The organism is Polaribacter sp. Hel1_33_96, assembly GCF_002846595.1.
Taxonomy (GTDB): Bacteria; Bacteroidota; Bacteroidia; order Flavobacteriales; family Flavobacteriaceae; genus Polaribacter.
Window position 1 is genome coordinate 2,010,929 of sequence record NZ_PJMV01000001.1, and the last position, 115,343, is coordinate 2,126,271.

Here is a 115,343-nt window from a genome sequence, read left to right on the forward strand (position 1 = left end):
TCCCAAATGACCGATACAATACTGTTGCTATTGATGTGGTAAGAAGTGTAATCAATGAACGTCTATAAATGAGTTTTTTTCAACGCTTAAAAAAAAGTCCTATCTTTAAAATTCTTACAAATATTTTTGTAGTTATTTTAATACCGTTTATTATCTGGATGCTTTTTTTTGATGAAAACTCCTATTTTATTCACCGAAAATTTGACAAAGAAATTAAAGACTTAGAAAGTACGATTTCATTTTACGAGGGTAAAATCTCAAAAGACAAAGAGACTATAAAAAAGCTAGAAGATTCTTTGGAATTAGAGCGTTTTGCTAGAGAAAAATATTTAATGAAAAAAGAAAACGAAGATATCTATATTATTGAATTTGACACTATAAAAAAATAATGAGTACTTTTCTATTTGATGAGTTTGAACCAATATCTGCTGCTGCATGGAAACAAAAAATTCAAGTAGACTTAAAAGGCGAAGATTATAATAAAACCCTACTATGGAAAACTGATGAAGGTATTATTGTAAAACCTTTTTACACGAAAGAAGACAGAACAAACACACAAATAAACTTACCAGAAAAAGGTTTCAATATTTGTCAAACTATTTTTATTGATAACGAAAAAATAGCAAACTCTTTAGCTTTGGATGCTTTGAAGCGAGGCGCAAATGCGATTCAATTTAAAGCTTCAAAAAAGTTTGATTATCACAAAGTTTTAAATAATGTCAATTTAAACTCAACAACAACTTATTTTCAATTTACTTTTTTAGATGCTGATTTTCAAATAGAGCTCTCGAATTTTTGCAATTCAAAAAACTCTTTTTTTCAAACGGATATCATTGGTAATTTAGCTGAAAGCGGTAATTGGTTTGTCAGTTTAAAAGGTGATTATAAAAAGCTAGAAACCATTGTTCATTCTGCCGAAAATTGTATATCAGTTTCTGGTGATTTATATCAAAATGCAGGAGCAACAATTACCCAACAACTAGCATACACACTTGCGCATGCCAATGAATATTTAAATTATTTTGGTAAGGATATTGGTCCTAAAGTTCATTTTACATTTTCTGCGGGAAATAACTATTTTTTTGAAATTGCAAAATTAAGAGCATTTAGAATTTTATGGGAAACACTCTTAAATGAATATGACATAAAAAATAATGAAACTCATATTTTTTCACAACCAAGTTTGCGCAACAAGACATTGTATGATTATAACGTAAATATGTTACGTACTACGTCTGAATCTATGAGTGGAATTTTAGGCGGGTCAAATACAATTTCTAATGTTTCGTATGATGCTATTTATCATAAATCAAATGAATTTGGCGAACGAATTGCAAGGAATCAACTTCTGATTTTACAACAGGAAAGTTATTTACAAGAAGCACAAAAATTTGCTGATGGCGCTTATTATATCGAAGCGATTACACAACAATTAGCAGAAAATGCACTAACTCTTTTTAAACAAATAGAAAAAGCAGGTGGGTTTTTACATCAATTAAAAGCCGGAATCATTCAAAAGAAAATAAACGAAAGTGCTTTAAAAGAAGAAGATAATTTTAAAAATAAAAATATTGTTTTATTGGGTACAAACCTACTGCAGAATAAAAATGATCAAATGAAATCTGATTTAGAATTATACCCCTTTGTAAAACAACGAAATATAAAAACATTACTGATACCAATTAACAGAAAACGTCTTTCTGAAAATCAAGAAAAAGAAAGGTTATCCCAAGAAAATGCCTAGAAAACCGGTTGAACATATCAAACTAAAAAGTTCTATATTAGAACCCCTACAAAATTTCAAACATGAAGATTTTGTTGCAGGAATTGCACCAAACTTAAGGGGTCCTTACTCTACGATGTATGTAAGAAGACCATGGACAATTAGGCAGTATGCTGGATTTTCTACTGCCGAGGAAAGCAATGCCTTTTATAGAAGAAATCTAGAAGCAGGTCAAAAAGGACTGTCTGTTGCCTTTGATTTGGCAACACATAGAGGTTATGATTCTGATCATGAACGCGTGCAAGGAGATGTTGGTAAAGCCGGAGTTGCAATAGATTCTGTGGAAGATATGAAAGTTTTATTCGATCAGATTCCTCTGGATAAAATGTCAGTTTCTATGACCATGAATGGTGCAGTTTTGCCCATTTTAGCTTTTTATATTGTTGCCGCAGAAGAGCAAGGAGTTGCACCTGAACAACTTTCTGGAACCATTCAAAATGATATTTTAAAGGAGTTTATGGTTAGAAACACATACATCTACCCACCTTCTCCATCTATGAAAATTATTGCTGATATTTTTAAGTATACCAGCAATAATATGCCAAAATACAACTCCATCTCTATCTCTGGTTATCATATGCAGGAAGCTGGCGCCACTGCTGAAATAGAATTAGCATATACCTTAGCTGATGGATTAGAATATATCAAAAAAGGAATTGAAGCAGGCATGGATATTGATTCTTTTGCTCCAAGATTATCTTTCTTTTGGGCAATTGGTATGGATCATTTTACAGAAATCGCAAAACTAAGAGCAGCAAGAATGTTGTGGGCGAAAATAGTAAAACAGTTCAATCCAAAGAATCAGAAATCGTTAGCTTTGAGAACACACTGTCAGACTAGTGGTTGGTCGTTAACAGAACAAGATCCTTTTAATAATGTCGCTAGAACAACCATAGAAGCTATGGCTGCCGTTTTTGGTGGTACGCAAAGTTTACACACAAATGCCTTGGATGAAGCCATCGCTTTACCCACCGACTTTTCGGCAAGGATTGCCAGAAACACACAAATATTCTTACAACAAGAAACACATATTACAAAAACAGTTGATCCTTGGGCCGGAAGTTATCATGTTGAACAACTGACTGCAGAAATTGTAGACAAAGCATGGAACTTAATCAAAGAGGTTGAAAATTTAGGAGGCATGACCAAAGCTATTGAAAAAGGAATTCCTAAATTACGTATTGAGGAAGCTGCAGCAAAAAAACAAGCAAGAATTGATAGTGGTAATGACGTAATTGTTGGTGTCAACAAATATCAACTTAAAACAGAAGATCCTTTACATATATTAGAAGTGGATAATGAAGCAGTTCGTAAATCTCAAATTGAAAGGTTAAACAAGTTAAAAGCAGACAGAAATAGCAATGAAGTTGAAAAATGTTTAGTAAATTTAACCAATGCTGCAAAATCAGGTGAAGAAAATTTATTAGGTTTAGCGGTAATAGCAGCAAAAAAAAGAGCTACTTTAGGCGAAATATCTGACGCTTTAGAAGTTGTTTTCGGCAGACATAAAGCAGTTACAAAAACCATATCTGGTGTGTATAGTAAAGAAATAAAGGACGATAAACTCTTTAAAAAGGCCTCTAAATTAGCAGATCAATTTGCTGATTTAGAAGGAAGACGTCCTAGAATTATGATCGCCAAATTAGGTCAAGATGGACATGATAGAGGTGCCAAAGTTGTTGCAACGGGTTATGCCGATTTAGGTTTTGATGTGGATATTGGCCCTTTGTTTCAAACGCCAAAAGAAGCAACCAAACAAGCCGTTGAGAATGATGTGCATATTTTAGGCATTTCTTCTTTAGCAGCAGGTCATAAAACATTAGTTCCTCAAGTTCTTGCAGAACTCAAAAAACATGCACGTGAAGATATTATGGTGATTGTTGGCGGGGTAATTCCTGCTCAAGATTACCAATTTTTATTTGATGCCGGAGCAGTTGGTGTTTTTGGTCCAGGAACGAAAATCGCGCAAGCTGCTATTGATTTAATCACTATTTTAATTGATAGTATTGCTGAAGAATAAAAAAAATTACATTTTTACCAATACAAAGCATAAAATAGCTTGAATTTTAGCCAGATTCAAGAATAGATAAGGAACATAATCTTTAAATAAACACTTACAATGAATACTATTTTTAAAATTAAAGAAATCTATATCCTTGCATTTTTGGTATTTATATCTTGTTCTGAAAAAAAACCACCTTTATTAGAAACAGATTTCTGTTCTAGTATTCACCGAAATGAGACCACCACTCTCACTAAAGAGTTAGAAGATGTATCTGACCTAATGAAAAACAAAACGGGTGTTTATGTTTTGGAAGATGGCAGTGGCTCTATGGTAGCAAGAGCTTGGTTAACTGAATATGCAGAAAAAACGATTGACATTCAATACTTTATTTTTTCTACCGATAATGTAGGTCTTATTGCCTGTGATTATTTGGTAAAAGCTGCTGATCGTGGAGTAAAAATAAGAATTATTGTCGATGATATTATGGTAGACGCGGACGCAGAAGATATCTTACTGTTCAGTTCTCATAAAAATATTTCAGTAAAAATTTACAATCCTGGAGTTAATTTAGGGAAAAACATATTTCAAAAATTAGGGAAATTCACAACTGATTTTAAGTCTGCTAATCAACGAATGCACAATAAAACCTTTATTGTTGATGACAAAGTTGTTATTACTGGTGGAAGAAACATTGCAGATGAATACTTTGATTATGACCATGAATACAATTTTCGAGACAGAGATATTCTTTTGATTGGAAAAGAATCTGGTGAAGTGAAAAAATCTTTCAATGCATTTTGGAATAGTCCATTGAGTGCAGATGTAGGAATAGTTATTAAAGACAAGCTAAAAAATAGCACTTTAGAAAATCCTTTTAAAAATCTTCATGAATATGCTTGCAACCCAGAGAATTTTTGGCCGCAAATAAGAGACCGAATAAAAAATTTACCGAAAGCATTTTCTAATATTAAAAATTCTGGTGGTCTTGTTTGGTTGGATAATGTAGAATTCATTTCTGATATACCAGGTAAAAATAATCAAACAGAAAGCTTTACAGGTGGCGGAAATTCTACATCAGCGCTGCTTAATTTAGTGAAAAACGCAAAATCATCCATAGAAATTCAAACCCCTTATTTAATCACCACAGAATTAAGTCAAAATCTATTTAAGGAGGCAACAGATCGTGGAGTTAAAATTAGAATTTTAACCAATAGTTTGGCATCCACAGATAATGTAGAGGCTTTTAGTAGCTATCAATCGGATAGACAAAAATTACTAGATACTGGGGTTCGAATTTTTGAGTTTAGACCAGATGCAGCAGAGCGAACTCGAATAATGACTGGAGAATTACAAGTAAAACTAAAACACAAACCGATTTTCGGTTTGCATGCAAAATCAATGGTTATTGATGGTAAAATCACCGTAATTGGTACTTTTAATTTAGATCCAAGAAGTGCTAATTTAAATACAGAATGTATTGTTATTGTTGATTCTGAAAAAGTTACAAAAGGAGTTTTAAAAGGTATGGAAGAAGAATTTAAACCAGAAAATTCATGGGAAACCACCGCAACGTTTAATCCTGATTCTAAAGTAGGAAAATACAAACGGTTTAAAACTTGGACAAGAAAAGTGATTCCTAAAAAAATACTCTAATTTCATTTTATAATAGATCTTCATTTTAAAAAATGAAGTTTCAAATGCATATAAGCTAAAAGCTTTGCTTTTGGATTAGAACAATTTGTGTTTTTTTTATGTTCAAACCAACACTAAAATTTTCGTAAACTTTTTTTTTCTACACTCCATATTGGTATCGTTATCTCTAAGTCAAGTTTTTGTATATTTGAATAAACCAATTTAATTATGAGAAAATATATCATCTTTTTTTTACTTCTACCCTTTACAATTCCATTTGTGCAAGGTCAAAAGTTGTCAAAAAATAAAAAACAATTGATCAAGTCTATAGAAAAACATAAACAGAACCTTATCGAAATTAGCGATTCAATTTGGGAATTAGCTGAAACTGCTTTTGAAGAAACACAATCATCAAAAATTCTTTCTGACTACGCTGAAAAAAATGGATTTAGTGTAGAAAAAGGTGTTGCAGGAATGCCTACTGCTTTTGTAGCAACTTACGGAAGCGGAAGTCCCGTAATTAGTGTTTTAGGAGAGTTTGATGCCTTACCAGGAATATCTCAAAAAGCAAAACCTACCAAAGACCCTTTAATTGAAAAGGGAAATGGACATGGCTGTGGTCATAATTTATTTGGTTCTGGAAGTTTAGGAGCTGCCATTGCAATAAAAGAACTCATTGAACAAGGTAAAATTAAAGGAACAATTAAATTTTTCGGAACTCCATCAGAAGAAAAATTCTTTGGTAAGATTTGGATGGTTAAGGCCGGTTTATGGGATGATGTTGATGTAAATATCAGTTGGCACCCTTCTGCATCTATTCAAGCAGATGTGCAAAGTTCGTTAGCTTTAGTAGACTTTAAGATAGAGTTTTTTGGTCAAGCTGCTCATGCATCTGCAGATCCTTGGAACGGTAGAAGTGCTTCTGATGCTTTAGAACTATATACGGCAGGAATCAATTATTATAGAGAGCATGTTAGACCCACGGTAAGAATGCATTATCATATTCAAGACGGAGGGCAAGTTGTAAATGTAGTTCCAGACTATTCCAGATTATGGATGCGAGTGAGAGACACAAAGCGTTCTGGAATGATGCCTGTATACAAACGAGCAGTTGAAATGGCTGAAGGAGCAGCAATTTTAGCGAATGTAGAGTATAAAGTATCTTTGATTTCTGGAATATATGAAGTTCTTGTAAATAGATCTGGAGGAGAAATTATGCAAAATAATTTAGAACTCTTAGGTCCGATTACTTATACCAATGATGAAATTTCTTTTGGCAAAAAAATTCAAGAAGTTACTGGAAAAGAGCAACTTGGAATGGATAGTAAGATAAACCCCTTAGAAGAAACGAGAGAGCACCCAGGCGGTGGTTCAACAGATGTAGGAGATGTAAGTTGGAATGTTGCTAATATTAATCTTGGTGTAACTACTGCACCTAAAGATACTCCATGGCATTCCTGGGCTGTTGTGGCTTGCGGCGGAATGAGTATTGGCCATAAAGGAATGATTTATGCTTCTAAAGCAATGTCTATGACCATGCTCGATTTATTTGAAAACCCTAAGTTGGTTACGAAAGTAAAAGATGAATACAAAAAAAGAAAAGGGGATGCGGTTTATAAGGCAATTGTACCTGATGGACCACCTCCAATTCCAAATAAAAAATAATTATTAAAAGTTGAGAGAAATCTCAACTTTTAACATTTAAAACAATCTTATAATTAATGATTTATCCTTAAATTTGCAAGACTTTTAAAAGCAATTAATTCGGATGAAAAACATTTTTAATTTCCTCTATTCTACACGTTTAACGGCAATATTATTTATTCTTTTTGCCACAGCAATGGGGATTGCCACTTTTATAGAAAATGATTTTGGAACACAAACGTCTAAAGCGCTAGTTTACAATGCTTGGTGGTTTGAAGCTATTATGGTGTTTTTTATCATTAACTTTTTTGGAAACATTTTTAGATATAGATTGTATAAAAAAGAGAAATGGGCCGTTTTAATGTTTCATCTCTCTTTTTTATTCATCATTATTGGTGCCGCTGTAACCAGATATATAGGTTACGAAGGCATTATGCTAATTAATGAAGGAGAAACTACCAATCAATTTTTATCAGAAACTACCTTTGTCAATGTAATTGTTGATAATAATAAAGAACAAAAAAAAATTCATAAGCCCATTTTATTATCGGCTTGGGGCTCTAATTCTTGGTCTTTTTCAGATGACTTTAGAGAAAAAGAATATAGCATTGATTTGGTAAAATATATTCCTTGGGCGGAGAAAAAATTAGTGCAAGATGAAAATGGTGTTGAACATTTATTTTTAGTTGAATCCTCTAGCGGAAATAGACATGAACATTATATAAAAGCAGGGACTGTTCAGAACATTCACAATATTTTAGTCGGATATGAAGCACCAGATAATAATGCCTCTATAAATATTTTTAAAAGAAATGATTCTTTAAAAATTGTAACGAAATCCGATGGTGATTTTCAAGTGATGGCAACCAGACAAACTGGAAAATTAATAAAAGATAGTATTCAAGATTTTAAATTGCGTTCTCTTTATAACGTTACTGGATTGCCTTTTGTTGTTCCTCAATATCCTACAAAAGGAACTATGAAAACTATAAGTGGACCAAAAGATGACAAAAAATTAGATGTCTTAGTTTTGGATATTTCAAGCAATGACCAAACCAAAAGAATCGAACTTTCAGGAGGGAAATTTAACAATGATAATTTTAAAGAATTTACGGTTGATACTTTAAATTTCAGAATGTGGTACGGAGCTAAAATTAAAGAAACTCCATTTAGCGTTAAGTTAAATGACTTTCAGTTAGAAAAATATCCCGGTTCAGAAAGTGCAGCATCTTATGCAAGTGAAGTTACTGTAATTGAGCCAGATGAAAGTTTTGATTATCGCATTTTTATGAATCATATTTTAGATCATAAAGGGTATAAACTCTTTCAATCTAGTTATGATTTGTCTGGTGAAAAAGAACAAACTCATTTATCTGTTAACCATGATTTTTGGGGAACTTTTATTACATATTTAGGGTATTCTTTTCTCTACATTGGTTTGATCTGTATTCTCTTTGCAAAAAATACGCGTTTTGATGATTTAAAAAATACGCTAAAAAAGATCAGAAAAAAGAAATTAACCATGTCTGTTGTAGTTGCGTTATTTCTGTCTGGTATTAGTTTTTCACAAACTACAGATCATGATCATGAACATGATGATCCAGATCATAAACACGAAACTGAACAATCTCAAGCAAGTAAACTACCTACAAGTCATACTTCTAAAAAAATCAGCGACCAACAAATAGATTCTATTTTAAAAGCAAATTTGGTTTCTTTAGCGCACGCAGAAAGCTTTAATAAACTTGTTATACAAGATGCAGGAGGTCGTATGAAACCTGCACACACTTTTGCTTCAGAATTAGTAAGAAAAGTTAGTCAGACAGAAACTTTACATGGCATGGAACCTAGTCAGGTTTTGCTATCAATTATTGAAAACTCAAGACTTTGGTATGAAGTACCTGCAATCTATTTAGAGAAAAAAAACACAAAAATTAGAAAGCAGTTAGGTATTGCTGATAGTACTAAATATGCGCGACTATCTGATTTTTTCACCAATAGAGGTGAGTATAAAATTAGAGAATTGGTGGCTGAAGCTCAAAAAAATAATATTAAAAATAATTTTGAAAAAGACCTTATAAAAATTGACCGACGTTTAGGATTATTATACAATGCAATTGGAGGTGGAATATTAAAAATTTATCCAATTCCTAATGATGAAAACAATACATGGGTTTCTCAACCAGAAACCACTTCAACAAAAGGTTTTATGCCTGCAGATACTATTTTTGTGCAAAAATCTTTACCGCTGTATGTACAATTATTGCAGACTGCTAAAAAGACAAATGATTACTCGAAAGCGAATGATATTTTAGAAGGTATTAAGAAATATCAGAAAAAATATGGAGCTGCCGTATATCCTTCAGATAAAAAAATAGCATTAGAAATTGTCTATAATAAATATAATGTATTTACCAAGTTAGTTCGTTATTATGGTTTGGCTAGTTTACTATTAATTGGTTTTGTAATTGCACAAATTTTTGTTACCAAAAAATGGATAAATCGCGCTGTTAAACTTTTAATTGCTTTGGTTATTGGCTTATTTCTATTGCATACCGCTGGATTAATTAGCAGATGGTATATTAGTGGAAATGCACCTTGGAGCAATGCTTACGAATCCATCATTTATGTGGCTTGGACTACCATGCTTTTTGGTTTTTTCTTAGGAAGAAAATCTGCATTAACCATCACGGCAACAACATTTGTAACTGCTATTATCTTATTTTTCGCAAGTCAGAATTGGTTAGACCCAGAAATTGCCAACTTGCAACCGGTATTAAATTCATGGTGGTTATTAGTGCATGTTTCTATAATTGTGGCAAGTTATGGCCCTTTAACTTTAGGAATGATTTTAGGAATTTTCTCGCTCTTTTTAATCTTATTTACAAAAGAGAGTAACAAAAAGAAAATGGACTTGAACATCAAAGAAATTACCATTATTAATGAAATGGCTATTACTGTTGGTTTAATTATGTTAACTATCGGAAACTTTTTAGGTGGTATGTGGGCCAATGAAAGCTGGGGACGTTATTGGGGATGGGATCCTAAAGAAACCTGGGCCTTAATTTCTATTATGATTTATGCTTTTGTTTTACACATGCGCTTAATCCCTGGTTTAAGAGGAAGATATACTTTTAATTTATGGACCATCATTGCTTATTTCTCTATTATGATGACCTATTTTGGAGTGAATTTTTACTTATCTGGATTGCATTCTTATGCAAGTGGAGATCAAGTAATCACACCTACCTCTGTATATTATTCCATTGGGTTTGTAGCGATTCTAGGAACACTCTCTTGGTTTAAGTACAAAAAATATTACAAGAAGTAAATCATTACATTTTTATGAGAAAAATGTATTTTTGCTTTTCAATAGAAAACAAACAACATCTCAATTTTGCTCGAGATAACAAAAAAAGAAGGATTACACATGTTTAATAAAAATATAAAATTAATTTTAGCTGGTTTCATAACAATTTGGTCCGTTTACCAATTCAGCCAAGGAAATATTTTGAATGGAATTTCTATCTTATTATTAGCTGGAATTTTTGTTTTATTTTATTTTAAAAATGAATTTATTTTACTAGCGTTTTTACAATTACGTAAACAAAATTTCCCAGGAACTCAAAAGTGGTTAAGCTACATCAAAAATCCAGAAACTGCTTTGATCACCAAGCAACAAGGGTATTACAACTATTTACAAGGGATAATGTTAAGTCAAACAAACATAACACAAGCAGAAAAATTTTTACGGAAAGCCGTAAAATTAGGTTTATCAATGAATCATGATTTGGCCATGGCAAAATTGCAATTAGCAGGAATCGCGATGACGAAAAGACGTAAACGTGAAGCCACTAATTTAATGGCAGAAGCTAAAAAACTAGACAAACATGGCATGTTAAAAGAACAAATGCAAATGATGAAACAACAGATGAAAAAAATCTAACCTTTTATCATTTTCTAATACCAATAAAAAATCCGCTAAAAGCGGATTTTTTATTGGTATTCATTTAGAAATTTAAGCGGAATAACTTTAGTAGCCGAACCAAACCTTATTTCAACTTGGTTAACGTTAAATCTTCATTATACTGTACAATAAACAAACCTCGATTTTCTGTATTACTCGCTCTGTAATCAAATTTTGTTTCTATTCTCGAAGATACTCCTTGCTTAAAAGTTGTTTTTAAATCGTTTCCAGATGCTAATCTCACTAAAATATCATAGGTCACATCAAATCCTTTGGTTGCATAAAAAGAAGGTAATGCTTTATTCTTTTTTAAATATTGTTCTCTAAAAACGCTTGAGTACAAAGAATTTTCATCAATAAACTCCTCACTTACATACGTAAAACCAACCTGAGCTAATTTTCTATTATCAATCTTGTCATAAACTGCGGCTTTGTCAAAAGTAAGAACTCTCGCAGTGGTTTCTTCTGGCAAACTTATTAAACTATTAATCGCATCTGCTACAATTACATTGTTGTCAGTTGCTAAAATAACCCAGTTTTTTGTATTTGGTTTTAAGACTTCTAAGAATCTAGACTTTTCTATATATCCTTTATCCGGAGTTAAGATATTCACATTATAAATGGAATCCTCAAATTCTAATGAAGATTTTAAAAGTCTACTAGTTTGTATATTTTTAAATTTAGTATCACTCACAATAATAATATTCCCTGAACCAAAATTCTCTTTGATATATCTCTCCAACTCTTCTCTAAAGACACTTTTCTCTGGTGAAGTTTTTACAATATTAGCGGAAGAAAAGTTTGATTGACTACTAGAGTATACTGGAAAAATAACAGGTACGCTCACATTGTTAGCTACCATTTGTACTTCCTCTGAATATAATGGACCAATTATCGCATGATTACTACCCAAGTCTTTCTCTGAAATAATACGTCTTATGCCATCTGCTCTTCTGACTCCCGTATCAAAAACATTTAATTCTATATCTATACCCTTTGTTCTTAGAGAATCTACAGCTATTTCTGCACCCATAAAAAAATCGGTTGCAATGTTTACCAAAGTTGCATTTTTAGTAAATATCTGTTGCGCAGTAATAGTATCATTATTATATTTATCTGTTCTAAAAGGCAATAACAGTGCTATTTTTAAAGTGGTTTCTGGTTGCAGATAATCATTATAAAAAATTTCATCTGAAACTACATTTACCGGAATTTCTTTAATTTTTAAAATTTGACCTACTTTTAAACCTTCTACTAATTCAGGATTTAAGATTAATAATTCTCCTCTAGTAACATTAAATTTCTTCTTAAAACTGTAAAAAGTATCTCCTTTTTTTACTTCATAAACAACAAACTTTTCTTTTAGCTCCTCTAAAAGTTTCACTTTTTCATCTATAATTTCATCTTCCGTCAATTCAGCATCAGAAATATCTTTTGGACGCTCTTTTATTTTGTTTTTGTAGTTATTTAGCTTTTTTTCTGGAACAACAATAAAAGAATCTGTTCTAGGTTCACTTGTAACATCTGGATTTAAACGCAATAAATCTCTCTTTTTCATGCTCAAATTAGCAGCAATAACACTAATCGTTTCCCCTTTTTTAACCTTGTACTGAATATATTTTTTTTGTTGACCACAAGAAACTGTGAACGTTAAAATACACAGAAAAATAAAAAATTTTAAATGCTTCATATATCTTATTCCCATTCTATTGTTGCAGGTGGTTTCGAGCTAATATCATACACAACTCTATTTACACCTTTTACTTGATTTATTATTTTGTTTGATGTTTTTTGCAAAAACGTATAGGGTAAATCTACCCAATCTGCAGTCATTCCATCTGTGCTTTCCACCGCCCTTAAAGCGACTACTTTTTCATACGTTCTTTCATCACCCATCACTCCAACAGAATTTACCGGTAATAACATAGCGCCGGCTTGCCATACTTTATCATACAAACCATCTTCTTTTAATCCGTTTACAAAAATGGCATCTACCTCTTGCAAAATACGAACTTTTTCTGCAGTAATATCTCCTAAAATCCTGATACCCAATCCTGGACCAGGAAAAGGATGGCGTCCTAATAATTCAGGGTCGATTCCCATAGAAGCACCTACTCTTCTTACTTCGTCTTTGAAAATCATTCTCAAAGGCTCCACAATTTTCAACTTCATATAATCTGGTAAACCTCCCACATTATGATGACTTTTTATGGTTGCAGATGGACCGCCGTTTACGGAAACAGATTCAATTACATCGGGATAAATAGTTCCTTGTGCTAGCCAATTTACACCCGTAATTTTATGTGCCTCATCATCAAAAACTTCAATAAAAGCGTTTCCAATTGCTTTTCTTTTTTTCTCAGGATCTACAACACCTTTTAGGGCTTGCAAAAAACGTGCCGATGCATCTACACCTTTAACGTTTAAGCCCATACCTTCGTATCTTGCTAATACTGTTTCGAATTCATTTTTACGCAGTAATCCATTATTTACAAAAATACAATATAGATTTTTACCAATTGCTTTGTTCAATAAAACAGCTGCTACAGATGAGTCTACGCCTCCTGAAAGCCCTAAAACTACTTTATCATTGCCCACTTTATCTTTAATTGCTGCCACTGTACTTTCTACAAAAGAGTCTGGTGTCCAAGTTTGTGCCACCTCTGCAATTTTTACTAAAAAATTTTCTAATAATTGCTTTCCGTCTTTAGAATGATATACTTCCGGATGAAATTGAATAGCGAATGTTTGTTCCCCTTCAATTTTAAAAGCAGCATTTTCTACATCTTTTGTACTTGCTAATAGAACACCATTTGTAGGTAAGTCTTTAATTGTGTCTGAATGACTCATCCAAACTTGGCTTCCTTCAGAAATATTTTGAAAGAAAGTTTCCTCCTCTTTTATAAAGGATAAATTTGCTCTTCCATATTCTCTTGTGTTGGAAGGCGCTACTTTTCCACCAGAAAAATGTGCTAAATATTGCGCTCCATAACAAACCGCTAACAAAGGTTTTTTACCTCTGATTTCTGATAAATCTGGATGTAAAACAGTTTCTCCTCTTACAGAATTTGGACTTCCTGATAAGATAATTGCTTTAAAATTTTCTAATTCTTTTGGTGGATGATTATATGGGTGAATTTCACAATAAATGTTTAACTCTCTGACTCTTCTTGCAATTAATTGCGTGTATTGCGATCCAAAATCTAATATAAGTACGTTGTGTTGTTGCATGCGCAAAAATACTATTTCAGATTAAATTTTGAATACTGAAATTGATATTTTTTAAGATAAATTAGAATTCCTCCTAATGATGTAGCTTTTTGAGACAAACAATTTCTAGTGTTTGTAAATTCCGGATGCATAGATACCTTAAAACATCAATAGATTTACAAATAAAGAAACCTTAAACCCTATAAACAATTGCATTGATGTTCATACCCGCTCCAACAGAAGCTAACATAATTACATCTCCCTTGTTTAGCTGCTGATTTTCAATTTTCCCTTTCAAAACTAAGTCTAATAAAGTTGGTACAGTAGCCACAGAACTATTTCCTAACTTATGAATGCTCATAGGCATTACTCCTTTTGGAACTGGTTTTTTGTACAATCTATAAAAACGTTTGATGATAGCTTCATCCATTTTTTCATTGGCTTGATGAATCAATATTTTCTTTACATCATCAATTTCAAGACCACTTTTTTCTAAAGCAGCTTTCATTGCAGCCGGAACATTGGTAATTGCAAATTCATAAATCTTACGTCCAAACATTTTTATATACCGCACATTTTGGTCTTCCTCTTGCTTATAAGACCCTCCATAATGTAAAAAGTAGGCTTCGTCTTTCGCAAAAGTTTGTGTTGCATGACTTAAAATTCCAGAATCAGATTCTTCCGTTTTTTCTACGATACATGCTCCTGCTCCATCACTATATATCATTGAATCACGATCATACTTATCAATAACTCTTGATAAAGTTTCTGCTCCGATAACCAAACACTTTTTTGCGATGCCGGCCTTGATAAAAGCTTGTGCTTGAATAACACCTTCTATCCAACCAGGACAACCAAATAAAATATCATAGGCAACACAATTCGGATTCTCAATTTCCAATTTATATTTTACCCTTGTTGCTATACTTGGCAACATATCTCCTTGAATGGTACCTTGCTTTACATCACCAAAATTATGAGCTACAATAATATAATCTAATTCCTCTTTATGCAAGTTCGCATCTTCTATTGCTTTTTGGGCGGCAAAAAAAGCCAAATCTGAAGTGGTGTATTCATCTTTTGCATATCGCCTTTCTGTAATACCTGTAATTGCTTTAAATTTTTCGATAATAACATCATTATCAGATGAAAACGTAGAACCGTCATTATTTAAAAATTCATCTTCTAGAAAATCTGCATTCTCTTTTTTTAAAGATGGAATAAAAGTTCCTGTACCCGTAATTCTTGATGAGTTCATTTTTATCTAATTATCAATTTGTATAAAATTACGCCGTTTAATTATGAAAAGAAGATTACATCCAATGAAAAAAACGAAATCTAACCTCAGAAATAACATTTATTTTCCCTCATATAAATGCAATTTTAATTGCATCACTGTCGCGATAGATTGTGCCCTAGACTTCATTCTCTCAGAATTATCACCTAAATAAAAGGTCTCAATTGTTTCAAAAAAATACGATATCCAAATGGCGAAATGTTCTTTTTTAAAATTCACAAAAGCATTTTTATCTAGGTGTTTTTGCATGACATTGTTTTGATATGTATTTGTATCAAAAATAATGTCGTTCCAAAAATCTGTGATACTCTCTAAATGTTGCTCTAAATGCTTTTCAGCAATAATATCTTTAAAAAAAGGAATCATTTTTTCATCAACCAATAAGCAATCATAAAATTTTTTAATAATATGTTGAATGTCTTTTCTTGAAGTGATGTCTGATTTCATATTTTAAAAGAGATTCTTTAGTCAAGGCAACAGTTAACATTTAATTAGAAAATACTCTTTTACAAATAAGAACTATCAAAAGAAAAAGGCAATAATGACAGTAATGATGCTGTTTTTACAATCTCACCTACTTCGCCCATAAACAAAACTTCAAAAGGTTGTTTTTGTTTAATTTCATATTCTGATAAAGATTGTCGGCAAGCACCACAAGGGCCTACAGGCCTCTCAACTTTTGTGATTGACGAACTTGCAGAAATAACTAATTTTAAAATTTTTACACCCGGAAACTCTGAACCTGCTTTCCAAATAGCTACGCGTTCTGCGCACATACCTGATGGATACGCCGCATTTTCTTGATTATTTCCTAAAACAATTTGGTTATTTTCTAATAGCAATGCTGCACCAACCTTAAATTTAGAATACGGTGCGTAGGCCTTTTTTCGGGCTTCTACAGCTTTGTCCATTAACATTTTATCTTCTGAAGAAAGTTCTGATACATCAGTGTAAACAGTTACTGATGTCGATATTTCAATTTTTCTCATAAATAATAGCGTCAAAAAAAGCAGTCTTTTTTGACTGCTTTGTATGTTGTAAATTTAATAAAAATTTATCACTCTTAATAATTATCATAGATTTCTCCTAAATCAAAAGATAAAGAAAAACGTAATGAATTTTCTAATGGATTATTCACATCAGAAGAATTAATTAAATAAGATAAATCTATATTTAGAGCGTTGGTTTTAAATCCGCCTCCTAGCGTAAAATATTGTCTATTTCCTTTGTCCTCACTCTCATGAAAATATCCTGCTCTTAAAGCAAATGCATTGTTGTATAAATACTCTGCTCCTAAAGCATAGGTAAATTCTTTTAACTCTTCACTAAATCCACCTGGTGCGTCACCAAAAGAACTAAACATCCCTTGAATCCATCCTATATCTTGATCCTCTTTTCCGTCAATAACATTCCCATCGACATCTCTAATTGGTGGCGTAGGTACTAATAATTTTGTAAATTCAACAGTAGTTGAAATGATATTGTAATCGTCCAAGATAAAATCAAAACCACCACCAAACTTTAAATTTGTTGGTATAAAATCTTCCTGACCAGGAACATAAGAAACTTTTGGACCAATATTAGAAATGTTAAACCCTATTCTATAACGTCCGTTAAAATTGCCATAATTTTGCTCAAAAGACTGATAATATCCAGAAACATCTACCGCAAAAGAATTGATCGGCTGCAAGGTATTTCCGGCAGTTCCATTAAATGCTAAATTAGAACGTATATATTTTAAAGAAACTCCCATAGAAAAGGTTTCACTTAATTTTAAAGCATAAGAGCCTGTTGCAACGAGTTCATTCGGATTTATCGTTCCGTTAGGATTTCCTTGATTGTCTGTTAAATCTATTTGACCTAAAGAAAAATATTTAAAATCGGCACCCCAAGCTGAATTTTCACTAAATCGATTAATGTAAGAACCACTTCCTATAAAAATATCATCAGTTAAATTACGTAACCAAGGCGAATAGGTAAGTCCTGTTTTTATTTGTCTATCACTAAAAACTATTTTTGCTGGATTATGAAATAAAGAAAAAGCATCTGCCGTTGTGGCAACTCCCATATCTCCCATTCCACCTGCTCTAGCATCAGGTACAATTAATAAAAACGGGGTTGCAGTTGTAATTCCTCCCGTTTGTTGTGTATCGGTTTGAGCGTTTATTTTTAAACTTACTAAAGCACAAAGTGCCATACAAAATCCTAATTTCCTCATTTTCTGTTTTTCTCGTTAGTTTAGATAGTTCAGCAAATATCTAATTTTTATTGCAGTATTACTAATTTTTCATACTTCTCTGACACTAGAATGCTGGCTGTTGATTTTACTCTTAATTTATAAACGTATACTCCTTTTCCTATTTTATTACCAAAATCGTCTAAACCATTCCAGGTAATACTTCTTGATAAATTACCTGTAGTTTGAACATTTTGATTGATAGTTTTTACCAATTTACCAGAAACTGTAAAAATCTGAACCTGAACATCTAAAGGCTCATTTGGCTTGTTATGATTGAACCAAAACTCTGTATAATTTACGAAAGGATTTGGATAATTTAACACATTTTCTAAATTTAAAATGGCGTCACTTACAACCACAAAATTTAACGTGCTTTCTGAGGAGTTATTGTAAGTATCCCATACTTTTAATTTCAATGTGTGCGGCCCCACCTCTAAATCTCTGAGCGTATAGGTTACTTTTCCACTAGAAAAATCGTTTAATTCAGTTTGATAAAAATCATTTAAAATAATTGGATTTGAAGTATCTCCATCTAGAACGCCCACTATATCATGATCTACAGCAGTTATTGACGTATTAATTCCGCTAGCATCAGACAAAACAGCAATTAAATTAGGAGACGCATTGGTGTTGCCTCCATCGATAAAGGATTCATCGTTCATAAACAATTTTATTTCAGGGCCAACAGTATCCTCTGGAGCGTTTTCATCTATTCCACCAACAACCACATCAAAATTGTAGCCAGCTTTATCTATTTCGCCATTTTCTGCATAAAAACTTAATTTTCCTGGTCCATACGCAACTTTAATATCTTTTGGTACAATAAAATCGAAACTAAAAACACCGTTTTCTACGGTAGACTTCCCTCTAAACAACTTACTATCTTGAGTATCGAAACGCATTGGTTCTCCAAAACCATCATTAACTAGCGTGGTCTTCTCAATTAATTTATCAAAAACAGTGGTAGATAGTGTTCCATTAAAATTGGTTAAAACTGCATCTGATTCATCGGTTACCACACCTTCAAACTTCACTTTAGACAAGGCTTTAATCGTATCTAACGACTGCGTTACGGCTACATCATTCATCTTTGTGATGCGAATATTTGGTTTCGGAACTGCTAATTTCATAGCAGCATCTCCAAAAGAAAAAATAAAGAATTTTTGGTTACTAGAAAACTGGTTTTTAGTCGCCATTAAAGCTTCTGAAATTGTTAAATTCTCATCATTAAAGGCTAGCAACTTTCGAATTAATTGTTCATTGAAACGCTGACCAGTTGAAATATAAACCTCTCTAGTCGTTGTAATCATACTTGCTGCACCACCTGTTGCATTTTTTAAAGTGAGTTCGCCAGCTGTAATTCTATTAGGGTTGTCGAATCTAGAGAAATCGCAGGTAACCGTAATTAAAAGCGGCAATGAATTGGGATTATTAAAACCCTTAACTTGGGGAACGGTTAATATTCTTTCTGCTGCAAAACCATCTTCCCCTCCATGACCAAAGTAATCAAATAATAAAGTTCCTTTTTCAATGGCATTGGTAATTGCTTTGTTAACTTCTGGATATCGTTCTCCACCCGAAGAATTTTCCTGTACAAAAGCATCCAAATAAATTTTATTAACATTAAAAATCTTCTTATTATTTTTTATTTCATCCGCAATAGACTCTACTCCTTGCTCAATAACTTCTTCTCCTGCTTTATCTATATCATCTGCCAATAAGGTTATGGTGTTGCGCCAATCTCCAATGGATTTTTTGTCGTAATACCTTAAAATTTTATCAACTACGAGAGTTGCTTCAGAAACTGTAGAAACCGGTATTCGACTGGAGGCAACATCAATTGTATGGGCGGTGGACATGGACCCTTCATTGTCTTCTAGCATTACAAAAAAGTCATCCGTTACCCATGATGATGCTAAGTTGAAACTACTGGTGGATAGTTTTACTGGAACAATATTATTATTTCCTTGAATTCTGTCTTTATAATCATAAGACGCATCCCCAAAAAAGCAGACATATTTTAGTTTTGTTTCTTCTGATAAATTTCTAGTATATACTTTTTTTAGAAAATCTCGAATTCCTGTAATATCTTTTGAACCCGAAGAAAATTCATTATAAATTTCATCAATCAAAACTACTTTAGTGGTAATATTCGAATTCACCTGATGATAATCTGCCAACCTTTGTGCTTGCGCAGAAAGTTCCGAATTTGTTATTAGAATATAATTAATGTCCTTTAAAGCATGTAAATTCTGATTTTTAACTTTAGCATTTTCTATGATTTCTGGTTTGTAAAAATCAGAATCATCTAAAACTATATATTCTTTTAGAACACCTGCATTGTCTTTAAAGGTAAAATTGTTTGCCGCACTCTGATTGGTAATGATTTGCGGAGCAATAGGATTCGTAACATCCCAAACCTGAAAAGCAGCGCTCCCATTACTTATTTGATACTCTACTGTTCCTGTTGCAGTTGCTTGTGCAAAACTTCTAAATGAAAACTGAAAATCACTAAACGTCAATTGTTTTTTCCCAACAATTTCTATGTAATCTAAAAATGCACTTGCGGATGGATTTCCATTATTATTATAAGTAATCTCAATCTCTATATTTTCAGCACTATTTGAAATATTAGCGTTTCTTTCTACTGCATATGCTTTTGTTAAAGAGCTTATATTTATTCCTGCATAATCAAGGGTTAGCAAATCTTGTCCGTTCACTTTCACTGCCATCGAAGATGAAACGATGGAATTAGACACCCCTCTAACTCTTACATTTAAGTTCTCATTTGCCACTGCATTCGGAAAAGGAATTTTAAAACTTTGTGTATTTTGTATATTAAAATCTTCTTCAAAAAACCATTGTGTGCCCACGGCTATAATATTTTTCTCCTCTTTTTCATGAAAAATATAATCATCAAAAATTGTTATTGGGGCAGCTGGGGTATTTGTATTTGGATTTTTTTGAGTAATTCTTTTTCCATCCGTATTATTTACTGTTATAAAATAATATCCCTTGTCCGTATAAATATTCTGCCTGTGTTTTATGGAATTACTCGTTGTATTTACCTCCCAGTCATGCGGACCTGTTGCATAAAAAAGAATGTAATCCTTGTTATCAAAAGTACCATCCTCTTCTCCTGCAACATAAATGGCATTTTCTTGTAAATCATCATATCTAAAATCGCTATTTGCCTCCGGTAAAAGTTGGCCACCATTTCCATAAATATGTAGTTTCTTCGGATTTAAGCCATTGGTAGAAACCCCAATTTGCTGCAATAAATTTTTATCAATTTTAAAAACACCAGTCGTATCTATGGAAAATTTAAACCAATCACCTGAAGATAGCACAGAATTGTTGACCTGAGCAAGGCTAACTTGTATTAAAAATCCGCAAAAAAGAAGTACTAACTGTTTTTTCATATAAGTATTCAAATAACGCAAATAATTATTAGATATTTTACTGTAAAGAAAGATAAATTATACTAAAGTATAAAAGCATCCGTTAATAAGAATGAGTGTAAAAAAGGATGCGTTAATTTTTATAATTTCCTTGTAAGAAATTATAATTATTGTAAATTGCATCACTATAATAAAACCCTATCAATTTTTAAATTAGGAAATGAAAAACATATTTAAAATAACATTCGCTGTTTTAACAACACTATTCTTCTTTAATTGTAAAAGTTCTGATAATACCAAATCGAGACTTACAGGTTTGCCATTTAACGATGCGAGATATGGTAACTTTATCAAAGGAAAATCGGATGCTGGTCAAAAACCACCGCTAGGCATGGTTGCTGTAGAAGGAGGTTCTTTTACCATGGGTCAAGTACAAGATGACGTTATGTTTGATTGGAACACCACCCCTAAAAAACTGCATGTTCGTTCCTTTTTTATGGATGAAGCAGAGGTTACAAATTCAGAATATTTTTTATATGTACAATATATGAAGAATGTTTTTCCACCTTCAGAAGAAAATTACAAGCATATTTACAGTGCTATTTTACCAGACACTTTGGCGTGGCGAAAAAGTTTAGGAAATACTGATATTTTATCAGAAAACTATTTCCGTAATCCAGCGTATTCAGATTATCCTGTGGTGGGTGTTAGTTGGTTGCAAGCAAATGAATATTGCAAGTGGCGTACCAATGCCGTCAACCTAAAAACATTAATTGATAAAGGTCATATCAAAAATATTTTTGAAACAGACACGATCAACAACTTTTTTGATACAGATGTTTTTTTAACCGATGATTCTCAATTATTTGACGGAGACACCACCGTTTATAAAAGAGGGGTAGGGAGAACTGTGCGAAAAAGAGGAGATCCAAAATTAAGTAGAGATGCTTTTCAAGGAAGAAAAATTACGCAAGCTGATGGTATTTTAGCGCAGCGTTTTAGATTACCTACAGAGGCTGAATGGGAATTTGCAGCAAAAGCGAACATAGAAAACAGAGAATACAACAATATTAGAGGACGAAAAAAATATGCTTGGAATGAGAAATATTCTCGATCTAAAAACAAAAGAACTAAAGGAGATCAATTAGGAAACTTTAAACAAGGTGAAGGGCAATATAGCGGTTTATCCGGTTGGAGTTCTGATGGTGCTGATATCCCTAATAAAATAAAATCGTATCCGCCAAATGGTTTTGGGTTGTATGATATGTCCGGGAATGTAGCAGAATGGGTATCAGATGTGTACAGACCTTTGATTGATAATGAAGCGAATGATTTTAATTATTACAGAGGGAATTTATTTACTAAAAAAATGATTGACGCCGATGGTAATATCGTCATTGCTGCAAATGATGCAGGCGCCATCGTAGAATATGATACGTTACCGAATGGACAAATTATTCCTAGACAATTACCAGGAACCATTAAATACATTCCGATTACAAAAAAGGATGCTTCTTTAAGAAGAAACTTTAAAGTAGCTAACAATGCTGATCTTGGCGATGGAGATTTAAACTCTTCTCGTTTTTACGAGGATGATGAAGACCAATTTATGTCAAGACCAAGTATGTACAACTCGCCTAAAAGTCCCCAAAGAATAAGAAATTCTGTTACCGGGGAAGAAGTTTTAACAACCGATGCAAAAAAACGTTCTACTTTAATTAGTAATAATACGAGAGTGTATAAAGGTGGCTCTTGGTCTGATAGAGAATATTGGTTAGACCCAGCGCAAAGAAGATATTTACCAGAATACATGGCCACAAATTATATTGGTTTTAGATGTGTATCTGACAAGGTAGGTCCGATGACCTCTGGCAAAAGAAAAGCCAGAAACCCTAGTAGATAAAATATATTTGTTACAATTGAAGCCTCATTATTGTCAGATATAATGAGGCTTTTTATATTTAAAAAATGAAAATAGCCAATCTTTATCGATTGTATCGTCAACATTTCCTTGTAGATACAGACACCAGAAACATTCGAAAAAACACCCTTTTTTTCGCTTTAAAAGGTGAAAATTTTAATGGTAATAGTTTCGCGGAACAAGCACTAGAACTAGGTGCAGCTTTTGCTATTGTTGATGAAGAAGCATACAAAACAAAAGAGGCTATTATTTTAGTTGATAATGTTTTAAAGACCTTACAAGCGCTCGCAAATTATCATCGGAGACAATTAAATATCCCTATCATTGGTTTAACTGGTAGCAATGGCAAAACTACCACGAAAGAATTACTTTATATGGTTCTGAGTAAAAAACACAATACACAAGCTACAAAAGGTAATTTAAACAACCATATTGGAGTGCCATTAACCCTACTTTCTATGACCGATAAAACTGAATTGGGCATTGTAGAAATGGGTGCGAATCATCAAAAAGAAATAGCATTTCTATGCACTATTTGTGAACCTGATTTTGGTTACATCACCAATTTCGGAAAAGCACATTTAGAAGGTTTTGGAGGATTCACAGGTGTAATTAAAGGAAAGTGCGAACTGTATACTTACTTAAAAGAACACCACAAAATTGCTTTTGTAAATCCTGAAGATGCGCTTCAGCTAGAAAAAACGAAAGGATTGCAAACCATCCATTTTAAAACTGCTGACATACAATTCTTATCCTTAAATCCATATGTAAAAATTTCTTACAAGAATCAAAGCATACAAAGTAATTTAATTGGCAACTATAATTATGCAAACCTTGCTGCTGCCATTACCATTGGTAACTATTTTAGCGTTTCTGAAGAAGCTATGAAAGCAGCTATAGAAAGTTATGTTCCTAAAAATAACCGTTCCCAAATCATCGCAACAAAGAACAATAAAATTATTTTAGATGCCTATAATGCCAACCCCTCTAGCATGCAGGTGGCTTTAGAAAATTTTGCAGCGATACAGGCAGCGGATAGCGTTGTTATTTTAGGAGATATGTTTGAATTGGGTGCTGAAAGTTTACAAGAACATCAAGCGATTGTTGATTTAGCTGCTTCTTTTAACTTTGAGCACACTTTTTTTGTTGGTGAACACTTTTATCAAACTACGACGAAAAAACATCAATTTAAAACCTATGAACAACTGGAAGCGTATCTCAAAGAAAATAGGCTCACACACCAATCTATTTTAATTAAAGGCTCTCGAGGAATGCGTTTAGAAAGAATTTTGGATTTTATTGATTGATTTCCATAGCATTAATATTGTATTAGATTGTCATCATATTTATGGTTTGACGGCAACGAAGCCTTCTTAGACGGTATCCAATTTTACCGCTCGTTACCACTTATTTGCTATTTTATATCCAAATTAATTTTAGGTCTAGCGCCTGCATATGATGATCTAACAGAAACGGTTCTTCGGTACTTAAAACTACACTAAAATACCTTAATGAATGTTATTTTTATGATATTCTAACAATTTATCAATGGGTCTTTGCACCACATCGGTCACTTTTAGATTGTTATTTTCTGCAATTTCTTCAAGAATATCTCTAAAATAATGCGCTATCGATCCTATAAAATAGATCGGTGTATCAGCTGTTTTATTGAAAGGTAACACTCTATATTTAAAAAACTCTTGAAATCCGTGAGTAATAATTCCTTTAATATACGTATTGTCTTTAAAATCGAACATAAACTTTGCAAAAGACGCTAAATACATATTCGGGTTTGGCACTCTGTACAAGTTTTTCTTAATGTAATCTGGACCTAAGTTAAACTCCTTTTTAAATTTTTGTGCAATCTCTAAAGGCATTTGATTGTAAAAATAATCGATAAGCAATCTTTTCCCAAAGTAATTACCACTGGCTTCATCCATTAAAATATAGCCTAAAGAAGGCACTAACATCTTTATGTGTTTGCCATCAAAATAACAACTGTTAGAACCTGTTCCTAAAATACACACAATGGCTGGCTTTTTACCAGCAGCGGCATATACAGCGGCTAACATATCTTCAGAAATCAATATTTTTGCATTAACAAAAATAGAAGCCAAAATCTTTTTTAAAATTTCAATTGGTTTTGGCGTACCACAACCTGCGCCATAAAAATGAATTTCTTCCACATCATCCTTCACCTTTATCAACTGAAACATGTTGATAATTCTATTGTGCAATTCTTCTTCCGGAACAATGGCAGGATTTAACCCCAAGGTTCTTACTCTAAATTCTTCCTGCTTATCGTCATTTATAGCAATCCAATCCGCTTTTGTTGATCCGCCGTCTGCAATTAAAATCATAATATCAATTTTACTCAAATATATTACAACTAAAATTAGTACACAATAGCTGTAAAAACTTCAATCGTTTTCGCTTCAACTATTTAAGCTTCTTTCGAAGAATTTTGCTAACATTCTTTCAATTCAAGGGCAATTTAACATCGAAATGTATGCATCCAGATTCCAAATAGATATTTTTGTGTTTGTGTTGGTTCAAGACACAATTTGAATAAAATGGAATCCATCGAACTGCCTCATTAAAAAACATATAAAACAACAGGAACAACCGATACCAAATACCAATGAAAATTGTAAATTTGTTATAAACCTGAGAATATGTTATTTTTCAAGAAAAAGGAAATTCCTTTACATGAATTTTTCCCGAAAGGATTTGTAGATATGCACTCGCATCTGCTACCAGGAATTGACGATGGTGCCAAAGATTTGGAAACTTCCATTGCCTTGATTCAAAAAATGGCTGCGTATGGAATTAAAAATATCATAACCACGCCGCATGTTTTAGGCGATGTATACCCAAATACCCCAGAAATAATTGAACGTGCTTTAAAAGAGGTTAGAGCAGCATTGCAAGAAAGAAACATAACGGATATTACCATTGATGCTGCCGCTGAATACATGCTGGATGAACAATTTTCTGCAACTTTAGAAAAGGATAAACTGCTCACTTTAAAAGACAACTATGTTCTTGTAGAAATGTCTTATTTTAATGCTCCTATTAATCTCTATGAACTATTATTTGAAATACAATTAAAAGGGTACAAACCTGTCTTAGCGCATCCTGAGCGTTACAATTTTTACCACCATAATTTTAAAGAGTATTATAAATTAAAAACATCCGGTTGCTTGTTTCAATTAAATTTATTGTCTTTAACCGAACACTATGGCAAACAGGTGCAAAAAACTGCCGAAAAACTTTTAAAAGAACATATGTACGATTTTGCAGGTACCGATGTACATCATCAAAATCATTTAAATGTATTGCGAACAGTGTCAACTAAAAAGAATAAAAACTTCCTTGAAAACATCATGCAAAAAAACATAAAAAGTTTTGGATGATAAAATAGGTAAACGAATGTTAAACACTAAACATGAATTATAAAGAAACTCTCTTTTTTATTGGGCAAAGTTTAACTATCAATCATGATCCTAAAAATAAGGTTTTGATTGAAGAACAGCTAAAATCTATATCTGTTGACTGGGAAGCAGTTGTAAAAGTAAGTACAGCTCATTATGTATTACCGGCTTTGTATTGTAATTTTCATAAAGCTAAATTTTTAAAATACTTGCCCAAAGATTTGGTTGAATTCATGAATAGCATCACTGATCTCAACCGCGAAAGAAATGAAAAATTATTTATTCAGGCAAAAGAATTGAATATTTATTTATTAGGGAACAAAGTTAAAGCTATATTTTTAAAAGGAGTAAGTAATTTGATAGCTAATCTTTACGATGACATTGGGGAACGGATGTTGGGAGATATTGATTTTATAGTATCAAAAAAAGATTTCGAAAAAACAATACATCTATTAAAAGAATTCGGTTATTATCAAATTGCTGCTGATTTACCAAAATTTCATAGACATTATCCATCAATGATAAAAAAAGACAACATTGGTGCGATTGAAGTTCACAAAGAACTATTGAGAGAAAGATATAGATCGAAATTTAATTACTCTCATATCGAACATAACTTGATAAAAATTAAAAATTTTTATTTCATAGCATACCCAAAACAATTACACTATAACTTATTAGTGCATCAAATAAATGATTTTGGGTTTATTTATAATTTTATTTCATTAAGAAAAGCATATGATGTATATCTACTTTCAAAAAAAGTAAATATGAAAAATTATTTGGATGAATTAAATGAATTTAAAAATCCCGTTAATTCTTTTATTGCTGCTCAAAATCAATTATTTAACACTGCTATTCCAAATAAAAAAAATAAAAAAATTCAGAAATATGTCAATATTTATAACAAGTTATTAAACAACCGAGTCTTTCGTGAAAAATTTCAAAAGAGAAAAAAGTCAAATATAACTTGGAGTAAAAGAATTAATATTTTGATAAAATCCTTTTACAAAAAAGACTACAGAGTTTTGTTAAAAAAAGAAATCAAGCGAAAATATATAAATAAAAACAGTTAAGCCTTGAAATACTATTTTATTACCTTCAACTTTTTTTTCTTATTCCGGGCCAAAAGTAGCCAAAGTCTCTAATAGTATTTGTATACTTCAAAAAAAACTCGATATGATTATTTTTCTTTATATTTTAAAGGGTATCTATTCTATTTAACATACATTCATCACAAAAATTAGAAATTAAAATATATCAAGTGTTGCTGGGCTATTTAATAAGTATTCTAGTTTTGAACGTCCCAAAAATTTTAATTTGCTTTCGGTTTGCCTGCGGTATACTTACTTTTTTTTAAAAAACCTAAATTATTTCAAAAGAAAAGGAAGCAAATTGCTTCCTTTTCTTTATTTCCCTATACTCCTAGAAAATTCGTTTATACCAAGGTTTTTTAACCTCATCTAAATATCCATTTCCGTAGCCATAGCCATAGCCATAGCCATAGCCATAGCCATAGCCTTTCGTAGTACCTGTATCGTTTAAAACAATCGCCATATTTGCTAGTTTTTTCTCTGTATATAAAGTCTGTGCAACATTTAACATCCTTTTGTCTAAATAATTAGCTCTTGAAACATATAAGGTCATATCTGCATATTTAGACACTAATAAAGTATCTGCTACCAAATTCACCGGAGCCGTATCTACGATGATGTAATCATAGTCCTTTTTAACTTCGTTAAATAATGCCGCAATCTTTGGGTTTAAGAGTAATTCAGCAGGATTTGGAGGTATTACACCCGAGGAAATAATATCTAAGCCTGGAATTTCTGGAATTGAAGATTTAAGATCGTTTAAATTCAGGGCACTATTTGTAATATAGTTTGTAACCCCTTTTCTTTCTGCTAGTCCCAAATATTTTGTAACTTTTGGTGCTCTTAAATCCATCCCTAATAACAATACTTTTTTATTTGATAAAGAAAGCGCAGCCGCTAAATTAATAGAAACAAAAGATTTTCCTTCTCCACTGGTTGTAGAGGTAACGAAAATCGCTTTACCCACAGTATCAACTTTATTTGGTAACATAAAGTTTAAATTGGTGCGAATTAATCTAAATGCCTCTGCGATTCCCGTTCTTGAGTCATTATTAATTACCACCTTACTATCCGAATCAGAATGAGGGACATCTCCTAAGAAAGGGATAGTCGTTAACTCCTCAATGTCTTTTCTTGAATGAATTTTTGTATCTAACAAATTTCTTATATAAATAAATCCAAAAGGAACTAGCAGTCCTACAATGAAAAAACCAACCAAAATCAATTTCTTATTCGGTGCAACAGGAATTAAAGAGCCGTAAGCTTCATCAATTATTTTTGCATTTGGAACTGTTACTGCCAAAGAAATTGAAGTTTCCTCTCTTTTTTTCAACAAATATGAATACAAACCAGAAATAATTTCTTGTTCTCTGGCGATATCAATAAACTCTCTTTCTAAATATGGTATCGCCTCTATTTTAGTATTTATTTTTGAAGCCTCATTTTTTACTCGATTTAATTTCATTTCTAAAGAAACAATAAGGTTTGATATACTTTGTATTAAATTTAACTTTAGAGCTTTAATTTGACGAGTATACTGAATTATCAGCGGATTCATTACCCCAGCATCTTCAGCTAAACTGTTTTTTTGTAATACCAACTCATTAAAATTTAGTATTGAATTTGATATCCCAATATCTGAAAAACCCAAATTTTGTGGCAATATCTCCTCTTTACCTGAAAAACTCTTTAAAGATTCTTTCACCCATTTGGCCACCTCCAATTCAGTTCGTATTTTAATCAACTCCTGATTAGTTTCAGAGAGCCCTTCTAAAGTTAATTCAGCCTCTCGCGATAGACCAGATATACTGTTTTCTACCTTATAGTTTTTAACGTCATCTTGAACCAATTTCAAATTTTCACCAATGGATACTAATCGCTGATCAATAAAACTCAACGTCTTTTGCGAGACTAAGCCTTCATCCTTAATACCATCTATATTATATTGTTTAACCAATTCATTGATTAAATCTTGCCCTTTCTCTCGAACATTAGTTATTAAACTTAATTTAATGATAGGTGACGTTTTAGCTATTGCAGTTATCTGAAGAGCCTTCAAATAATAATCAATCAATAGATCTCTTGGGTTTAGGCTAATAAGAATTTCGATTTGAGTTTTATTATCAAATACAATCTCAGAACTTGGATTTTTAAAAATTCTAAATGCTCCTAATTTGGTTTGAACCTTCTGCCCAAAGTTATGCTCTGATTTAAAGTCACCTTTTATATCTTGGAGGCTAAATTTATTATTTTCCGATATCAAAACTACAACTGAGGTGTCCCTATCCATTAACAAAGTATTTTTATAAATCCAATCAAAAACAATAGGATTGGACTTTTGATATAATTCAACTTTACGTATCCTTCCTTCTATAAAATAGGAAACATCAAGATTCAAGGAATCGATCGCACTACCTATAATCTTTCTTGACTTTATAATTTCGACTTCATTTTCTGGGTTGTTTGATGAACTTCCACCAATGATTCCAAGATCTTCAAATGCAGCCAATTCTGTAGAAATACCAGCTTGCTTGTTATCCTCTATCATAATTGTAGCAGCAACTTTATAGGTAGGTGTAGTATATCTTATAAAGATAAAAGCCGCTAAAATTGAAATTAAACCGCCAACAACAAATAAACGCCAATGAGAAACATATTTTTGTATCTCGTAATTAATATCGACCTGATCATTTTCTTCATTATACTTATTCATATTACAACTTTATTATCTCGTTATTATCTCGTTATTATAGTAATTAGGGAAATTAATACCGATGCCAGAGAAATAAATAAACCGGTATTTCTTGTATATGCAGCATCTTGAATTTTTGCATTATTCTGTTGTATATAAATCACATCATTTTGTTGCAAATAATAGACTGGTGATGTCATTATCTTATTTGATCTTAAATCAAAACTATATTTAGTTTTTTTCCCCAACTCCTCTCGCACAAGGGTAACATTCTCTCTTAATCCAGAAATATTTAGATCTCCTGCCATTCCTATGGCATCAAAAATTGTTACTCTTTCATTATCGATTTGAAATACTTTTGGTTGTTTAACATCCCCAATAACTGTTACTTTAAAGTTTGTTATTAGTATATTGACAATCGGATCTTTCAAATACTTTGGATACAATTTATCTTTAATTAACTCAATAGCTTCAATTCTTGTAAGTCCTCCTAGTTTTAGTCTCCCTAAAACCGGAAATTCAACCATGCCGTTACCATCAATCAAATACGATTGTAACTTCTGCACTCCTTGAGCACTCCCTGAGCTTGCTGAACTTAAAAACACAGGCAAGTTAAAAGGAATAGAGGCCTTCAAATCTTTTGATGAGATTATGATTTGCAATAGATCATCTGGTTTAAATGTTAACTGGTAATCATTACTCACTTTTGATTGATCAATTTCATCATATTGGAGATATATTAAATCTTTCTTTGAAACACATGAACTAAGAAAAAGTAACAACGTAAAAGGAAGGAATATAAGTTTGAATTTGGACATGGATTTAATTTTTGCGAAATTAATTAAAAAAATAAAGGTTACCTAGCAAAAATGCAGGATTTTAAACTAGAGATGTAACCCATATATTAAAGATTGTGTTTTTTTTATGTTACCCCAGTTTTCAATATTTTTAAACTCTTTATATTTCATGTTTAGAAAGAAATTTAATAATGTAAAGAATTATTTTGCACTGAATTATTTTATTTGTATTCTCTGTTTTTACCTAGTCTATTTCTGAATACCATTTAAAACAATATAACATAAATACAATTCTAGAAAGCATTTTCATCTTTCTTAAAAAACATAGACCAAGCGGTCGATAGTACTATTTTAATATCCAAAAAGAAACTCCAATTCTCAATATACCATATATCCGCAGCTGCCCTGTTCTCCATATCTTTTAACAATTTGGTTTCTCCTCTAAACCCATTGATTTGAGCCCAACCGGTAACACCCGGTTTTGCGAAATGTCGTACCATAAATTTATCTACCAATATTCGATATTCATCCGTATGCTTTAACATATGAGGTCTGGGCCCTACTAATGACATTTGATTGAATAGTACATTTATAATCTGAGGAAGTTCATCAATACTTGTTTTTCTCATAAACGCACCGAAATCCGTAATTCTAGCATCATTCTTTGTCGCCTGGAGGTTGTCTGAATCAGCATTCACAGTCATACTTCTAAATTTAAAACAGTTAAAAGCGATACCATCCTTACCGGTTCTTTCTTGCACAAAAAAGACAGGTCCTTTGCTCGTTAATTTAATAATAATTGCGATGATTGGAAATAACCAAGAAAATATAAATAATATTGTTAGGAGTGAGAAAAGCATGTCAAAACATCTTTTCAAAGTCCGATTCGTAATACTATTTAGAGGCTCGCTTCTTAATTTCAAAATCGGAATGTTCTGCACATAGTCAATAGAAAATGTTTGTGATAAATACTCTGAAAACTCAGGAATCACACGCACTCTGATCATGTTATTATCTGCATACCTAAATAAATCATTGATTAATTTACCTGCATGATGTGGCAGTGATATAATAATTTCATCCACAGGATTATTATCCAAAAAAGCTGTGACTTCAGATAACCCACCTTTATAATGCTCCTTAAGGTTATTTTTAACATTGGCATCTGTAAATAATCCTACAATTTTATAACCATATTTAGGTTTCAAATAAATTTCATCAATAAGGGTTGCTATATTCTTATTTAACCCCACCAATAGTACGTTCCTATAATTATTTCCTTGTTTTCTATATGTTTTTATGATGTACATCGCAAGAAATCGCCAAAATAATAGCCCTACAATGAAAAAAAATAGCACATAGATCAAAAATTGCGTTGAGAAATTAGTGTTTGTGCTAAAAAAGAGTACTCCACCAATTAATAAACTGAAATTAAAAACTGCATATATATTTTCGGATAACACTTTATATGTAAAAATAATTCTTGGTATCTCATATAAATTAAATTTCAGACTCACTATTACCCAAATAAAACATAGTACTAACGCACTGCTGCTATAAAAAATAATATCTGGGGAATTGCCATCAAAAACTACTAAATTTGCTAAGAAAAAAGAAATAGTTAGGAGGATTATATCTATTATAGAAAATAGTAACGGCGTAAATTTAGATTTTCCTTTTCGTGATTTTTTTTTTGACATATTAAAATAGCTATTTTATAAATAAAAATAAAATTTATTATTTCTTTTAAAAAAAAATAAAAAAAAATTTACTTTAATCTTTGTATCTAATAAAAACTTTATAAATCTATTCATTTTTTCTCATTAACTAGACACAAACTTAACAAAAAGTATTTGTTTTTTAAATTGATTCCAAACAAATAGAATGTTTAAATAAAAAACGTAAATATTTTTATCTCTAGGCACTAATAAAACACTGGGAATAACCTTTCTTTTATTTGATTAATTTATTTAAATATTTACCATATTCATTTTTAAGTAAAGGCTTTAAGCTCTTTTTCAATTGCTCATCAGATATCCACTTTTTCCTCCAAGCAATCTCCTCAAGACATGAGACCATTAATCCCTGTCTATTCTGGATCGTCTCAATATAATTTGAAGCTTCAAGCAATGATTGATGCGTACCCGTATCGAGCCAAGTATAACCTCTGCCCATTAATATCATCTTAAGTTTATTTTCTTTTAAATAATTTTCATTAACCGTTGTTATTTCTAATTCCCCCCTTTCAGAAGGAGCTATATTTTTGGAAATATTAATTACCGAATTTGGATAAAAATATAAGCCGACAACTGCATAATTTGATTTGGGTACCTCAGGCTTTTCTTCAATACTAATTACATTTCCATCTGCATCGAATTCGGCTACACCATATCGATTAGGGTCTTTCACATAATACCCAAAGACACAAGCTTCACCTTTACTTTTAACCGTTTCTATTGCATCAGATAACAAATTAGGAAAGCCATGACCATAAAAAATATTATCTCCCAGAACCAAGCATACATCGTCATTTCCAATAAAATCCTCACCAATAATGAAAGCTTGTGCCAAACCATCGGGTGAAGGCTGCACTTTATATGTTAACTGAATCCCCCATTGTTTGCCATCTCCTAAAAGTCCTTCAAACAGGGGTGTGTCTTGAGGCGTTGAAATAATCAATATTTCCTTAATCCCAGCTAACATAAGCGTGCTTATGGGATAATAAACCATAGGCTTATCAAATATTGGAAGTAATTGTTTAGATATACCTTTTGTTATTGGATATAAACGTGTCCCGGAGCCTCCTGCTAAAATAATTCCTTTCATAATATCTAATTTTTTATTTATTTACTAAATGCGATTAATGTTTTGCATATTGTTTTGCATAATAATCTTGGTAATTTCCACTTGTTACACTTTCCATCCAATCCACATTTGCTAAATACCAATCAATTGTTTTTTCCAATCCTTTTTCAAATTGCAAACTAGGAACCCAGTCCAATTCATTTTTTAATTTTGTTGAATCAATGGCGTAACGCAAATCGTGGCCTGCTCTATCTTTTACATACGTAATTAACTTTTCCGAAGATCCTTTCTCTCTTCCCAGCTTACCATCTAAAATTGTACACATAATTTTGATTAAATCAATATTCGTCCATTCATTATGCCCACCAATATTATAAGTACTTCCTAATTTCCCTTTATGAAAAATAACATCTATTGCACGGGCGTGGTCTTCAACCCACAACCAATCTCTAATGTTTAAGCCTTTCCCATATACTGGAAGTGGTTGATTATTTCTAATATTATTTATGAAAAGTGGAATCAATTTTTCTGGAAACTGGTAAGATCCATAATTATTTGAGCAATTCGAGATTAACGATGGCAAACCATAAGTATCAAAATAAGCCCTTACAAAATGATCTGAACTCGCTTTTGATGCAGAATATGGGCTATGTGGATCGTAATTACTAGTTTCCGTAAATAAACCTTCATGGCCTAAAGAACCATAAACCTCATCAGTTGAAACATGGTAAAATAATTTACCTTCAAAGTTATCCTTCCAAGTTCTATTCGCTGCATTTAGTAAATTAACAGTACCTATCACATTGGTAAAAACAAATTCCGTGGGGTTTGAAATTGATCGATCAACATGGGATTCTGCTGCTAAATGAATTACAGCTTCAAATTTTTCATCTTCGAATAATTTATACATTGCTGCACCATCGACGATATCCCCTTTCACAAATTTATAATTTGGTTTATCTTCAATATCTTTTAAATTAGCCAGATTCCCCGCGTAAGTTAAATTATCCAGATTAATTATTTTATAATTTGGATATTTATTTACAAATAAACGTACTACATGTGAACCTATAAACCCTGCTCCTCCAGTTATTAAAATTGTTTTATTTTCCATTTTTTTTCTTTTAAATATAGGCCGAAGCCTAATTCTTATTTAGCCAATTGATTTATACATTCCTTTAGACTTATTTTCCAATGCGGGATTTCAATATTAAAATCAGTTTTAATCTTAGCTTTATTTAGTACGCTATATGAAGGTCTTGGCGCTGGTGTCGGATACTCCTCCGTTTCTATAGGCAATACTTTACAATTTACATTTGATAAATTCATTATTTCCACTGCAAAGTCGTACCAGGAAGCTACTCCTTCATTTGAATAATGATACAATCCTTTATTAGCATTTCCATATTCTAACTGAGAAATAATTTTCAATATTGTATTCGCCAAATCGCCTGCCCATGTTGGTGTGCCAACTTGATCAAAAATAACTTGCAACTCTTCTCTTTCAGATCCCAATCGTTGCATTGTTTTTACAAAATTTGCTCCGTATGAAGAATACAGCCAAGCCGTTCTCAAAATAATTGAATTCGGATACTCCTCTAGCACCAATCGTTCACCTTCCAATTTTGTGCGACCATAAACACTCAATGGATTGGACATATCTGTCTCCTTGTAAGGTAAATGATGCTTTCCATCAAAAACAAAGTCAGTGGAAACATGCACCAATTTCAACCTAAATTTCTTGGCTAATTTTGCTAAGTTTTTAGCACCCTCAACATTGACCTTATAAGCAATTTCCTGATTTGATTCTGCCAAATCTACAGCAGTATAAGCAGCACAATTAATTATTGTATCAATAGATAATTCGCTTGTTAACTTTTCTAATTTATTGTAATCAGTAATATCTAACTCTGGTAAATCTTTATAAATAAAATTCCAATTACCAAATTGAGAGGCTCTATCTTTTATTTCATTTCCTAATTGCCCATTTGAGCCTGTAATCAAAATATTCATTAATATATATTTTCCTTTTTAAAATTTTCAAATGTAAATTCTGTAATATCCGGTATTGAGGGATGCTCTTTATCCTTTCCGGATAACTGAATAGCATCTTTGGGCAGCAACCAATCAATACCAATTTTCGGATCGTCCCAGCGAATACCTCCGTCATGTTGTGGTGAATAGTAATTATCACATTTATAACTAAATAATGCTGTTTGACTTAAAACAGCAAAACCATGTGCAAAACCTCTTGGAGCCCAAAGCTGCCGTTTATTCTCATTTGACAATTTAACAGCAACATGCTGGCCATACGTGGGCGAGCCTAAACGAATGTCAACTGCAACATCAAGGACTTCACCTTGAAGTACTCTTACCAATTTACCTTGAGTAAAAGGCGGTTTTTGAAAATGGAGTCCACGTAAAACTCCATATTCCGAAAAAGACTCATTATCCTGAACGAATTTGACATCTCCGATGTACTTCTCTAATAAATCTTGTCTAAAAGATTCCATGAAGTATCCACGATCATCACCGAAAATTGTTGGTTCAAAAATTAATACATCTGGTATTGAAGTATTGATAACTTTCATAAAATATGATTTTTTAATATTTATTTTACAGGGAATTAATTATTGCTCTATATTCTTTTGAGATATTCTCCCATGTGTACTTTTTAGATGCTATTTTCATCATTTATAGCGATCCAATCCGCCTTTGTTGATCCACCGTCTGCAATTAAAATCATAACTTTATTATTTTAATCAAATATATTACAAGTAAATTTAGTGGGCAACAGCAATCTAAAATTCAATCGTTTTCGTTAAACATTTTTAATATGTTTATCCGCATGAATATTGTAAGTTTGCGCTAAAGCGATATTAAATGTTATTTTTCAAGAAAAAGAAAATTCCTTTAAATGAATTTTTTCCACAAGGATTTGTAGATATCCACTCACATTTATTGCCAGGAATCGACGATGGTGCTAAAGATCTGGAAACTTCCATCGCACTAATCCAAAAAATGGCCTCTTACGGAATTAAAAATTTTATAACGACTCCACATATATTAGGTGATGTTTATCCTAACACGCCCGAAGTAATTAAGCGTAAACTAAAAGAAGTTACAGACGAATTAAAAAGAAGAAACCTATTAGATATATCCATTTCTGCCGCTGCAGAATACATGATGGATGAAAAATTTACTGACCTGATTGAAAAAGAGCAACTACTCACTTTAAAAGACAATCTTGTCCTTGTCGAGATGTCTTATTTTAGCCCACCGATTAATTTGTATGAAATATTATTTCAATTACAACTAAAAGGCTATAAACCGATCTTAGCGCATCCAGAGCGTTACAACACCTATCACAATAACTTTAAAGAGTACTACAAACTAAAAAGAGCAGGTTGTTTATTTCAATTAAATTTATTGTCGTTAACCGAGCACTATGGGAAACATATTCAAAAAACTACAGAAAAACTACTAAAAGAAAACATGTATGATTTTTTAGGTACAGATGCTCATCATCATCAACATTTAGAAACCCTGCAAAAAATAGGGACTCTAAAGAACTTAAAAAGTATTGAGGATCTCATGAAAATCACCATTGAGCGTTTTGGAAATTAGATAAATAAAGAAAACAAAGATGACATATAAAGAAACGCTATTTTTTATAGGCCAAAGCTTGACCATCAACCATAGCAACAAAAATAAAATAGCTATTGAAAAGCAATTAAAAGAGAACTCGGTTGATTGGGATGCTGTGGTAAAAGTAAGTACCGGTCACTTTGTATTCCCAGCATTATATTGTAATTTAAAACGTGCCAACTTTTTACACTATCTCCCCGAAGATTTGGTCAATTATATGGTGCATATTACGGACTTAAACAGAACTCGCAACCAAAAAATTATCGAACAAGCCAAAGAATTAAATGAGTTACTAGTTGCAAACAACATCACCCCTATTTTTTTAAAAGGAACAGGTAATTTATTGGAAGGTTTGTATGAAGATATTGCCGAACGCATGGTGGGTGATATTGACTTTATTGTTTCGAAAGATGATTACCAAAAAGCTATTAAAGTGTTATTAGATTCTGGCTATGATACAGTTCATAAAAAAGAATATTACTATCCAGAATTTAAACATTATCCAAGAATTCACAAAAAGGATACTAAAAGTATTGCTGCTGTAGAAATTCATAAAGAACTGTTAACTCAAAAATACGCAAATGAATTTAATTATGAGATTGTAAAAAATGACACTCAATATATAAACAACTTCCGTGTGTTAAGTTATACCAATCAATTGAATTTAACAGTCATCGCAAAACAAATCAATGATTCTGGAAATGATTACAAAACTATTTCCTTAAGAAATGCTTATGATGTATTTTTATTATCGCAAAAATCAACTGCTAAAAATTCGATTGCCCTTTTTGATAAATTATACGAACCCCTGAATAACTTTTTAGCTGTATGTTATGAGGTAATGGGCAAAATATCCTCTCTCGAATATACGGTAACCAATAAAACAAAATTATACTTACATATCTTTTATAAACAACTGGAGCAAAGTATAATAATAAGGAAAAAGCATCAAAGTAGGGCGGCAAAAAAAACTCTTTATAAAAAGCTCTTTAAATATAGCATATTTGTAATTTTCAAGAAAGAATACAGGCCATGGATCTTAGAAAGAGCAAGGGATAAAGAAATGCAACAACAGATATTAAAACAACTCGGTTTAAAAAAATAGAGTTAAGAAAAGTATAATACATCCTTCTTTACAGAGATTAAAAAACTGTAAATAAAAGTCGTTTTTTTCAACTCTAAAAGAGATGTCATATAAGATATTAACCGGTTTGAAAAAGGCTTTTGAAATAAATTTGCTAAATGTATCTTACTCCCAGTCATTCAATATTTACAATAATTTTCAAACCTATAAATTGAGAAGAAAATTGAGGAACATAATTTAGAGATATTTTACGTTCTTTTTTATCTAAAATACCTCTTGTTTTCCAACTACTTCTTACGATAGAGCGTCCAAAAAGTGTCCCTACAATTCCACAAACGACCCTATTTCTAGATCCGTATTGGTACCCATCTATATTATTAAGGAAAACACTCATAATACCATAGGGTATACATTAATTATTAAATTCCATTTAAATAACTTTATTTAAAGCGAAATAGTTGATTACAGGCATTAAAGACATTGACGTTCAGAAAGGACTGCCATAAATATATCGTGCATTTCTACCAATAAAAATCCAATTATTATCTTTGAAATCAGAGGGATCATAGTTGCGCTTTAGAACCAACCTATTTTATTTATAGTACTCATTTAAGAGATTGCTTCAATCGTACCTCTTTCGCAATGATAATCAGATTTAATTTATAAACTAGAATGTCAATCCGAAATGAGCTTTTTAGCGATTGAGGAATCTCTTTGTTAGCTACTCGAATTTATTAGATTTCTCGTCGCTCGTAACCTCGCTCCGTCGAAATGACATCGAGATTTTTTAACGTGTTAGCATGTCATACCGAAATGAGCCTTTTCAAGCGATTGAGGAATCTCTTTGGTAACTAATCGAATTTATTAGATTTCTCGTCACTCATATCTTCGCTCCGTCGAAATGCCATCGAGACTTGTTAACGTGTTAGCGTGGCAATCCGAAATGAGTCTTTTGAAACGATTGAGGAATCTCTTTGTTAGCTATTCGAACTTATTAGATTTCTCGTCACTCATATCTTCGCTCCGTCGAAATGACATCGAGATTTTTAACGTGTTAGCATGTCATACCGAAATGAGCCTTTTCAAGCGATTGAGGAATCTCTTTGTTAGCTATTCGAACTTATTAGATTTCTCGTCGCTCGTAACCTCGCTCTGTCGAAATGACATCGAGAATTTTTAACGTGTTAGCATGTCATTCCGAAATGAGCCTTTTCAAGCGATTGAGGAATCTCTTTGGTAACTAATCGAATTTATTAGATTTCTCGTCACTCTTACCCTCGCTCTAGCGAAATGACATCGAGCCTTGTTAACGTGTTAGCGTGTCATTCCGAAATGAGACCTTTTTGGCGATTGAGGAATCTCTTTGTTAGCTATTCGAATTCATGAGATTTCTCGTCACTCATATCTTCACGCTGTCGAAATGACATTGAAATTTAATTTAATTTAATTTAATTTAAAAATCAAAATTTAAAACCAACATATTTTTATTTTACGTAGAAATTCAAATTGTATGAAACGGCAAGCGCCCAAAGAACGCAGTGGTCTGGGTGCGTGAGTGAGTACAAATTAGAATTTAAAAAAAAAATAAAATAAGTCTAGATTTTTGTTTAGCTCACGCATATCTATTTATTGGTGTTCATGAATCTCCTAAAGTCGATTTCTTTTCAGCAATGGAAAAGAAAAGGGAACAACATTTTAATTACGATGATATAAAAGCAAACAAGTACTTTAATAAAAATAAAAAAGTTGATTTACTATAAAAAGATTTCTCGTCGCTCTTAACCTCGCTACGTCGAAATGACATCGAGATTTTTTAACGTGTTAGCGTGTCATTCCGAAATGAGCCTTTTCAAGCGATTGAGGAATCTCTTTGTTAGCTACTCGAATTTATTAGATTTCTCGTCGCTCATATCTTCGCTCCGTCGAAATGACATCGAGAATTTTTAACGTCTTAGCCTGTCATTCCGAAATGAGTTTTTTAGCGATTGAGGAATCTTCTTTGTTAGCTACTCGAATTCATGAGATTTCTCGTCGCTCATATCTTCACGCTGTCGAAATGACATCGAGATTTTTTAACGTGTTAGCGTGTCATTCCGAAATGAGCCTTTTAGCGATTGAGGAATCTTCATTGTTAGCTACTCAAATTCATCAGATTTCTCGTCGCTCATATCTTCGCTCCGTCGAAATGACATCGAGATTTAATTTAAAAATCAAAATTTAAAACCGACATATTTTTATTTTTCGTAGAAATTCAAATTGTATAAAACGGCAAGCGCCCAAAGAACGCAGTGGTCTGGGTGCGTGAGTGAATACAATTTAGAATTTAAAAAAAATAAAATAAGTCTAGATTTTTGTTTCTTTTCAGCAATGGAAAAGAAAAGGGAACAACATTTTAATTACGATGATATAAAAGCAAACAAGTACTTTAATAAAAATAAAAAAGTTGATTTACTATAAAAAGATTTCTCGTCGCTCATATCTTCACGCTGTCGAAATGACATCGAGATTTTTTAACGTCTTAGCCTGTCATTCCGAAATGAGCCTTTTCAAGCGATTGAGGAATCTCTTTGTTAGCTGCTCGAATTTATTAGATTTCTCGTCACTCGTACCCTCGCTCTGTCGAAATGACATCGAGAATTTTTAACGTGTTAGCTTGTCATTCCGAAATGAGCCTTTTCAAGCGATTGAGGAATCTCTTTGTTAGCTGCTCGAATTTATTAGATTTCTCGTCGCTCATATCTTCACGCTGTCGAAATGACATCGAGAATTTTTAACGTCTTAGCCTGTCATTCCGAAATGAGTTTTTTAGCGATTGAGGAATCTTCTTTGTTAGCTACTCGAATTCATGAGATTTCTCGTCGCTCATATCTTCACGCTGTCGAAATGACATCGAGATTTTTTAACGTGTTAGCGTGTCATTCCGAAATGAGTCTTTTCAAACGATTGAGGAATCTCTTTTTTAGCTATTCGAACTTATTAGATTTCTCGTCACTCATATCTTCACGCTGTCGAAATGACATTGAAATTTAATTTAAAAATCAAAATTTAAAACCGACATATTTTTATTTTTCGTAAAAATTCAAATTGTATGAAACGGCAAGCGCCCAAAGAACGCAGTGGTCTGGGTGTGTGTGTGAGTACAATTTCGAATTTAAAAAAAATAAAATAAGTCTAGATTTTTGTTTAGCTCACGCATATCTATTTATTGGTGTTCGTGAATCTCCTAAAGTCGATTTCTCTTCAGCAATGGAAAAGAAAAGGGAACAACATTTTAATTACGATGATATAAAAGCAAACAAGTACTTTAATAAAAATAAAAAAGTTGATTTACTATAAAAAGATTTCTCGTCGCTCGTAACCTCAATCTGTCGAAATGACATCGAGATTTTTTAACGTGTTAGCGTGTCATTCCGAAATGAGCATTTTCAAGCGATTGAGGAATCTCTTTGGTCGCTGCTCGAATTCATGAGATTTCTCATCACTCGTAACCTCGCTTTAGCGAAATGACATCGAGACTTGTTAACGTGTTAGCGTGTCAATCCGAAATGAGCTTTTTAGCGATTGAGGAATCTCTTTGTTAGCTACTCGAATTTATTAGATTTCTCGTCACTCATATCTTCGCTCCGTCGAAATGACATCGAGATTTTTAACGTGTTAGCATGTCATACCGAAATGAGCCTTTTCAAGCGATTGAGGAATCTCTTTGTTAGCTATTCGAACTTATTAGATTTCTCGTCGCTCGTAACCTCGCTCTGTCGAAATGACATCGAGAATTTTTAACGTGTTAGCATGTCATACCGAAATGAGCCTTTTCAAGCGATTGAGGAATCTCTTTGGTAACTAATCGAATTTATTAGATTTCTCGTCACTCGTAACCTCGCTCTGTCGAAATGACATCGAGAATTTTTAACGTGTTAGCATGTCATTCCGAAATGAGCCTTTTCAAGCGATTGAGGAATCTCTTTGTTAGCTGCTCGAATTTATTAGATTTCTCGTCACTCGTACCCTCGCTCTGTCGAAATGACATCGAGAATTTTTAACGTGTTAGCATGTCATTCCGAAATGAGCCTTTTCAAGCGATTGAGGAATCTCTTTGTTAGCTGCTCGAATTTATTAGATTTCTCGTCGCTCTTAACCTCGCTACGTCGAAATGACATCGAGATTTTTTAACGTGTTAGCGTGTCATTCCGAAATGAGCCTTTTCAGGCGATTGAGGAATCTTCATTGTTAGCTAATCGAATTCATTAGATTTCTCGTCGCTCATATCTTCGCTCCGTCGAAATGACATCGAGATTTTTTAACGTGTTAGCATGTCATTCCGAAATGAGCTTTTTAGCGATTGAGGAATCTCTTTGTTAGCTACTCAAATTTATTAGATTTCTCGTCACTCGTACCCTCGCTCTGTCGAAATGACATCGAGAATTTTTAACGTGTTAGCATGTCATTCCGAAATGAGCCTTTTCAAGCGATTGAGGAATCTCTTTGTTAGCTGCTCGAATTTATTAGATTTCTCGTCACTCGTACCCTCGCTCTGTCGAAATGACATCGAGAATTAATTTAAAAATTAGAATCTAAACCCGACCTACTTTTATTTTTCTTAGAAATTCATAAGGTTACTTCAATCGTGCCAGCATCATAATAACATGTATTCTTTAAACAAAAAAAAGGAAGCAAATTGCTTCCTTTTTTCTTGTTTATTTAAAAATCCTCTTATACCAAGGTTTTTTAACTTGTTCTACATAGGCATTTCCATAACCATAGCCATAGCCATAACCATAACCTTTGGTCATGTCTGTATCATTTAACACTAAAGCCATATTTGGCAATTTCTTTTCGATATATAAATTTTGTGCCACGCCCAACATACGTTTGTCTAAATAATTTGCTCTTGTAACGTACATACACATATCTGCATATTTCGAAATTAACAAGGTATCTGTTACCAAATTTACTGGAGCCGTATCTATAATAATAAAATCATAGTCTTTTTTCACCTGTTCGAATAAATCGCTCACCTTTGTGCTCAATAACAATTCCGAAGGATTTGGCGGAATCACACCTGAAGAAATAATGTCTAAACCTTTAATTTCTGGCACTGAAAACTTAATATCGTTTAGAGTAACTTTGTCATTTGTAATGTAATTTGTAATCCCCTTTCTCTCCGGAACCCCCAAGTATTCTGTTACTTTCGGAGCTCTTAAATCCATCCCCACCAATAATACTCTCTTACTGGATAGCGAAAGAGCAGCTGCAAAATTAATTGAGACGAAAGACTTTCCTTCTCCACTAGATGTCGATGTTACAAATATTATTTTACCAAGATCATTTTTAGATTTTGCTAATATAAAATCCAGATTCGTTCGAATTAAACGAAAAGCCTCTGCTGTAGATGTTCTAGACTCATTATCAATAACCACTTTTGAGCCAGTTTCAGAATGAGGGATATCACCCAAAAAAGGAATGGTTGTTAGCTCTTCAATATTTTTTCTTGAATGTATTTTCGTGTCTAATAGATTTTTTAGATAAATAAAAACAAAAGGTAATATTAAACCTATAAATAAGGAAGCCAACAAAATTAACTTTTTATTAGGTGCAATGGGCACTGATGCACCGTAAGCTACGGTCAATAATTTTTGCATTCGGTACTGTTATGGCCAATGAGATAGAAGTTTCTTCTCTCTTTTTTAATAAATAAGAATACAATCCAGCAATGATCTCCTGCTCTCTTGCAATGTCTATAAATTGTCTTTCTAGGTATGGTAATGATGCAATTTTGGTATTCAGCTTTAAAGACTCCGTTCTTATTTGATTAAATTTTATTTCTAAAGAAATGATGAGATTTGAGATACTTTTTTCTAAACTAGCCCTGACAGCGTTTATTTGAATTATATATTGCCTCAAAAGTGGATTTTTCTTACCTGCATTCGCCGCTAACCTGTTCTTTTCTAGAACAAGAATATTATAATTTTGAATGGAGCTAGCTATCGCCGCATCTGAAAAACCGAGATTTTGAGGGAGGGTTTCATCCTGATTTAAAGAATTATTCAAACTTTGTTTGACCCAATTTGCTAATTCCAGTTCTGTTTTAATTTTAACCAAATCTTGTGTGCTTTCAGAAAAAACCTCCAAAGTTAATTCCGCTTCACTTGATAAACCAGTTATATTATTGTCTACTTTATAATTCTTAACATCGTCTTCAACTATCTTCAGACTTTTACCAATAGCAACCAATCGACTGTCAATAAAGCTCATCGTTTTTTGAGATACTAAATTTTCATCATTTATCCCATCTAAATTATATTGTGTAATTAATTCGTTAAGAAAATCTTCTCCTTTTTCCCTAACGCTTGTATTAATTTTCAATTTAATCACTGGTGATAGGTCCTCTATGGCAGATATATCCATTTTCTTTAAATAGTAATCGATCAGTACATTTCTAGAATTTATAGCAATACGAACTTCTTTCTTATCAACTAAATCATTAAAAAATTGATTTAAATTAACACGAAAGGCTCCAAATTCTGTTTTAACTATATCACCGAAAAGATGGTTTGAAACTAGCTCTTTATCAGAATTTAAGATCTTATAATTTTTATTATCTAAAATTGAAATAACAAAAGAAGTATCCCTTTCCTTTAGCATCAGGTCAAAAATGATAGGATTCGTTTTCCCATATAACTCAACCTCCCTGATCCTTCCTTCTCTGAAATAAGATAATCCCAAATTTAAAGAATCAATAACCCGACCGACAATTTTCCTAGATTTTATTATTTCAATTTCATTTTCAGGGTTATTAGCAGCCCCACCTCCAAGAATACCCAAGTCCTCAAAAGCAGCCAACTCTGTTGAAATACCGGATTGCTTATTATCCTTAATCATTATGGTCGCATCCACAGCGTAAGTAGGTGTTGTGTACCTTAGGTATACAAACCCTAAAAACAATGAAATTAAACCTCCAAAAATGAAAAAGCGCCAATAATACGAATATTTCTGAATTTCTTCTCTAATATTAATTTCTTCTTCCTTTATATTTAAGTGGTTATTCTCTTCTATAGATTTCATAAAATAAATTTATTATCTGGTTAATATAGTAATCAATGAAATTATTACAGAGCCTAAAGAAATAAACAACCCTGTGTTTCTTGTGTATGACGCATCTTGAACTTTTGCATTATTCTGTTTTACATAAATTACATCGTTTTGCTGTAAATAATAAATGGGCGAAGTAACTAATTTATTTGATGTTAAATCAACTGTGTATATCTTTTTAATATTTTTTTCTTCCCTAATTACTGTTATATTTTTTCTATTTCCCGTGATATTTAAATCTCCTGCCAACCCAATAGCATCGAAAATGGTAATTCTTTCATTCTCAATATTAAAAACTTGCGGCCTTTTAACATCTCCAATAACAGTTATTTTAAAATTTGTAATTAAAATATTAATAACAGGACTTTTAAGGTATTCAGGTGTTAATTTTTCTTTGATTAATTTAATCGCTTCAACCCTAGTAAGTCCTCCAAGTTTTAAATTCCCTAAAACCGGAAATTCAATTTCACCGCTAGCATCAATCAAATAAGACATCAGTTTAGACTGACCCATGGCTTGAATTGCTGTTGGTGAACTTGCAACAATAGGCAAATTAAAAGGTTGTGATGCCACTAAATCTTCGGATGCTACGATAATTTGTACTAAATCATCTGGTTTAAAAGTTAATTGGTAATCATTGGATACCTTGGCTTGATCAATTTGATCAAACTGTAAATAGAGTATATCTTTTTTAGAAACACATGAACTGAGTACTATGAAAAAAATAGAAAGTAATATTATTTTGTCTTTCATTATGAAAATTTTATTTTTTGGTAAAAGTAGATATAAAGCGTAAGAATTCTTTAAAAAGAATAAAAAAGGTTTGCATTGGAGTTAGATAACCTGCCGTGCTTTTTAGCTAACACAGCATTTTGTCAAAAATTTTATTTTTTCTGTATTTTATGTTTTTTTCCATATAGAAAAATCACTTTTTTTAAGACTAATTTTTTATTTAATTTTGAGAAGAAGTCTATATCAAAGCTCTTTTCTAAACTTTATAAAAGATCTATATTGGTATACTACAGATTTTAACTAGTCTCTTTTAGTTTGTAGTATTTTATTCTAAAGATCACTTTTCGAATAAAAAATATTTAATAAAATTTAAAAAGCATTCTCATCTTTCTTAAAAAACATAGAAAACGCTGTTGTAAAAACAATTTTAACATCCAAAAAGAAAGTCCAGTTTTCAATATACCAGATATCTGCCAATGCCCTATTCTCCATATCTTTTACCAATTTAGTTTCTCCTCGAAACCCATTTATTTGTGCCCAACCAGTAACACCTGGTTTTGCAAAATGTCGAACCATAAACTTGTCCACTAAAACTCGATACTCTTCTGTATGTTTCAGCATGTGAGGTCTTGGTCCAACTAAGGACATATTATTTAATAAAACATTTATAATCTGTGGGAGTTCATCGATACTTGTTCTTCTCATAATGACTCCAACATTAGTAATTCTTGCATCATTTTTCGTCGCTTGAAGATTGTCTGAATTCGAATTTACAGTCATGCTTCGAAATTTAAAGCAATTAAAAGGTTCTCCGTCTTTGCCAGTTCTTTGTTGGATAAAAAATACGGGTCCTTTACTCGTTAATTTTATAATCAATGCAATTATTGGAAATAACCATGAAAATAAAAATAATACGGTTAAAAGTGAAAAAAGAATGTCAAAAATTCTTTTTAAAGCAATATTAGTGAAACTTTTTAAAGGCTCGCTCCTTAATTTTAAAATAGGAATATTTTGAACATAATCAATTGAAAATGTTTGTGATAAATACTCAGAAAACTCTGGAATAACACGCACTCGAATCATGTTATTATCTGCATACCTAAATAAATCATTAATCAATTTACTTTGATGGTAAGGCAACGAGACAATAATTTCATCAACTTCGTTTTTTTCTAAAAAAGAAATAATTTCAGATAAATTTCCTTTGTAATATTTTTTAAGCTCCTTGTTCACTTTAGCATCAGTAAGCAAACCTGCAATCCGAAAACCATATTTAGGATTTAAGTAAACTTGATCTATAAGACTTAAAATATTCTTATTTAGACCAACCAATAATATACGACTATAGTTATGTCCTTTTTTTCTATATATATTTAAAATATTTAAAGAAATCACTCTCCAAATAATAATAAAAGCAGCAAAAAAGGAGCTTGCTAGAGCAAAAAATGACCGCGAAAACTTATAGTCAGTAATAAGAAAAATTAAACCACAACTTAAAAACATAAACGTGAATAGTGCATAAACATTTTCAGCTACAATCTTGTGCACAAAAAGAATTCTTGGCATTTCATATAAATCAAATTTCAAACTGATCCCTATCCAAAGAAGACTCCAACCCAAAATCAAACTATTATTGAAAAGAGTGTTAAAATTACTATAGAAAAGAGTATTCATAGACAGCTTATCTAAAATAAGATACTTCGCTAAGAAAAAAGCACTTAGTAGAAGTATAATGTCTACTAGCGAAAATAATAAGGGTATAAATTTTGACTTTCCTTTTTGCATATTAAAAACTTGATATATACTATAGATTTTTATTTTCTTTCAATTGGGACCCCATCAACTTATTGTAAAATTCTATCAGCTTTTTAGATTCAAATTCCCAGGACAATTCATTTACAACTCTTTGATAACCGAACTCTCCCATTTCTTTCCTTTGTGCTGGGTGATCTAAAAGAGTGATAATCTTTTCAGCAAAATCGGCAGTATTATTGGCATAAAGAGAAGCATTAAGTGCTGAATTACGACCTTCTTTCAACTCATACTGTACTATTGGCTTTTTCAATGCCATGTATTCCATAATCTTGTTCATAGTACTTAGGTTATTCATTTCTGTAGGCTTATCAGGATTTACACATACATCAGCTGTATTTAAAACATCTAACAACTTTTGATCAGATACTCGGCCATAAAAATCTACATACTCTTTAAGTCCTTTATCTTCTGATAATTTCTTTAGTATATCTAGGTCGGAACCTCCACCAACAATTGCCAATTGCACATCCTGTCGTTTTTTAACAATCTGTTGCATACTATCCAACAATAAGTCAATGCCTTCTTGCTCACCAATAACACCTAAGTAGCCTAATAGATACTTTCGTCCTTTTTTATATTTCAAAATAGGTTCCTGTACTTTTAGTCTATCTAGTTTAGGACCGCTCCTAACGATTTGAACCAAATTAGGATCCATACCACCACGCTTAATTGCTATATTTTTATACGATTCGTTTGTTGCTATACTCGCATCCGCATTCTGAAAAGTTCTTTTCTCAAAAAAGCACATTAACTTATAAAAATAATCTTTTTTGTCATATTTTGCGATATACAATTCAGGATTAATATCGTGATGATCAAAGACATATTTAACGCCTTTTCGTTTATATTTCTTTGCTGTAAGATATATTAAATCAGGAGGGTTACAGCCGTGTATCACATGAAAGGGTTTCTTCTTGAATATTTTTCTGGCGAGTTTTTTTTCCCAGTAAATAGCAACTCCATATTCCACTAAGTAACCTAGCGCTCCCCTTGCCTCAAAAGGCAGCGGGTGTCTATAAATTTCAATCCCTTCTAGTACTTCGTAAGGCTCTGTGTACCCTTTCATTTGCGGACAAATAATGGATACATCCATACCGCTCTCTTGCAATGTTGTAGCTTCTTGCCAAACTCTTCTATCAAAAGGCACTGGTAAATTTTCAACAATAAATAAAATATGTTTTCCTTGTAAGTTTTTCATAGACTAGTTTAAGACAGTATCCTCACCGGACACAAAATTTTGCTGATCTTCAACCACTGAAGACCAATTAATACCTATATAATTCTCATTATTCAACAAACTTTCATCCAATCGAACAAAATCAATAATAATTTTATCTGAAAACTCTGAGGCCAATGCTTTAAACTCCTCTTCTTTTGTATTAATAATTAAAACTTCTGAATCTTGAACTAAACTGTTTAGGTCTGACACTAAAAGTTTCGATAAATGCGGAATACGAGCATCTATATAATCTCTATTTGTTCCTGTCAGCATCGTTGTATTTATGTTTTTATCATAAATATTAATATTTGCCCCTTTCCCTAACAATGCCTCCACAACCCTAACTGCAGGGCTATTTCGTAAATCATCTGTTCCTGCCTTAAAACTTAAGCCTAAAAAGCCTAACTTTTTATTTGGATATCTTTGAATGATGTCTATCGCTCTTTCTATTTGAATTTCATTTGTGGCACCGATACCATCTATAACGGGAGTTTTAACATATAAATCGTGTGCTAATGTTTGAAACCCTTTTAAATCCTTAGGAAGGCAAGATCCTCCATAAGCAAAGCCTGGTTTAAAATAATAGTTTGATATATTTAACTGTTTGTCTTTACAAAAAATATCCATTACTTGATGTGAATCAATTCCTAAAGCAGAACAAACATTGCCCACCTCGTTTCCAAAAGAGATCTTTAAAGCATGGAATGTATTGTTCACATACTTCATAACTTCAGCTACCTTTAAGTCAGTTGTAATAATTTCTCCAGGTAATTTACTATATAATTGTCCTAGCTTTTCTGCGGCTTCTTTATTGTCCGAACCTATTAATGTTAACGGTGGGTTATAATAGTCTTCTACTGCAGTTCCTTCTCTTAAAAACTCTGGATTGTCAACTATGGCAAAAGCTACATTCCTTTTTTTACCTGATGCTTCTTCTATAATTGCAGCAACTTTATCACAAGTTCCTGGCAAAACAGTAGAACGAATTGCCACTACCTGAAATTCTTCTTTATTTCTTAATGCTTTACCTATGTTTTCAGCTACCTGAAAGATATACTTTAAATTTAAATGCCCCTGGGGTGTAGAAGGAGTGCCTACCGCAATAATACATATTTCAGAATTCAAAACGGCATCCATAGCATTTGTTGTTGCCGAAATGGTTCCTAATTTATGCTGTTCTGCAATAATAATATCAATATCTTTCTCTATAATAGTCGGTTTACCATTATTAATTAGATCTACTTTATTTTGACTTACGTCAACCCCTATAACCCTATGACCATTATTTGCTAAACATCCTAAACTTACACAGCCCACATAACCTAGGCCAAAAATACTTATATTCATTTTTTATTATTTTTCTTCAAATGATTATTAATAATATATCTAAAATTATGTAACAATTTTAGATGTTTTTTTATGATTAGGTTTCTAAAATAAATTAAAAATTTACAACCTTTATCCTTGTTAAAAGCTTTATACTTTCGTTAATCGTGATTTTTGAGAAAATAACAGATGTTGGCTCTTTTTGCATAAAAGATTCTGAATACCACCCCAGTATAGGATCTAAACTACCCCTAACTATTTCCCACTCTAATTTATCATCTACATTTAAGTGCACTTGATCCCCTAATTCATTAGTTAATAAAAAATCTACAGTGCTCTTTTTATCAACTTTAATATTCGGGTGCAAGTGAAAAGGGATAAAAATAGTAGATTTTTTATTATCCTTTAAAATTATATTGTCTTCTATCAAAAACTCATTATCATTTTTATTAAATTGAAAAGACCTGACATGTTGTATACTTGATTTTTTATTATAAGTACCAACAACACGCTCTATTGTATCTGTTTGTAAAAAAGAAATGACTTCTGGTTTAAAATGATTTAACCACATTGTATCACTTGCATGAAATGCCTGATTTGAATTATTCAATGTAATTGTATTATGCGCTTGACAACTGACAAAATAAGATCTCCATTTTTTTTCAATATGATAACTAAATGTCCCTGAATCAACAAAAAAAGCTTTCCCATTTACATGAATTAAAAAAGACAAAATATCTGAATGACCATGAGCAGCAATTGATAAGTAACCTAAAGGAGCTACATCGAAATGTGCATATATCTCTTTATCTTTAATTACCTTTCTAAAAATAAAATGTCCTTCTTTTGGATAAAATTTTGTATCTAATTCTTTCTTTTCTCTATCCATTAATTTTTCAAATAATAAATAACCATCATCAGAAAAAAGTAATTTATTTTTTATGTCATATTCAGACTTTGCAGACAAATATGATTCATCATTAAAAATGATTGAAGCAGAAACCAATAAAGATTTGAAGTTATTAAAATGACCTATTTCCGAGAAATTAAGAACATACCCGTCGTCTTCATCACCATATTTTGGAAAATTCAGATTAACATCCGTAAATACCAGGATGTAATCTAATATTTGTTTTAAAGCCTTTTGGAATTCTTTTGAAAACGAATCATTGCATTTTTCGCCAATAATGTAAGGCAATAAAAAGAAATCAGTTATAAATTGTATATATTCAGCAGCCTCTTCTTTATTTACTCCATTAGAGTGCTGTTTTAGTATCTCCTTTTCCAAGCCATCCTTAGCATAGCTTCTCCAAAACTCTGACTCTTTAAATTCCCAAACTGAAGTTGCCAAATATAATCCCGAATACTCCGAGACTAAATGATTATTTGCAGAAGAATACTTAGATGGATTGTTAAATGAGTATTTACAATGTTGATAAATAATAGGTAACCATTTAGTATTTACAAATTCCTTAAAAATTTTAGATTTAATCATTAACTCTTCAGCATCTAATAATTCCCAACAAAAGAACCAATTTATTAATCTGATATTTACTTCTATATTACTATACCAATTAACACCCAACAAATAAGGATTTGCTTCAATCCAAGATTCATTCAATTCAATAAATTTATCTAAAAATTTTTCATCCTTTGTTTTATTATAATTTATAACAATATGAATTAAAAACTGTAGTCTATTTATTTCCCATACATTTTTTGCAGAAAGATCTACACTTTTTCTAATATTAATATTTTTTGAAAAAGTCAAAGGATACTTCTCACCAGAGAAGACGTCTTTATGCCAATCAATTTGTGAATCAAAAAAATTTATTTTTTTTCCAAACACGGAAAATTCATCGTCAAAAATAGGAGTATCTATTTCACCTATTTTTAATATCTTTTTTGTCTTAGGTATTAGTATAGTACCTAAAGTTTCACCAACAACAAAGAATGATTCAAATTTCTTTTGAAGAATTTGTTTAAATCTATATGGTATCTCCAGAAGAGACATCGTCTTTAATCTAAAAAAATACCATTTTAACATACTTAGCAATTTGTTTAAAAATTTATTAATTAAAATTTTTGTTATACTATATTCTATTTCGACTCCATTACAAAATTCACAGCTTCTAGAAAAGCTCTAAACATTATTGAGATATCTGCCTTTTCCTTTATTATTTCTTTAGCACTTTGAGAAAATTCACTATAAAGCTTTTTATTTTGTAAGATTAATAGCAGTTTATCTTTCAAGTCTTCATTAGTGTTACAAATAAAGCCATTCTTTTCATTTTCAAGGTAAATAATTTCAGGACTATGACGAACATTCAAAGCTAAGCAAGGTAATCCCCAAAACATTGCTTGATTGATACCTAATCCATTTGTTCCTGGTATACAAAAAACATCTGAGGCTTTAAAGATTTTATTAACTTCCAAATCATCATATATTGCCCCTAAATATGAAATATTTTTTGAACTGCTAATTTGTGTTGAATTTTCTTCAGAAAATCCTGGCCCAACAATAATTAAACCATATTGTTCAAATTCACCACTTTTAAAAATTTCAATAAGGACCTCTAATTTTTTTCTTTCTTGAACCCTACCAACAAACAGTACATACTTTTCGAAATTTAAATGGTATTGACTTTTAATAGTTGAAACACTTTCTTGCACATCAGGAATCATTTTAAAATTAATTGTATTGTTTGCATAAAATGTCTTTGAATGATGCTTCTTTTTTATATACTTTAATTCGTTTTTAGTATATAGTAGAATTGCACTTGACGCTTTGTGAAAAAAACTATAAATAAATAATTTTAACTTATTATTAGGATCTTGTAGGTTAATTCCATGATTCCAATAGATGTTAGGGGTTTTATGAACCCAAGTATAAAAATACAAAAACCATATTGACCTGTTGGTGGGGTGCAAAAAATTAATAATGACATCAGGTTTTTCGTACTTTAGGTATTTATGTAGCTTATAAAAGCTTGACCCTACAAAAGTAATCTTATCTTCTAGCAGACCAAAATTATCTTCTTTGCATGCGGTAGAAACAACAACCTTAAAATCAATATCTTGTTCCTTGAATAAGTTTATAAATTCAGAATAGACTTGAGCTCTATATTTGTATAGCTTATTTGATACAAGTATTACTTTTTTCATTATTTAAATTGTTAAAAGAAACCGGTTCTTAATTAACTTTATGTTTTTTTTGTACAAAAAATAAGTCATGATACATCTTTAAATAAAAATTATTTGATAAAACTTTCTATTACAAATGAACCAAAATTAGACCATGTATATTTTGAGACATAGTTACTAACTAAATCATTATTGTTTTCTTTATTATTATTTAATTTATCAATAAGCATAGGGATATCTTCAAAAGAATTATAACATGATACTATTTTATCATTAGACAGTTCTTTAAAACTTCCTACATTAGGTCCTATTATTTGTTTCTCAGAAGGCAAACTAAATATTAAGGAACCGGAACTTAAAACTGAATCCTCAGTATACGTAAATAAAATAGACTTTGATTGATTAATATTATTTACGATATCTTCATCACTTAACCTTTCATTTATGAACGTAATATTTTTATTTTTAATTACTTCACTAACAATAGAATTTTCTAATTCTTTATTTTGACAATAACCACAAACAAGTAATCTATATCTTTTAAAAAAATCTTCATTATTAAAATATTTAATAAAACCATCAACATTTTTGTACGGATGTATTGTACCCCAAATTATAATATCATATTTTTTTTCCTTAGCTTTATAATCTAAATTAGAATACGTTGGATGAGGAAAATATTTTACATCGGTTCTATTAAAATTTTTCTTAATAAAATCGACCCCCTCATGACTGTGAGTAAATATTAAATGTGATTTTTTAATGCAAAACGCTAAAGCTTCAGAAGATTTTTTAGTTTTACGATTATGAGCAGCTTTATTGTGTAAAATAAAAATATTTTTTTTTCCTAAAAATAATCTAATAATAAAAACTAATTTAAATAAGTAGTACTGGACTACTCCAAACCTATGGTTCGGTATATTCTCTGGCCAATTAACAATATGGTAATCAGCAAATAGATTTATAAATAGTGATACAATATTATTATTAACATTAAACTTAGAATAATTTGTTACGTTTAAATGTTTATCCAATGCACTAGCAAGCTCTAGTAAATAAGGGTTGTTACTTTGGTTTTTTCTTACACTATTTGGAAAAATAAATACTTTAAACAATTTTTTTTATTTTTTTTGTGTGAATACTTTGATCTATTAAATATAAAAAAACTACAAACACCACTGTTGCAAAAGTTTGACTAAATGGAAAAATCATGATACATAAAACTGTCGTATAGAATAAAAACTGTTTTTGATAAATCTCTAAACTTCTTCTATGTCTAAAATAAATAAAGAAAAGAAGATGAAGAAATGTTATCCCATAGATTACTCCATTTTTATTAATAGCACCTATTATGCCGATATCAGTTCTATAGAACCTATTAAAATCCTTATATTTTTGAATTTCCTTGCCATAGGTTGAACTTTGATGTTCTGGACCATTACCAAATAGTATAGTACCGTAACCATCCCAATAATCATATAAGAAGAAATTATAAGATTGAAATCTTACATAGTCATCATTCGCAGTATCGTCTTGTGCAGAGGTTATCAACTCCCCAAATAAACTCTCAACATTCATAGAAACTATAAGTGTTACAATTATTATTCCTATGAATAATGCTATTTTTTTATTAAATGATTTTATAAGTAAAAATGCTAAAAGAATATTTATGATCACACCAAATAGTACTTGTCTTGTCATAAATATATAAATCCCAATCAGAAAAAAATAACATAAAATAGCTGTTTTATTTAAAAGATTAATTTTTGAAATAAACTTTTGAAATATTATAAAAAAAGCAATAATTAAGATATCAATACCGCTAATCATGTACCTATAAAACCCTAATCTAATTTCAATTTCTTTACCTGTTAATACAGAGTCTCCTCTAGTGTAAAACCAATAAGATGGATAAGTTAGTTGTTGAATGATAGAAATTGTCACATATAAGACTGCCAGCACTATAATCGACCTAATAACATCAGTAGCTGAGATATTAATTCTATGCAAAACAAAATATAACAACCATATTAATTCAAATCGCCACATGTAAATGGATAAAGAAATATCTTGATTATGAGATATGTAAGCAGGTATTATACTAATAAGTGGTAATAGTATAAAAAGGTACACATAATTTTTAAAATGCATTTTTATATTATACCTACTGCCAGTAATTGTTATCCATAAAAATAATAACAACAAAATAATTTCTAATCCTTTGTAAACTTGCATATTAATTCCTTTAAACGAAAAGAAATGTGTAAATACTAATATTACAAACGTGAGAAAAAAAAATTTAATTGATTTTACTTTAACTTTCATTTAAATACTATTTTATTGTAAAAATTATTAATCTAGAAATTTTTGAAATAATTTTTTTTAAGCTAGATGGCAAATATTTGTAACTCATAATTTTTTTATGATACAAAGAAGCAAAACCACGTTTTTTATAATTTGGTAGCTCATCCAATATCAATTTTTGTAGTATTTCATCCTTTTTATTTAAATCTTTGCCAACAATATATTTTTTAATGAAATCTGCATATTTGGGAATACTATTCCATTTATTTTTGATATTTACAGTATTACTAATATTGTTTTTATGATTACGATAAATAAATAAAATTTTTGATGTATACGCCACACCTCCTTCAAGGCTTAGTTTAAACCATGTTAAGTCATCACTACCCCAACCATCAGGCATTGCAAAAAATCCCCCTATTTTATTTAGAGCATTCACCCTTACTGTAAAGTCTGATAAATACATTTTTCTATAGCCCATTATACGATGATAAATAAAATCAAATGAATTTTCAAACTCAGAGCATAAAGATGATAAAATAGCTCTATCACTACCTTCATAAATAATTTTAACTCTACAATGAAATAAATTACAATTTAAATTTTGTTGAGATAATTTTACCATCTCCTCTATATAATTTGATTCCCATAAATCGTCATCACATAAAATAGAAAAAAGATCGCCACTAGATAGTTTCAACGTCAAATTCCAATTATCTATCATGGCTAATTGCGCTTCATTTTCATGATATTTAATTCTATCATCGTTAAAAGAATTATAAATATCTCTTATTTTATCCTTAAAATCATCTGTTTTTGCATTATTAACTAAAACTATTTCAAAATTAGTGTACGTTTGTTTTAAACAAGACTTAATAGCTTCTGTTAAAAAAACGTCTTTAACTACAGGTAAACCTATTGAAAATAGCTTATTGTCATTTAAAGTTTTAATCATTATAATTTAATTTTAGTGCTTTAAGGTATTTAATAGACCATACTACAACATAAAATGAAGGCAAAACTAACGCTATTAAATTAGCAACTACTATTCCTTGCAAACCATATTGTATCCCTCCAAATATTGATAATGGCAAAGTTAAGCAGGCGTTTATAATTGCTGGTATTATAAACGTATTTGCTCCTGTAGCAATAATGGAATTAGCAAATGCATTGTGGTTAACATATAAAATCACCAAGATAAGCATGGGTCCAAAAATATTGGCTCCTAAATAAGAGCCCTCTCCTAGCCATAAAGGAAATAGTATTGGGGCAGCTATAAAAACTACAACACTCAATAAAGATGCAACACTTAATGATATTACTACATTTCGTTTTACAAGTTGTAGCATTCCATTTACATCATTTTGAGCAAATTTTTGTGAAATAAAAGGATACATCATTGTGGTAACCATTCCTGAAACTGCTAAAATAAGTGTAGTTACTCTTTGAAGTCCAGCATAATAGGGTATAACTTCTAAACCAATTAAACGTTCTATCACAAAGAAATTAGATTGTAAAACTATAAAAGAAGTAATGTTTAAAATAAGAATTTTTCCACTTTCACTAAACATACTCATAACCTCTTTAACTGTAGTATATGAGCTTTTAGTAATTATGTACCCTTTATTAAGCCTATTAAACGTAATTTTAGCAAAGAAAGAAAAAATTATACCTGATAATAAATAAACAGCTCCTAAAGACCAAAAACCAAAATCTAATTTTAATACAAGGTAAAAACCTATTAAATTAATTAGAGCTATAAAAATTTGTATAAACTTATCCCAACCTACCTCGCCAAAGCCATTTATTAGATGAAAATATTTAATAAAATAAATTCGTAACATAAAACTTACAGACAAAAGCAACCAACATAAAGTACCTTGCAATATAAAGTTTTGCTCTTTTAAAACAAAATAAATATAAAACACATAAATTACAGAACAAATTAAAATAACTAATAAAGTAGCAATACTATAGCTCCATTTTACAGTAGCCCAAATACTATTATTAACCTCTAATGAAGAGTACGTAGATTTTAATTTTGCTGATATACGAGTTACGACAGGAGCTAAACCAGCTTGCCCAAGGCGTATTAAAACTGTAAAGGATATAAAAAATAACCAAATACCAGCAATTTCTTCACTTAAAAATTTAATTAACATTGGTAAAACTATTAACCCAGCAATACCATCGATTCCTATACTTGTAATTCCCGCAATAAATCCAAAAGAAATTTTCCTAGAGATTAAACCCTTTCCCATTTTTTTGTTTTAAAATTATATTGTTTAATTACTTTTGCTGGATTTCCAACCGCAATTGAATAATCAGGAATATTAGAATTTACAACACTATTTGCTCCAATAATACAGTGTTTACCTATTTTAACTCCTGGGAGAATAACAGCATTATTGTAGACATATGTTTCATCACCAATTTCTACAGGAAATGTTTTTATTTTTGCTTTGTTTATTGGGATAGATATATCCTCATGAGGATGTATAATATCTGTTATTGTAACATTAGCTACAATAATTACATTTTTACCAATTTTGATTTCTTCTGCACATGTAATATGACAATTTTGATGAATTTGTGAAAAATCATTTATAATTAATTGTGGTTGATATTTTTCATTAGCATATTTTGTAATCAATTCAATTCTACTATTAGGCATCAAAACTACTCTGTCTCCAATTGATATTCCCTTTTTAAAATTTAAAATTAGTTGTTTATGTATAACTGAATTTTTGCCAATTTTTTTAAATTGAAACGAATAAAAAAAAATCATTATCCTTCTTGTTAAAAAAGTATAACCCTTCTTGAAAAAAATCAGTAATTTACTTATCATTAATTTTAATTTTAACTCCTTGCTCAATATTTATTTTATTAAACCAACCTAAAATATTTTTATTTTGTCGTTGGTCCGCTACAGCATACATAACATCAGATTTTCTATAAGGCTTGCCTCCCCAATTAATATTTGTTTTTTCACCAGAAACTTCTTCTACTATTTTTGCCAATTCTTTTAAGTTGGTTCCTATACCTGTACCCAATTTAAACTCACTTGTATTAGGCAATATGTTTATGTTATCTATTAAGCTTAAGTAAAAATTAACTACATCATCTATGTGAATAAAATCTAACACTTGCTCTCCTAATGATAGTTGCAAAGGCTCTTTAGAATTGGTAGAATCAAAAATTAAATCTATTATTTTTTTTTGAGTATCAACACCCCCATAAATTGTATAGGGTACTACTGTTGTCTGTTTAAAATCATAAGCATTAGCATAATAGTCAACTATAGCTCTCGAAGCCGTTTTAGTTGCAGCATAAAAATAAGCGGGAAGTAATTCACCATCGCCTTTAAAATATTCAGCAAATGTTCCGGTATTTACAAATAATTTTAACTCATTTGTTTTTACAGCATCTAATATTTTTGACAAAAAAAGAATGTTAGTATCAACAAGTTTTTCAACATCTGTCCATTCATCCGAAGAAGTTAAATAGGATGCTAAATGAATTACAATTTCTGGTTTAAAAAATTTAATCTTTTGATTAAAATTAGCATCATTAACCTCAATTTTTTGTGTTTTATTTCCAAAAAAATCATCTGATTTAGATATACTTCTTGTAATTTCTAAAATATCATATTCATTTTCAATTAATTTTGGAATTAAGTGTTTACCAACAAATCCTGTACTTCCTGTTATTAAAATTCTTTTACACATACTAAAAAGGATTATTAATCATATACTCTTTAAAGGTTAAAAAATCAATATCTCGATTTGATAAAATTGGTGCTTCTAATTGCCAATTATAACCAAAGGAATCATATTTAATACCCATATCAGCATTGGCATTGTATTCTGTGGCTACATTATAAACTGTTATAGTGTTATCCTCCAAAGCCTTAAAACCATGAGCACAACCTTTTGGTATAAAAATTGACTTGTAATTGTTATCAGTTAATTCTACACTAAAATGTTTCATATAAGTTTCAGACTCTTTTCTTAAATCAAGTACAACATCCAATATTGCCCCTATGGGTACATAAACTAATTTTTCATGATCATGAGGGGGCATTTGAAAATGCATCCCTCTGATCACGTTTTTTTTACTTAAAGAAAAATAAGATTCTCTAATAGAAAATGGTATATTATTATTCTCAAAAGTTTCTTTGTTAAAGGTCTTTACAAAAAGTCCTCTTTCGTCAGAAGCATTGAAGTTGTTAATAATAAAAACACCTTCTAAAATAGTAGTTTCTAAAGTCATCAATTAAAAATTTAATCCAAAAAACTCTTCCATTTTTTCTACAACAAAATCAAGATGATCATTGGTTAAAGCTGGTTGAACTCCAATCCAAAAAGTGTCGTTCATTGTTTTATCCGTATGAGTAAGATCACCAACGATACGATATTCTACATCTTTAAAATAAGGTTGTTTTGTTAAGTTTCCTGCAAATAACAAACGGGATCCGATTTTATGTGTATCTAAAAACTTAGTAACGTCTACCCTAGTAGCTCCACAACCATCTTTTAACGTTATTGGAAAACCAAACCAAGAAGGATTGCTGTTTTCAGTAGCCACAGGCAAGTGAATAAACTCATTTACTGCTTGTAATTTTTCTCTTAAATAGGCATAATTTTCACGTCTTCTTGCAATGAAAAAATCTAATTTCTCCAACTGAGCCAAACCACAAGCAGCCTGCATGTCAGTAATTTTCAAATTATATCCAGAATGTGAATACACATATTTATGATCATAACCATAAGGTAAATCCCCGTGTTTTTGATCAAAGCGACAGCCACAAGTATTATCACATCCAGGTGGACAATAACAATCGCGTCCCCAATCTCTAAAAGATTCTGCAATCACTTTTAATTCAGGATTGTTCATAAAAACAGCACCACCTTCTCCCATGGTCATATGGTGAGCTGGATAAAAACTTAAAGTCCCTATATCTCCAAATGTCCCGCATTTTTGTCCATTGTATTCTGCTCCTAAAGCATCACAGGTATCTTCAATCAACCACAAATTGTATTTTTTACACAACTCTGTCACTTTCCCTAAATTAAAAGGATTCCCCAAAGCATGCGCTAACATAATTGCTTTGGTTTTAGGCGTAATCGCTGCTTCAATTAAATCGGCATTTATATTGTGTGTTTTGATGTCTACATCTACAAAAACAGGAATCGCTCCAAATTGAACAATTGGGTTTACTGTTGTAGGAAAACCTGCGGCTACTCCTATTACTTCATCTCCTTTTTTTATCGCTCTGTCTCCCAACTTTGGAGATGTTAGTGTACTAAATGCAACCAAATTAGCTGAAGATCCTGAATTTACAGATAAACAATATTTAACGCCTAAAAAAGCTGCTAATTTCTGTTCAAATTCGGTATTAAATCTTCCGGTGGTTAACCAACCATCTAAAGATGCTGACACCATATTCTGTAATTCCTCTTCTCCTAATAACTTTCCTGAAGGAGGAACCACTGTTTCCCCACCAATAAAAGGTTGCGGTTTGTATTGCTCTTCTGCATATTTAGAGACTAAACCTGCAATTTCTTTTCTTAAATTATCTAATTTTTGTTGTGATTCCATACTTATTTGTAGTAGTTATTAATTTCTTTTATACATTGATCTCTAACATCGGCTCCTTTAAGGAATTTTTGATGCCAATTAATTATTAATTTTAAAGATTCTTCTAAACTCCATTTTGGTTGCCATTTTAATTTATTAGCTGCTTTAGAACAATCTAATTTTAAAAAACCAGCTTCATGAGGATTGTTGGCTTTGTCTAACTCCCAACTAGCTCCATTTCCCCATTGTGCTACCATTTTATCTAAAATCCAATTTACAGGTTTACATCCATCGTCTTTTGGTCCGAAATTCCAGCCTCCTGCAAGCTCGTCTCCTTTTTCATATAATTGTTGTGCAAGTACTAAATATCCTGAAAGTGGTTCTAACACATGTTGCCACGGTCTCGTAGATAAAGGATTTCTAATAACTACCGGTTCAGATTTTTCAAAAGCATTTAAAATATCCGGAATTAAGCGATCGTCTGCCCAATCTCCACCGCCAATTACATTTCCTGCTCTCGCCGAAGCTAGAGACGCCGAATTTTCCGTGTTAAAAAAAGAACGTCTGTAAGCCGAAGTTACCAATTCTGCGCAGCCTTTACTACTGCTATATGGATCATGTCCTCCCATAGGCTCATTTTCACGATATGCCCAATCCCATTCTTTGTTCTCGTAACACTTGTCGGTTGTAACTGAAACAATTGATTTTAGATTAGGGCATTTCCTTGCCGCTTCTAATACATGAACAGTACCAATAACATTGGTCGTATACGTATTTACAGGCTCTTGATAAGAAAGCCTTACCAATGGTTGCGCTGCCATATGAATTAAAACATCTGGATTAAAAACAGTCATGCTCTCTGCTATCTGAGCTTCGTTTCTAATATCTCCAATTTCTGTCTCCATATTTTCAGCTACACCCGCTTCTGTAAAAAGATTTGGTGTCGTGTTAGGCTCAAGAGAATATCCTTTTACAACTGCACCCATCGACTGCAACCATAAAGACAACCACGCCCCCTTAAATCCAGTGTGCCCTGTTAAAAAAACACGTTTATCACTCCAAAATGAAGCAGCTACTTTTCCTTTTGTTACTTCCATAGTTTCCAAGGCGCTTTATTAGTATCCCATAATTCTTCCAAATGCGTTTTATCTCTTAAAGTATCCATAGGTTGCCAAAATCCATTGTGTTTAAATGCCATTAATTGATTGTCTGCTGCCAATCCTTTTAAAGGTTCCTGCTCCCAAACTGTTTTATCGTTTTCAATACGATCAATAACTTTAGGAGACAATACAAAAAAGCCACCATTAATCAAAGCACCATCTCCTCTTGGCTTCTCTTGAAAACGTTTAACTTCTCCATCAACAATCTCTAAGGCTCCAAACCTTCCTGGAGGAAACGTAGCTGTTAATGTAGCATCTTTTCCATGCGCTTTATGAAATTTAAGCAGTTCTTTTATGTCAACATCCGCAACGCCATCTCCATAGGTAAAACAAAAACTCTCTTCTCCTTCTAAATAGGGTGCAACTCGTTTTAATCTTCCGCCCGTCATAGATTCATCCCCTGTATCAATTAAGGTAACCGTCCATGGCTCTGCTCTTTTCTCATGAATAATCATTTTATTACCCTTCATGTCAAAAGTCAAATCGGATTGGTGTTTGAAATAATTGGCAAAATATTCTTTTATTACATATCCTTTATAACCACAACAAATAATAAAATCATTGATTCCATAATGAGAATAAGTCTTCATAATATGCCATAAAATTGGTTTTCCGCCTACTTCAACCATTGGTTTTGGCTTTGAAACTGTTTCCTCACTTAATCGCGTTCCTAAACCACCTGCTAAAATTACTGCTTTCATATTTGCTTTTTTAATTTGTTTCTACAAAGGCATCTGAAAAGAAATTACTTTCCGACAACCTGTTTTTTATAAATACCTCTTTTGCAGCTTGTATCATTTCATTAGAGCCACAAGCATAGACTTGCGTAAGCTCTAAATCGATAGTACTTCTTAAAACTGCATCTTGTACATATCCTTGGTCTCCAAACCAATCTTCTTTTTGACGAGAAAGTACTGGGATATAATTGACTTCTATATTTTTATTTTCAAAGTTGGGCTCCCAAAATAAATCCTCTTTATATCGCGCACCCACAAAAACCCAAAACTTTTTATGTTTAAAATCAGAAGCAGACTCTTGAATGTTCTCAAGGATTGCTTTGATAGGCGCAATCCCTGTACCTGTTGCTAAAAAAATGATATTTTCATAGTTAGATTCTCTTAGAAAAAAAGAACCTAAAGGACCTTCCATTCGTAATAAATCGTTCTCCTTAGCTTCCTCGAACCAATACTGACTCATCAATCCCTTTTCATATTTTTTGATAAAGAACTCCAAGCTTGTTTTTTCTTTAAAGGCATTGGCTACTGAATAACTTCTTTTAAGGTTTCCTTTGATTAAATTGACATATTGTCCAGAATTGTATTTAAGATTGGCATTCGGAGGTAATCTTAAACTGACTTTGATCACATCGTGTGTAAGTTTTTGAATCGATTGAATTTTGGCCGGTACAATTTTCTTTTCGTACAAGGTAACATTACCCAGATCTTCAACGTCTAGCATTAAGTCAGTCGTTGGTATTGCATTACATGAAAGTGCAAAATTTTGTCGTTTCTCATCATCAGATAACACCAAATCATCAAATTTATCTTTTGTAGCACCTTCAGCAATTTTAACAACACAACTTCTACATCTTGCTGTTAAACAACTGTGTTCTAAAAATATTCCAGCCGATTTTGCCGCTTCAAAAATGGTTGTAGTTGAATCGCAAATAAAGGTTTTATTGTTTTTTAATTCTATTTTGAACATTGTAATCTATTATTGTTATTCTATTGTTACATTTTATAAAAATGATTAGCTTAACAACTAATAAAATTTATTACTACTTCTATTAGTACCATTTTCATATTCCATCTGTTTTACTATTTTACACAAATTCTTACGTATTATAATACTGTTCATTATTGTATTATAAAAAAATATAAGTTACACTTTTAAACACCTTAAATTAATTTGCAATATCAATCACATTAGACTATTCGAAGGAAAAAGATTATAAGTGATATTAAAGATTAACTAGATCAATATTCAACTAAAATTTACTACCTCGTTAATTAAAGACTGCACGTGTTATGATATTTCTTAAAATCCAAAAATTGTGTAGTTTAAGATTTGTACCCTGTATAAATCATTTCAAATTTATTCAGTAAATAATATTTATTGTAATAGTAAAATATTATTGCTTATTATAAAGATAACAGTTAATGTCTTTAAATTTTTCTAAAATAATGATTCAAAATAGGAAATTGTTTTTCCAAGTCCTTCCTCTAGCTCTATCTTCGGCTGCCACCCCTTTAATTTTTCTTTTGCTAGAGAAATCTCTGGCTGCCGTTGTTTTGGATCATCTTGTGGCAAAGGCATATGAATAATGGTGGATTTTGAATTTGTCAAACGAATGACTGCTTGTGCCAGTTCTAACATGGTAAATTCATTCGGATTTCCGAGATTCACAGGTCCTAAAAATGAAGGTTCTGATGCCATCATACGAATCATACCTTCTACCAAATCATCTACATATTGAAAGGAACGTGTCTGCAAGCCGTCTCCAAATATCGTAATGTTCTCTCCTCTTAATGCTTGCATGATAAAATTAGAAACCACGCGCCCATCTGAAGGGTTCATATTTGGACCATACGTATTAAAAATTCTAATAATCTTAATCGCTACCTTATTTTGAATGTGATAATCCATAAATAAGGTCTCAGCACAGCGCTTCCCTTCATCATAACAAGAACGAATGCCAATCGGATTGACATTTCCCCAATAACTTTCTGGTTGCGGATGCACTGAAGGATCTCCATACACTTCACTGGTACTTGCTTGTAAAATTTTAGCCCCTACACGCTTTGCCAAACCTAAGGTGTTAATAGCACCCATTACAGAGGTCTTCATTGTTTTTATGGGATTAAATTGGTAATGCACTGGAGAAGCCGGACAGGCTAAATTATAAATTTCATCTACTTCCGCATAATAGGGTTCTGTAATATCATGACGCACCATTTCAAAGTAAGGATTGTCCAATAATTTTAGTATGTTTTTTTTATCTCCTGTAAAATAATTATCCAAGCACAGCACCTCATTCCCTTCGTTTAATAAACGTTTACATAAATGTGAACCCACAAAACCAGCACCTCCTGTTATTAATATTTTCTTCATATTCTTATTTTACTTAATTAAACATAAAATAGATCTTTATTAAATTTATTATTTACCTATTCCTTTTACTTGAAAACCAATGGAAGTCAATTTCTTAATATCCAAAATATTACGACCATCAAACACAAAAGCTGGCTTATACATATTGGTATAAATAGCTTTCCAGTCATAACTTTCAAATTCATCCCACTCCGTTAACACTGCCACCGCATGTGCCTCATGGACTACCTCCATTGGGTTTGTATAGACAAATATTTGAGCTAACTTTTGATTTATTTTCTCCTCAGTTAAACCCTTCAACTCCCATACATAACGCATGTCAGCTGTGATTTTACTTTCAGATACTTTTGGGTCGTATACATGGATTTCTGCACCGTCTTCTATTAAGTGTTCGGCTACATAAATAGCAGCAGACTCCCTCGTATCATTGGTGTCTTTTTTAAAGGCCCAACCTAAGAACGCTATTTTCTTGCCATTTACCGTATTAAATAATGTGGTGATGATACTTTTAGCAAAACGATATTTTTGATAATCGTTCATAATAATTACCTGTTCCCAGTAATTGGCAACTTCCGGCAAATTAAAATGACGACATAAATATACTAGATTTAAAATGTCTTTTTGAAAACAAGAACCTCCAAAACCAACAGAGGCTTTTAAAAACTTAGGACCAATACGACTATCTGTGCCAATTGCATGCGCTACTTCATCAACATCAGCCTCTGTAGCTTCACACAAAGCAGATAAGGCATTGATAGAAGAAATACGCTGTGCTAGAAAAGCATTTGCAGTTAATTTTGATAATTCGGAAGACCAAACATTAGTCGTTAATATTTGTTTCGGACTTAACCAATTTGAATACACATCTACCAAAGATTGTATCGCAACTTGTCCGCTTGGTGTTTGTTGCCCACCAATCAAGACCCTGTCTGCATTTAATAAATCGTCAATGGCAGTGCCTTCCGCCAAAAATTCGGGATTGGATAATACTTCAAAATGCACACCATTTCCATTGCTATCCAAAATAGTTTGTAGTGTTTCTGCTGTGCGCACTGGTAAGGTGGATTTTTCAACGATGATTTTGTCGGTAGTTGCTACTTCCGCAATTTGCCGTGCACAGAGCTCTACAAATTTTAAATCAGCCGCCATTCCCTTTCCTTCACCATAGGTTTTGGTGGGTGTATTTACAGCAATAAAAATCATATCTGCTGCTGCAATAGCTGCATCCACATCCGTTGAGAAAAATAAATTTTTTCCACGTGCCTGACCTACGACTTCTGCCAATCCTGGTTCGTATACAGGTAATTTCTCTAAGTCTTCATCATTCCAAGCAGCAATACGAGCTGCATTTAAATCGACTACCGTTACTTTTATTTCAGGACTTTTTAAAGCGATTACTGACATGGTGGGTCCACCAACGTAGCCTGCTCCTAAGCAACAAATATTTGTGATTTTTTTCATATTATTTGGTTATTTTAATTATTCCTACTGAGTAAGCTTGCACGGATACATAATGACTAGTCACAACAGCTGAATTCGATTTATTTTTTTATAACACTTTACTTCGCTTAAATTAAAATTTCAAAAGTTATTCTTATCAAATCAACATCATCTTTCATTAAAAACATAGCTACTTGCATCATGTCCTTTACTTCAATGTTCGTTGTTCGATGGACGAGAATCGATTGACGAATTTGTTGTTCGATGTTTAATCTTCGTTGTTCGTTGTTCGTTGTTCGTTGTTCGTTGTTCGTTGTTCGTTGTTCGTTGTTCGTTGTTTAACTAAAAAATAGTAGAAAAACCTCCCCTTATTACATTTTTACTATTCTATTCATCCAGTGTTCTCAAGAAATTTTTAAGTGATATAGTCATAAAGATAAATGTATGTTTGCTAAAAAATATTCGCTAAAATTTAACAGTTTTCCACGGCTTCGCTCTGTCAGTCCCATTTCTACTAACTTTTTTTGAATAATTCTGTGCAAACCTACTAAATTAGCACTATAACTGGCTTAAATAAGCAACAATTTATCACTTCAAAGATTATTATTATTATACTCTAAAAAATATACGGTGTAATCTATTAATTCGAGAATTTAACCTTTATAATTCTACTGAAATCTAAAATTTTACTGCATAATCTAAGGTTTAATTCATCTGCTTTTTTAAACATAGCTTCTTTAATTTAACTGAAATACGTTCTGTGATTATTTTTGCAAATCCCTATTTACATGCAAACCAATCGGTTTGGTTACTTATGAAATCGACTCGTTTTATTTTAGCTACTATAACAATTGCTCTAATTCGCTAAAATCTATAGGAAAATTGCTCTGCATCTAATTCACTATAATTTTAAACTAGTGAAGTCCTTGAACGGCTTCGCCCTTTCAGTCACATTTTACTGCAATTCTTGTATTTAATTTTATTAAAAAAAACCTCTACGCCTTAGAAGTAGCCAGTAACTTTTATGAGCTCTTTAATCTTCTTACTCTCTTTTATAAAAAGTCTTTTACTATTTTATAAGTTTCTGTTGAGCGTAATTTTCATTCCCAAATCTGGCAATAAAAGCAGTACTCTGTTTTTACTTATTTCTTCAACAAAACCTTCCTTCCCCTCAAAAACACCACTGGACACTTTCATTCGATCGCCGCGTCGTAAACCTTCTACCTTTGCCTCCACCGTTTGATTTGACAGCCATGCTTTCATTACAACAATCTCCTCATCCCGAACAATCGCTGGTTTTTCTAACCAATATACATATCGAACAATGCCAGGAACCTCAAATACAGCTTCACGATCTCTTTCTTTTAACTGAACAAATACATAGGAGCTCATCAGTGGCACTTCGACCTTTTTTTTACGATCGGACCATTGCCGAATTTGATTTATCATCGGGCAGTACACAGTAATGCCCATCTTTTCTAACTCCAGGGCAACCTTCTTTTCTTGTCGAGATTTTGTATAAATTACAAACCAATTCATTCGTCTAGATTTTTTTAAGCCAACAATTTTTAACTCTTAGTTCGTATTTAGACAACTTCCTATGTAAACAATATTTTTACCTAATTCTTTATTCTGTTCGGTTACTATGTCACTAAGCCAACAGTATTTAAGGTGACATACTTTTCACCTTTTATATACCAATCTTTTTTAGTTAATTTCAGATTAGGTCCGTATCTATTTTACTCAGCCTGTTTCCATATTTCATGACCTGCTTTTAACAGCACCAAATCTTTTTGCATTAACGTAACATCACCGGCCATCATATCTTTTACCAAAGAAGCCAAGTCATGCTCTGGAATCCAACCTAATTTATTTTTAGCCTTCGAAGGGTCTCCAATTAACAAATCGACCTCTGTAGGTCTAAAATAAGATGGGTCAACCGATAAAACTTCCTTCCCTATTGGTATCTGAAAATCATTATGATTACATGCCGTAACAAAAGCTTTTTCTTCTACTCCCCTTCCTTTAAACTCTAATTCGATACCTACTTCCCCAAAAGCCATACGAACAAAGTCTCTTACGGTAGTCGTTACTCCTGTTGCAATTACCCAGTCCTCTGGCTGGTCTGCTTGTAAAATCATCCACATCATTCGTACATAATCTTTCGCATGCCCCCAATCACGTTTGGCTTCTAAATTTCCTAGAAACACTTTTTCTTGCAGTCCTAATGCTATTTTTGCAACTGCACGGGTTATTTTTCTTGTTACAAAAGTCTCCCCTCTTCTTGGTGACTCATGATTAAATAAGATTCCGTTACAAGCAAACATATTGTATGCTTCACGATAGTTTTTAGTGATCCAAAATCCGTATATCTTCGCTACTCCATAAGGAGATCGTGGGTAAAACGGCGAAGATTCATCATAAAAACCTTTTTCATTTTTATTTTCTGGCATCCCTCCATATAATTCGGACGTTGATGCTTGATAAATTCTTGTTTTCTTTTCTAAACCTAAGATTCGTACTGCTTCTAATATCCGTAAAGTTCCCAGTCCATCAACATTCCCTACGTATTCAGGCGTATCAAAAGAAACAGCAACATGAGACATTGCTCCTAGATTGTAGATCTCGTCTGGTTGACATTCTTGGATGATACGTGTCAGGTTCATTGCATCCGTTAAATCTCCATAATGCAACTTTAATCTTTGATCTGGATCATGTGGATCTTGGTAGAGATGATCTATTCTGTTTGTATTAAACAGGGATGATCTCCGCTTGATACCATGCACCATATACCCCTTTTCCAAGAGCAATTCTGCTAAATAAGAACCATCTTGTCCTGTAATTCCTGTAATTAATGCTACTTTCATAGTTTTTCGTTTGTTCGTTTTTAAACGGTTAAATGTTTAGGTGGTTAAAAGTTTAATTGTTAAAAAACTTAGTAGTAACCCATAACAGATACCATATTGTTTCGTTGTTCGTTGTTCGTTTTAACGGTTAAAAGTTTAAGTGGTTAAAAGTTTAGTAGTAACCCATAACAGATACCATATTGTTTCGTTGTTCGTTATTCGTTATTCGTTTTTAAACGGTTAAATGTTTAGTTGGTTAGTTGGTTAGGGTTTAGTTAGTGATTAGTCTAAACGCTAAACTTCTAAGCTCCAAACTTATATTTATACTTTATTTTGGTTAGGGTTTAAAGGTTAGAGATTAGTTAGTTACTCTAAACTTCTAAACTTTATTTACATTTTCTTCTTTAACGTTTTATTATTATTTATCTGAAATTTATAAAGGGCATTCAGTTTCCTAAGTATTGTATCTAAATCTACTCTTAACGTAGTATATTTTTCTCTATTAATATATTCCATATCCAAAGCTGTGTTCAAATGGTCTATAGTTTCCAAACCAGAAGCATAAGAGATATTTGTAAAATGTGCTTGGTCAAAATTTGAAGATCTACCAGAGCCCTCCGCTAAATTAGCTGAAATACTCGCAGATGCCCTATTCATTTGACTTATTAAATCAAAACGTTCCTCTTTTGGAAATAATGAACTCATTTTTTTTATGTCTATTTTAAATTTGCGTGCCGCTTGATATACATCTAGTTTTTCAAATGAATATATTTTATAGCTCAAACTTATTTTTTTTATTTTTTTATTGGTTACTTGCTTGTTTAATTGTTTAATTGTTTAAAATAAAACCTCTAAACCCTAAACACATAATCCCTAAACATCTAATCTCTAACCCTCTAAACACATAACCCTCTAAACACATAAACCCTAAACCTCGAAACACCTAAACCCCTAAACACATAACCCCTAAACCCACTCACATCCTACATCTTCACTTCCTTAAAACTCCCTATATTCTCTAAATACCAATCGTAGGTTTTCTCAATCCCTTCATTTAATTCTGTCGAATATTGCCATCCAATAGACTTCATCTTTGAAACATCCATTAATTTTCTTGGTGTTCCATCTGGTTTTTCCGTATCCCAAATAATTTGACCTTGGTGGCCTATTACGTTCTGAATTGTTTCTGCCAGCTCTCTAATCGTAATGTCTTTCCCTGAACCCACATTGTATAAATATTCTGGCAACTCATTTTCCAAAGCATACACGACCGCTTCTGCCATGTCATCTACAAATAAAAACTCTCGCATTGGAGTTCCACTGCCCCATAACACTACATCGGCATGGTTATTTTCTTTTGCTTCATGAAACTTACGAATCATTGCTGGCAACACATGAGAAGTTTGCAAGTCAAAATTATCATAATGACCATACAAATTGGTAGGCATTAAGCTTACATAATCTTTGTTGAATTGCTTCCGAATCGCCTGACAAAGTTTTACACCTGTAATCTTTGCAATGGCATACCATTCATTGGTAGGCTCTAATGAGTCTGTTAATAAGTATTCTTCTTTTAAAGGTTGTGGTGCAAATTTTGGATAAATACAAGAGCTCCCTAAAAACACAAATTTCTCAATTCCTGCTTTTAAAGCACTATCAATTAAATTATTCTGAATTTGCATATTCTCCATCAAAAATTGATAGGGAAAATCGTTGTTTGCCAAAATACCACCCACTCTTGCGGCAGCATCAATAATGGCTACTGGTTTTTCTTTTTGAAGAAAATCTAAAACGGCTTGTTGATTTTTTAAATCTAATTCTTTGCTGGTTCTACCTATTAAGTTGGTGTATCCTTTTTTTTCTAATGATCTGCACACCGCAGAACCCACCATACCTCTATGTCCTGCAATATAAATTTTGGTATTTTTCTCCATAAAAAGGTTTACTTACTTTTTTTACTATTGGCGTTTTCTATTTCTTGTACTTCTTTGCGCAATCCGCTGCTAGAAAAACGGTGTTCTCTTTTATTGTAAAAAAGTTTGATGCCCGATTGCTCGCAGTATTCACGACCTGTAAAGGGTTTGTGTGCATATTCATCACCCACAATACGCACATCAATTTTAAAAGAACGCAATACGTCTTCTAAATCTTGCTCTGTTGCATACGGCACAATCTCATCTACATATTTACAGCCTTTTAATTGGATGTATCGCTCTACTACAGATTGAACCGGCATATTTTTTTCTGGACGATCTAAAGTAGGGTCGGTTTGTAAACCACAAATTAAGTAATCGCATTCTTGTTTCGCATCTTCTAACATTTTAACATGTCCTGCATGAAACAAATCAAAAGCACTAAAAGTGATTCCTACTTTCATAAAATTTATTGTTTATTTAATAGCCAAGAAGAAGATTGGATCTTGTCTCCTAAACCATCAATTAGTTGAATGTTTAATTCTTTACAAATAGGTGCTTCCGGAATGGAGTTGTTATCCTGATCTCCTCCGTTAGCGAAACCTAGTTCGTATTCGGCTCCGTACGTTTCAAATAGCGTGCGAATCGATTCGCAGACCGTTCTGTCTTGGTCTACAGAAATCATCGCCTTGTCTACGGCTTTGATATTCTGTACAATAAATAAACGTTCGGCTTCTTTTTGAAATTCTTTTGAACCTTTGAGTCCTCTTTGCAAATCGCTATTCACAATTACAAAAAGCTCATGTGCTAACTCTTTAGCATTATTAAAATACTCTAAATGTCCTTTGTGAATAGGATTAAAATATCCTGATACAATAATTGCTTTTTTCTTCATGATTTATTTTTGGCAAAGATAGCTATATTTGTTTATTTTAAAAAGGGATGCTTAACCCCTGCAGTACTTATTGTTAAATTCCTAATATCATGCACTATATTTATAGATTTCTCAGAATCTTCAAGTCCAAAACCATTTCCTTTCAAAATTTGCTTGTAACTTTTTGTATGCAAATCTGTAAAACCGGCGCTAAATTCTAGTTCTTGCGCATCAATCGTAATGGAACGAAAAGTTCTTTGTTCTTTCTCTTTTATAAATTCCGGCAAATCATTTTCATCAATAGACAAGAACCAACGCACTCTGGCATTGTTAAACTCTAAATATCCAGCAGCTTTATTTTTCTCTCTTACATGCACGATATTCTCTTGCACATCCCCAAAAATCCAAGACAACATGTCGTAAAAATGAACTCCTATATTGGTGGCAATTCCACCAGATTTGCTTTCATTGCCTTTCCAAGAAACATCATACCACTTCCCTCTTGATGTGATATAGGTTAAATCTACCTCGTATTTTTCTTTTTTATGTTCAGCAGCTACTTTATTTTTTAAGGCAATAATACTTGGATGCAGCCTTAATTGTAAAATAGTATGTATCTTTTGACCAGATTCCTTTTCAATATCTTTTAAAGCCTCTACATTCCATGGATTTAAAACTAAAGGTTTTTCACAAATTGCATCTGCTCCTCTTCTTAACGCCATTCTAATATGTGCATCATGTAGATAATTTGGCGTACAAATACTTACATAATCTAAAGAAACTCCGGCTCTTTTTAATTTTTCTATATGACGGTCAAAACGTTCGAATTCAACAAAAAAGTTGGCATTTGGAAAATAACTATCTAGTATCCCCACACTATCAAACTTATCTAAGGCAGCAATTAATTGATTATTTGTTTCTTTAATCGCTTTTAAATGTCTTGGTGCAATATATCCTGCAGCCCCTATTAATGCAAAATTTTTCATTATAAACTTTTATCTTTAATTGCTAAAAAATTTTTGATATCATACACCACAGCTTCTTTGTTCTTCAATTGTACAATATCAATATTTTTAAACTCTTTATGCGCTACTGCTAGTACAATAACGTCATATTTCTTGCTGTACACTTCATCAATTAAATCGATATCATACACCTCTTTTACTTCTTCTTTTTTAGCCCAAGGATCATAAACATCCGCTTGAAGCCCATAGCTTTCTAGCGCAAGATATAAATCAATTACTTTTGTATTTCTGATGTCTGGACAATTTTCTTTAAAGGTAATCCCTAAAATTAAAACCGAAGCTCTTTTCACCTTCAACTCTTTATCAATCATCAACTTGACTACTTCAGAAGCAATATGATGCCCCATACTGTCATTTAACCTTCTTCCAGAAAGAATAATTTCTGGATAATAACCATATTGCTGGGCTTTTTGAGCTAAATAAAAAGGATCAACACCAATACAATGACCACCAACCAAACCGGGTTTAAACGGAAGAAAATTCCATTTGGTAGAGGCTGCCTCTAAAACTTCGCTGGTGTTAATATCCATTAAACTAAATATTTTTGACAATTCATTTACAAAAGCAATATTGATATCTCGTTGACAATTTTCTATTATCTTTGAAGCCTCTGCAACCTTTATAGAAGGTGCTAAATGGGTACCTGCGTTTATCACAGATTTATACAGCGCATCTACTTTTTTGGCTGTTTCAATCGTAGAACCTGAAGTAACTTTTAAAATATTTTCTACAGTTCTCACCTTGTCTCCAGGACTAATTCTTTCGGGGGAATAGCCTACAAAAAAATCTTTATTGAAAACTAAATTCGATTCTTTTTTTAAAACAGGAATGCAATCTTCTTCAGTAGCTCCGGGATAAACAGTTGATTCATAAATGACAATGTCGTTTTTTTGCAAGTATTTCGCAATGGTTTTACTCGCAGAAAGTAATGGTTTTAATACAGGTTGATTGTTTTTATCTACCGAAGTGGGAACTGTAACAATATAATAATTGCAATCTTGCAAAAATTCTGAATCAGCCGTAATAAAAAGACCAACTTCAGGATTAGAATCATTGGTAAGAACTTCTTTTAGCAAACTGTCATCCACTTCTTGCGTAAAGTCTGTTCCCTTTTTTAAATCTGCAACTCTATTCAAATTGATATCAAAACCAACAACCGCATATTTTGTTGCAAAGAGCCTAGCAAGTGGCAAGCCGACATAACCAAGCCCAATAATTCCTATTTTAATTTTACTCACAAATTATATATTTTGAGAATGTAAATTTACAAAAAAGGTTTTTTATGAGATGTATGAAATCATTTTTAAAAATTTAATGCTTTTAATACAAATCTAATTACCAAAAATAAGATATGCCAGAATTATATTTCGGAATTGGTAAAAGCGCTCCTACCAATCGGCCGGTTAAGTTTTGGAATAACAGAAGCATAAAAATACTGGAGGAAAAGAAACAAAACCATGATTTAGAATGACGATAACCAAATATACTTCCTCTTAATCGAGCTAAAAATAATACGAGATATGATTTCAACAGATGTATGCTAAACTTCCTAAAAACAAATGCAAGAGAACCAGTGATTATAATGACTCAGCCTCATTAAAAAATCATATTCATCATCGAAAGATGATAAAAAAAATAGCAAAAGCAATTGTTAATATAAATTCTAAAAAGAAAACTTTTATTTTTTTAGAATTATTTTGTTGGTTAATTGTATTTTTGGGTAAAAATTTTTTGAATCAAAAAACATAAAAATCATTAAGATGAAACTCTTTTTAAAATGCCTTCTGCTATTTTTTTCCCTCTCTATTTTTTCTCAAAATCAACCTAAAAAGAAAAATCTCTTTCAAACCGCTGGCTCTGTCATCAAAACTAGTTTTAACACCATACCAAGTGATTTTGTATTTTTAGGAAAGGAGGTTTCAGATAATTGGAAAAAAACTGGCTACTATGCCGCTGGTATTTTGGGTTTAATTGCCACTGATAAAATTACTACCAAAGCTTGGCAGAACCATGTTGAGCCCAATATAGATTATAATTTACCCAATATAGCTCCTGATTTTTTAAAAAACACAAAAAATGAATGGATAAATGGTCAAAACTCATATCTGACTTATCCCATTATTGGGTTGTATATTGGGTCTTTAATTGGTAATAGTGAAAAGGGGCAATATGTGGGAATTAATTCTTTTAAAGCTATCGCGTACTCAACATTAATTACGCAAATTACTTTAAAAACGATTTTTGGCCGAAATAGACCGGAAAGTCCATTAAACACCACTACCAAAGGCCAACCTTTTACCAATAATAATTGGGACTTTTTTAATAGTAGAGAAAACGAAATAATTTTTTCAGATTGGAAAGCAACAGGTATGCCTTCAATGCATCTCACTACTTTTTTTGCTCTAGCCAAGGTAATTCAAATGGAGTATGATAATTATTGGATTCCTTATGGAGTTATGAGCGCTGTATTTTTTTCGAACGTTAAAGGCCACCAGCATTGGTTTAGCGACATGGTTGTTGGTGGAATTTTAGGCACTTTAATAGGACGGTCTGTTGTAAGAAGCAGTTGGAAAGCAAGAGGTATTTTAGATAGAACAAAACCAAAGAAGATTACTTTAAGCTATACACCACAATTTTCTCCAGAATTTACAGGCTTAAGAATCGTTGGTACTTTTTAGGTAAACGAGTTACCAAGGAAAACTTAAGTATTATGCAGAACGCGAATGAAACCAAAATACATTTTGACTTAAATTGTTCAGCGTAACTTAGAAGTGAGGCATTTCTTTTATCAAAAAAATCAATTTCTAACAGTCATACTTGCCATGAATGACAAACTGAATCTAATGGTCATTCTACCTATACTAAAATTGGTCAAGCAAACACCGTTAAAAAGCTTCCAAAGTATCTCTAGAACAACATCTCTTCATTAAAAACATCCTCGACTATATTGTTAATTGATGCACAGACGCTTCAGTTGAGTCTTTTAATGCCACCCCGTCAGTATTAGAAAAAAATTAAAGCCTTTATAGCACAATGCAGAGAGGCAAGAAATATAGAATTCTTACTTTTAAGACTAAATACTATTTTTGCATAATTCTAAAACCCAACAAGTTTGGACTTGATTCATTGCTTTGCCCTAACAAAGGCAAGGGATTGCAGATACCTCATTGAAACCGCTGCTGCAAATACAATCCTGCGCACTGCATACTCATTATTTTTTGTCTTCAAAAAAGGCTGAAATACATTTCGCTTTTTTGAAAACAAAAAATCCTGACGAAAAATCGTCAGGATTTTGATTGATGTGGGCAATGAGGGATTCGAACCCCCGACCCTCTCGGTGTAAACGAGATGCTCTGAACCAACTGAGCTAATTGCCCTCTACTTTTTAATTCCTATTGAAAAGGAATAACTTCATAATTTTATATAGGAAGCTTTGAACTTATTTCGCTTAGTTCCCTAAGCGGTGGCAAATATAAAATAGATTTTAACTCTACCAAAAGAAAAATGAACTTTTATTTAAATTATTTCTGCAACTACAAAAGTACTACCTCCAATATAAATTGTATCTTCTTGATTTGCATTATCTAAAGCTGCTGCTAAAGCTTTTTTTACTGTCATATATTTTTTACCATACAAATCAAAATTTGTCGCTTTTTCTTGTAAAACAACTTCCGAAAGCCCTCTTGGGATATTTGGCTTACAAAAATAGTAGGTGGCTTCTTTTGGAAACATCGGTAAAATATCATCTAAATTCTTGTCCAAGACAACTCCGAGAACAATATGTAGCTTTTTATATTGCTCTTTTTTAAGCTGATTTAAAACAATAGCTAAACCTTCTTTGTTATGCGCAGTATCACAAATCACCTTCGGATTCTCTTGCAAAACCTGCCATCTTCCTTTTAAGTTTGTATTTTTCACCACATGCAATAAACCATCCAAAATATTTTTTTCTGAAATCGTAAATCCACGTAATTGCTGAATTGCAGCAACAGCCGTTTTACTATTTGCCCGCTGATAATCTCCTAATAAATCTAACGGATAATTTTTAACATCATTTGAAGCAAAATAGATTTCAGATTGACATTCTTTTGCCTTCTCTAAAAAAACATCCAATACTTCCGTTTGTTTTTCTCCAATAACTACTGGAATCTTATTTTTTATAATTCCGGCTTTTTCATAGGCAATTTCAGGTAATGTTTCCCCTAAAAATTGTGTGTGATCTAATCCTATATTTGTGATTACAGCGATTTCTGGAGTAATAATATTTGTAGAATCTAACCTTCCTCCCAGTCCTACTTCTATAATAGCAATATCCACTTTTTCATTTGCAAAATAATCAAAAGCCAAACCAACAGTCATTTCAAAAAAGGACAATTTTTTTTTTCCCAAAAAACCTTTCTGTTTATTGATAAACGAGGTTACTCTGCGCTTCGGAATTTCTCTGCCATTTATTCTAATTCTCTCTGTAAAATTTTTTAAATGCGGTGAAGTATACAAACCTACTTTATAACCTGCTTCTTGTAAAATAGACCCTAACATATGACTGGTAGAACCTTTTCCATTGGTACCACCAACATGAATGGTTTTAAACTTTCTCTCAGGAAAGTTTAAAACCTCAGAAAATAATAAAATATTGGTTAAATCTTTTTTGAACGCAGTTTTACCTTCTCTTTGATACATTGGTAATTGTGCAAACATCCAATCTAATGTTTGTTGGTAATTCATATTGCAAAAATAGGTGATTATTTCGTTAAAGAAAACTTATAAATAATAGTTCCAATTTGATTATTTGGTGCTTTTTCGTCTGCATTCCATGTGGTTTTAAGGGCAGCTTCTTTTGCCGGTTTTAATAAACATGCAGCCGTATTTGTAGAGCCTTTTATACCCGGAATTGCACGAATGACTTTGCCGTTTTTATCCACAACAATTCTGACCACAACAATTCCTTCTTCTTGACATTCTGGCTGTTTTATAGGTTTTGACAAGGCTTTCCTTCCTGCAAGATTATAATTTCCTCCAGCACTACTTCCAGTATTTCCATAATATTTGAAAACATCTGCGTCTCCTTTTTCACTTCCTCTTACACCGTCTTCTCTATCATCCCCTTCACCTTTCTGATTTGCATCAGAGGTATTTCCGTTTAACAAGCTATTTAGTGCGTCTGTAGTTTCTTTGGATGGCTTAGGCTTCGGGATTTCTTTTGGAATCTCTTTCTTGATATCCTTCTCTACCGACTTTTTAACTTCTTTTTGCTTCTCTACAACAGACACTTCCTTTGATGTGTCCTCAGTTATCATTTCTTCTTTAATTGTTTCTTTGGGAGTCTCTTTTACCTCTTCTTCAAGAACGACTTCTTTCTCCACTACTTTTGGTACTGAAATTTTCTTCGTTTCTTCAACAGGGTTTCCGCTTCCAACAGTAGCATCTCCAAAATTTATTGCCAAACCATATTCTTCTGGCGGATCTATATATTGCATCCCAAAATTAAAAATAACAAACAACAAAAACAGCAATATACTCGCTGTGATTATTGCTGATTTTCGTTTATGTTTGGTGTCTAATAGTGCCATTTTCACATTTATATCTGCAAAACAAAATCTTGCAAAACAATTTATTACTTGCCTTTTACGGCTAAAATCATCTTTAATTTATTCTTATTTGCAATGTCAATTACTTTCATCACATTTTTATAGGGAACATCTTTATCTCCCCTAATAACAATTGTTTTCTTTTTATCGCCTCCTACACTTTTTAAAATCTCGCGCTCTAATCTTGCTGCACTTACCCTTGTTTTATTAATATAAAATAATGATTTATTGGTTATGGTTACCGCTACAGATTTATTATTCTCTGTTTTCCCTCCGGCTTTTGGCAATAAAACATCGATTGCACTCACGGTTACCAATGTTGATGTAAGCATGAAAAATATCAACAATAAAAAAACAATATCCGTCATGGACGACATATTGAATGATGGATCTACTTTATTTCTTCCGCGTAAATTCATATTATACCGGCTCGTTTAATAAGTCTAAAAACTCCACCGATTTTGCTTCCATTTGATACACCACTTTATCAGTTCTTACCACCAAATGATTGTAGGTAATGTATGCAATAATACCCACTATTAAACCTGCAACGGTCGTAGTCATTGCAGTATACAATCCGTCAGAAAGCAATTTAATATCTATTTGACCCCCTGCATTTGCGATTTCATGAATGGCAATAATCATTCCGATAACAGTTCCTAGAAAACCTATCATTGGGGCTACACCAGAAATTGTAGCTAAGACACTGACGTTTTTTTCTAATTGATAAACCTCAAGTTTTCCTGCAGTTTCTATCGCTTTTGTAATATCATCTAAAGGCTTCCCAATTCTAGAAACCCCTTTACCAATTAATCTTGCCGTTGGCGTGTTTTTACTTTTACAAAGCGCATCTGCAGACTCTAATTTACCATTAGAAACATACTCTTTAATTTGATTCATAAAATTTTCATCAATTTTTGATGCAGATTTTATCGCAAAAAAACGTTCGAAATAAATATATAGAGCAACTGCTAACAGCACAAAAAGAATGGCTATTATTATTTGCCCGCCTAAACCACCATCCATAATTAATTTATAGATAGAAAGTGTTTTTTCTTCTGAAGCCACCTCCTCTATAAGCTCTTTATTATCTTGAAAAAATGATATCATTCAATTCTCTTTTAAGTTCTATTCTAGTAACGACTATTCTTTTTTTAAATTGTTTCAAAAAAAAAGCATAGCACTTTCTTTATATAAAAAAATGCCATTCTGTACTTTTACAAAATGACATTTCTTTACATTATTTTAAGGTGACTATATAAACATTCGTAATACCACGAATGCTAAAGAGCCCACTAAAAAACCTATTAATGCTAACCAAGATATTTTTTTAAAATACCAAAAGAAATCTATTTTTTCCATTCCCATGGCTACAACCCCAGCAGCAGAACCTATAATTAACATAGACCCACCAGTTCCTGCTGAAAATGCAATAAAATGCCATAAAGGATTGTCTAAACCTTCCGAGAACATTCCTAAACTCGCTGCCACCAATGGAACGTTATCTATAACCGCAGAACCTACTCCCAATAAAAGAACTACTAAATCCGAAACTTCAGTACCTTCTAACTCAGAACCAATTAAAGGAATGCCTTCTTTTAAGCTATCTGCAAAGTTGAATAAAATACCTAAAGATTCTAGAGCCGCAACTGCCATTAAAATACCCAAGAAAAATAAAATACTTGGCATTTCGATTTTAGATAGGGAGGAATGGACAGGACTATGCGTGGCATGTTCTGCATGCTCATTAGCCTCATCGGCGTCTACACTGGAAATCGAAAATTTCGAATTACTATAAATTTCTGCAAAAGTAGCCACAAAAGCTAAGGACAACATCATACCTACATAAGGAGGTAAATGTGTTATTGTTTTAAATACAGGGACAAACAAAATAGCTCCTAAACCCAGGTACAACATTCTTCCACTATGCTCACTTTTTGGCTTTTCAACTTCATTTACGTCAAATTCAATATCCCCTTTAAAGGCTGGTAAAAATGTTGCAATAAAAGAAGGAACAATCATACATAATAAGGAAGGAATAAATAAATAAGTAAATAACATTCCCGTACTTACTTTATCTCCGATCCAAAGCATTGTTGTGGTTACGTCCCCAATTGGTGAAAAAGCACCACCAGCATTTGCCGCAATAATAATTAAACCTGCAAACCAAACTCTATCTTCTCTCGTTTTAACAATTTTCTGCAAAATGGAAATTAAGACAATAGTTGCTGTTAAATTATCTATAATTGCTGATAAAATAAACGCTAATACAGAAAACATCCATAACAACTTCTTTTTACTTTTAAAATTTACATACCCCTTAATGGTAGAAAACCCATCAAAATAATCTATGATTTCAACAATGGTCATGGCCCCTAAAAGGAACACTAAAATTTCAGCAGTTTTACCTAAATGATGTAATAAGGTTTCTTCTACTAAATGTAATTTATCATCATGTGCTAGGCTACCAAAACCATCTACTAAGGCATGTTTACTGGAATCAAACCATGTTGTAAAATTATCTACCCCAAGAGCAACCAGTGCCCAACATACCGCCATCATGATTAATGCTGGTATTAGTTTATCTAATTTTAAATTATGCTCTAACGTGATGGCCAAATATCCCATCACAAATACTATAATAATTACTGACTCCATATTCTCTAATTTAGTTTATAACAATTGTTTAAGCGCTATTTCAAACGCAGTTGAACATATTTTTGTTTTTGATGCACTTTTTTTAAACGTTTTTTGCAAGGCCTTTTTGATAACCGTAGATGTATCCTCAAAAATAGCTTTGTCTTGCATTGGTAAAGGTACTCTTGCCTCCATTAAATAAGCAAAAACTCTAGCAATACCACAATTCGAAATAAAATCTGGCAACAAACTTAAATGATTATCTGTATATTCCATAATAGGTCCAAAGAAAATTTCTTTGTCCGCAAAAGGAACATTCGCGCCAGGAGATATTACTTCTAATCCTGCATCTATCATTTGTTGCACTTGATCTCTTGAAACCAATCTTGAAGCCGCAGCAGGAATAAAAATTTCTGCTGGCAAACCCCATATTCTTTCATTAATTTCTTCAAAAGAAATCATCTTTTCTGAAACCAATTTATTCCCATCTTTGGCTAAAAATAAATTCCTCATTTCTTCCAAAGAAAATCCATCTTCATTGATGACACCACCATCTCTATCTATAATTCCAACAACCTTTGCGCCTAATTGTGTTAGGTAATACGCAGCCGCCGAACCTACATTTCCAAATCCTTGAACAATGGCCCTTTTTCCTTCAATTTTACCACCGTAAATATTATAATAGTGTTTTACCGCTTCTGCCACACCATAACCGGTTAACATATCTGCAACCGTGTATTTCCTAGATAAATCAGGCGAAAATTGCTTGTCTTCTATTACTTTAATCACGCCTAAACGCAATTGACCAATTCGATTTATTTTATCTGCTTCCGTGGGCTTAAAATGACCGTTAAAAATCCCTTCTTGTGGATGCCAGACACCACAATCTTCTGTAATCGGAATTACATCTTTATCTGCATCTACATTTAAATCTCCACCGGTACCATAATAATGTTTTAACAATGGTGTAACCGCTTTATACCAGCGCTCTAAAACTCCTCTTTTTCTTGGATCACTCGGATCAAAATTAATGCCCGATTTCGCCCCTCCAATCGCCGGTCCTGAAACCGTAAACTTTACTTCCATTGTTTTTGCCAAAGACAAAACTTCATTCATGTCTAAGCCTTTTCTCATTCTTGTACCACCACCAGCTGCTCCGCCTCTTAATGAGTTGATCACGGTCCAACCTTCTGCTTCAGTCTCTTGATCTTTCCAATGAAAAACAATTTCTGGCTGTTTGTTTTCGTATTTTTTTAATAATTCTTTCATTATAAAATTTTAAATAAATTAACTTACTTTTTTGTTCCTTTCAACAATTTTAATCTTGCATTAAAATCCCCTTCTGGGGAAAAGCTAAAGTTGATTCATTTTTAAAAATTTAGGAATATTATTTAGTTGATACTGCACAAACTTACAGTAAAAAAAAGGATTGCTCAAATTTTTATTACCCCCCTGAAGGCAAAAAAATCATTCCAGATGAATGATCGTATTTTGCTCCTGTGACACTACTTAAGCAATTAACCTGATTATCAAACCTTAACAAACCTAAAAAAGCAAAAATTAATGCTTCCTTAAAATCTATCAATTCTTTTTTAGGCAATAAAATCTTGTGCTGTAAACTTATTTCAATTTGATGCATTAAAAAAGAATTGAAAGCACCTCCACCTGTAACTAAAACCGAGTTATTTTCCTTAATTATTTTAGAAATCTGACAAGCAATATGCGCTACAAAAGTTCTTAATATTGCCGAAATATCCGTTTCTAAATCATTAATAAGAGGAAAAATATGCTCTTTCACCCACTCTAAACCTAGAGATTTTGGGGGTTTTTGCTGATAAAATTTTAAAGAATTTAATTTATCTAAAAGCTGCTGATTTAATTTTCCTTTCGAAGCTATATCTCCTGATGCGTCATAAGCTAATCCTAATTTGTTAGCATAATGATTCAAAACAATATTTACAGGACAAATATCAAAAGCGATTCTTTCACCTTCCTTAGCATAGGAAATATTCGAAAAACCTCCAAGATTTAAACAATATTCATAATCCGAAAAAAGCAATGCATCCCCTATCGGCACTAAAGGCGCACCTTGACCTCCCAATTTTACATCTTGCGTTCTAAAATCACAAATTACTTTTTGTTTTGTATCATTTGCAATAACCTGACCATTGCCAATTTGTAGCGTAACCCCCTTTTCTGGTTGATGTAAAACCGTGTGTCCATGAGAAGCTATAAAATCGATATTTTGAATCTGATATTTATCAATAAATTCATTAAGTACAGCTCCTAAAAAAGCACCATATTCAATGTCTAGAAATTTTAATTCATCACTTGAAAAATTGATTGCATTTTGTAAAGCTGACTTCCATTTTTTAGGATATGAAATTGTTTCTGAGTGAAGTATATCAAAATCTTTATAGCTAACTTTTTTAAATTTCACATATACCAAATCAATACCATCTAGAGAAGTTCCGGACATTAAACCAATTGTAAAAATCTCATTTTTATTCATAATTGTAAAATTAACAAATGTCTGTTGAAAATATGTTACGAAATCGATATCTTTGATGCCAAAAACTACGAATATTATAAAATTATATATAGATGGATTTTAGTTTAACAGAAGAACACATCATGATACGTGATGCTGCAAGAGATTTTGCGCAAGCAGAATTATTACCTGGTGTCATAGAAAGAGACAATAAGCAAGAGTTCCCGAAAGAATTAGTAAAAAAAATGGGAGATCTTGGTTTTATGGGAATTATGGTAGACCCAAAATATGGAGGAAGTGGCATGGACGCTATTTCTTATGTATTAATTATGGAAGAACTTTCTAAAATTGATGCTTCTGCATCTGTCATCGTTTCTGTAAATAATTCTTTAGTTTGCTATGGTCTAGAAGCTTATGGAAATGAAGACCAAAAACAAAAATATTTAACAAAATTAGCCACCGGAGAATTTGTTGGTGCTTTCTGTTTAAGTGAACCAGAAGCAGGTTCAGATGCAACTTCGCAAGCAACAACAGCAGAAGACCAAGGAGATCATTATCTCATTAACGGAACAAAAAACTGGATTACTAGTGGTGGACGCGCAGACGTATATTTAGTGATTGCGCAGACTGACAGAGAAAAAGGTCATAGAGGAATTAATGCTTTTATCGTTGAAAAAGGAACCGAAGGTTTTCATGTGGGCCCAAAAGAAGATAAATTAGGAATTCGTGGTTCGGATACGCACACGCTGCAATTTAATGACGTAAAAGTGCCTAAAGAAAATAGAATTGGAGAAGATGGATTTGGATTCAAATTTGCCATGAAAACACTTTCTGGAGGAAGAATTGGTATTGCTGCACAAGCATTGGGCATTGCTGCCGGAGGTTACGAATTGGCCTTAAAATATTCTAAAGAACGTAAAGCTTTTGGTACAGAAATTTGCAATCATCAGGCGATCGCCTTCAAGTTAGCAGATATGTACACAGAAATTGAGGCTGCGAGAATGTTAGTGATGAAAGCTGCCTGGGACAAAGATCAAGGCAATAACTACGATATGTCTTCTGCCATGGCCAAACTATATGCATCTAAAGTTGCCATGGAACAAACCGTAGAAGCGGTTCAAATACACGGAGGAAATGGTTTTGTAAAAGACTACCATGTAGAGCGTTTAATGCGAGATGCAAAAATTACTCAAATCTATGAAGGAACCTCCGAAATTCAGAAAATTGTAATTTCTAGAGGTGTTATCAAAGGATAAATTACAACTCATTATATATAGTATTTAAAAATCCATCTTTTTAAAAGGTGGCTTTTTCTTTTGGGCGTATTTTTAAAAAGAATATCGCTTCTATTTATCGCTCAGACTCTCTTGTTCGTTATTTATCCAATTCAATCGCATACAGTTGCAAACCAGAAGCCGGCGCAATATTTCGTAAGAATTTTTGATCATTATCTTCTTTTAAAGAGGATTCAATAAATTGTATATCAAGATTTCCTTTTCCAAGTTCAAATAAGGTCGCCATCATTAATCTTATCTGATACCTTAAAAATCCTTTACCTTTCACCTTTAATACATAGGAATCCTCCGGAAAAAAACTTGCCGTCAATATATCGTTTGTAACAATTTCACAAGAATCAATTACTCTTTTAAAAATAGTTTGCTCAGAAGGTTTTGTACAATATTTATGAAAATAATGCTCCCCTTCAAACAGTTTCGCTCCTTTAATCATTCTATTAACATTAAGGTTTTCCTCAATATTTACTAAAAAAGGAGCCGCAAAAGGATGATTCTTCTCCCCAAAAGAAAAATAATAATGATACTCTTTTAACTTGGACGCTTTAATAATATTGAAACTTCGATCTACTTTACGCATCGAAATTGCTTTAAAATCTAGAGAAAAGTTTGAGTTTAACGATTTCATAAAAGAATCTTCCTCAATTAGAATGTCCACGAATAGCTGTATACAATATTGATTTGCCGAAACCTTAGCGTCCGTTCTGCCAATACCAATGGTTTTAAAACTAGTATCCTCAAAAACAAAAGACAAGGTTTTATCCACCATGTCATGCAACGTCTTAGCATTGGTTTGTTTTTGCCAACCCGAAAAACGAAAACCAAGAAACTGTAAGCGAATTAGATAGGAAAATGAATATTTCATAAGGACAAATGTACAATAATTGTATTTTTTTTTAATTATAGCGCATTTTTATGAATATCCTAAAAATATATCTAACTTTTTTGTAAACATCCTATTTTATACCCTTTAAAAATCAATAATTAAACTTATCTCAATTTAACCCCTATTTTTTTGAGGGTACAATTTAAAATTACAACGTTTTCGAAAAAACACCCCCTTGTTAATTTGAATTTAATATATACATTTGGCTCGTTCAAATAATAAAAATCAATAAAAACTAAAAGAACATTATCATGAAAAAAATTATTTTAACTTTATTAGTAGCAAGTAGCTTAGTGATGACTGGGCAAGAAACAGAGGAAAAAAAATTCACATTAAGTGGAAGCGTAGACACTTATTTTAGAGGCAACATCAGCGGAGGCAATTTCGATACCGCTCCGGGCAGCTCTTTTGCTAATCAACCAGGTTTTGCTTTAGGTATGATTAATTTGGTTGCTGCTTACGAAGGAGAAAAAGTTGGCTTTGTTGCTGACATGGTATACGGACCAAGAGGAAATGATGCTGTCTTTGGATCTCCAACTGGAAGTTCTGAAGTAATAAATCAATTGTATGCTTACTGGAATGTAAGTGAAAAAGTAAAACTTACAATTGGTAACTTTAATACCTTTTTAGGGTATGAAGTAATTTCTCCAACTGCTAATTTTAACTATAGTACATCTTACTTATTTTCTTATGGACCATTCAGTCATACAGGAATAAAAGCAGATTTTACTTTATCGGAAAACACATCGTTGATGTTAGCAATAATGAACCCTACTGATGCTACGGAATTTAACCCAACTGGCAGCTATGCATTTGGTGCTCAATTAGGCTTCTCTGGTCAATACATCAATTTCTTATTAGATTCAGGAGCGTATGAGATCGATTTTACAGGTGGTTTTGATGTATCAGAAACTTTCTTTTTAGGTATAAACGCAGCTTATTTTTCAGGAGATGATGCTCCGGGATTCTATGGCGCAGCATTATACCCGCAGATAGCCACTTCTGATTCATTTAAAATTGGCTTAAGAACTGAATATTTTGTAGAAGATGGAGATTTTGGTGCAATTGGAACTGGCGTTGAGGACTCTAGCGTATTTGCAACTACTTTAACAGGTAATTATACAATTGGTTCTTTAACCATAATTCCAGAATTAAGATTAGATTCAGCTTCTGAAGCAGCCTTTGTAGGTGATAAAGCTCTTAGTTCTTTTGCTTTAGCCGCAGTTTATTCTTTCTAAAAAAATAAAATGATTAGGTAAATTGCTGTGAAAAAGAATAAACTTACGAGTTTCTAGTCTCGTAATTTCTCAAAAGATAATTAATTAAAAAATATAAATATGAGTTTATTTCTAACATTAATACAAGACACATCTGCAGCAGGAGTTGCAGAGGCTGTTGAACAAATAAATGGAGACATGGGAATGCTTTGGATGCTAATTGCAGGTATCTTAGTGTTCTTGATGCAAGCTGGTTTTACATTGGTAGAATCCGGAATGACAAGATCTAAGAATGCAGTTAACATTGCAATGAAAAACTTACTCGACATTTGTGTAGGTTCCTTAACTTTTTGGTTAGTGGGTTACTCTTTAATGTATGGAGATACTTCAAATGGATGGTTCTTTTGGAGCGGTTTATTCCAGGGGGAAGGAGCAGATTTATTCTTCCAAACAATGTTTGCTGCAACAGCCGCAACTATTGTATCCGGAGCAATTGCTGGTCGAACAAAATATACAACATACATTATATTCTCTATCGTTATGACCGCAATCATTTATCCAATTTCTGGCGGATGGCAATGGCAAGGGGAAGGATGGTTAACCAAGCTTGGTTTCATCGATTTTGCAGGTTCTTCTATTGTGCATTCTGTTGGTGGATGGGCTGCTTTAGTCGCTGCATTTATGGTAGGTCCTAGAATTGGAAAATATGTGGATGGCAAAGTATTACCAATCCCAGGTCACAACCAAGTACTAGCAACTTTAGGAGTTTTTATCCTCTGGTTTGGTTGGTTTGGGTTTAATGGTGGATCTCAATTAGCTTGGGGTGGCGCAGATGCAATCGGAGCTTCAAACGTAGTTTTAGTGACAAATTTAGCTGCTGCTGCTGGTGGATTAGGAGCGTTAATCACAACTTGGATCTGGTACGGTAAACCAAATTTATCACAAACATTAAACGGAGCATTAGCTGGTTTAGTAAGTATTACTGCTGGTTGTGGAAACATGACTCCTGAAGGCGGTGTATTAGCTGGTCTAATTGGAGGTGTTATCGTAGTGTTCTCGATTGAATTTATCGAAAAGAAATTAAAAATTGATGACGCAATTGGCGCGGCTTCAGTGCACGGTGTTGCAGGTGCATGGGGTACTTTAGTGATTGGTCTTTGGGGTGTAGATGGTGATACTGGTATTGGTTTATTCAATGGTGGTGGAGCTTCTCAATTAGGATCTCAAGCAATTGGTGTTTTAGCATACGCCGTTTGGGCAGTAGTTTTATCTTTTATTGTTTTTGGAATCTTAAAAGCGACTATGGGACTGCGTGTTTCTAAAGAAGTAGAAATTGAAGGATTAGATATTTCTGAGCACGGTTCTATTGCTTACCCAGGTAAAAGACAAAGAGAATATGAAGATGACAAATAGAGTCTAAATTTGAATCGAAATAAAAAATCACACAACTTTTATTAGTTGTGTGATTTCTTATGAAAAAATATTTTTTATTATTTTTCACAAATTTTAAAAACAACCGAATAAATTTTTATCATGAAAAAAATTGAAGCAATTATCAGAAAATCAAAATTTAGAGCTGTAAAAGAAGCATTGCACCAAGTAGGTGTCAACTTCTTTTCTTATTGGGATGTAACAGGTCTTGGAAATGAAAAAGAAGGTCATGTCTACAGAGGCGTTAGCTATAGCACAAGTGATATTCAAAGAAGACACATTGCAATTGTTGTAAATGATAATTTTGAAGACATTACTGTAAAAACAATTTTAGAATCAGCTTCAACAGGCGAAGTTGGTGATGGAAAAGTATTTGTTAGCGAAATTAAAGATGCTTACAGGATTAGAACCGGAGAAAAAGGAGGAGAAACTTTAAATTAATTTATTACTTATAATTAACAATGGAATTACTTACAATAAATAATGTATGGATGATGATCTGTACTGCACTAGTTTTCTTTATGCATCTAGGTTTTGCATTTTTAGAAATCGGACTAACCAGACAAAAAAACACATTAAATATATTATTCAAAAACATCTTTATAATCACCAGTGGGCTATTACTCTACTGTTTTGTGGGGTTCAACTTAATGTACCCTGGTTTTAGTGAAGGATCCGCGGGAATCTTTGGTTTTGCAGGCTTTGGCTTGTCATCCCCTCTTACTAATGCCGGAGCATTAGACTTGGCATACAATGAAGGTTATACATATTGGACAGATTTCTTATTTCAAGGAATGTTTGCAGCGACTGCAGCGACCATAGTTTCTGGAGCAGTTGCGGAAAGAATGAAAATTTTACCTTTCATGATTTTTGCCATAGTATATGTAGGGTTTGTATACCCAATAGCAGGTTCCTGGAAATGGGGTGGTGGATTTTTAGACCAATTAGACACGCCTTTTTATGACTTTGCAGGCTCTACTTTAGTACATTCAGTTGGTGGATGGGCAGCTCTAGTAGCTGTCTGCTTATTAGGCTCGAGAATTGGAAAGTTCAAAAACGGAAAAATTCAAGCAATTCCTGGACATAACATTCCATTAGCAACCGCTGGAGTTTTAATTCTTTGGTTAGGATGGTTTGGTTTTAATGGTGGTTCTGTTTTATCCGCAGATCCAGCACTTACTTCTTTAACATTAGTAACCACTTGTTTAGCTGCAGCGGCAGGAGGGGTTTTTGCAGCTATGATTTCTGCTATAATGTTTAAAAACCTAGATTTAACAATGTTTCTAAACGGAATTCTTGGTGGATTAGTCGGTATTACTGCTGGAGCAGATCAAATGTCTCCAACTGACGCTATTTTAATAGGAGCCATTGCAGGTACAATTATTGTATTTGCCGTTAGTTTAATTGATAAATTAAAATTAGATGATCCAGTTGGTGCCATTGCAGTTCATTTAGTTTGCGGTATTTGGGGAACTTTAGCCGTTGGTCTGTTTGGAAATCTAGCAAGTGCGGATCAATTTATTAGTCAATTAATTGGAGTTAGCGCCTATGCAGTTTTCTGTTTAATTACCTCATTCATTATCATATTTACTTTAAAAAAGACTATTGGAATTAGAGTGAGTGAAAAAGAAGAGTTAGAAGGTTTAGATGCTCATGAACATGGCATGGATGCATATCCTGATTTTAGACTGAACGAACACTAATACTTATCATTATTAACATAAAACACCTTTAAAGTTACTATTTTAAAGGTGTTTTTCTTGTTTTTACGGATATAACAATTAAAACCTATTTAATTACCATAAATATGTTTTTTACACCTCTATTTTAATTTCATCATAAAAGTTACATTAAACGGACCTAAAGACTGAATTATATTCAACAAAATACATAGATTTGTATATATAATTGAATACAATATGGAAAAACAAGGACTATATTTACCAGAGTTTGAACACGAAAATTGTGGCGCTGGTTTTATCTGTAATTTGAATGGAGATAAAACGAATCAAATTATACATGATGCACTTGAAATTCTAGAAAAACTAGAACATAGAGGCGGTGTAAGTGCAGATGGAAAAACAGGTGATGGTGCTGGTTTATTAATAGACATTCCTCATGACTATTTCAAGAGAGTATGTGATTTCCCAATTCCAAATCAGAGAGAATATGCAGTTGGAATGGTATTTCTTCCGAAGGTTTCTAATCAATATGATTTTTGCAAAACAACTTTTGAAAAAGAACTAAAAATACAAGGACTTGCTGTTTTAGGATGGAGAGAAGTTCCCGTAGATTCTTATCAATTAGGAGAAATAGCCTTGGCATCGGAACCGAATATAGAACAACTTTTTATTGGAAAAACTGATAAAATTGACGAAGCTACTTTTAAAGCGAAACTATATGCTGCCAGAAAAATAGCAGAGCACACCATCAGAAAATCAAAAATTTCTGAAAGTAACTATTTTTACATTCCAAGTTTATCCATAACCACGATTATATATAAAGGCATTATCATGCCTGAAGATATTGGGCCCTATTATAAAGATTTACAAGAAATAGATTTAGTTACTCGTTTGGCATTAGTGCACCAACGTTTTTCTACCAATACAATGCCCACATGGGAATTAGCACAACCTTTTAGGCACATGTGTCAGAATGGAGAAATAAACACACTACGAGGCAATGTAAGTAGAATGCGTGTTCGTGAAGAAATCATGAAAAGTGATGTTTTTGGACCACAAATCGACAAACTTTTTCCAATAATTTTACCAGGTAAATCTGATTCTGCCTCTATGGATATGGTAGTTGAATTGTTAACACATACGGGTCGTTCATTACCTGAAATTATGATGATGATGATTCCTGAAGCTTGGGAAAAACATAAAACCATGTCTAAAGAGCGTAAAGCTTTTTATGAATACAATGGATGTATTATGGAACCTTGGGATGGACCTGCCTCTGTACCTTTTACAGACGGAGACTATATTGGAGCTTTATTAGACAGAAATGGTCTAAGACCATCAAGATATACAGTTACCAAAAGCGGTAAATTAATTATGTCTTCAGAAATTGGTGTTGTAGATGTTGCTCCCGAAGACGTAAAAGAACACGGAAGACTAGAACCAGGAAAAATGTTCTTGGTTGACATGAATGAAGGAAGAATTATTGAAGATGAAGAAATCAAAAGCAAAATTGTTTCTGAAAGACCTTATCAAGAATGGTTAGATAAAACACGTCTGCATTTAAAGGATGTACCTTATACAAGTGAAACGTGCCCTATAGAATCTATTGATATTAAAACGCGCCAACGATTATTTAATTATACCTTTGAAGACATTCAAGAAGTAATTACGCCAATGGCATTGGTGGGTAAAGAAGCTCTAGGCTCAATGGGAACTGATACTCCATTAGCTGTTTTATCTGATAGACCTCAATTAATTTCAAATTATTTTAAACAATTATTTGCGCAAGTTACAAATCCGCCTCTAGACGGAATTCGTGAAGAAATTGTAACGGATATAAGTTTAAATTTAGGAAAAGACAGAAATATTTTTAGCATCACAGAGAGACAATGTCGAAAACTAAGAATTCAAAATCCAGTGATTTCTAATGCTGATTTAGAAAAAATAAGATCTATCGATATTGAAAGTTTCAAAGCAGAAACGATTCAAATTTTATATAAAAAATCAAAGGGATTAAATGGTCTTGAAGACGCATTGGATAACATTGTTATTCAAGTTGAGAAAGCCTTAGAAAGAAAGAATAATATTATCATTCTCTCGGATAGAGGTATAAGTCAAGAACTTGCACCAATTCCGGCTTTACTTGCTTGTTCTTTTGTAAATCACCAATTAAACCGTTTACGTAAACGCTCTTATTTTGATATTATTATTGAATCTGCAGAACCACGTGAACCACATCATTTTGCCACTTTATTTGGATATGGCGCAAGTGCCGTAAACCCATACATGGTAAATGAAATTATCAGAATGCAAGTTAAAGAAGGTTTCATTACTGGCATGGATGAGCAAAAAGCTGTTGACAATTTTAATACAGCAATTGGAAAAGGGATTTTGAAAGTAATGAACAAAATTGGTATCTCTACACTGCATTCCTACAGAGGTTCTCAAATTTTTGAGATTGTTGGATTTAACTCCCAATTTGTAGAAAAATATTTTCCTTACACAGCTTCAAGGATAGAAGGTATTGGCTTGTATGAAATTGAAAAAGAAATAGACCAGCGCTACAAACAAGCATATCCAGATAATAAAATTAATAAAAATTTAAGCTTAAATATTGGTGGCGATTATCGATGGAGAAGAAATGGTGAACGTCATTTATTTAATCCAACTACCGTATCTAAATTGCAGCAAGCTGTTCGGTTGAGTGACCAAGATAGTTACGATGTTTATGCAAATGCTATTAATGAGCAAGCAGAAAGCTTAATGACTATTCGTGGCTTATTTGAATTCGATAACCTAGACCCTATTCCTCTAGAAGAAGTAGAAGATTGGACAGAAATTGTAAAACGATTTAAAACAGGCGCCATGTCTTATGGCTCTATTTCGCGTGAAGCTCACGAAAACTTAGCCATTGCTATGAATAGAATTGGAGGTAAATCTAATTCTGGTGAAGGTGGTGAAGATAGAAAACGTTTTCAAAAAGATATAAACGGAGATAGCAGAAACTCTGCAATTAAACAGGTTGCATCTGGTAGATTTGGGGTAACTTCTCATTATTTAACAAATGCGAAAGAGATTCAAATAAAAATGGCACAAGGTGCCAAGCCTGGCGAAGGCGGTCAACTACCAGGCTATAAAGTTTTACCTTGGATTGCAGATGCAAGAAATTCAACGCCGTTTGTAGGACTGATTTCTCCTCCTCCGCATCACGATATTTATTCGATTGAAGATTTGGCACAATTAATTTTTGATTTAAAAAATGCAAATCGTGAAGCAAGGATTAATGTAAAATTAGTTTCTGAAGTTGGTGTTGGAACTATTGCCGCTGGCGTTGCAAAAGCCAAAGCAGATGTTGTTTTAATATCTGGTTATGATGGCGGTACTGGAGCTTCTCCTCTAACCTCTTTAAAACATGCAGGGTTGCCTTGGGAACTTGGCTTAGCAGAAGCCCAGCAAACCCTTGTAATGAATAGTTTACGAAGTAGAATTGTTGTAGAGTGTGATGGGCAATTAAAAACAGGAAGAGATGTTGCTATTGCGGCTTTATTAGGTGCAGAAGAATTCGGTTTCGCTACCGCACCTCTAGTAGCCTCTGGCTGTATTATGATGCGTAAATGTCACTTAAATACATGTCCTGTTGGTATCGCTACCCAAGACAAAGAATTGCGTAAAAACTTTAAGGGAACTCCTGAACACGTAATTAACTTTTTCTTTTATGTAGCTGAAGAATTAAGAAAAATAATGGCTCAATTAGGTTTTAGAACCTTAGCTGAGATGGTTGGTCAAACTCATAAAATAAATTCAAATAAAGCAATCAAGCATTACAAAGCGAAAGGATTAGATTTATCTAGCATCTTGCATAGACCTACAGGCTATAAAAGCATGATCGTTAAAAACACTGAAGAACAAGATCATAATTTAGAAAATGTTTTAGATTTTACTATTTTAAAAGACTCTCATAGAGCTTTATATAGAAAAGAAAAAATGAACCTTGCATATCCAATTAAAAATACAAATCGTACAGTTGGAGCAATCATAAGCAATGAAATTTCAAAAATTTACGGGCATTTAGGGTTGCCTGAAGACACCTTAAATATCAACTTTACAGGTTCTGCCGGACAAAGTTTCGGAGCTTTTGGAGCTTTTGGATTAACGTTTACCCTAGAGGGTAATACCAATGATTATTTAGGAAAAGGATTATCGGGTGCGAAACTAATTATAAAAAAACCAGCCAAAGCAGACTTTTTAGCAGAAAACAATATCATTGTTGGTAATGTTTGTTTGTTTGGAGCTGTAAATGGACAAGCCTATATTAACGGAATTGCAGGAGAACGGTTTGCCGTTCGTAATTCAGGAGCAACCGCTGTTGTAGAGGGAGTTGGAGACCACTGTTGTGAATACATGACAGGCGGTAAAGTAATTGTTTTGGGAAAAACAGGAAGAAATTTTGCCGCTGGTATGAGTGGTGGAATCGCTTATGTATACGATCCAGAAAACAAATTTTCTAACGGTCTCTGTAATACAGAAACTATCGAGTTTGAATATATTTCTGAAGAAGATGCTGCCGAATTAAAAGCAATAATAGAAAAACATGTTTTATATACTGAAAGCAAAAAAGGTGCTACATTATTAACTGATTGGGATACAAGCTTAGACAACTTTGTAAAAGTGATGCCAACTGAATATAAGCGCGCTTTAGAACGTTTAGCAACAGAAGAACCAATGTTTGAAGAATTAACAATAGCATAATGTCATGGGAAAAATAACAGGATTTAAAGAATTTGAAAGACAAGATGAAACCTACACTTCTGTAATAGATCGTGTAAAAAATTATAAAGAGTTTACCGTTCCTCTTTCAGACAAAGAAATTACAAAACAGGGTTCACGTTGTATGGATTGTGGTATTCCTTTTTGCCATAGTGGTTGCCCTTTGGGAAATCTAATTCCAGATTTCAACCATATGGTGCATCAAGGAGAATGGCAAAAAGCTTCATGGATATTGCATTCTACCAACAACTTTCCAGAATTCACAGGACGCTTATGCCCTGCTCCATGCGAACAAGCATGTGTATTAGGAATTATTGAAGACCCCGTATCTATTGAAAATATTGAAAAAAATATCGTTGAACGTGCGTTTAAGGAAGGATGGATTAAACCTCAACCTCCAAAAAACAGAACCAACAAAACAATTGCAGTTATCGGTTCTGGCCCTGCAGGTTTAGCTGCTGCTCAGCAATTAAATAGAGCTGGTCATACGGTTACTATTTTTGAAAGAGACGATGAAATAGGCGGTTTATTGCGCTACGGAATTCCTAATTTCAAAATGGAAAAAGGAATTATTGACAGAAGAATAGAAATTTTAAAAGCGGAAGGAATCATTTTCAAAGTGAACGTCAATGTTGGTGTAAATTATGATGTGAAAGACCTAAAATCTTTTGACAGTATTGTTTTGTGCGGAGGATCCACAGAAAAACGTAGCCTACCAACTCCCGGAATTGATGCTGATGGTGTTGTGCAAGCTATGGATTTCTTAACACAACAAACAAAAATGTTATTTGGTAAAGAAGTAAAAGACCAAATAATAGCTAAGGATAAAGACGTAATTGTAATTGGAGGAGGAGATACAGGCTCAGATTGTATTGGTACTTCAAACAGACAAGGAGCAAAGTCTGTAGTAAATTTTGAAATCATGCCCAAACCCCCGGGACATCGTTCACCGACTACTCCTTGGCCTTTTTGGCCATTGCAATTAAAAACCTCTTCTTCCCACAAAGAAGGTGCAGATCGTAATTGGTTAATCAATACGAAAGAATTTATAAAAGACAAAAACGGAAAACTAACTGCCTTAAAAACAGTAAATGTTGAGTGGAAGATGGTTCCCGGAGAAAGACCACAATTAATAGAGATAGCAGGTACTGAAAAAACCTGGCCCTGTGATTTAGCTTTATTAGCCTTGGGTTTTACCGGTCCAGAAAGTACATTAGCCGATAAGTTGGGCCTTCTCAAGGATGCCCGCTCTAACTATAAAGCTGAGTACGGAAAATACCAAACAAATATTCCAAATATATTTACTGCTGGAGATATGCGCCGTGGACAATCTCTAATTGTTTGGGCTATTTCGGAAGGAAGAGAAGCCGCTAGACAAGTTGATCTATATTTAATGGGTAAATCTGAATTACCTTCTAAAGACATTGCTGGTGATCTAGTTGCGATGTAATCCCTGTATATGTATTGCATCACGGAATGTGCTATGAGTATAAACAAAAAGGTAATTTTTTTTTGAAAAAATATTATCTTTTTTGTTTCTTATAAAATAATTTTTAATGAAATTTTATTTCTAAATGGAAATCGAAAACCTTTAGCTTTTATTACCTGAAATCCTTTATTCAAAGAGGTATTGTCAAAAACGGCTTAAAGCAAGTAAGAAAAAAAGTGGTTTAGAAACTAAAGCATTTAGATTTATAATGGATAACCTAAACGTCTTAAAGGGAAATTTAACTTATAATCGTTTCTTTATCAATTATAGAAAACGTACTCTAATGTATTGTCTACGATTGATTGTTATGTCGATATATATACCATCGACAGTTAATGAATTGCATAAATAAAGAAATCTATTCCACATACTACAAATATAACGAACATATCTCTAACCTATTCACGGAGTTTAGAATTTGCTCAGCTAGCATACAAAGATACAATGGCTACTGAACAACAATAAATAACTTTTTTTTACTATTGAGCCTTTCTTCTTGATACTTTAACAAAACTATATTATGTTATTTTCATGTTAAAACCAGTCACAATTTCCACTATTTAATAAATAAGTATTATTTTTAATTAGAAGAAAATTTCTTTCTTCTTTTTCATAGCAATTTTCTCCACCTCTCTATAGAAGTGGAGTTTTATTTATAAACCATCTAAATTTCATTACTATCTCTCTTGTTAACAAACTTTCCAGTAACTAATTTGTGTAATGACCGGATAATTCTGACACAATTTACATAGCTCTGTCCTTATATAAAATTACTATAGCAGCAACTGCTCTACTTGGATATAATTTAAAAACTTCCTATCAATAAAAACTTACTGAGCTAATTCCTTTAAATATGAATTAATTTTCAGTTTACGAAAAATAAACTCCTAAGGTCAGGGGTTCTTATCCAGTTAGTAACTTTTAAAGAGATTCTTAAGTAGAATCAACAAATTAAAATAATTAACAATAAAAAATTTCCTTTTATTCTTATAACTATGTAATAAGTTTTCTCTTAAATTTCGAAGATTTTACTTACTAGTTTTTGTAAATCTGGTATTTTAGATTTGTTGCGTTAAATTATTAAACTTAGACCAATTTAATTTCATGTCTACTTTTACTGCACTTTAAAACTTGAATATTATGAAGATTAGCTGAAAGAAAATTAGCGTACGAAAAAAGTCAGAAAATCTAAGATGAAATATTTTTGAACGATTTAAAAAGTTTTAAACGCACTAAAACCTTAAAAAGCAGAAACACACTTATATCTATTTAAAACTCTAATATTGACGTCAAAATCATAAGAAACAGAAAACTCGTGAATACCACCTGAATTTACAAGGTTTATTGTATTAAAATCATAGGAATAACCAAATCTAAAACCTTGCCATCTATAACCTACAAAAGTACCTACTGAGCTTAATAATGAAGTTGTAAATTCATTTTTTATAGGCGTTAAACCCGCTGTAATTCCTAAAGAAAACTGATTTTCAAAAACATATTGAGCACCAACATCCAATCTATTAAAACTACCTTGCCTCATAAAATTAGAGAGTACATAGATTTTACTTTTACGATTAGATAAATCTGTATGATTTTCTAAAATCGGTAGATAATATTTTGCATGTACAGACCAAAACATATCTAATGGAGCATTTCCATTTTCAGTCAAAGAAATATTGGGTTTATTTAAGTGCCTTATCGTCAAACCAATCCAACTGTCTTCATTATTAAATAATAGAGAGGAACTAAAATCAAAAAAATTTCTTTGACTACCCAGTAAAACTGGATCTATAGTTGATGTATTTATAGTGTAATTGGTCAAATTAATTTGATCTTCTAACAGTAAATTTTGAAAACCATAATTTTTGATTCCAAAACCAGCAGAGATACTAGGTCTAAAAAACCAAGTATCACTAATTTGAAATGCCATTGCATAATTAAAATTAACTTGATTAAAAGTATAGCTAGAAACACTTTCCGTTTGGTTTAAAAAACTAATCCCAATACCGGTTTTAAAACCTTCTAACCAAGTATCAAAAAAAGCATAATTCGAGTTCGTTTTAAAAGCACTGCCTCTCCATTGAGACCTAAATAAAGAGCCAACCTTTGTACTTCTAATAGAACCCGTAAAAGAAGAATTTAAAGTTTCTGGAACTAAAAATGCTTGTGAAAAAATAACATCTTGTGCAAAACTAATTACACCTGTAAAAACAAAAAATATAATAATAATTTTCTTCATCTTATTTTATAAGTGTAAACGGTGCCGTTTCAATAACTACTCCTTTGTAAAAAGTAAGACCTTTTACAACCATAACATAGTTGCCATTTTCTGCTGGCAAGCCTTTTATAAGACCGTTCCAGCCATTAAAGTTTAACCCTTTTTCATAGTATACAATGGTCCCCCAAGAGTTATAAATTGTCATTTCTATTTCTGAAAAACTTTTATGTATAGGTTTTATGGTTTCATTATATCCGTCTCCATTTGGGGTGAAAGCATTTGGAATAATTAAAATATAACCTTTCGTAATATTTACATCTCTCGCCAAAACATAGGTACAACCAGCCTCATATTCTACAGTATACGTAATCGTAAAAAAACCTACTTCATCATAAGTATAAACTGGGTTTTCTTCATTACTAACACCGCTGCCATCACCAAAATCCCAAGTAACTTTGCTGTAATCTCCTGTTGATAAATTTGTAAACTGAATTGGGTCTTGGATTGAAAATAAATTGTAATTATCAGATGCAAAAGAATTATAACTAAAATCCTGAATTCCAATTGAAGGCACATCTACATTAAATGTTTTAACTACTTCACATCCCCTAGCATCCACAATTTTTAATGAATATTCACCGCTTTGAGAAGTAGTCATAATATTGTTTTCTAAGCCAGATATCGCTCCTGAAGACCAAGTATAGGTAAATGGCAAAACACCTTCAGTAACAGTAGCTATTATTTGTTTACTTGTTGCTTTTAAATCGCAGTCTTTTACCAATACCTCATCTAAATTAATATCTATTGGTTTTGGTCTAAAAATATTAAATTGTTTTATGACAATACAACCATTTGCATCTGTAATTTGAACCGAATAATCACCTTCACCAATATTTTCTAAATCCTCTGAGGTTTCATTTGTATTCCATAAAAAAGAAAGCGGAGCCACGCCTCCAGAAACTTCTAAATTGATACTTCCGCTATTTTCGATATCACAATCTGTTGCATCTATAACTGTTTCTGCTACCACAATTAAGGGAGGGTTGGACACAATAAAGGTTTCCTCTATGGGACATTGAGTTGCATTGCTATCAGTTATGGTAACAGAATAGGCACCTGCTGCCAGATTACTTCTTTGAGCTTCTCCTGTTATACCATCACTCCAAACTATGGAAACTGGATCAATACCCCCTGTTAAATTCAAATTAATCGAGGCATCATTTGCTGAGTTACATGTCATAGGTATTGCAGTAGGCTCAATATAAAAAATGGCATCATTAATCACTATTGATAATTGTACTGTACAATTGTTAGCATCTGTAACAGAGATTGTATAGGTATCTGGAGCTAAATTTGACAAGGTTAAACCAGTTGCTAAATTACTCCAAGACCAGTTATAGGGTGCTGTTCCTCCTGTTAAAGTTACATCAATACTTCCATCGTTTTTTTGATAGCAACTCTCATCTGTTTTTATGACATCAATATTAATTTGATCTAATTGATTTACAGCAAAAGAAGCATTTACTGTACAACCCAAATCATCAATTACATTTAAAGTATAGGTTCCTGCAAATAAATTATCTATATTTTTTGAAGTACTTGCATATCCATTGGGCCCTGACCAATTATACACATAATCAAAAACACCTGCAGATATTTCTTTTTTTATACCTCCAGAAACATCAACTTCTAAAGAACCAGCTGCATCTCCAAAACACAAAATATCATTTTTACTAATGACATCAATTTTAATTTCTTCTGACTCAGTAAGTGCAAATCTTGATGAGATTGTACAGTTATTTTTATCTATAACTTCTAACGTATAATTTCCTTTTGTTAATGTATTCTGATTTTTTTCATTCAGTATAATTCCACTACCATTTGTGGTTGTCCAATTATATGTATAAGGCAATGTACCACCATCGATAGTAACTTCTATTGTACCATTATCACCCATAAAACAGGAAATATTTTTTTCTACATCTTTAGTAATCGCTAACGCATCTGGTTGTGTAACCCTAAATTCTTCTTTTACCTTAAATCCTTCTTTATCTTCGATTGTTATTGTATACAGCCCAGCTACTAAATCTGATATGGAAGCATCCGATGAATTAAAACCATTTGGTCCAATCCAAGAAATTATGTAGGGATTGCCAGCATCAAATGGAGTACCTCCTGAAATATTTGTAGTAATAGAGCCATCATTTGCCTCAAAACAACTATTATTTAAAACAACTGCATTTGGGTTTATACTTGGGTTTACAGTAACTTCTAAAGTAAAAGTATTTCCACTACAAGTTGTGCTTGTTGGTGTTATAGTATAAGTCACTTTTACAGGTGAGTTTGTTGTATTTTCTAATGTTTGACTTATTATTTGCTGAGGCGTTGTAGTTGCAGAAGCTCCAATAATTGCACCTGTAGGATTAAAGCTAGGTGCAGACCAAGTATATAAGGTATTGTTTGGTATTGTATTTCCTGCAACTAAAGTTGGATTAAAAGAAAATATTTCTTCACTATAAACACTTATTTCTGCTGAAGAAATAACAGGAGTTTCGTTTACAATTACCTCAAATGCATCAGAAATAATAGAAGAACTAGGACAAACAGAATTCTTAATTTTTACAAAATAATACAGGGTTCCAACTACATCTGTTGGTGGAGTATATGAATTTGAAGTTTCGCCAACTATGGAAGTTCTGCCTCCAGAGGAAAATACATTATCATTTATATTAGAATACCATTGGTAATAAACGACTAGTCCATTTCTATCAGGAATAATAATTTCTATTGCATCAGAAATTTCACCAACACAATAAGTTTTAGAACTTGTGTCTATATCTTGTGGATACACTCCATCTATAACTTCTACACTTGCAGTATTCGAAACAATGTTAGAACATCCACCAGAAGAAAAAGAAACTTCTACATAATAAAAAATGGTCCCTAAAATATCTACAGGCGGATTGTATTGGTTTGCTGTAGCTCCGTTAATAAGTGTTCCTCCTGAATTTGCATCAATAGTATTTGAAAACCATTGATACGTTTTATTAATTGTAGATACACCAGAAACAGTTACAAACAAATCAGCTCTTTCGTTTGATGTACTGTATTGACATACTATTTGTGATGACAAAGGTTGTGTCGTAAATCTTGCTGTACTATTTACAGTGATTACAAACTCTACTGCAACTCCTACACATCCATTATTTGAAGGTATTACTGTATATGTAACCACGCCACTTGTATTTTGGCTATTTATTAAAGTTTGGCTTGGTATTAAGTTTGAGTCTCCATTTTCTATAAAGCCCGTAATACCCGGAGAAGCCGCAGCAGACCAAGAATAGGTTGTATTTGCAATATTTGATGTTAAATTAATTAACGATGTACTTTGATTTGAACAAATTTCTTGAGTTAAATCCGTATTTGTGATTACTGGTTTTTTAAATACTTCAAAAGTTTGAGTTGCTACATCAGAAACACCACAGTCATTCGTAACTTGTAAAGTTACTTCATACGTCCCTGGTGTGCCATAAAAAATATTTCCAGGATCTAAAGTGTTTGCAGAAGCAGGAAGCCCGCCAACAAATGTCCAGTTATAAGTAATACTTGCAGTATTAGATGTGCAATTTTGAATAGTTGCTATCGGATTTATAGTTACACTATCACAAGCATCATAAATTAGGTCGATATTAACTGTTGGCGGTTTTTTAACTTCAATTATTTTAGAATTTGTTGCTGTACCACAACCCGTTATTATCTTTTGCACAATAGTATATTGTCCTGCAGTACTAAACAAAAATCTTGGATTTTCTGAATTTTTGTCTGTACCGTTTGCAAAACTCCAAGAAGCAGAAGTTTCACAATTACCTTCAGTATACGTAACTTCCCACTCGTAAACAGCGCCGCTACATACTGTGTTTTCTGTTGTTGTATTGCTTGCCGTTACATTTAAAGGAACACAACCAGCATCTTTATCGAGAGTAAAGGTTGGCGTATTAACTTCTTCAATACAAATATCTTTTGTAAAGATGTCTGTACCACATTCAGTACTTACTGATAAAGTAACCGTAAAGTTACCTGAATTAGTATATTGATGCGTTTGATTTGTTAAAACACTTGAATCATTATCATTAACGATTGTTCCATCACCAAAATCCCATTGAAAATTTGCGGCTTTATTACAATCGATATTGTCTCCAATAACAGATTTGTTTATAAATTCTATATCACTATTTATACAAGCAATATCTTGAGATTCAAATTCCGCTATTGAGGATTCTAGAATTTTAATATCATTTACTACTACTTCAGTTGTTGAACATAAATTTTGCATTGATAATGTAGCTATAAACGCACCATTTGGCTCAGAACAGCTCACTTTTTCATATATATGACTAACTATATTATCATCCTGAATTTCATCTTGAGTATATGTTTCTGAGGTCGACCCATCACCAAAATCAACAGTATAGGTTGTATCTGAAGAGTTCGTTTCAAAGTTTGTTATCTCAAAATCTATTTCAGCATCGGTTAAACATACATTATTTTGATTTCCAGCGATCGAAAAATCACTTACAGGTTTGCCAATGTTTATAACTTGATAAGAGAGTTCGCTAAAACATCCAGAGTCGCCAATTCCTCTAATTTTCATCGTATAAACACCTAAATCTAAATAAGTGTGTACAATAGGAAATGTAATAGAAGATTCTGAGTTTCCATCACCCCAATCTATAGAATACGAATCTACACAGGTAGATTGTGAATCATTAGCAACATTAATCGTGAATTCGGGGTTAGAGGGCGATGCGTTATCACAGTTGTTAAAATTTTTTGAATCTGCATCACTAAATTCAAGATCTGGTTTAGGTGTTACAGTTACATTTTTTACTTGAGAGTTTTGACAACCATTTTTATCAAATACAGTTAATGTTACTCTAAAAGTTTGCTCTTGGGTAGTGCAACCAAAATACTCAACAGAATGAGAAGGGCTCTCAAGCTCTGACGTTACACCATCTTGAAAGATCCATTCATATTTAAAACCACCAGCACCTGAAACTTGTGGTGTAAACGTTATTAGTTCACCTGCACAAACATTATTTTTATTAAATGTAAAATCAACTACTGGTATAGCATTTACAATTATAGTAACTTCTTGATTGTCAATTTGAGTAACTACCGAGTTATTATCTTTAACACCAATAAGTTTATAATTATAACTATTAGCATCAACTTCCATAAAGTTAATTTCTGCAATACCTAAATTATTAGACGTTATCGTTTGTTCTGGGCTATCATTTATTTTGTACGTAAAAACATAAGGAGCTGTTCCTCCTGAGCCTTCAAAAGTAATAGCCATAAATTCTCTTGCACAAATTTCATTTTTTTCAGCCTTTATAGTCGCACTAGGAATAAATGAAAATTTACCAATCGACTGATTTTCATTATTAGCGTAAGATTTAAACAGGATAAAACCAAAAACTATTATAGCAAAAAGTGTAACATTGTTTTTTAACAAAGTCAATAATTTCTTTTTAAGCTTCATATTATAATATGAGCAATTCGTTAAAAATGATAAGATTTAAATTTTGATATAGTAAATCTTGTTTTTAAACAAGCTGCATTTTTTTTTTAAAAACCAAATTTAGTTAAATTAATTAATTTAAAAAAAATCTTATTTGATATATTAATAGATATGTTAAATCAAATTCTGGAAAAACGAACCTCTTAAACTTTATGATTTTTTTTTATGCTATTTTTAAAAATGAATGAATATTATTATTGAGTTTTTTAAACTAAAGTTCTGGGCAAATGTTTAATAGCCGATTGACAAGTAATCATGTGAACAATATTTTCCTTGTTTCTTTCTTCTTACTTTTTGTAGCAAGAATAAAATTGATCATTTATAGTCATCAATGGTGTTTTGCAATTTTATATAATATTACCTAATAAAAAATACCCCAAAAATACCCCCTTTTTCTTCTTATTACGTCAAATATGCCCTAAAATGACACAATTCACTGTCTTAAAAATAAAGTTAAAAACAACAAAAAAGCCACGCTATGACTAGCGTGACTTATGTGAGCCCTGAAGGATTCGAACCTTCGACCGCCTCCTTAGAAGGGAGGTGCTCTATCCAGCTGAGCTAAGAGCCCGTAATTTTTAAGTTGTTACGACCAACTGTGTCGGGGTGGCAGGATTCGAACCTGCGACCTCCTCGTCCCAAACGAGGCGCGATGACCGGGCTACGCTACACCCCGAATGCAATATTTTAGCGGAGAGACAGGGACTCGAACCCTGGCGACCCTAAGGTCGACAGATTAGCAATCTGCTGCATTACCACTCTGCCATCTCTCCTTTCGACTTCAAACTGAAAGCTTGAATTAAAAATTGCGAGTGCAAATGTATAACTACAATTACTAATTAACAAGATTTTTTTATCTTTTTATTAGATTTTTTTATTCTGGATACTCTAACCTTAAGTGGTAAATATTCATCAACTTTTTCTTTATCACTTTTTTGATTACCTTAATTTCTCTAAAAGTAATATCTGAATTTAAAAACTGATTATCTGCCATTTGTTTATCAATAATTTTATCTATTAAACCACTGATTGAAAGAGCTGTAGGATTTTTTAAACTTTTTGAAGCCGCTTCTGCTGCATCGCACATCATTAGAATTGCTGTTTCTTTTGAAAATGGAATTGGCCCCTGATATTGAAATTTCTTAATATCGACAATTGTATCAGGATTTAATTCTTGCTCCTTTTTAAAAAAATAATACGCAGAACTTGTTCCATGATGGGTTCTTATAAAATCGATAATTCTGTCGGGCAAGTTGTACTTTTTGGCCAACTCAACCCCTTTTATTACGTGATCTGTAATAATCTTAGCGCTATCTATTGGAGATAAATCATTATGAGGGTTTACGCCTGTAGCTTGGTTTTCTATAAAATACATAGGATTTAACATCTTACCAATATCATGGTACAATGCTCCAGTTCTTACCAACATAGAATTCGCCCCTATTTCATTCGCAGCCGCTTCTGCTAAATTAGCTACTTGCATTGAATGTTGAAATGTTCCTGGGGCTTTTTCGTTTAACTCTCTTAAAAGCTTTGTATTTGTGTTTGAAAGCTCTAAAAGAGTAACGTCAGAAACCAATCCAAAGACCTTCTCATAAATATAAATTAAAATCAAAGATAAAAAGGATAACAACCCATTGAGAGCGAATAGTATAAAATAGTCCCAATTTATTTGAGAGGCATTTCCTTCTTTTATAATGGAAAAAGCAAAATAGGTAATCATATAAATCAAGGTAATCTGCGCTACCGAAATAAATAAATTTGCTCTCTTGTGAAGTTCTGAAACGGTTAATATTGTTACAATACCGGCAATAATATGTAAGTAAATAAATTCGAAACTGTTGGGTACAATATACCCTAAAAGTAAGACTGTTAGCACATGAGTGAACAAACCTAATCTAGCATCAAAAAAGGCTTTTAAAACAATTGGAAGAATACTTAATGGTACAACATATAAATAATCTGAATTATACTTAATGACTAAGGTTTGAATAAAAACCATGCCAAATACATTGAAAAAAATGAAGGTTACTTTAGTATTATTATTAAAAATTTCTAATCTATTTTTATATAAAAACAACAATAACATTAACAACGCTAAAGAAACCAATATTGTATATCCAAAAACAATCCAATTATAATTTGAATCTGTCCAAACTTTTGCATCAAATTCACTTTTTAAAGAATTTAAAATAGCCAACTTTCTACCTGCAACAATATCTCCTTTTAAAATAATAAGTTCATCGGATGCCACTTTCCCTTTGGTATAAGAAATATGACCTAGCTCATTATCAATTATTTTATCAGTTAAATCCTTATTAAAAGAAACATTGGGTTCTACCACGCCTGCCAATAAATTTAAAACCAATTTTTGCCCGTAGTCAAAAGGCTCGTCGCCTAAATTAGTATTAATGATTTCCAAAACATTTTTAGACGTCAACAAGTTTTTGAATAAAACATCTTGTACTTCATTCTCTTTTTTGAGCGCAATTATTTGGTCTTTTGAAGATACCCTAGCCTCGCTTACAGACTCCAGAAAACCAGCATTATACACTTTTTGTATAATCTTATTTCCTGTTTCTTTTAATTCACTAATTTCATCAATAGTTAGAGAATCACTAAAGTTTAGTTGAGATATTTTATTTTTGAAAGTTACTTTTACATCTTCAACTATATTCGTGTCATATTTAAAATACAGCTTTGCATTATTCTTAATTTCTTTTTTTTCAAGAGAAATTTCTTCCGCCGTTTTTTGAATTGCAAAATCAAAAGGAGCGTATAGATTATCATATTTCCAAAGTTGACCATTGTTAAAATCATACTTAAACTGCCCCCCTTTTGGAAACAAATACACGATTGCAATAGTTGCAATTAAAAATAAAAACACCTTATATATGATGGTGTTGTTTCTGTAGATTTTGTTTACTATTTCACTCATTTTTACAGCTCTTGTTACAACAAATTTACAGTAAAATTTTGACGCTTAAAAATTCCATATCTATTAAGATTTCTTTTTGATTTTATTTGGTTATTTTAGCAATGTTAATTTCGAATAAAAACGATAAAAGTTAGAGTATGAAAGATGTTGTAATTGTATCAGTCGCTAGAACACCGCTAGGAAGTTTTATGGGAAGCTTATCTTCCATACCTGCTCCAAAATTAGGAGCAATTGCCATAAAAGGAGCTTTGGGAAAAATAAACTTAGACGCTAAGTTAGTGGAAGAAGTTTTTATGGGAAATGTAGTTTCGGCTGGTTTAGGTCAAGCCCCTGCGAGACAAGCAGCTATTCATGCAGGAATTCCTAACACAGTTCCTTGTACAACTGTTAATAAAGTTTGTGCTTCTGGAATGAAGGCTATCATGTTAGCAGCACAAACAATTGCTATCGGTGATGCTGATATTGTGGTTGCGGGTGGAATGGAAAACATGAGTTCGATTCCTCATTATCAACAAGCTAGAAATGGCACTAAATTTGGCCCAATCACCATGGAAGATGGTCTACAAAAAGATGGCTTAGTTGATGCTTACAGTAAAATTGCAATGGGTGTTTGTGCTGATGAATGTGCCACTGAATATGAATTCTCAAGAGAAGATCAAGATGCATATGCAATTCAATCTTACAATCGTTCTGCAAAAGCTTGGAGTGAAGGTAAATTTTCTGATGAAATTGTGCCTGTTTCAATTCCACAAAGAAGAGGAGAACCCATTATTTTTTCTGAAGATGAAGAATACAAAAATGTAAAAATAGAGAAAATTCCGGCTTTAAGAGCTGCTTTTACAAAAGACGGAACTGTAACTGCTGCAAATGCTTCGACCATAAATGATGGTGGCGCTGCTTTAGTGTTAATGTCTGCAGAAAAAGCGAAAGAATTAAACATAACTCCGCTTGCAAAAATAAAGAGTTATGCGGATGCTGCGCACGAACCAAAATGGTTCACAACTGCGCCTGCAAAAGCATTACCAAAAGCATTAGCGAAAGCAAATATTTCTATGAATGATGTTGATTATTTTGAATTAAATGAGGCGTTTTCCATTGTTGGTCTGGCTAATATGAAAATTTTAGGCCTTACCGATGAAACTGTAAATGTAAACGGTGGAGCTGTTTCTTTGGGACATCCTTTAGGTGTTTCTGGAGCAAGAATTGTAATTGCTTTAACCTCTATCTTAAAACAAAATAACGCCAAAATTGGCGCTGCTGCAATTTGCAATGGTGGTGGAGGTGCGAGTGCAATGATTATTGAAAGAATCTAAAAAAAAGAGTTTGATTTACGGTATTTGTAATCTTAGTATAGTTCCTATGCGGGCAGAAGCTTCTGAAACTTCAGAAATGACCAGTCAGGTGCTCTTTGGTGAACATTTTACTATTGTTGAAAAAGAAAAAAATTGGAGCAAAGTAAAATTAGCTTTTGATAATCATGAAGGCTACATAGATAACAAACAATTTGAAGAAATTTCAGAAAATTTATTTCACAAATTATCAGTAATTGAACCTATTTATGCCGGCGAAATAATTGATTTTATCGCTAGCTCAACTAACGATTTAATAACAATTCCTTTAGGCTCTAGATTGCCTTTTTATTTAGAAAATAAATTTTTTATTAATACTAAAAGATACAATTATGAAGGTGCTATTATTACTGGAAAACTTCTAAAAACCGAAATTATTCATAAAGCATTTACTTTTTTAAATGTTCCTTTTTTATGGGGAGGTAAAACTCCTTTTGGTATAGATTGTTCTGGTTTTACACAAATGGTTTATAAACTTTGTGGTTACGACCTTTTAAGAGATGCGAAAGAACAAGCCTCACAAGGTGAAGTCTTAAGTTTTATTGAAGAAAGTGAACCCGGAGATTTGGCTTTTTTTGATAACGAAGAAGGAGATATTATTCATGTAGGGATTATTCTAAATGATTATCATATTATTCATGCCCATGGCAAAGTTAGAATTGACACCCTAGATCATAGTGGTATTTTTAATGCCGATATACAAAAGCATACTCATAAACTCAGAGTCATAAAAAAAATGATATAAAAAAAAATCCAAAACTTAAAAGTTCTGGATTTTTTTTTATAAAATTCTAAGCGATTTGTTTTTTATTGCTCTGCTAATAATTTTTTATAAATTGGTCTTAAAGCATCTGCTTTATCAACCATTTCCAATCTATCATAAATGTTTAAAAGAGATTTTACGGTTTCTGCCGATCTTTTAATACCATCCGCTTTTTCTAAATACGGTAAAGCTTTTTTGTATAACTCTTTTTGCTTCAATTCTAACTCATCATATTTTTTGAAATTAGATAAATTATTATTCATTTCTTCTATAATTTCTTTTTCTTCAGAAAGCAAGGCAAATGCAGTATTCAAATAGGCATTTATGTAATCTGGTTTTAATTCAATCGCTTTTTTATAAAAACCAATCGCCTCTTTAATCTTATTTTGATTTGCATTTACAACACCTAAATTAAAAAATAAATCTGGATTGGTAGGATCTAACTCTACGGCTTCCACCATCAATTCTTCAAATTTATCCATTCTATCAAGTTCACTATACATTTGAGCTTGATTTAAAATCAAATTAATATCTTTTGGACTTGTTTTTCTTGCTTCTTCTAAAGCAGCAATCGCTAATTCTGGTTTACCTTGATTTACATAGATATAACTAATACTTTTAACAATTTCTGTTTGTTTAGATTCAGATACTTTGTCTTGAGGATTTGTATATTGACCAGTTTTAACCATTAAGTCCCTCTGTGTTTTAGCTCCTAAATTTTCGATTTGATTAGTTCCCTTATTTACCGCTAAATATTGTGTAGCAATACCTGTATATCCAATAGTTTTCAGCTCATTATAAAGCTTTAGAGCAGTATCATATTCTTTTGCTAAAGAGGCACTTATCGCCGCGTTATACAAAGTGGTAGTATCTTGCGGGTACAATTTATAAGTTAAATAAAAATTTTCTGACGCTTTCTTATAGTCTTTATCTTCATTATAATTTTTAGCAGCTTCATTAGAAACTTTTTCTATTATTGAATTCAACATAGGTTGTGCTAATTTAGAATACTTCGCTTTTCCTGTTTCTTTCTCAAAAGCAAACAATTTATTGAACACATCCGCTCCTTCTTTAAAATTATTTCCTCCTGCTAAAGCCTGCCCTTTTAAATAGTAATATTTTGCTTTATATTTAGCATCCATGGATACTTCCATGGCATCTAAAGGTTCAAGAGCGCTCAGAGCTGCTGTAAAATCATTATTTTTAATGGCTTTTTCTACGGCCTTTAATTCATTTTTTTGTGCAAATCCGGCAACAGACATCAAAGCTATTGCATACGCTACTAATTGTTTTTTCATTTTAATAAGTGTTAAATTAATTGTTATTCTTGATTTTCGTTTGAATCATTTTCAATTTCTGTGCCATTTTCAATTTCGCTTTCAGTTTCATCCTCAGCTTCTTCTTCGTGAGCAACTTTTGCGACTGCAGCAATACTGTCTGAATCTTTAATATTTATTAAACGAACTCCTTGTGTTGCACGTCCCATAACTCTTAAATCTTCCACAGCCATTCTAATGGTTAGTCCTGATTTATTTATAATCATTAAATCGTTAGAATCATCTACATTTTTAATGGCTACTAAATTTCCAGTTTTCTCTGAGATATTCAAAGTCTTAACCCCTTTACCTCCTCTATTAGTAACTCTGTAATCTTCTAATTTAGAACGCTTTCCATATCCTTTTTCAGATACAACCAATATATTACTGTCCATATCATTTACAGCAACCATACCAATTACCTCGTCATTCTCATGTTTTAGAGTAATTCCTCTTACACCTGAAGCTGTTCTTCCCATTGGACGTGTTTTAGCTTCTTCGAAACGAATAGATTTACCAGATGCTAAAGCTAACATTACTTGGCTATCACCAGTTGTTAATTTTGCTTCCAATAATTCATCTCCATCTTTAATAGTAATTGCATTAATTCCATTTGTTCTTGGACGAGAATATTGCTCTAATGAGGTCTTTTTTACTTGCCCTTTTTTAGTTGCCATAATTACATAATGGCTATTGATATAATCTTCGTCTTTTAAATCTTGTGTTACTAAGAATGCTTTTACTTTATCATCTTGTTCAATATTGATCAAGTTTTGCATCGCTCTTCCTTTGGTGTTTTTTCCACCTTCTGGAATTTCATACACTCGCATCCAGAATACTTTTCCTTTTTGCGTAAAGAACATCATATATTGATGGTTTGTACCTACAAATAAATGTTCTAAGAAATCTTCATTTCTTGTTGTTGCTCCTTTTTGACCTCTTCCTCCTCTATTCTGAACTTTATACTCTTCAAGATTTGTACGTTTTAAGTATCCTGCATTCGAGATTGTTACCACCACTTTTGTGTTAGGAATCATATCTTCGATACGCATATCGCCACCAGCATATTCTATTAAAGATCTGCGCTCATCACCGTACTTATCTTTGATATGTAATAACTCGTCTTTAATAATTTGATAACGTCTAGGTTCATTTGCTAAAATATCTTTTAGGTCAGAAATTGTTATCATAATTGCATCAAACTCTGCTCGCAATTTATCTTGTTCTAAGCCAGTTAATTGACGCAAACGCATTTCTACAATTGCTTTTGCTTGAATTTCCGTTAACTCAAAACGCTCAATTAAACTCTCTCTCGCCTCGTCAGCATTTGAAGAAGCTCTTATAATTTTAATAACCTCATCTATATTATCAGAGGCAATAATTAATCCCTCTAGAATATGTGCTCTAGCTTCCGCTTTCTTTAATTCAAATTCTGTTCTACGAACAACAACTTCATGCCTATGTTCAACAAAATAATGAATTAATTGTTTTAAGTTTAATTGCTCGGGCCTTCCTTTTACCAATGCAATATTATTTACACTAAAAGAAGTTTGTAATTGCGTATACTTAAATAATTTATTTAAGACGATATTAGGTATTGCATCTCGTTTTAAAATGTATACAATACGCATACCATTTCTATCCGATTCATCTCTAATATTAGAAATACCTTCTAGCTTCTTATCATTTACCAATTCAGCAGTTTTTTTTATCATTTCTGCTTTATTCACTTGATAAGGAATCTCTGTGACAATTATGCACTCACGTCCTTTTACTTCTTCAATAATAGCTTTAGCACGCATTACAATACGTCCTCGACCTGTATGAAAAGCATCTCTTACACCATCATAACCATAAATAATTCCTCCTGTTGGAAAATCTGGTGCAGTTATGTGTTGCATTAATTCATCAATCTCAATATCTCTATTATCAATATACGCCATGGTACCATTAATAACTTCCGTTATGTTATGAGGTGCCATGTTTGTTGCCATACCTACGGCAATACCAGAAGCTCCGTTTACTAACAAATTAGGAATACGAGTAGGTAAAACAGTTGGTTCTTGCAAAGTATCATCAAAATTTAAACGATGATCTACAGTATCTTTCTCAATATCAGCTAACATATCTTCTGATATCTTTTGCATTCTAACCTCAGTATAACGCATCGCTGCTGGACTATCTCCATCTACAGAACCAAAGTTACCTTGCCCATCAACCATCATGTAACGTACACTCCAGTTTTGCGCCATTCTCACCATGGAATCATACACAGAGGTATCTCCATGTGGATGGTACTTTCCTAAAACTTCCCCAACAATTCTTGCTGATTTTTTATACGACCCAGTTGCTTTAATTCCTAATTCATGCATACCAAACAAAACCCTTCTATGAACTGGTTTCAAACCATCTCTTACATCGGGCAGTGCTCTTGAAACAATTACTGACATCGAGTAATCGATGTATGCGGCTTTCATCTGATCCTCAATGTTAATCGGAATTAACTTTTCTCCGTCTGACATATATATATTTTGATTAAAATTAATTCATTTTTTTAAGACAAGGCAAGATAGTATTTCTACGCCTTTTCACAAAGGTTTTAGTAGCTGTAATTCGGCAGAGTTATCAACATTTTTTAATATTTTTTAACAGTATTTTATTTGTTTGATTTCTAATAGTTTTATACCTTGTTACAATAGTCAAAATGTCAGTTTTTTTGCATTGGCATATTTTTTGTAATTGCTAAAACATAAAGGACTAATTTTACTACAAATTAATAAAGAGAGAAAGAAATATGGACGATAATTTTTCACCAAAAGTCAGAGATGTAATTACTTTCAGTAAAGAAGAAGCTTTAAGATTAGGGCATGAGTTTATTGGAACAGAGCATCTTGTATTAGGTTTAATTAGAAAAGGAGAAGGAAAAGCAATAGAAATCTTAACAACATTTGATGTTGATTTAGTTTTATTGCGTAAAAAACTTGAACAATTAAACCCATCAAACCCAACATTTTCTGACAATAAAGACAAGCCTAGTTTACGTTTAACGAGACAAGCCGAAAAGGCGCTTAAAACTACTTTTTTAGAAGCTAAGTTGTATCAAAGTGAATCTATAGACACTGCGCATTTGTTATTATGTATCTTAAGAAATGAAAATGACCCAACTACAAAGTTGATTCAAAAATATCATGTGAACTATGATGATGTTAAAACATTATACAAGCAATTGCATGTAGATGATCTTGATGTTGATTTACCTTCAAATCCAATTGCAGAAACACCTTCTGATGACGAGTACGCCTCAGAGAAACCAAATCCTTTTGATCAATCTCAAAAAAGTAAAACCGCTAAAAAATCGAAAACACCTGTATTAGATAATTTTGGTAGAGATTTAACTGATTTAGCTGAGAAAGGTAAATTAGACCCTGTTGTGGGTAGACAAAAAGAAATTGAGCGTGTTTCGCAAA

84 protein-coding genes and 4 tRNA genes (2 of these 88 running past the window's edge) are annotated in these 115,343 nt (G+C 32.3%); 26 read left to right on the forward strand and 62 right to left on the reverse strand.

Going from position 1 to position 115,343, the window contains the following annotated elements; translation table 11 throughout:
• From udk to ATE90_RS08860, 8 genes are all read left to right on the forward strand, one after another.
• Positions 1-68 carry the final stretch of a uridine kinase gene (udk, locus tag ATE90_RS08825; RefSeq protein ID WP_101451268.1) on the forward strand. The gene continues 538 nt to the left of window position 1, outside the view, so 68 of the gene's 606 nt are visible here — the last part of the coding sequence; the start codon falls outside the window, past its left edge; the stop codon is at positions 66-68.
• The gene (locus tag ATE90_RS08830; protein ID WP_036785011.1) at positions 69-389 is read left to right on the forward strand and encodes an FtsB family cell division protein; all 321 of its coding nucleotides are present in this window, start codon (positions 69-71) and stop codon (positions 387-389) included.
• Entirely contained in the window at positions 389-1,744 is a 1,356-nt protein-coding gene (locus ATE90_RS08835) for a methylmalonyl-CoA mutase subunit beta (RefSeq protein WP_036785008.1), read from the forward strand. The genes ATE90_RS08830 and ATE90_RS08835 overlap by 1 nt, the downstream gene beginning before the upstream one ends.
• Positions 1,737-3,803 (forward strand): methylmalonyl-CoA mutase, encoded by a 2,067-nt coding sequence (scpA, locus tag ATE90_RS08840; protein WP_036785005.1) that lies wholly within the window; start codon positions 1,737-1,739, stop codon positions 3,801-3,803. Before ATE90_RS08835 ends, scpA begins: the two co-directional genes overlap by 8 nt.
• A gap of 99 nt (positions 3,804-3,902) precedes the next feature.
• Positions 3,903-5,441 (forward strand): phospholipase D family protein, encoded by a 1,539-nt coding sequence (locus ATE90_RS08845; RefSeq protein ID WP_036785002.1) that lies wholly within the window; start codon positions 3,903-3,905, stop codon positions 5,439-5,441.
• A gap of 207 nt (positions 5,442-5,648) precedes the next feature.
• Complete coding sequence (locus ATE90_RS08850) at positions 5,649-7,085, forward strand: amidohydrolase (RefSeq protein WP_101451269.1); 1,437 nt, start codon at positions 5,649-5,651, stop codon at positions 7,083-7,085.
• A gap of 103 nt (positions 7,086-7,188) precedes the next feature.
• Positions 7,189-10,395 carry a cytochrome c biogenesis protein CcsA gene (gene ccsA / locus ATE90_RS08855; protein WP_101451270.1) on the forward strand — a complete coding sequence of 1,069 codons (3,207 nt, stop codon included), beginning with the start codon at positions 7,189-7,191 and terminating at the stop codon, positions 10,393-10,395.
• Positions 10,396-10,494: 99 nt separating this feature from the next.
• Entirely contained in the window at positions 10,495-11,010 is a 516-nt protein-coding gene (locus tag ATE90_RS08860; RefSeq protein ID WP_036784995.1) for a hypothetical protein, read from the forward strand.
• 106 nt (positions 11,011-11,116) lie between these two features.
• On the opposite strand, the gene ATE90_RS08865 is transcribed toward ATE90_RS08860, so the two are convergent.
• From ATE90_RS08865 to porU, 7 genes are all read right to left on the reverse strand, one after another.
• Positions 11,117-12,721 (reverse strand): LysM peptidoglycan-binding domain-containing protein, encoded by a 1,605-nt coding sequence (locus ATE90_RS08865; RefSeq protein WP_235317708.1) that lies wholly within the window; start codon positions 12,719-12,721, stop codon positions 11,117-11,119.
• A 5-nt stretch (positions 12,722-12,726) separates the two neighbouring features.
• A complete protein-coding gene (gene guaA / locus ATE90_RS08870; RefSeq protein ID WP_036784991.1) occupies positions 12,727-14,262 on the reverse strand; it encodes a glutamine-hydrolyzing GMP synthase in 1,536 nt (511 codons plus the stop codon).
• A 172-nt stretch (positions 14,263-14,434) separates the two neighbouring features.
• A complete protein-coding gene (locus ATE90_RS08875; protein ID WP_101451271.1) occupies positions 14,435-15,499 on the reverse strand; it encodes a 3-oxoacyl-ACP synthase III family protein in 1,065 nt (354 codons plus the stop codon).
• Between the two features lie 99 nt (positions 15,500-15,598).
• Positions 15,599-15,985, reverse strand: a complete 387-nt coding sequence (locus ATE90_RS08880) for a group III truncated hemoglobin (RefSeq protein ID WP_101451272.1) — start codon at positions 15,983-15,985, stop codon at positions 15,599-15,601.
• A 59-nt stretch (positions 15,986-16,044) separates the two neighbouring features.
• On the reverse strand, positions 16,045-16,527 hold the full coding sequence (cdd, locus tag ATE90_RS08885; protein WP_036784984.1) for a cytidine deaminase: 483 nt from the start codon (positions 16,525-16,527) through the stop codon (positions 16,045-16,047).
• A gap of 74 nt (positions 16,528-16,601) precedes the next feature.
• Positions 16,602-17,756 carry a type IX secretion system outer membrane channel protein PorV gene (gene porV / locus ATE90_RS08890; protein WP_101451273.1) on the reverse strand — a complete coding sequence of 385 codons (1,155 nt, stop codon included), beginning with the start codon at positions 17,754-17,756 and terminating at the stop codon, positions 16,602-16,604.
• A 47-nt stretch (positions 17,757-17,803) separates the two neighbouring features.
• On the reverse strand, positions 17,804-21,199 hold the full coding sequence (gene porU, locus ATE90_RS08895) for a type IX secretion system sortase PorU (protein ID WP_101451274.1): 3,396 nt from the start codon (positions 21,197-21,199) through the stop codon (positions 17,804-17,806).
• 199 nt (positions 21,200-21,398) lie between these two features.
• Here porU and gldJ point away from each other — a divergent pair, with 199 nt between their 5' ends.
• Positions 21,399-23,081, forward strand: coding sequence for a gliding motility lipoprotein GldJ (gldJ, locus tag ATE90_RS08900; protein ID WP_101451275.1), 1,683 nt, complete (start codon positions 21,399-21,401; stop codon positions 23,079-23,081).
• A gap of 65 nt (positions 23,082-23,146) precedes the next feature.
• A complete protein-coding gene (locus tag ATE90_RS08905) occupies positions 23,147-24,406 on the forward strand; it encodes a UDP-N-acetylmuramoyl-tripeptide--D-alanyl-D-alanine ligase (protein ID WP_101451276.1) in 1,260 nt (419 codons plus the stop codon).
• Between the two features lie 201 nt (positions 24,407-24,607).
• Here the strand turns inward: ATE90_RS08905 and ATE90_RS08910 are convergent, their stop codons facing one another.
• Positions 24,608-25,459, reverse strand: coding sequence for an N-acetylglucosamine kinase (locus ATE90_RS08910; protein ID WP_101451277.1), 852 nt, complete (start codon positions 25,457-25,459; stop codon positions 24,608-24,610).
• A 315-nt stretch (positions 25,460-25,774) separates the two neighbouring features.
• Here ATE90_RS08910 and ATE90_RS08915 point away from each other — a divergent pair, with 315 nt between their 5' ends.
• Together ATE90_RS08915 and ATE90_RS08920 are read left to right on the forward strand one after the other, a co-directional pair.
• The gene (locus ATE90_RS08915) at positions 25,775-26,515 is read left to right on the forward strand and encodes a tyrosine-protein phosphatase (protein ID WP_101451278.1); all 741 of its coding nucleotides are present in this window, start codon (positions 25,775-25,777) and stop codon (positions 26,513-26,515) included.
• A gap of 32 nt (positions 26,516-26,547) precedes the next feature.
• Complete coding sequence (locus ATE90_RS08920; RefSeq protein WP_101451279.1) at positions 26,548-27,609, forward strand: nucleotidyltransferase family protein; 1,062 nt, start codon at positions 26,548-26,550, stop codon at positions 27,607-27,609.
• 349 nt (positions 27,610-27,958) lie between these two features.
• On the opposite strand, the gene ATE90_RS08925 is transcribed toward ATE90_RS08920, so the two are convergent.
• The 7 genes from ATE90_RS08925 to rfbC all read right to left on the reverse strand — a co-directional run bounded on the left by ATE90_RS08925 (position 27,959) and on the right by rfbC (position 36,512).
• Positions 27,959-30,340 carry a GumC family protein gene (locus tag ATE90_RS08925; protein WP_101451280.1) on the reverse strand — a complete coding sequence of 794 codons (2,382 nt, stop codon included), beginning with the start codon at positions 30,338-30,340 and terminating at the stop codon, positions 27,959-27,961.
• A gap of 23 nt (positions 30,341-30,363) precedes the next feature.
• A complete protein-coding gene (locus ATE90_RS08930) occupies positions 30,364-31,023 on the reverse strand; it encodes a polysaccharide biosynthesis/export family protein (RefSeq protein ID WP_254712311.1) in 660 nt (219 codons plus the stop codon).
• A 386-nt stretch (positions 31,024-31,409) separates the two neighbouring features.
• Entirely contained in the window at positions 31,410-32,816 is a 1,407-nt protein-coding gene (locus ATE90_RS08935) for an undecaprenyl-phosphate glucose phosphotransferase (RefSeq protein ID WP_101451282.1), read from the reverse strand.
• Between the two features lie 253 nt (positions 32,817-33,069).
• Complete coding sequence (rfbA, locus tag ATE90_RS08940; protein WP_101451283.1) at positions 33,070-33,942, reverse strand: glucose-1-phosphate thymidylyltransferase RfbA; 873 nt, start codon at positions 33,940-33,942, stop codon at positions 33,070-33,072.
• 34 nt (positions 33,943-33,976) lie between these two features.
• Positions 33,977-35,035: a dTDP-glucose 4,6-dehydratase gene (rfbB, locus tag ATE90_RS08945; RefSeq protein ID WP_101451284.1), complete on the reverse strand. Its 1,059-nt coding sequence runs from the start codon at positions 35,033-35,035 to the stop codon at positions 33,977-33,979.
• A gap of 35 nt (positions 35,036-35,070) precedes the next feature.
• The gene (gene rfbD, locus ATE90_RS08950) at positions 35,071-35,934 is read right to left on the reverse strand and encodes a dTDP-4-dehydrorhamnose reductase (RefSeq protein WP_101451285.1); all 864 of its coding nucleotides are present in this window, start codon (positions 35,932-35,934) and stop codon (positions 35,071-35,073) included.
• The gene (gene rfbC, locus ATE90_RS08955) at positions 35,934-36,512 is read right to left on the reverse strand and encodes a dTDP-4-dehydrorhamnose 3,5-epimerase (RefSeq protein WP_101451286.1); all 579 of its coding nucleotides are present in this window, start codon (positions 36,510-36,512) and stop codon (positions 35,934-35,936) included. The genes rfbD and rfbC overlap by 1 nt, the downstream gene beginning before the upstream one ends.
• Before the next feature lie 292 nt (positions 36,513-36,804).
• Between rfbC and ATE90_RS08960 the strand changes: the two genes are divergently transcribed.
• Positions 36,805-37,548 carry a tyrosine-protein phosphatase gene (locus ATE90_RS08960; protein WP_101451287.1) on the forward strand — a complete coding sequence of 248 codons (744 nt, stop codon included), beginning with the start codon at positions 36,805-36,807 and terminating at the stop codon, positions 37,546-37,548.
• Between the two features lie 19 nt (positions 37,549-37,567).
• Positions 37,568-38,674: a nucleotidyltransferase domain-containing protein gene (locus ATE90_RS08965; RefSeq protein WP_101451288.1), complete on the forward strand. Its 1,107-nt coding sequence runs from the start codon at positions 37,568-37,570 to the stop codon at positions 38,672-38,674.
• 154 nt (positions 38,675-38,828) lie between these two features.
• On the opposite strand, the gene ATE90_RS08970 is transcribed toward ATE90_RS08965, so the two are convergent.
• Positions 38,829-39,047: a hypothetical protein gene (locus ATE90_RS08970; protein WP_101451289.1), complete on the reverse strand. Its 219-nt coding sequence runs from the start codon at positions 39,045-39,047 to the stop codon at positions 38,829-38,831.
• A gap of 2,690 nt (positions 39,048-41,737) precedes the next feature.
• Between ATE90_RS08970 and ATE90_RS08980 the strand changes: the two genes are divergently transcribed.
• Positions 41,738-41,989: a hypothetical protein gene (locus tag ATE90_RS08980; protein ID WP_101451291.1), complete on the forward strand. Its 252-nt coding sequence runs from the start codon at positions 41,738-41,740 to the stop codon at positions 41,987-41,989.
• Between the two features lie 1,358 nt (positions 41,990-43,347).
• On the opposite strand, the gene ATE90_RS13690 is transcribed toward ATE90_RS08980, so the two are convergent.
• The 29 genes from ATE90_RS13690 to ATE90_RS09120 all read right to left on the reverse strand — a co-directional run bounded on the left by ATE90_RS13690 (position 43,348) and on the right by ATE90_RS09120 (position 75,469).
• Positions 43,348-44,292, reverse strand: coding sequence for a polysaccharide biosynthesis tyrosine autokinase (locus ATE90_RS13690; protein ID WP_254712312.1), 945 nt, complete (start codon positions 44,290-44,292; stop codon positions 43,348-43,350).
• Positions 44,240-45,715 carry a GumC family protein gene (locus tag ATE90_RS13695; protein WP_254712313.1) on the reverse strand — a complete coding sequence of 492 codons (1,476 nt, stop codon included), beginning with the start codon at positions 45,713-45,715 and terminating at the stop codon, positions 44,240-44,242. The genes ATE90_RS13690 and ATE90_RS13695 overlap by 53 nt, the downstream gene beginning before the upstream one ends.
• Before the next feature lie 12 nt (positions 45,716-45,727).
• Complete coding sequence (locus ATE90_RS08990) at positions 45,728-46,495, reverse strand: polysaccharide biosynthesis/export family protein (protein WP_101451292.1); 768 nt, start codon at positions 46,493-46,495, stop codon at positions 45,728-45,730.
• A gap of 348 nt (positions 46,496-46,843) precedes the next feature.
• Positions 46,844-48,259 (reverse strand): undecaprenyl-phosphate glucose phosphotransferase, encoded by a 1,416-nt coding sequence (locus ATE90_RS08995; RefSeq protein WP_101451293.1) that lies wholly within the window; start codon positions 48,257-48,259, stop codon positions 46,844-46,846.
• Between the two features lie 19 nt (positions 48,260-48,278).
• Complete coding sequence (locus ATE90_RS09000; protein ID WP_101451294.1) at positions 48,279-49,487, reverse strand: glycosyltransferase family 4 protein; 1,209 nt, start codon at positions 49,485-49,487, stop codon at positions 48,279-48,281.
• A 3-nt stretch (positions 49,488-49,490) separates the two neighbouring features.
• Complete coding sequence (locus ATE90_RS09005; RefSeq protein WP_101451295.1) at positions 49,491-50,855, reverse strand: nucleotide sugar dehydrogenase; 1,365 nt, start codon at positions 50,853-50,855, stop codon at positions 49,491-49,493.
• A gap of 94 nt (positions 50,856-50,949) precedes the next feature.
• The gene (locus ATE90_RS09010; RefSeq protein ID WP_180335194.1) at positions 50,950-52,848 is read right to left on the reverse strand and encodes an alginate lyase family protein; all 1,899 of its coding nucleotides are present in this window, start codon (positions 52,846-52,848) and stop codon (positions 50,950-50,952) included.
• A gap of 86 nt (positions 52,849-52,934) precedes the next feature.
• Positions 52,935-53,999, reverse strand: coding sequence for a glycosyltransferase (locus ATE90_RS09015; RefSeq protein WP_101451297.1), 1,065 nt, complete (start codon positions 53,997-53,999; stop codon positions 52,935-52,937).
• 89 nt (positions 54,000-54,088) lie between these two features.
• Entirely contained in the window at positions 54,089-55,093 is a 1,005-nt protein-coding gene (locus ATE90_RS09020) for a hypothetical protein (RefSeq protein ID WP_101451298.1), read from the reverse strand.
• A complete protein-coding gene (locus tag ATE90_RS09025) occupies positions 55,086-56,303 on the reverse strand; it encodes a hypothetical protein (protein WP_101451299.1) in 1,218 nt (405 codons plus the stop codon). Before ATE90_RS09025 ends, ATE90_RS09020 begins: the two co-directional genes overlap by 8 nt.
• 7 nt (positions 56,304-56,310) lie before the next feature.
• Complete coding sequence (locus ATE90_RS09030; RefSeq protein ID WP_101451300.1) at positions 56,311-57,237, reverse strand: glycosyltransferase family 2 protein; 927 nt, start codon at positions 57,235-57,237, stop codon at positions 56,311-56,313.
• A complete protein-coding gene (locus tag ATE90_RS09035; RefSeq protein WP_101451301.1) occupies positions 57,230-58,543 on the reverse strand; it encodes a lipopolysaccharide biosynthesis protein in 1,314 nt (437 codons plus the stop codon). Before ATE90_RS09035 ends, ATE90_RS09030 begins: the two co-directional genes overlap by 8 nt.
• Positions 58,528-59,070 (reverse strand): acyltransferase, encoded by a 543-nt coding sequence (locus ATE90_RS09040; RefSeq protein ID WP_180335195.1) that lies wholly within the window; start codon positions 59,068-59,070, stop codon positions 58,528-58,530. The genes ATE90_RS09035 and ATE90_RS09040 overlap by 16 nt, the downstream gene beginning before the upstream one ends.
• 49 nt (positions 59,071-59,119) lie before the next feature.
• Complete coding sequence (locus ATE90_RS09045) at positions 59,120-60,010, reverse strand: NAD-dependent epimerase/dehydratase family protein (RefSeq protein WP_101451303.1); 891 nt, start codon at positions 60,008-60,010, stop codon at positions 59,120-59,122.
• 1 nt (position 60,011) lies between these two features.
• Entirely contained in the window at positions 60,012-60,554 is a 543-nt protein-coding gene (locus ATE90_RS09050) for a dTDP-4-dehydrorhamnose 3,5-epimerase family protein (RefSeq protein ID WP_172824248.1), read from the reverse strand.
• 3 nt (positions 60,555-60,557) lie between these two features.
• The gene (rfbH, locus tag ATE90_RS09055) at positions 60,558-61,883 is read right to left on the reverse strand and encodes a lipopolysaccharide biosynthesis protein RfbH (protein WP_101451304.1); all 1,326 of its coding nucleotides are present in this window, start codon (positions 61,881-61,883) and stop codon (positions 60,558-60,560) included.
• Between the two features lie 2 nt (positions 61,884-61,885).
• Complete coding sequence (rfbG, locus tag ATE90_RS09060; protein ID WP_101451531.1) at positions 61,886-62,959, reverse strand: CDP-glucose 4,6-dehydratase; 1,074 nt, start codon at positions 62,957-62,959, stop codon at positions 61,886-61,888.
• Positions 62,950-63,723, reverse strand: coding sequence for a glucose-1-phosphate cytidylyltransferase (rfbF, locus tag ATE90_RS09065; RefSeq protein WP_101451305.1), 774 nt, complete (start codon positions 63,721-63,723; stop codon positions 62,950-62,952). The genes rfbG and rfbF overlap by 10 nt, the downstream gene beginning before the upstream one ends.
• A gap of 10 nt (positions 63,724-63,733) precedes the next feature.
• Complete coding sequence (locus tag ATE90_RS09070; RefSeq protein ID WP_101451306.1) at positions 63,734-64,726, reverse strand: FAD-binding oxidoreductase; 993 nt, start codon at positions 64,724-64,726, stop codon at positions 63,734-63,736.
• 471 nt (positions 64,727-65,197) lie between these two features.
• Complete coding sequence (locus tag ATE90_RS09075) at positions 65,198-66,133, reverse strand: UDP-glucuronic acid decarboxylase family protein (RefSeq protein ID WP_101451307.1); 936 nt, start codon at positions 66,131-66,133, stop codon at positions 65,198-65,200.
• A gap of 48 nt (positions 66,134-66,181) precedes the next feature.
• Positions 66,182-67,594, reverse strand: coding sequence for a nucleotide sugar dehydrogenase (locus ATE90_RS09080; protein WP_101451308.1), 1,413 nt, complete (start codon positions 67,592-67,594; stop codon positions 66,182-66,184).
• A 1,053-nt stretch (positions 67,595-68,647) separates the two neighbouring features.
• The gene (locus ATE90_RS09085; RefSeq protein WP_101451309.1) at positions 68,648-69,112 is read right to left on the reverse strand and encodes a UpxY family transcription antiterminator; all 465 of its coding nucleotides are present in this window, start codon (positions 69,110-69,112) and stop codon (positions 68,648-68,650) included.
• Positions 69,113-69,312: 200 nt separating this feature from the next.
• Entirely contained in the window at positions 69,313-70,440 is a 1,128-nt protein-coding gene (gene gmd / locus ATE90_RS09090; RefSeq protein WP_101451310.1) for a GDP-mannose 4,6-dehydratase, read from the reverse strand.
• Between the two features lie 369 nt (positions 70,441-70,809).
• The gene (locus ATE90_RS09095; RefSeq protein ID WP_200879720.1) at positions 70,810-71,202 is read right to left on the reverse strand and encodes a four helix bundle protein; all 393 of its coding nucleotides are present in this window, start codon (positions 71,200-71,202) and stop codon (positions 70,810-70,812) included.
• A gap of 200 nt (positions 71,203-71,402) precedes the next feature.
• Complete coding sequence (locus ATE90_RS09100; RefSeq protein ID WP_101451311.1) at positions 71,403-72,353, reverse strand: GDP-L-fucose synthase family protein; 951 nt, start codon at positions 72,351-72,353, stop codon at positions 71,403-71,405.
• 8 nt (positions 72,354-72,361) lie between these two features.
• On the reverse strand, positions 72,362-72,796 hold the full coding sequence (locus ATE90_RS09105; protein WP_101451312.1) for an adenylyltransferase/cytidyltransferase family protein: 435 nt from the start codon (positions 72,794-72,796) through the stop codon (positions 72,362-72,364).
• A gap of 5 nt (positions 72,797-72,801) precedes the next feature.
• Positions 72,802-73,227, reverse strand: coding sequence for an adenylyltransferase/cytidyltransferase family protein (locus ATE90_RS09110; RefSeq protein WP_101451313.1), 426 nt, complete (start codon positions 73,225-73,227; stop codon positions 72,802-72,804).
• A gap of 32 nt (positions 73,228-73,259) precedes the next feature.
• Positions 73,260-74,192: a Gfo/Idh/MocA family oxidoreductase gene (locus ATE90_RS09115; protein WP_101451314.1), complete on the reverse strand. Its 933-nt coding sequence runs from the start codon at positions 74,190-74,192 to the stop codon at positions 73,260-73,262.
• Positions 74,192-75,469: a nucleotide sugar dehydrogenase gene (locus ATE90_RS09120; protein WP_101451315.1), complete on the reverse strand. Its 1,278-nt coding sequence runs from the start codon at positions 75,467-75,469 to the stop codon at positions 74,192-74,194. The genes ATE90_RS09115 and ATE90_RS09120 overlap by 1 nt, the downstream gene beginning before the upstream one ends.
• Positions 75,470-75,991: 522 nt before the next feature.
• Here ATE90_RS09120 and ATE90_RS09130 point away from each other — a divergent pair.
• Entirely contained in the window at positions 75,992-76,909 is a 918-nt protein-coding gene (locus ATE90_RS09130) for a phosphatase PAP2 family protein (protein WP_101451317.1), read from the forward strand.
• A gap of 624 nt (positions 76,910-77,533) precedes the next feature.
• Here ATE90_RS09130 and ATE90_RS09135 read toward each other — a convergent pair.
• The 8 genes from ATE90_RS09135 to ATE90_RS09170 all read right to left on the reverse strand — a co-directional run bounded on the left by ATE90_RS09135 (position 77,534) and on the right by ATE90_RS09170 (position 84,968).
• A tRNA-Val gene (locus ATE90_RS09135) sits at positions 77,534-77,608 on the reverse strand.
• 139 nt (positions 77,609-77,747) lie between these two features.
• Entirely contained in the window at positions 77,748-78,956 is a 1,209-nt protein-coding gene (locus ATE90_RS09140) for a bifunctional folylpolyglutamate synthase/dihydrofolate synthase (protein ID WP_101451318.1), read from the reverse strand.
• 17 nt (positions 78,957-78,973) lie between these two features.
• Positions 78,974-79,801 carry an energy transducer TonB gene (locus ATE90_RS09145; protein WP_101451319.1) on the reverse strand — a complete coding sequence of 276 codons (828 nt, stop codon included), beginning with the start codon at positions 79,799-79,801 and terminating at the stop codon, positions 78,974-78,976.
• Between the two features lie 44 nt (positions 79,802-79,845).
• Complete coding sequence (locus ATE90_RS09150) at positions 79,846-80,238, reverse strand: ExbD/TolR family protein (RefSeq protein WP_036784884.1); 393 nt, start codon at positions 80,236-80,238, stop codon at positions 79,846-79,848.
• 1 nt (position 80,239) lies between these two features.
• Positions 80,240-80,929, reverse strand: coding sequence for a MotA/TolQ/ExbB proton channel family protein (locus ATE90_RS09155; RefSeq protein WP_101451320.1), 690 nt, complete (start codon positions 80,927-80,929; stop codon positions 80,240-80,242).
• 144 nt (positions 80,930-81,073) lie between these two features.
• Entirely contained in the window at positions 81,074-82,477 is a 1,404-nt protein-coding gene (gene nhaD / locus ATE90_RS09160; RefSeq protein WP_091953159.1) for a sodium:proton antiporter NhaD, read from the reverse strand.
• A 15-nt stretch (positions 82,478-82,492) separates the two neighbouring features.
• A complete protein-coding gene (locus ATE90_RS09165; protein ID WP_091953157.1) occupies positions 82,493-83,725 on the reverse strand; it encodes a Glu/Leu/Phe/Val dehydrogenase dimerization domain-containing protein in 1,233 nt (410 codons plus the stop codon).
• Positions 83,726-83,900: 175 nt separating this feature from the next.
• Positions 83,901-84,968: an anhydro-N-acetylmuramic acid kinase gene (locus tag ATE90_RS09170; protein ID WP_101451321.1), complete on the reverse strand. Its 1,068-nt coding sequence runs from the start codon at positions 84,966-84,968 to the stop codon at positions 83,901-83,903.
• Between the two features lie 92 nt (positions 84,969-85,060).
• Between ATE90_RS09170 and ATE90_RS09175 the strand changes: the two genes are divergently transcribed.
• The gene (locus tag ATE90_RS09175) at positions 85,061-86,203 is read left to right on the forward strand and encodes an acyl-CoA dehydrogenase (RefSeq protein WP_101451322.1); all 1,143 of its coding nucleotides are present in this window, start codon (positions 85,061-85,063) and stop codon (positions 86,201-86,203) included.
• 118 nt (positions 86,204-86,321) lie between these two features.
• On the opposite strand, the gene ATE90_RS09180 is transcribed toward ATE90_RS09175, so the two are convergent.
• Positions 86,322-87,104 carry a tRNA pseudouridine(38-40) synthase TruA gene (locus tag ATE90_RS09180; protein WP_101451323.1) on the reverse strand — a complete coding sequence of 261 codons (783 nt, stop codon included), beginning with the start codon at positions 87,102-87,104 and terminating at the stop codon, positions 86,322-86,324.
• A 272-nt stretch (positions 87,105-87,376) separates the two neighbouring features.
• Between ATE90_RS09180 and ATE90_RS09185 the strand changes: the two genes are divergently transcribed.
• The 6 genes from ATE90_RS09185 to ATE90_RS09210 all read left to right on the forward strand — a co-directional run bounded on the left by ATE90_RS09185 (position 87,377) and on the right by ATE90_RS09210 (position 97,672).
• Positions 87,377-88,363 (forward strand): outer membrane beta-barrel protein, encoded by a 987-nt coding sequence (locus ATE90_RS09185; protein ID WP_036784867.1) that lies wholly within the window; start codon positions 87,377-87,379, stop codon positions 88,361-88,363.
• 99 nt (positions 88,364-88,462) lie between these two features.
• On the forward strand, positions 88,463-89,755 hold the full coding sequence (locus ATE90_RS09190; RefSeq protein ID WP_101451324.1) for an ammonium transporter: 1,293 nt from the start codon (positions 88,463-88,465) through the stop codon (positions 89,753-89,755).
• Positions 89,756-89,875: 120 nt separating this feature from the next.
• A complete protein-coding gene (locus tag ATE90_RS09195; RefSeq protein WP_036784863.1) occupies positions 89,876-90,214 on the forward strand; it encodes a P-II family nitrogen regulator in 339 nt (112 codons plus the stop codon).
• Between the two features lie 20 nt (positions 90,215-90,234).
• Positions 90,235-91,476 (forward strand): ammonium transporter, encoded by a 1,242-nt coding sequence (locus tag ATE90_RS09200; protein WP_036784860.1) that lies wholly within the window; start codon positions 90,235-90,237, stop codon positions 91,474-91,476.
• Positions 91,477-91,692: 216 nt separating this feature from the next.
• Complete coding sequence (gltB, locus tag ATE90_RS09205) at positions 91,693-96,204, forward strand: glutamate synthase large subunit (RefSeq protein ID WP_101451325.1); 4,512 nt, start codon at positions 91,693-91,695, stop codon at positions 96,202-96,204.
• A gap of 4 nt (positions 96,205-96,208) precedes the next feature.
• On the forward strand, positions 96,209-97,672 hold the full coding sequence (locus ATE90_RS09210) for a glutamate synthase subunit beta (RefSeq protein ID WP_036784855.1): 1,464 nt from the start codon (positions 96,209-96,211) through the stop codon (positions 97,670-97,672).
• A 1,279-nt stretch (positions 97,673-98,951) separates the two neighbouring features.
• On the opposite strand, the gene ATE90_RS09215 is transcribed toward ATE90_RS09210, so the two are convergent.
• From ATE90_RS09215 to ATE90_RS09240, 6 genes are all read right to left on the reverse strand, one after another.
• Positions 98,952-99,950 carry a PorP/SprF family type IX secretion system membrane protein gene (locus tag ATE90_RS09215; RefSeq protein ID WP_101451326.1) on the reverse strand — a complete coding sequence of 333 codons (999 nt, stop codon included), beginning with the start codon at positions 99,948-99,950 and terminating at the stop codon, positions 98,952-98,954.
• A gap of 1 nt (position 99,951) precedes the next feature.
• On the reverse strand, positions 99,952-105,471 hold the full coding sequence (locus ATE90_RS09220; RefSeq protein ID WP_101451327.1) for a PKD domain-containing protein: 5,520 nt from the start codon (positions 105,469-105,471) through the stop codon (positions 99,952-99,954).
• Between the two features lie 536 nt (positions 105,472-106,007).
• Positions 106,008-106,081: transfer RNA gene (locus tag ATE90_RS09225), tRNA-Arg, on the reverse strand.
• 30 nt (positions 106,082-106,111) lie between these two features.
• Positions 106,112-106,186, reverse strand: a tRNA-Pro gene (locus ATE90_RS09230).
• A 15-nt stretch (positions 106,187-106,201) separates the two neighbouring features.
• Positions 106,202-106,283: transfer RNA gene (locus ATE90_RS09235), tRNA-Ser, on the reverse strand.
• A gap of 101 nt (positions 106,284-106,384) precedes the next feature.
• Positions 106,385-108,448, reverse strand: coding sequence for an HD family phosphohydrolase (locus ATE90_RS09240; RefSeq protein ID WP_036784852.1), 2,064 nt, complete (start codon positions 108,446-108,448; stop codon positions 106,385-106,387).
• Between the two features lie 137 nt (positions 108,449-108,585).
• On the opposite strand from ATE90_RS09240, the gene ATE90_RS09245 reads away from it, so the two are divergent.
• Entirely contained in the window at positions 108,586-109,761 is a 1,176-nt protein-coding gene (locus ATE90_RS09245; protein WP_036784849.1) for an acetyl-CoA C-acyltransferase, read from the forward strand.
• A gap of 13 nt (positions 109,762-109,774) precedes the next feature.
• Positions 109,775-110,542: a C40 family peptidase gene (locus ATE90_RS09250; RefSeq protein WP_036788099.1), complete on the forward strand. Its 768-nt coding sequence runs from the start codon at positions 109,775-109,777 to the stop codon at positions 110,540-110,542.
• A gap of 62 nt (positions 110,543-110,604) precedes the next feature.
• On the opposite strand, the gene ATE90_RS09255 is transcribed toward ATE90_RS09250, so the two are convergent.
• Together ATE90_RS09255 and gyrA are read right to left on the reverse strand one after the other, a co-directional pair.
• The gene (locus ATE90_RS09255; RefSeq protein ID WP_101451328.1) at positions 110,605-111,858 is read right to left on the reverse strand and encodes a tetratricopeptide repeat protein; all 1,254 of its coding nucleotides are present in this window, start codon (positions 111,856-111,858) and stop codon (positions 110,605-110,607) included.
• Positions 111,859-111,881: 23 nt separating this feature from the next.
• Positions 111,882-114,398 (reverse strand): DNA gyrase subunit A, encoded by a 2,517-nt coding sequence (gene gyrA, locus ATE90_RS09260; RefSeq protein ID WP_036784845.1) that lies wholly within the window; start codon positions 114,396-114,398, stop codon positions 111,882-111,884.
• Positions 114,399-114,670: 272 nt separating this feature from the next.
• Between gyrA and ATE90_RS09265 the strand changes: the two genes are divergently transcribed.
• On the forward strand, positions 114,671-115,343 hold the start of the coding sequence (locus ATE90_RS09265; RefSeq protein ID WP_036784843.1) for an ATP-dependent Clp protease ATP-binding subunit. Its footprint extends 1,892 nt past the window's final position; 673 of the gene's 2,565 nt are visible here — the first part of the coding sequence; it begins with the start codon at positions 114,671-114,673; its stop codon lies off the right edge, out of view.

Coding starts and splice junctions, on each gene's coding strand:
- ATE90_RS09155 (WP_101451320.1), bottom strand. CDS start 80,929: ATGATATCATTTTTTCAAGATAATAAAGAGCTTATAGAGGAGGTGGCT.
- ATE90_RS09015 (WP_101451297.1), bottom strand. CDS start 53,999: ATGAAAAAAGTAATACTTGTATCAAATAAGCTATACAAATATAGAGCT.
- ATE90_RS08995 (WP_101451293.1), bottom strand. CDS start 48,259: ATGCAAAAAGGAAAGTCAAAATTTATACCCTTATTATTTTCGCTAGTA.
- ATE90_RS09190 (WP_101451324.1), top strand. CDS start 88,463: ATGAGTTTATTTCTAACATTAATACAAGACACATCTGCAGCAGGAGTT.
- ATE90_RS09240 (WP_036784852.1), bottom strand. CDS start 108,448: ATGAGTGAAATAGTAAACAAAATCTACAGAAACAACACCATCATATAT.
- ATE90_RS09195 (WP_036784863.1), top strand. CDS start 89,876: ATGAAAAAAATTGAAGCAATTATCAGAAAATCAAAATTTAGAGCTGTA.
- ATE90_RS08860 (WP_036784995.1), top strand. CDS start 10,495: ATGTTTAATAAAAATATAAAATTAATTTTAGCTGGTTTCATAACAATT.
- rfbH (WP_101451304.1), bottom strand. CDS start 61,883: ATGGAATCACAACAAAAATTAGATAATTTAAGAAAAGAAATTGCAGGT.
- ATE90_RS09030 (WP_101451300.1), bottom strand. CDS start 57,237: ATGATTAAAACTTTAAATGACAATAAGCTATTTTCAATAGGTTTACCT.
- ATE90_RS08910 (WP_101451277.1), bottom strand. CDS start 25,459: ATGATTTTAATTGCAGACGGCGGATCAACAAAAGCGGATTGGATTGCT.
- guaA (WP_036784991.1), bottom strand. CDS start 14,262: ATGCAACAACACAACGTACTTATATTAGATTTTGGATCGCAATACACG.
- ATE90_RS09005 (WP_101451295.1), bottom strand. CDS start 50,855: ATGAATATAAGTATTTTTGGCCTAGGTTATGTGGGCTGTGTAAGTTTA.
- gltB (WP_101451325.1), top strand. CDS start 91,693: ATGGAAAAACAAGGACTATATTTACCAGAGTTTGAACACGAAAATTGT.
- ATE90_RS09140 (WP_101451318.1), bottom strand. CDS start 78,956: ATGAATTACCAACAAACATTAGATTGGATGTTTGCACAATTACCAATG.
- ATE90_RS09220 (WP_101451327.1), bottom strand. CDS start 105,471: ATGAAGCTTAAAAAGAAATTATTGACTTTGTTAAAAAACAATGTTACA.
- ATE90_RS08960 (WP_101451287.1), top strand. CDS start 36,805: ATGTTATTTTTCAAGAAAAAGAAAATTCCTTTAAATGAATTTTTTCCA.
- ATE90_RS09050 (WP_172824248.1), bottom strand. CDS start 60,554: ATGACTTTAGAAACTACTATTTTAGAAGGTGTTTTTATTATTAACAAC.
- ATE90_RS08835 (WP_036785008.1), top strand. CDS start 389: ATGAGTACTTTTCTATTTGATGAGTTTGAACCAATATCTGCTGCTGCA.
- ccsA (WP_101451270.1), top strand. CDS start 7,189: ATGAAAAACATTTTTAATTTCCTCTATTCTACACGTTTAACGGCAATA.
- ATE90_RS09025 (WP_101451299.1), bottom strand. CDS start 56,303: ATGAAAGTTAAAGTAAAATCAATTAAATTTTTTTTTCTCACGTTTGTA.
- ATE90_RS08935 (WP_101451282.1), bottom strand. CDS start 32,816: ATGTCAAAAAAAAAATCACGAAAAGGAAAATCTAAATTTACGCCGTTA.
- ATE90_RS08830 (WP_036785011.1), top strand. CDS start 69: ATGAGTTTTTTTCAACGCTTAAAAAAAAGTCCTATCTTTAAAATTCTT.
- ATE90_RS09210 (WP_036784855.1), top strand. CDS start 96,209: ATGGGAAAAATAACAGGATTTAAAGAATTTGAAAGACAAGATGAAACC.
- ATE90_RS09040 (WP_180335195.1), bottom strand. CDS start 59,070: ATGATTTTTTTTTATTCGTTTCAATTTAAAAAAATTGGCAAAAATTCA.
- ATE90_RS13690 (WP_254712312.1), bottom strand. CDS start 44,292: ATGCAAAAATTATTGACCGTAGCTTACGGTGCATCAGTGCCCATTGCA.
- gyrA (WP_036784845.1), bottom strand. CDS start 114,398: ATGTCAGACGGAGAAAAGTTAATTCCGATTAACATTGAGGATCAGATG.
- ATE90_RS08905 (WP_101451276.1), top strand. CDS start 23,147: ATGAAAATAGCCAATCTTTATCGATTGTATCGTCAACATTTCCTTGTA.
- rfbG (WP_101451531.1), bottom strand. CDS start 62,959: ATGGAAGTAACAAAAGGAAAAGTAGCTGCTTCATTTTGGAGTGATAAA.
- ATE90_RS09105 (WP_101451312.1), bottom strand. CDS start 72,796: ATGAAAGTAGGAATCACTTTTAGTGCTTTTGATTTGTTTCATGCAGGA.
- ATE90_RS09045 (WP_101451303.1), bottom strand. CDS start 60,010: ATGTGTAAAAGAATTTTAATAACAGGAAGTACAGGATTTGTTGGTAAA.
- ATE90_RS09130 (WP_101451317.1), top strand. CDS start 75,992: ATGAAACTCTTTTTAAAATGCCTTCTGCTATTTTTTTCCCTCTCTATT.
- ATE90_RS08875 (WP_101451271.1), bottom strand. CDS start 15,499: ATGAACTCATCAAGAATTACGGGTACAGGAACTTTTATTCCATCTTTA.
- ATE90_RS09035 (WP_101451301.1), bottom strand. CDS start 58,543: ATGGGAAAGGGTTTAATCTCTAGGAAAATTTCTTTTGGATTTATTGCG.
- ATE90_RS09180 (WP_101451323.1), bottom strand. CDS start 87,104: ATGAAATATTCATTTTCCTATCTAATTCGCTTACAGTTTCTTGGTTTT.
- gmd (WP_101451310.1), bottom strand. CDS start 70,440: ATGAAAGTAGCATTAATTACAGGAATTACAGGACAAGATGGTTCTTAT.
- ATE90_RS09170 (WP_101451321.1), bottom strand. CDS start 84,968: ATGAATAAAAATGAGATTTTTACAATTGGTTTAATGTCCGGAACTTCT.
- ATE90_RS08850 (WP_101451269.1), top strand. CDS start 5,649: ATGAGAAAATATATCATCTTTTTTTTACTTCTACCCTTTACAATTCCA.
- gldJ (WP_101451275.1), top strand. CDS start 21,399: ATGAAAAACATATTTAAAATAACATTCGCTGTTTTAACAACACTATTC.
- rfbD (WP_101451285.1), bottom strand. CDS start 35,934: ATGAATATTTTGATTACAGGCTCAAATGGGCAATTAGGAAATGAAATA.
- ATE90_RS08845 (WP_036785002.1), top strand. CDS start 3,903: ATGAATACTATTTTTAAAATTAAAGAAATCTATATCCTTGCATTTTTG.
- ATE90_RS09145 (WP_101451319.1), bottom strand. CDS start 79,801: ATGGCACTATTAGACACCAAACATAAACGAAAATCAGCAATAATCACA.
- ATE90_RS08880 (WP_101451272.1), bottom strand. CDS start 15,985: ATGAAATCAGACATCACTTCAAGAAAAGACATTCAACATATTATTAAA.
- ATE90_RS08965 (WP_101451288.1), top strand. CDS start 37,568: ATGACATATAAAGAAACGCTATTTTTTATAGGCCAAAGCTTGACCATC.
- ATE90_RS09175 (WP_101451322.1), top strand. CDS start 85,061: ATGGATTTTAGTTTAACAGAAGAACACATCATGATACGTGATGCTGCA.
- rfbC (WP_101451286.1), bottom strand. CDS start 36,512: ATGAAAGTTATCAATACTTCAATACCAGATGTATTAATTTTTGAACCA.
- ATE90_RS08915 (WP_101451278.1), top strand. CDS start 25,775: ATGTTATTTTTCAAGAAAAAGGAAATTCCTTTACATGAATTTTTCCCG.
- scpA (WP_036785005.1), top strand. CDS start 1,737: ATGCCTAGAAAACCGGTTGAACATATCAAACTAAAAAGTTCTATATTA.
- ATE90_RS09245 (WP_036784849.1), top strand. CDS start 108,586: ATGAAAGATGTTGTAATTGTATCAGTCGCTAGAACACCGCTAGGAAGT.
- ATE90_RS09070 (WP_101451306.1), bottom strand. CDS start 64,726: ATGTTCAAAATAGAATTAAAAAACAATAAAACCTTTATTTGCGATTCA.
- rfbA (WP_101451283.1), bottom strand. CDS start 33,942: ATGAAAGGAATTATTTTAGCAGGAGGCTCCGGGACACGTTTATATCCA.
- ATE90_RS09215 (WP_101451326.1), bottom strand. CDS start 99,950: ATGAAGAAAATTATTATTATATTTTTTGTTTTTACAGGTGTAATTAGT.
- ATE90_RS09075 (WP_101451307.1), bottom strand. CDS start 66,133: ATGAAGAAAATATTAATAACAGGAGGTGCTGGTTTTGTGGGTTCACAT.
- ATE90_RS09185 (WP_036784867.1), top strand. CDS start 87,377: ATGAAAAAAATTATTTTAACTTTATTAGTAGCAAGTAGCTTAGTGATG.
- ATE90_RS09150 (WP_036784884.1), bottom strand. CDS start 80,238: ATGAATTTACGCGGAAGAAATAAAGTAGATCCATCATTCAATATGTCG.
- ATE90_RS09100 (WP_101451311.1), bottom strand. CDS start 72,353: ATGGAGAAAAATACCAAAATTTATATTGCAGGACATAGAGGTATGGTG.
- rfbF (WP_101451305.1), bottom strand. CDS start 63,723: ATGAAAGCAGTAATTTTAGCAGGTGGTTTAGGAACGCGATTAAGTGAG.
- porV (WP_101451273.1), bottom strand. CDS start 17,756: ATGAGGAAATTAGGATTTTGTATGGCACTTTGTGCTTTAGTAAGTTTA.
- ATE90_RS08865 (WP_235317708.1), bottom strand. CDS start 12,721: ATGAAGCATTTAAAATTTTTTATTTTTCTGTGTATTTTAACGTTCACA.
- ATE90_RS09165 (WP_091953157.1), bottom strand. CDS start 83,725: ATGAAAGAATTATTAAAAAAATACGAAAACAAACAGCCAGAAATTGTT.
- ATE90_RS08920 (WP_101451279.1), top strand. CDS start 26,548: ATGAATTATAAAGAAACTCTCTTTTTTATTGGGCAAAGTTTAACTATC.
- ATE90_RS09200 (WP_036784860.1), top strand. CDS start 90,235: ATGGAATTACTTACAATAAATAATGTATGGATGATGATCTGTACTGCA.
- cdd (WP_036784984.1), bottom strand. CDS start 16,527: ATGAGAAAAATTGAAATATCGACATCAGTAACTGTTTACACTGATGTA.
- ATE90_RS08925 (WP_101451280.1), bottom strand. CDS start 30,340: ATGAATAAGTATAATGAAGAAAATGATCAGGTCGATATTAATTACGAG.
- ATE90_RS09115 (WP_101451314.1), bottom strand. CDS start 74,192: ATGAAAAATTTTGCATTAATAGGGGCTGCAGGATATATTGCACCAAGA.
- ATE90_RS08990 (WP_101451292.1), bottom strand. CDS start 46,495: ATGAAAGACAAAATAATATTACTTTCTATTTTTTTCATAGTACTCAGT.
- ATE90_RS09080 (WP_101451308.1), bottom strand. CDS start 67,594: ATGAAAAAAATCACAAATATTTGTTGCTTAGGAGCAGGCTACGTTGGT.
- ATE90_RS09000 (WP_101451294.1), bottom strand. CDS start 49,487: ATGAAAAACTTACAAGGAAAACATATTTTATTTATTGTTGAAAATTTA.
- porU (WP_101451274.1), bottom strand. CDS start 21,199: ATGAAAAAACAGTTAGTACTTCTTTTTTGCGGATTTTTAATACAAGTT.
- ATE90_RS09010 (WP_180335194.1), bottom strand. CDS start 52,848: ATGTCTCTTCTGGAGATACCATATAGATTTAAACAAATTCTTCAAAAG.
- ATE90_RS13695 (WP_254712313.1), bottom strand. CDS start 45,715: ATGAAATCTATAGAAGAGAATAACCACTTAAATATAAAGGAAGAAGAA.
- rfbB (WP_101451284.1), bottom strand. CDS start 35,035: ATGGAAAATAAAACAATTTTAATAACTGGAGGAGCAGGGTTTATAGGT.
- ATE90_RS09110 (WP_101451313.1), bottom strand. CDS start 73,227: ATGAAGAAAAAAGCAATTATTGTATCAGGATATTTTAATCCTATTCAC.
- ATE90_RS09085 (WP_101451309.1), bottom strand. CDS start 69,112: ATGAATTGGTTTGTAATTTATACAAAATCTCGACAAGAAAAGAAGGTT.
- nhaD (WP_091953159.1), bottom strand. CDS start 82,477: ATGGAGTCAGTAATTATTATAGTATTTGTGATGGGATATTTGGCCATC.
- ATE90_RS08970 (WP_101451289.1), bottom strand. CDS start 39,047: ATGAGTGTTTTCCTTAATAATATAGATGGGTACCAATACGGATCTAGA.
- ATE90_RS09255 (WP_101451328.1), bottom strand. CDS start 111,858: ATGAAAAAACAATTAGTAGCGTATGCAATAGCTTTGATGTCTGTTGCC.